This is a genomic window from Pseudomonas flexibilis, from assembly GCF_000802425.1.
GTDB classification, from domain to species: domain Bacteria; phylum Pseudomonadota; class Gammaproteobacteria; order Pseudomonadales; family Pseudomonadaceae; genus Serpens; species Serpens flexibilis.
On sequence record NZ_JRUD01000020.1, the window covers coordinates 1 to 110,489 of the forward strand.

At 64.2% G+C, this 110,489-nt stretch carries 105 protein-coding genes (1 of these 105 running past the window's edge); 59 read left to right on the forward strand and 46 right to left on the reverse strand.

Going from position 1 to position 110,489, the window contains the following annotated elements:
• Positions 1 to 202: 202 nt before the first annotated feature.
• Positions 203 to 1,552 carry a 23S rRNA pseudouridine(2605) synthase RluB gene (gene rluB / locus SF06_RS13060; RefSeq protein ID WP_039561907.1) on the forward strand — a complete coding sequence of 450 codons (1,350 nt, stop codon included), beginning with the start codon at positions 203 to 205 and terminating at the stop codon, positions 1,550 to 1,552.
• A gap of 54 nt (positions 1,553 to 1,606) precedes the next feature.
• Here rluB and SF06_RS13065 read toward each other — a convergent pair whose 3' ends face one another.
• The 9 genes from SF06_RS13065 to SF06_RS13105 all read right to left on the reverse strand — a co-directional run bounded on the left by SF06_RS13065 (position 1,607) and on the right by SF06_RS13105 (position 9,810).
• Complete coding sequence (locus tag SF06_RS13065; protein WP_039561912.1) at positions 1,607 to 2,347, reverse strand: YciK family oxidoreductase; 741 nt, start codon at positions 2,345 to 2,347, stop codon at positions 1,607 to 1,609.
• Positions 2,348 to 2,379: 32 nt separating this feature from the next.
• Positions 2,380 to 3,051 (reverse strand): N-acetylmuramic acid 6-phosphate phosphatase MupP, encoded by a 672-nt coding sequence (gene mupP, locus SF06_RS13070; RefSeq protein ID WP_027591359.1) that lies wholly within the window; start codon positions 3,049 to 3,051, stop codon positions 2,380 to 2,382.
• Positions 3,051 to 3,749: a bifunctional 2-polyprenyl-6-hydroxyphenol methylase/3-demethylubiquinol 3-O-methyltransferase UbiG gene (gene ubiG, locus SF06_RS13075; protein WP_027591358.1), complete on the reverse strand. Its 699-nt coding sequence runs from the start codon at positions 3,747 to 3,749 to the stop codon at positions 3,051 to 3,053. The genes mupP and ubiG overlap by 1 nt, the downstream gene beginning before the upstream one ends.
• Positions 3,750 to 3,901: 152 nt before the next feature.
• Positions 3,902 to 5,065 carry an acyl-CoA dehydrogenase family protein gene (locus SF06_RS13080; protein ID WP_052199820.1) on the reverse strand — a complete coding sequence of 388 codons (1,164 nt, stop codon included), beginning with the start codon at positions 5,063 to 5,065 and terminating at the stop codon, positions 3,902 to 3,904.
• Between the two features lie 221 nt (positions 5,066 to 5,286).
• A complete protein-coding gene (locus tag SF06_RS13085; protein WP_039561914.1) occupies positions 5,287 to 6,288 on the reverse strand; it encodes an ABC transporter substrate-binding protein in 1,002 nt (333 codons plus the stop codon).
• 128 nt (positions 6,289 to 6,416) lie between these two features.
• Positions 6,417 to 7,178, reverse strand: coding sequence for an SDR family NAD(P)-dependent oxidoreductase (locus SF06_RS13090; protein ID WP_076380910.1), 762 nt, complete (start codon positions 7,176 to 7,178; stop codon positions 6,417 to 6,419).
• Positions 7,179 to 7,187: 9 nt separating this feature from the next.
• A complete protein-coding gene (locus SF06_RS13095; protein ID WP_039561917.1) occupies positions 7,188 to 8,054 on the reverse strand; it encodes an ABC transporter permease in 867 nt (288 codons plus the stop codon).
• Positions 8,051 to 8,908 carry an ABC transporter ATP-binding protein gene (locus SF06_RS13100; protein WP_039561919.1) on the reverse strand — a complete coding sequence of 286 codons (858 nt, stop codon included), beginning with the start codon at positions 8,906 to 8,908 and terminating at the stop codon, positions 8,051 to 8,053. Before SF06_RS13100 ends, SF06_RS13095 begins: the two co-directional genes overlap by 4 nt.
• Positions 8,909 to 8,922: 14 nt before the next feature.
• Complete coding sequence (locus SF06_RS13105) at positions 8,923 to 9,810, reverse strand: TauD/TfdA dioxygenase family protein (RefSeq protein WP_039561923.1); 888 nt, start codon at positions 9,808 to 9,810, stop codon at positions 8,923 to 8,925.
• 251 nt (positions 9,811 to 10,061) lie between these two features.
• Here SF06_RS13105 and SF06_RS13110 point away from each other — a divergent pair, with 251 nt between their 5' ends.
• Complete coding sequence (locus SF06_RS13110) at positions 10,062 to 11,387, forward strand: erythromycin esterase family protein (protein ID WP_039561925.1); 1,326 nt, start codon at positions 10,062 to 10,064, stop codon at positions 11,385 to 11,387.
• 4 nt (positions 11,388 to 11,391) lie between these two features.
• Here the strand turns inward: SF06_RS13110 and SF06_RS13115 are convergent, their stop codons facing one another.
• The 3 genes from SF06_RS13115 to SF06_RS13125 are packed head-to-tail and all read right to left on the reverse strand — an operon-like array spanning position 11,392 to position 16,019.
• On the reverse strand, positions 11,392 to 12,951 hold the full coding sequence (locus SF06_RS13115; protein WP_039561927.1) for an FGGY-family carbohydrate kinase: 1,560 nt from the start codon (positions 12,949 to 12,951) through the stop codon (positions 11,392 to 11,394).
• Positions 12,948 to 14,522 (reverse strand): glycerol-3-phosphate dehydrogenase/oxidase, encoded by a 1,575-nt coding sequence (locus SF06_RS13120; protein WP_039561928.1) that lies wholly within the window; start codon positions 14,520 to 14,522, stop codon positions 12,948 to 12,950. Before SF06_RS13120 ends, SF06_RS13115 begins: the two co-directional genes overlap by 4 nt.
• Positions 14,523 to 14,525: 3 nt before the next feature.
• On the reverse strand, positions 14,526 to 16,019 hold the full coding sequence (locus SF06_RS13125; protein ID WP_039561933.1) for an FAD-binding oxidoreductase: 1,494 nt from the start codon (positions 16,017 to 16,019) through the stop codon (positions 14,526 to 14,528).
• 117 nt (positions 16,020 to 16,136) lie between these two features.
• On the opposite strand from SF06_RS13125, the gene gliR reads away from it, so the two are divergent.
• Positions 16,137 to 17,159: an AraC family transcriptional regulator GliR gene (gene gliR / locus SF06_RS13130; protein ID WP_039561935.1), complete on the forward strand. Its 1,023-nt coding sequence runs from the start codon at positions 16,137 to 16,139 to the stop codon at positions 17,157 to 17,159.
• Between the two features lie 7 nt (positions 17,160 to 17,166).
• On the opposite strand, the gene SF06_RS13135 is transcribed toward gliR, so the two are convergent.
• Entirely contained in the window at positions 17,167 to 18,507 is a 1,341-nt protein-coding gene (locus SF06_RS13135; protein WP_039561938.1) for a TRZ/ATZ family hydrolase, read from the reverse strand.
• Between the two features lie 300 nt (positions 18,508 to 18,807).
• Here SF06_RS13135 and mtnA point away from each other — a divergent pair, with 300 nt between their 5' ends.
• The 8 genes from mtnA to rpsA all read left to right on the forward strand — a co-directional run bounded on the left by mtnA (position 18,808) and on the right by rpsA (position 30,964).
• Positions 18,808 to 19,869: an S-methyl-5-thioribose-1-phosphate isomerase gene (mtnA, locus tag SF06_RS13140; RefSeq protein ID WP_039561941.1), complete on the forward strand. Its 1,062-nt coding sequence runs from the start codon at positions 18,808 to 18,810 to the stop codon at positions 19,867 to 19,869.
• A 134-nt stretch (positions 19,870 to 20,003) separates the two neighbouring features.
• A complete protein-coding gene (gene gyrA, locus SF06_RS13145) occupies positions 20,004 to 22,727 on the forward strand; it encodes a DNA gyrase subunit A (RefSeq protein WP_039561944.1) in 2,724 nt (907 codons plus the stop codon).
• 154 nt (positions 22,728 to 22,881) lie between these two features.
• Positions 22,882 to 23,964: a 3-phosphoserine/phosphohydroxythreonine transaminase gene (gene serC, locus SF06_RS13150; protein WP_039561948.1), complete on the forward strand. Its 1,083-nt coding sequence runs from the start codon at positions 22,882 to 22,884 to the stop codon at positions 23,962 to 23,964.
• Complete coding sequence (gene pheA / locus SF06_RS13155) at positions 23,964 to 25,061, forward strand: prephenate dehydratase (protein WP_039561950.1); 1,098 nt, start codon at positions 23,964 to 23,966, stop codon at positions 25,059 to 25,061. The genes serC and pheA overlap by 1 nt, the downstream gene beginning before the upstream one ends.
• A 50-nt stretch (positions 25,062 to 25,111) precedes the next feature.
• Complete coding sequence (gene hisC / locus SF06_RS13160; protein WP_039561951.1) at positions 25,112 to 26,221, forward strand: histidinol-phosphate transaminase; 1,110 nt, start codon at positions 25,112 to 25,114, stop codon at positions 26,219 to 26,221.
• Positions 26,214 to 28,448 (forward strand): bifunctional prephenate dehydrogenase/3-phosphoshikimate 1-carboxyvinyltransferase, encoded by a 2,235-nt coding sequence (locus SF06_RS13165; RefSeq protein ID WP_039561953.1) that lies wholly within the window; start codon positions 26,214 to 26,216, stop codon positions 28,446 to 28,448. The genes hisC and SF06_RS13165 overlap by 8 nt, the downstream gene beginning before the upstream one ends.
• Before the next feature lie 2 nt (positions 28,449 to 28,450).
• Positions 28,451 to 29,134 (forward strand): (d)CMP kinase, encoded by a 684-nt coding sequence (gene cmk, locus SF06_RS13170; RefSeq protein WP_039561955.1) that lies wholly within the window; start codon positions 28,451 to 28,453, stop codon positions 29,132 to 29,134.
• A gap of 147 nt (positions 29,135 to 29,281) precedes the next feature.
• The gene (rpsA, locus tag SF06_RS13175; RefSeq protein ID WP_039561958.1) at positions 29,282 to 30,964 is read left to right on the forward strand and encodes a 30S ribosomal protein S1; all 1,683 of its coding nucleotides are present in this window, start codon (positions 29,282 to 29,284) and stop codon (positions 30,962 to 30,964) included.
• A gap of 101 nt (positions 30,965 to 31,065) precedes the next feature.
• Here the strand turns inward: rpsA and SF06_RS13180 are convergent, their stop codons facing one another.
• Positions 31,066 to 31,830: a dienelactone hydrolase family protein gene (locus SF06_RS13180; RefSeq protein ID WP_039561961.1), complete on the reverse strand. Its 765-nt coding sequence runs from the start codon at positions 31,828 to 31,830 to the stop codon at positions 31,066 to 31,068.
• Positions 31,831 to 31,975: 145 nt separating this feature from the next.
• Here SF06_RS13180 and SF06_RS13185 point away from each other — a divergent pair, with 145 nt between their 5' ends.
• Complete coding sequence (locus SF06_RS13185; protein ID WP_039561963.1) at positions 31,976 to 33,172, forward strand: MFS transporter; 1,197 nt, start codon at positions 31,976 to 31,978, stop codon at positions 33,170 to 33,172.
• Here the strand turns inward: SF06_RS13185 and SF06_RS13190 are convergent, their stop codons facing one another.
• Both SF06_RS13190 and SF06_RS13195 read right to left on the reverse strand, forming a co-directional pair.
• The gene (locus SF06_RS13190; RefSeq protein ID WP_039561966.1) at positions 33,173 to 33,844 is read right to left on the reverse strand and encodes a DUF502 domain-containing protein; all 672 of its coding nucleotides are present in this window, start codon (positions 33,842 to 33,844) and stop codon (positions 33,173 to 33,175) included.
• 74 nt (positions 33,845 to 33,918) lie between these two features.
• Positions 33,919 to 34,920 (reverse strand): AraC family transcriptional regulator, encoded by a 1,002-nt coding sequence (locus tag SF06_RS13195; protein ID WP_039561968.1) that lies wholly within the window; start codon positions 34,918 to 34,920, stop codon positions 33,919 to 33,921.
• 149 nt (positions 34,921 to 35,069) lie between these two features.
• On the opposite strand from SF06_RS13195, the gene SF06_RS13200 reads away from it, so the two are divergent.
• Entirely contained in the window at positions 35,070 to 36,260 is a 1,191-nt protein-coding gene (locus tag SF06_RS13200) for a CaiB/BaiF CoA transferase family protein (protein WP_039561970.1), read from the forward strand.
• A 147-nt stretch (positions 36,261 to 36,407) separates the two neighbouring features.
• Entirely contained in the window at positions 36,408 to 36,671 is a 264-nt protein-coding gene (locus SF06_RS13205; RefSeq protein WP_039561971.1) for a hypothetical protein, read from the forward strand.
• 210 nt (positions 36,672 to 36,881) lie between these two features.
• On the opposite strand, the gene xseA is transcribed toward SF06_RS13205, so the two are convergent.
• The 5 genes from xseA to cysK form a co-directional block, all read right to left on the reverse strand.
• Complete coding sequence (gene xseA, locus SF06_RS13210) at positions 36,882 to 38,261, reverse strand: exodeoxyribonuclease VII large subunit (RefSeq protein ID WP_039561973.1); 1,380 nt, start codon at positions 38,259 to 38,261, stop codon at positions 36,882 to 36,884.
• A 19-nt stretch (positions 38,262 to 38,280) separates the two neighbouring features.
• The gene (locus SF06_RS13215; RefSeq protein WP_039561974.1) at positions 38,281 to 38,886 is read right to left on the reverse strand and encodes a tRNA-uridine aminocarboxypropyltransferase; all 606 of its coding nucleotides are present in this window, start codon (positions 38,884 to 38,886) and stop codon (positions 38,281 to 38,283) included.
• A 78-nt stretch (positions 38,887 to 38,964) separates the two neighbouring features.
• The gene (gene aceK, locus SF06_RS13220; RefSeq protein ID WP_039561976.1) at positions 38,965 to 40,689 is read right to left on the reverse strand and encodes a bifunctional isocitrate dehydrogenase kinase/phosphatase; all 1,725 of its coding nucleotides are present in this window, start codon (positions 40,687 to 40,689) and stop codon (positions 38,965 to 38,967) included.
• A gap of 38 nt (positions 40,690 to 40,727) precedes the next feature.
• Positions 40,728 to 41,780, reverse strand: a complete 1,053-nt coding sequence (locus tag SF06_RS13225) for an acyltransferase family protein (protein ID WP_052199821.1) — start codon at positions 41,778 to 41,780, stop codon at positions 40,728 to 40,730.
• A 198-nt stretch (positions 41,781 to 41,978) separates the two neighbouring features.
• Entirely contained in the window at positions 41,979 to 42,953 is a 975-nt protein-coding gene (gene cysK / locus SF06_RS13230; RefSeq protein WP_039561977.1) for a cysteine synthase A, read from the reverse strand.
• A gap of 126 nt (positions 42,954 to 43,079) precedes the next feature.
• Between cysK and SF06_RS13235 the strand changes: the two genes are divergently transcribed.
• The 4 genes from SF06_RS13235 to SF06_RS13250 all read left to right on the forward strand — a co-directional run bounded on the left by SF06_RS13235 (position 43,080) and on the right by SF06_RS13250 (position 46,856).
• Entirely contained in the window at positions 43,080 to 44,153 is a 1,074-nt protein-coding gene (locus SF06_RS13235; protein WP_039561978.1) for a DUF748 domain-containing protein, read from the forward strand.
• A 126-nt stretch (positions 44,154 to 44,279) separates the two neighbouring features.
• Positions 44,280 to 45,125, forward strand: coding sequence for an AAA family ATPase (locus SF06_RS13240; protein ID WP_039561980.1), 846 nt, complete (start codon positions 44,280 to 44,282; stop codon positions 45,123 to 45,125).
• A 139-nt stretch (positions 45,126 to 45,264) separates the two neighbouring features.
• Positions 45,265 to 45,657 carry a GFA family protein gene (locus tag SF06_RS13245; RefSeq protein WP_039561981.1) on the forward strand — a complete coding sequence of 131 codons (393 nt, stop codon included), beginning with the start codon at positions 45,265 to 45,267 and terminating at the stop codon, positions 45,655 to 45,657.
• Between the two features lie 20 nt (positions 45,658 to 45,677).
• Positions 45,678 to 46,856, forward strand: coding sequence for a vWA domain-containing protein (locus SF06_RS13250; RefSeq protein ID WP_039561983.1), 1,179 nt, complete (start codon positions 45,678 to 45,680; stop codon positions 46,854 to 46,856).
• Positions 46,857 to 46,915: 59 nt separating this feature from the next.
• On the opposite strand, the gene SF06_RS13255 is transcribed toward SF06_RS13250, so the two are convergent.
• A complete protein-coding gene (locus SF06_RS13255) occupies positions 46,916 to 47,152 on the reverse strand; it encodes a hypothetical protein (RefSeq protein WP_039561985.1) in 237 nt (78 codons plus the stop codon).
• A gap of 126 nt (positions 47,153 to 47,278) precedes the next feature.
• Between SF06_RS13255 and SF06_RS13260 the strand changes: the two genes are divergently transcribed.
• The 8 genes from SF06_RS13260 to tadA all read left to right on the forward strand — a co-directional run bounded on the left by SF06_RS13260 (position 47,279) and on the right by tadA (position 54,460).
• Positions 47,279 to 47,746 (forward strand): outer membrane lipoprotein, encoded by a 468-nt coding sequence (locus SF06_RS13260; RefSeq protein ID WP_039561986.1) that lies wholly within the window; start codon positions 47,279 to 47,281, stop codon positions 47,744 to 47,746.
• Between the two features lie 293 nt (positions 47,747 to 48,039).
• Positions 48,040 to 50,829: a monovalent cation/H+ antiporter subunit A gene (locus SF06_RS13265; protein ID WP_039561989.1), complete on the forward strand. Its 2,790-nt coding sequence runs from the start codon at positions 48,040 to 48,042 to the stop codon at positions 50,827 to 50,829.
• A 1-nt stretch (position 50,830) separates the two neighbouring features.
• Positions 50,831 to 51,160 (forward strand): Na+/H+ antiporter subunit C, encoded by a 330-nt coding sequence (locus SF06_RS13270; RefSeq protein ID WP_039561990.1) that lies wholly within the window; start codon positions 50,831 to 50,833, stop codon positions 51,158 to 51,160.
• On the forward strand, positions 51,157 to 52,659 hold the full coding sequence (locus tag SF06_RS13275) for a monovalent cation/H+ antiporter subunit D (RefSeq protein WP_039561992.1): 1,503 nt from the start codon (positions 51,157 to 51,159) through the stop codon (positions 52,657 to 52,659). The genes SF06_RS13270 and SF06_RS13275 overlap by 4 nt, the downstream gene beginning before the upstream one ends.
• The gene (locus SF06_RS13280; protein WP_039561993.1) at positions 52,656 to 53,159 is read left to right on the forward strand and encodes a Na+/H+ antiporter subunit E; all 504 of its coding nucleotides are present in this window, start codon (positions 52,656 to 52,658) and stop codon (positions 53,157 to 53,159) included. Before SF06_RS13275 ends, SF06_RS13280 begins: the two co-directional genes overlap by 4 nt.
• The gene (locus tag SF06_RS13285; RefSeq protein ID WP_039561996.1) at positions 53,144 to 53,413 is read left to right on the forward strand and encodes a K+/H+ antiporter subunit F; all 270 of its coding nucleotides are present in this window, start codon (positions 53,144 to 53,146) and stop codon (positions 53,411 to 53,413) included. Before SF06_RS13280 ends, SF06_RS13285 begins: the two co-directional genes overlap by 16 nt.
• A 10-nt stretch (positions 53,414 to 53,423) precedes the next feature.
• A complete protein-coding gene (locus SF06_RS13290; RefSeq protein ID WP_039561997.1) occupies positions 53,424 to 53,765 on the forward strand; it encodes a Na+/H+ antiporter subunit G in 342 nt (113 codons plus the stop codon).
• A 218-nt stretch (positions 53,766 to 53,983) separates the two neighbouring features.
• Positions 53,984 to 54,460 carry a tRNA adenosine(34) deaminase TadA gene (tadA, locus tag SF06_RS13295; protein WP_039562000.1) on the forward strand — a complete coding sequence of 159 codons (477 nt, stop codon included), beginning with the start codon at positions 53,984 to 53,986 and terminating at the stop codon, positions 54,458 to 54,460.
• A gap of 43 nt (positions 54,461 to 54,503) precedes the next feature.
• Here the strand turns inward: tadA and cysW are convergent, their stop codons facing one another.
• The 5 genes from cysW to SF06_RS13320 form a co-directional block, all read right to left on the reverse strand.
• On the reverse strand, positions 54,504 to 55,334 hold the full coding sequence (cysW, locus tag SF06_RS13300; RefSeq protein ID WP_039562002.1) for a sulfate ABC transporter permease subunit CysW: 831 nt from the start codon (positions 55,332 to 55,334) through the stop codon (positions 54,504 to 54,506).
• Complete coding sequence (gene cysT, locus SF06_RS13305; protein WP_027590891.1) at positions 55,331 to 56,170, reverse strand: sulfate ABC transporter permease subunit CysT; 840 nt, start codon at positions 56,168 to 56,170, stop codon at positions 55,331 to 55,333. The genes cysW and cysT overlap by 4 nt, the downstream gene beginning before the upstream one ends.
• A gap of 85 nt (positions 56,171 to 56,255) precedes the next feature.
• Positions 56,256 to 57,269: a thiosulfate ABC transporter substrate-binding protein CysP gene (cysP, locus tag SF06_RS13310; RefSeq protein WP_039562004.1), complete on the reverse strand. Its 1,014-nt coding sequence runs from the start codon at positions 57,267 to 57,269 to the stop codon at positions 56,256 to 56,258.
• 167 nt (positions 57,270 to 57,436) lie between these two features.
• The gene (locus SF06_RS18365) at positions 57,437 to 57,667 is read right to left on the reverse strand and encodes a hypothetical protein (protein ID WP_076380906.1); all 231 of its coding nucleotides are present in this window, start codon (positions 57,665 to 57,667) and stop codon (positions 57,437 to 57,439) included.
• An 89-nt stretch (positions 57,668 to 57,756) separates the two neighbouring features.
• Positions 57,757 to 58,110, reverse strand: coding sequence for a hypothetical protein (locus SF06_RS13320; RefSeq protein WP_027590894.1), 354 nt, complete (start codon positions 58,108 to 58,110; stop codon positions 57,757 to 57,759).
• Between SF06_RS13320 and SF06_RS13325 the strand changes: the two genes are divergently transcribed.
• Positions 58,109 to 58,423, forward strand: a complete 315-nt coding sequence (locus SF06_RS13325) for a hypothetical protein (RefSeq protein ID WP_039562007.1) — start codon at positions 58,109 to 58,111, stop codon at positions 58,421 to 58,423. The genes SF06_RS13320 and SF06_RS13325 overlap by 2 nt on opposite strands.
• A 19-nt stretch (positions 58,424 to 58,442) precedes the next feature.
• Here SF06_RS13325 and SF06_RS13330 read toward each other — a convergent pair whose 3' ends face one another.
• Positions 58,443 to 58,913, reverse strand: a complete 471-nt coding sequence (locus SF06_RS13330) for a MaoC family dehydratase (protein ID WP_027590896.1) — start codon at positions 58,911 to 58,913, stop codon at positions 58,443 to 58,445.
• Complete coding sequence (locus SF06_RS13335) at positions 58,910 to 59,860, reverse strand: alpha/beta hydrolase (RefSeq protein ID WP_039562008.1); 951 nt, start codon at positions 59,858 to 59,860, stop codon at positions 58,910 to 58,912. The genes SF06_RS13330 and SF06_RS13335 overlap by 4 nt, the downstream gene beginning before the upstream one ends.
• A gap of 390 nt (positions 59,861 to 60,250) precedes the next feature.
• On the opposite strand from SF06_RS13335, the gene fadD1 reads away from it, so the two are divergent.
• Positions 60,251 to 61,939 (forward strand): long-chain-fatty-acid--CoA ligase FadD1, encoded by a 1,689-nt coding sequence (gene fadD1, locus SF06_RS13340; protein WP_039562009.1) that lies wholly within the window; start codon positions 60,251 to 60,253, stop codon positions 61,937 to 61,939.
• A gap of 58 nt (positions 61,940 to 61,997) precedes the next feature.
• On the opposite strand, the gene SF06_RS13345 is transcribed toward fadD1, so the two are convergent.
• A complete protein-coding gene (locus SF06_RS13345; RefSeq protein WP_027590899.1) occupies positions 61,998 to 62,279 on the reverse strand; it encodes an Rdx family protein in 282 nt (93 codons plus the stop codon).
• A 110-nt stretch (positions 62,280 to 62,389) separates the two neighbouring features.
• On the opposite strand from SF06_RS13345, the gene SF06_RS13350 reads away from it, so the two are divergent.
• Positions 62,390 to 62,674, forward strand: a complete 285-nt coding sequence (locus SF06_RS13350) for a hypothetical protein (protein WP_039562011.1) — start codon at positions 62,390 to 62,392, stop codon at positions 62,672 to 62,674.
• Positions 62,675 to 62,820: 146 nt separating this feature from the next.
• Here the strand turns inward: SF06_RS13350 and SF06_RS13355 are convergent, their stop codons facing one another.
• From SF06_RS13355 to SF06_RS13380, 6 genes are all read right to left on the reverse strand, one after another.
• The gene (locus SF06_RS13355; protein WP_039562012.1) at positions 62,821 to 64,071 is read right to left on the reverse strand and encodes a mechanosensitive ion channel family protein; all 1,251 of its coding nucleotides are present in this window, start codon (positions 64,069 to 64,071) and stop codon (positions 62,821 to 62,823) included.
• 25 nt (positions 64,072 to 64,096) lie between these two features.
• A complete protein-coding gene (locus SF06_RS13360; RefSeq protein WP_039562014.1) occupies positions 64,097 to 64,915 on the reverse strand; it encodes a peptidoglycan DD-metalloendopeptidase family protein in 819 nt (272 codons plus the stop codon).
• Between the two features lie 179 nt (positions 64,916 to 65,094).
• Positions 65,095 to 66,420: an ATP-binding protein gene (locus SF06_RS13365; RefSeq protein WP_039562015.1), complete on the reverse strand. Its 1,326-nt coding sequence runs from the start codon at positions 66,418 to 66,420 to the stop codon at positions 65,095 to 65,097.
• A complete protein-coding gene (locus SF06_RS13370; protein ID WP_039562016.1) occupies positions 66,417 to 67,082 on the reverse strand; it encodes a response regulator transcription factor in 666 nt (221 codons plus the stop codon). The genes SF06_RS13365 and SF06_RS13370 overlap by 4 nt, the downstream gene beginning before the upstream one ends.
• Positions 67,082 to 67,384 carry a PepSY domain-containing protein gene (locus SF06_RS13375; RefSeq protein WP_039562017.1) on the reverse strand — a complete coding sequence of 101 codons (303 nt, stop codon included), beginning with the start codon at positions 67,382 to 67,384 and terminating at the stop codon, positions 67,082 to 67,084. Before SF06_RS13375 ends, SF06_RS13370 begins: the two co-directional genes overlap by 1 nt.
• A gap of 169 nt (positions 67,385 to 67,553) precedes the next feature.
• The gene (locus tag SF06_RS13380; RefSeq protein WP_027590906.1) at positions 67,554 to 67,871 is read right to left on the reverse strand and encodes a PepSY domain-containing protein; all 318 of its coding nucleotides are present in this window, start codon (positions 67,869 to 67,871) and stop codon (positions 67,554 to 67,556) included.
• Between the two features lie 240 nt (positions 67,872 to 68,111).
• Between SF06_RS13380 and SF06_RS13385 the strand changes: the two genes are divergently transcribed.
• Positions 68,112 to 69,320 (forward strand): MFS transporter, encoded by a 1,209-nt coding sequence (locus SF06_RS13385; protein WP_039562019.1) that lies wholly within the window; start codon positions 68,112 to 68,114, stop codon positions 69,318 to 69,320.
• A complete protein-coding gene (locus SF06_RS18855; RefSeq protein WP_256214744.1) occupies positions 69,317 to 69,439 on the forward strand; it encodes a hypothetical protein in 123 nt (40 codons plus the stop codon). Before SF06_RS13385 ends, SF06_RS18855 begins: the two co-directional genes overlap by 4 nt.
• A gap of 82 nt (positions 69,440 to 69,521) precedes the next feature.
• On the opposite strand, the gene SF06_RS13390 is transcribed toward SF06_RS18855, so the two are convergent.
• From SF06_RS13390 to minC, 4 genes are all read right to left on the reverse strand, one after another.
• Positions 69,522 to 70,157, reverse strand: a complete 636-nt coding sequence (locus SF06_RS13390; RefSeq protein WP_039562020.1) for an RluA family pseudouridine synthase — start codon at positions 70,155 to 70,157, stop codon at positions 69,522 to 69,524.
• A gap of 306 nt (positions 70,158 to 70,463) precedes the next feature.
• On the reverse strand, positions 70,464 to 70,718 hold the full coding sequence (gene minE, locus SF06_RS13395) for a cell division topological specificity factor MinE (protein ID WP_027590909.1): 255 nt from the start codon (positions 70,716 to 70,718) through the stop codon (positions 70,464 to 70,466).
• Positions 70,719 to 71,531 carry a septum site-determining protein MinD gene (gene minD / locus SF06_RS13400; RefSeq protein ID WP_027590910.1) on the reverse strand — a complete coding sequence of 271 codons (813 nt, stop codon included), beginning with the start codon at positions 71,529 to 71,531 and terminating at the stop codon, positions 70,719 to 70,721.
• A gap of 98 nt (positions 71,532 to 71,629) precedes the next feature.
• A complete protein-coding gene (gene minC / locus SF06_RS13405) occupies positions 71,630 to 72,334 on the reverse strand; it encodes a septum site-determining protein MinC (RefSeq protein ID WP_039562096.1) in 705 nt (234 codons plus the stop codon).
• A 306-nt stretch (positions 72,335 to 72,640) separates the two neighbouring features.
• Between minC and SF06_RS13410 the strand changes: the two genes are divergently transcribed.
• The 19 genes from SF06_RS13410 to SF06_RS13475 all read left to right on the forward strand — a co-directional run bounded on the left by SF06_RS13410 (position 72,641) and on the right by SF06_RS13475 (position 92,481).
• The gene (locus SF06_RS13410; protein WP_039562022.1) at positions 72,641 to 73,609 is read left to right on the forward strand and encodes a lipid A biosynthesis lauroyl acyltransferase; all 969 of its coding nucleotides are present in this window, start codon (positions 72,641 to 72,643) and stop codon (positions 73,607 to 73,609) included.
• A gap of 233 nt (positions 73,610 to 73,842) precedes the next feature.
• The gene (locus SF06_RS13415) at positions 73,843 to 75,291 is read left to right on the forward strand and encodes an MBL fold metallo-hydrolase RNA specificity domain-containing protein (protein WP_039562023.1); all 1,449 of its coding nucleotides are present in this window, start codon (positions 73,843 to 73,845) and stop codon (positions 75,289 to 75,291) included.
• A gap of 76 nt (positions 75,292 to 75,367) precedes the next feature.
• The gene (rfaH, locus tag SF06_RS13420; RefSeq protein WP_234703332.1) at positions 75,368 to 75,889 is read left to right on the forward strand and encodes a transcription/translation regulatory transformer protein RfaH; all 522 of its coding nucleotides are present in this window, start codon (positions 75,368 to 75,370) and stop codon (positions 75,887 to 75,889) included.
• A 270-nt stretch (positions 75,890 to 76,159) separates the two neighbouring features.
• A complete protein-coding gene (locus SF06_RS13425; protein WP_081993443.1) occupies positions 76,160 to 77,467 on the forward strand; it encodes a flippase in 1,308 nt (435 codons plus the stop codon).
• A complete protein-coding gene (locus tag SF06_RS18095; RefSeq protein ID WP_076380902.1) occupies positions 77,457 to 79,070 on the forward strand; it encodes an aldolase catalytic domain-containing protein in 1,614 nt (537 codons plus the stop codon). The genes SF06_RS13425 and SF06_RS18095 overlap by 11 nt, the downstream gene beginning before the upstream one ends.
• A 1-nt stretch (position 79,071) precedes the next feature.
• Positions 79,072 to 79,764 (forward strand): acylneuraminate cytidylyltransferase family protein, encoded by a 693-nt coding sequence (locus tag SF06_RS18100; RefSeq protein ID WP_076380900.1) that lies wholly within the window; start codon positions 79,072 to 79,074, stop codon positions 79,762 to 79,764.
• A complete protein-coding gene (locus SF06_RS18105) occupies positions 79,761 to 80,423 on the forward strand; it encodes an HAD family hydrolase (protein WP_076380898.1) in 663 nt (220 codons plus the stop codon). Before SF06_RS18100 ends, SF06_RS18105 begins: the two co-directional genes overlap by 4 nt.
• Positions 80,424 to 80,467: 44 nt before the next feature.
• Complete coding sequence (locus SF06_RS18370) at positions 80,468 to 81,226, forward strand: glycosyltransferase family 29 protein (RefSeq protein WP_139326733.1); 759 nt, start codon at positions 80,468 to 80,470, stop codon at positions 81,224 to 81,226.
• A 38-nt stretch (positions 81,227 to 81,264) separates the two neighbouring features.
• Positions 81,265 to 82,107 carry a glycosyltransferase family 2 protein gene (locus tag SF06_RS18110; RefSeq protein ID WP_076380896.1) on the forward strand — a complete coding sequence of 281 codons (843 nt, stop codon included), beginning with the start codon at positions 81,265 to 81,267 and terminating at the stop codon, positions 82,105 to 82,107.
• Positions 82,104 to 83,294, forward strand: a complete 1,191-nt coding sequence (locus tag SF06_RS18115; protein ID WP_081993444.1) for an O-antigen ligase family protein — start codon at positions 82,104 to 82,106, stop codon at positions 83,292 to 83,294. Before SF06_RS18110 ends, SF06_RS18115 begins: the two co-directional genes overlap by 4 nt.
• 11 nt (positions 83,295 to 83,305) lie before the next feature.
• Entirely contained in the window at positions 83,306 to 84,328 is a 1,023-nt protein-coding gene (locus SF06_RS17850; RefSeq protein ID WP_039562028.1) for an NAD-dependent epimerase/dehydratase family protein, read from the forward strand.
• 12 nt (positions 84,329 to 84,340) lie between these two features.
• Positions 84,341 to 85,291, forward strand: coding sequence for a glycosyltransferase family 2 protein (locus SF06_RS13440; RefSeq protein WP_039562031.1), 951 nt, complete (start codon positions 84,341 to 84,343; stop codon positions 85,289 to 85,291).
• Positions 85,291 to 86,349, forward strand: coding sequence for a dTDP-glucose 4,6-dehydratase (rfbB, locus tag SF06_RS13445; protein ID WP_039562032.1), 1,059 nt, complete (start codon positions 85,291 to 85,293; stop codon positions 86,347 to 86,349). The genes SF06_RS13440 and rfbB overlap by 1 nt, the downstream gene beginning before the upstream one ends.
• Positions 86,346 to 87,224 (forward strand): glucose-1-phosphate thymidylyltransferase RfbA, encoded by an 879-nt coding sequence (rfbA, locus tag SF06_RS13450; protein ID WP_039562034.1) that lies wholly within the window; start codon positions 86,346 to 86,348, stop codon positions 87,222 to 87,224. Before rfbB ends, rfbA begins: the two co-directional genes overlap by 4 nt.
• A 95-nt stretch (positions 87,225 to 87,319) precedes the next feature.
• Positions 87,320 to 87,856, forward strand: coding sequence for a dTDP-4-dehydrorhamnose 3,5-epimerase (gene rfbC / locus SF06_RS13455; protein WP_039562035.1), 537 nt, complete (start codon positions 87,320 to 87,322; stop codon positions 87,854 to 87,856).
• Positions 87,857 to 87,858: 2 nt separating this feature from the next.
• Complete coding sequence (rfbD, locus tag SF06_RS13460; protein ID WP_039562037.1) at positions 87,859 to 88,731, forward strand: dTDP-4-dehydrorhamnose reductase; 873 nt, start codon at positions 87,859 to 87,861, stop codon at positions 88,729 to 88,731.
• 103 nt (positions 88,732 to 88,834) lie between these two features.
• Positions 88,835 to 89,659, forward strand: a complete 825-nt coding sequence (gene galU / locus SF06_RS13465) for a UTP--glucose-1-phosphate uridylyltransferase GalU (RefSeq protein WP_039562039.1) — start codon at positions 88,835 to 88,837, stop codon at positions 89,657 to 89,659.
• Positions 89,660 to 89,776: 117 nt separating this feature from the next.
• Positions 89,777 to 90,997, forward strand: coding sequence for an O-antigen ligase family protein (locus SF06_RS13470; protein WP_052199823.1), 1,221 nt, complete (start codon positions 89,777 to 89,779; stop codon positions 90,995 to 90,997).
• Positions 90,998 to 91,092: 95 nt separating this feature from the next.
• Complete coding sequence (locus tag SF06_RS13475) at positions 91,093 to 92,481, forward strand: undecaprenyl-phosphate glucose phosphotransferase (RefSeq protein WP_234702653.1); 1,389 nt, start codon at positions 91,093 to 91,095, stop codon at positions 92,479 to 92,481.
• Between the two features lie 118 nt (positions 92,482 to 92,599).
• On the opposite strand, the gene SF06_RS13480 is transcribed toward SF06_RS13475, so the two are convergent.
• From SF06_RS13480 to mutS, 4 genes are all read right to left on the reverse strand, one after another.
• Positions 92,600 to 93,001: an META domain-containing protein gene (locus SF06_RS13480; protein ID WP_039562040.1), complete on the reverse strand. Its 402-nt coding sequence runs from the start codon at positions 92,999 to 93,001 to the stop codon at positions 92,600 to 92,602.
• 155 nt (positions 93,002 to 93,156) lie between these two features.
• The gene (locus SF06_RS13485) at positions 93,157 to 93,582 is read right to left on the reverse strand and encodes a hypothetical protein (protein ID WP_039562042.1); all 426 of its coding nucleotides are present in this window, start codon (positions 93,580 to 93,582) and stop codon (positions 93,157 to 93,159) included.
• A gap of 310 nt (positions 93,583 to 93,892) precedes the next feature.
• Entirely contained in the window at positions 93,893 to 94,216 is a 324-nt protein-coding gene (fdxA, locus tag SF06_RS13490) for a ferredoxin FdxA (RefSeq protein ID WP_027589295.1), read from the reverse strand.
• Between the two features lie 141 nt (positions 94,217 to 94,357).
• Positions 94,358 to 96,937 (reverse strand): DNA mismatch repair protein MutS, encoded by a 2,580-nt coding sequence (mutS, locus tag SF06_RS13495; RefSeq protein ID WP_175610509.1) that lies wholly within the window; start codon positions 96,935 to 96,937, stop codon positions 94,358 to 94,360.
• Between the two features lie 293 nt (positions 96,938 to 97,230).
• Here mutS and SF06_RS13500 point away from each other — a divergent pair, with 293 nt between their 5' ends.
• From SF06_RS13500 to recX, 3 genes are all read left to right on the forward strand, one after another.
• Entirely contained in the window at positions 97,231 to 97,731 is a 501-nt protein-coding gene (locus tag SF06_RS13500; protein WP_039562045.1) for a CinA family protein, read from the forward strand.
• A gap of 90 nt (positions 97,732 to 97,821) precedes the next feature.
• Complete coding sequence (recA, locus tag SF06_RS13505) at positions 97,822 to 98,871, forward strand: recombinase RecA (protein ID WP_027589298.1); 1,050 nt, start codon at positions 97,822 to 97,824, stop codon at positions 98,869 to 98,871.
• Positions 98,872 to 98,882: 11 nt separating this feature from the next.
• The gene (gene recX, locus SF06_RS13510) at positions 98,883 to 99,332 is read left to right on the forward strand and encodes a recombination regulator RecX (protein ID WP_027589299.1); all 450 of its coding nucleotides are present in this window, start codon (positions 98,883 to 98,885) and stop codon (positions 99,330 to 99,332) included.
• Positions 99,333 to 99,504: 172 nt separating this feature from the next.
• On the opposite strand, the gene SF06_RS13515 is transcribed toward recX, so the two are convergent.
• On the reverse strand, positions 99,505 to 101,424 hold the full coding sequence (locus SF06_RS13515) for a transglycosylase SLT domain-containing protein (protein WP_039562047.1): 1,920 nt from the start codon (positions 101,422 to 101,424) through the stop codon (positions 99,505 to 99,507).
• A gap of 219 nt (positions 101,425 to 101,643) precedes the next feature.
• Between SF06_RS13515 and SF06_RS13520 the strand changes: the two genes are divergently transcribed.
• Both SF06_RS13520 and SF06_RS13525 read left to right on the forward strand, forming a co-directional pair.
• The gene (locus SF06_RS13520) at positions 101,644 to 103,542 is read left to right on the forward strand and encodes an ATP-binding cassette domain-containing protein (protein ID WP_039562104.1); all 1,899 of its coding nucleotides are present in this window, start codon (positions 101,644 to 101,646) and stop codon (positions 103,540 to 103,542) included.
• A gap of 13 nt (positions 103,543 to 103,555) precedes the next feature.
• Entirely contained in the window at positions 103,556 to 104,239 is a 684-nt protein-coding gene (locus SF06_RS13525) for a DUF6901 family protein (protein ID WP_027589302.1), read from the forward strand.
• 95 nt (positions 104,240 to 104,334) lie between these two features.
• Here the strand turns inward: SF06_RS13525 and SF06_RS13530 are convergent, their stop codons facing one another.
• Positions 104,335 to 104,778 (reverse strand): universal stress protein, encoded by a 444-nt coding sequence (locus tag SF06_RS13530; RefSeq protein ID WP_027589303.1) that lies wholly within the window; start codon positions 104,776 to 104,778, stop codon positions 104,335 to 104,337.
• 373 nt (positions 104,779 to 105,151) lie between these two features.
• On the opposite strand from SF06_RS13530, the gene fadB reads away from it, so the two are divergent.
• The 4 genes from fadB to topA all read left to right on the forward strand — a co-directional run.
• On the forward strand, positions 105,152 to 107,299 hold the full coding sequence (gene fadB / locus SF06_RS13535; RefSeq protein WP_039562049.1) for a fatty acid oxidation complex subunit alpha FadB: 2,148 nt from the start codon (positions 105,152 to 105,154) through the stop codon (positions 107,297 to 107,299).
• Between the two features lie 30 nt (positions 107,300 to 107,329).
• Positions 107,330 to 108,505: an acetyl-CoA C-acyltransferase FadA gene (gene fadA / locus SF06_RS13540; protein WP_027589305.1), complete on the forward strand. Its 1,176-nt coding sequence runs from the start codon at positions 107,330 to 107,332 to the stop codon at positions 108,503 to 108,505.
• A gap of 140 nt (positions 108,506 to 108,645) precedes the next feature.
• Entirely contained in the window at positions 108,646 to 108,897 is a 252-nt protein-coding gene (locus SF06_RS13545) for a DUF1653 domain-containing protein (RefSeq protein ID WP_027589306.1), read from the forward strand.
• A gap of 97 nt (positions 108,898 to 108,994) precedes the next feature.
• Positions 108,995 to 110,489, forward strand: the 5' portion of a protein-coding gene (gene topA / locus SF06_RS13550) for a type I DNA topoisomerase (RefSeq protein WP_039562051.1). The gene runs 1,109 nt beyond the window's last position; only the first 1,495 of its 2,604 coding nucleotides appear in the window; the start codon lies at positions 108,995 to 108,997; its stop codon lies off the right edge, out of view.

Below are 110,489 nucleotides of genomic sequence, written 5' to 3' on the forward strand. Positions count from 1 at the left end.
TACAAGCGGACTTGTCCGCGAGCTTTTCCGGTGGTTGCGCCCGGCCAGCGCCCCTGGCCGGGCGCCCCTAGCCGGGTGCCCCTAGCCGGGCGCCCAAAAGCTCGCGAATGAATTCGCTCCCACAGGTTCGGTGCGGTGCCGTTTCATTGCGTGTATGATTCGCGCCCCCTATATCGGACCCGCTACACCGGGAGGTGCCCAGATGACCGATCAGAACCAAGACCAATTCCCCCAACCCGTTTCCGGCGAGAAGCTGCAGAAGGTCCTGGCGCGCCTGGGCCTCGGCTCGCGCCGTGACATCGAGGGCTGGATCAGCGCCGGACGCATCAAGGTCAACGGCCAGGTCGCCACCCTTGGCCAGCGCATCGAACCGCACGACAGTATCCAGCTGGATGACCGCAGCCTGCGCCTGGACGAAGCCGCCCAGGTGGTGCGCCGCGTGCTCATCTACAACAAGCCCGACGGTGAAGTCTGCACCCGCAGCGATCCGGAAGGTCGCCCGACCGTGTTCGACCGCCTGCCGCGCCTGCAGAGCGGCCGCTGGATCAACATCGGTCGCCTCGATCTGAACACCACCGGCCTGCTGCTGTTCACCACCGACGGTGAGCTGGCCAACCGCCTGATGCACCCGTCCTACGAGATGGACCGCGAGTACGCGGTGCGTGTGCGTGGCGAGGTCACCGAAGAGATGATCGAGACCCTGAAGGCCGGCGTCATGCTCGAGGACGGTCCGGCCAAGTTCACCGACATCCAGGAAGCCCCGGGTGGCGACGGCCTGAACCGCTGGTTCCATGTGGTGGTGATGGAAGGCCGCAACCGCGAAGTACGCCGCCTGTGGGAATCCCAGGGTGTGGTGGTCAGCCGTCTGAAGCGCGTGCGCTTCGGGCCGGTGTTCCTCACCTCCGAACTGATCATGGGCCGCTGGCGCGAAATGACCCAGAAGGAAGTCGACATCCTCAGTGAGGAAGTCGGCCTGACCCCGGTGGCCTTGCCGGAAGTCACCACCAAGTTCCGCGAGCGCATGGAGCGCCTGCAGAAGAAGTCCGCCAAGCCGCTGAGCCCCAGCGAGCGCCCGGGTCGCCACAAGCCGCGCCGTGACGACGCCCGGCCTGCCCGCCCGGGGCGTTCCGAGGTGGCCGAACGTCCCGGCGACGTCAAGCGCAAGCCCCGTCCGCAGGGTGACCGTCCGTTCGACAGCGAGCGCAAGCCGCGCCCGCAAGGCGACCGTCCGTTTGCCGGTGAGCAACGCAAGCCGCGCCCGCAAGGCGACCGCCCGTTTGCCGGTGAGCAGCGCAAGCCGCGTCCGCAGGGCGACCGCCCGTTCGATGGCGAGCGCAAGCCGCGCCCGCAAGGTGACCGTCCGGCTGCCGGTGAGCAGCGCAAGCCGCGTCCGCAGTCGGAGCGTCCGGCCGACAAGCGTCCGGCCCGTCCGAATGCCGATCGTCCGGCTCAGGGTGAGCGTCCGGCCAAGCCGCGTCCGAAGGCTCCGGTGAATCGCCGCAGCGTGCCGGCCGGCGAAGGCATGCGCCCCGGCTTCGATCGCAAGCGCTAAGCCAGCCGCCCATGAAAAACCCGCCATCAGGCGGGTTTTTTATTTCAACCGGGATTACTGCGCGTCGAACGCCTTGCCATTCACGCCCTTGCTGTCCGGCCCCATCAGGTACAGGTACACCGGCATGATCGCTTCCGGGGTCGGCAGGGTCAGCGGGTCTTCGCCCGGGTAGGCCTTGGCGCGCATGTCGGTGCGGGTGGCGCCGGGGTTGACGCTGTTGGCGCGCACCGGGGCGATGCCGTCCACCTCGTCGGCCAGTAGCTGCATCAGCCCTTCGTTGGCGAACTTGGACACCGCATAGCCACCCCAGTAGGCGCGGCCCTTACGGCCCACGCTGCTGGAGGTGAACACCACCGAGGCGTCCTCGGAGAGCTTGAGCAGCGGCAGCAGCGTGCTGGTCAGCATGAACACGGCGTTGACGTTCACCTGCATGACACGCATGAAGTTGTCGCCGGACAGCTGCTCCAGCGGCGTCAGCGGACCGAGGATCGAGGCGTTGTGCAGCAAGCCGTCCAGGCGGCCGAATTCGCGCTCGATGGTCGCCGCCAGTTCGTCGTACTGGTGTGGCAGGGCGGTTTCCAGATTGAACGGAATGCTCACCGGCTCGGGATGGCCGGCGGCGACGATCTCGTCGTAGACGCGATCCAGGTTTTCCTCTGTCTTGCCCAGCAGCAGCACGGTGGCACCGTGGGCGGCGTAGGCCTTGGCGGCCGCGGCGCCGATGCCGCGACCGGCGCCGGTAACCAGGATGATCCGGCCCTTGAGCAGATCGGGACGGGCGGTGTATTCGAACATGACTCGGTCTCTCTACAGAAAAGGATACGGACTCAGCAGCCGCACAGCGCCTGGTCGATGACCTTGCGCAGCTCCAGCGGGTGGTCGATCACCGCGTCGGCGCCCCAGTTGCCGGGATTGTCCTCGGGGTGGATGTAGCCGTAGCGCACCGCCACCGTGCGCGTGCCGGCGGCCTGGCCGGCCTCGATGTCGCGGCGGTCGTCGCCGACGAACAGCACGGCGGACGGCTCGATGTCCATCTGCTGGCAGGCCAGCAGCAGCATGTCCGGGTGCGGCTTGCTGCGCGGCACATGGTCCGGGCACAGCAGCACCGCCGAGCGTTCGGCGAGCCCCAGGCCGCGCATGATGGGCTCGGCGAAGCGCAGTGGCTTGTTGGTGGCCACGCCCCACACCAGCCGGGACTTTTCCAGGTCGTCCAGCAGCTCGCCCATGCCGTCGAACAGGCAGGTCTCCACGGCGCAGTGATCCTGGTAGCGCTCGAGGAATTCCTGGCGCAGCGGCTCGAAGGCTTCGTCCAGCGGCGACATGTCGAAGGTGGCGGCCACCATGGTGCGGGCACCGCCGGAGACCACGTCGCGGATTACCGCGTCCGCCACCGGCGGCAGGCCGCGCTCGCGGCGCATGGCCTGGCACACGGCGATGAAGTCCGGCGCCGTGTCCAGCAGGGTACCGTCCATGTCGAACAGAACAGCGCGCAAGCGCATCAGGCCTCCTTGAGGGTCTGGATCATGTAGTTGACGTCCACGTCGTTCTCCAGCTTGTAGTGCTTGGTGAACGGGTTGTAGGTCAGGCCGATCATGTCCTTCACTTCCAGGCCGGCGGCGCGGCTCCAGGCACCCAGCTCCGAGGGGCGGATGAACTTCTTGAAGTCATGGGTGCCACGCGGCAGCAGGCGCAGCAGGTACTCGGCGCCGAGGATGGCGAAGGCGTAGGCCTTGGGATTGCGGTTGATGGTCGAGAAGAACACCTGGCCGCCGGGCTTGACCAGCGTGTGACAGGCGCGGATCACCGAGGCCGGGTCCGGCACGTGCTCGAGCATCTCCAGGCAGGTGACCACGTCGTATTCGCCGGGCTGCTCTTCGGCCAGGGCCTCGGCGGTGATCTGTCGGTATTCCACTTCGACGCCGGATTCCAGCTGGTGCAGCTGAGCGACGCCCAGCGGCGCCTCGCCCATGTCGATGCCGGTCACCGTGGCGCCCCGGCGGGCCATGGCCTCGCTGAGGATGCCGCCGCCGCAGCCGACGTCCAGCACCTTCTTGCCGGCCAGGCCGACGCGCTCGTCGATCCAGTTGACGCGCAGCGGGTTGATCTCGTGCAGCGGCTTGAACTCGCTCTCCATGTCCCACCAGCGGTGGGCGAGGGCTTCGAACTTGGCGATTTCGGCGCGATCGACGTTGCTCATGACGGTTTCCCTGAAACTGGCGCCGCAGCCGGCGGCGGAAAAAGGTCGACATGATGCCAGTTTATTCAAGGGCTTGCCCAATGCGGCACCGTTGATCCCGGTCTTGAGCCGGGCAGTGCGGCCATCGGTCGCAGCGGCGCCGTGCGCCCCGTTCACGCGTAGAACTGCGGATTGGGCCACTCGCCCTTGAGGCGCCAGCGCCCCAGCTGGTTGAGCTTGTAGTCGAGCGGGTCGTGCAGAGTGTGGGTGCGGGCATTGCGCCAGAAGCGGTCGAGGGCCTCGGCATGCCCGGTGCCGCGTGCACCGGTCATTTCGAACAGTTCCTGGCTGGCCGTCAGGCTGACCTGGTGGGCCAGCACCTTGGCGCGGGCGATGGCGATGGAGACTTCGCCGCGCTCATCGCCGGTCAGTGCTGCGCCTTTTTCGTAGGCCAGGGTCAGCAGCTCGGCAGCGCGGTCGGCGGCGGCGGTGGCGCCGGCCGTTTGGGCATCCAGCAGGCCGACGCGGTTCTGCTGGAACGGGTCGTCCGTCCGTTGATCGACGCCGGCGCTGATCCAGGCGCGAGATTCGCGCACGGCGCCGATGCCGGTGGTGAGGGCACCTTCGGCAATCCCGGCATACAGGTTGACCAGCACCAGCTGGGCGAAGCAGTTGCGCAGGGTGTGGGCCGGTGCCGGCGCCACATCCGGCTGCTTGAGCACCTGCTCCCGGGGCAGGAACACGTCCTCGAAGACCACCGAAATGCTGTCGGTCTGACGCTGGCCGATGGTGTTCCAGTCGTCCAGTTGCTTCGTGCTGGCGGTCGGGGTCACGGCCAGCAGGGGGAAGGGCTGGCCTTCGACGTGGGCCGCGAGGGTCATCCAGTCCGAACCGCGGGCGCCGGAGCAGAACGACTTGATGCCGCTCAGCCGATAGCCGCCGGCCACCGGCGTGGCGATCAGGCGCTTGTCCAGCGGGTTCATGGCGTTGCCCCACCAGAGGCCCTGTTCGCGTGTCGGGATCAGCAGGGCGTCATGCTGCGTGGTGCTGCCGTAGATCAGCACGGTGATCACCTGCAGGTGGTGAAAGGCCAGGACGTGGGCCAGGGCGCTGTCCACCGCGGCCAGGCGGCGGATGGTGCGGTACAGATCAGGCCAGGGCAGTTGGTCTCCGCCCCGGGCCTTGGGGATGCTCAGGCTGAGCAGGCCGGCGTCGCGCAGTTGCGCCTTTTCGGCGGCAGCGTGCCCGCCGGCCCGGTCGCGCTGGGCGGCGCTGGCAGCGAAGCCGGGCAGCAGGGCTTCCAGGCGGGGTTCGTGGAAGTGAGGTGAAAGGCTCATCGATGCTCCAAAGCTTTCCGATGGGGAAGCGTAGGGCGGCCAGCGCTGTGCTGGCCGCCCTACGCGTGGTGCCGGCGCGATGGTGGACAAGAAAACGTTGTCCACCCTATGGTTGCAACGCGCACCGGCCTCGTAGGGCGATCGGCGTTATTTCCGGCCGCCGCTGCGGCTTGCACCGATGTCGCGTCGGTGGCCAAGGTTTTGCCTTGACCACCCTGCGATCAACTGCCGGAACGCGCGTGCACGGCCGGGAAGAAGTAGTCCTTCCAATCGTTCGGCTGCTGCTTGAGGATGCCCAGCTCGTGCATCTTGCGGGCGTACACGAAGGTGCGCTGCGGGGTGATGGTGAACTCCACTTCCGGGTCCAGAACGACCTTCTTCAGGAATGCCGGGTCCAGGCGCGAGTTCTGCTGGCGGATATAGATGGCCACGGCCTCGTCCGGGTTGGCCTTCACGAAGCCTTCCGCCTCTTCCAGCGCCTTGTAGAAGGCGCGGTAGGTCTTCGGATTCTGGTTGTGGAATTTCTCGGTGGTGTACAGCACGTTCATGGTGCCCGGCCCGCCGAGCACGTCATAGGAGCTGAGCAGCTTGCGCACCTTGGGGTTTTCCAGTGCCTGGTACTGGAACGGCGCGGACGAGAAGTGCGCGGTGATTTCCGAGGCGCCGGTCAGCAGCGCCGCCGTGGCATCCGGGTGCGGCAGGCTGATGGTGATCGGATCGAAGCGCTTGAACTGCTCGTTGCCATAGCGCTCGGCGGCGGCGATCTGCAGGGTGCGCGGCTGGAAGCCGACGATGGCCGAGGGCACGGCGATGCGGTCCTTCTCGGTGAAGTCGTCCAGCGACTGGATGGCCGGGTTGTTGGTCAGCAGGTAGCTGGGGATCGAACCCAGCGCGGCGATGCCCTTGATGTTCTGTCGGCCATGGGTACGGTCCCACAGGCCGAGCATCGGTGGGGTGCCGGCGGTGACCACGTCGAGCGCGCCGGCCAGCAGCGCCTCGTTCATGGCGGCGGCGCCGGAGATCTGTTTCCACTCCACGTGGATGTCGACGCCTTCGGCCCTGCCGTGCTTTTCGATCAGTTTCTGGTCACGCGCCACGTCCAGCAGCAGGTAGGCGATGCCGAACTGCTGCGCCAGGCGCAGGGTGCCTTCGGCCTGGGCGGCGGAAGTGGTCAGTAGCGTTGCGGACAGCAGGCCGATGCCGGCCAGGTTCTTCAGTTTCATTTCAAGACCTCGGATCAGAGCGTTCTGGGTGCAGAAGCCATGATCCGGCGGTCCGGTCTCATGGGCGTTTCAGGTTCTGTGCGACAAGCCTGCGCTCGGCTGCCTTGTCGTACCGAACCTATGAAGGATCAGTCGCGGTCGACGGAAAAGTTCGACCAGGCCTGGCGGGTCGGCATGACTTCCAGGCGATTGATGTTGATGTGGTCGGGCAGGGTGGCCACGTAGAAGATCTGCTCGGCGATGTCCTGGGCGGTCAGCGGCGTGGTGCCGCGGTACAGTCGGTCGGAGGCCGCCTGGTCGCCCTTGGTGCGCACCAGGGTGAACTCGGTTTCGGCCATGCCGGGGGCGATGTCGGTGACGCGCACGCCGGTGGCGATCAGGTCGCAGCGCAGGTTGTAGCTGAACTGCTGCACGAAGGCCTTGCTGGCGCCGTACACATGGCTGCCCGGGTAGGGCCACTGGCCGGCCACCGAGCCCAGGTTGACGATGCTGGCGCCCGCGCCGGTGGCGATCAGGGTCGGCAGCAACGCGTGAGTGACATTCACCAGGCCCTTGATGTTGGTGTCGATCATGGTGTGCCAGTCAGCCAGGTCCACGTGCTGGGCGGCTTGCGGCGCCAGGGCCAGGCCGGCGTTGTTGATCAGGGCTTTCACCTGACGCAAGCCTGTCGGCAGCCCGGCGACGACCTGGCGCACGGCCTGTTCGTCACGCACATCCAGGGCGGCGATGTGCACCGGTACCTGCGCGCCCAGCTCGTCCTGCAGGGCCTGCAGGCGCTCCAGACGGCGGCCGGTGAGCACCAGCGACCAGCCGGCAGCGGCGAAGCGCCGTGCGCTGGCGCGGCCGAAGCCGGAGGTGGCTCCGGTGATGAAGACGATATTGCTCATCATGGGGGTTCCTTAGCGTTGCATGCCCCAGCGCTTGATGGTGATGCGCTCGAGGCCGTTGAAGATCAGGTTTTCCACCAGCAGGCCGATGAGGATCACCACCGTCAGGCCGGCAAACACGTTGTCGGTGTAGAGCTCGTTGCGGTTCTGGTAGATGTACCAGCCCAGGCCGCCCTGGCCGGACGAGGCGCCGAACACCAGCTCGGCGGCGATCAGCGTGCGCCAGGCGAAGGCCCAGCCCACCTTGAGGCCGGAGAGGATCGCCGGCAGGGCCGCCGGCACCAGGATCAGGGCCACGAAGCGCACGCCCTTGAGGCCGTAGTTGCGGCCGGCCATGCGCTGGGTTTCCGACACGCCGAGAAAGCCGGCGTAGGTGTTCAGGGCCATCGGCCAGAGCACCGAGTGCACCAGCACGAAGATCAGGCTGCCTTCGCCCAGGCCGAACCACAGCAGCGCCAGCGGCAGCAGCGCGATGGCCGGCAGCGGGTTGAGCATTGAAGTCAGCGTGGACAGCAGGTCGCGGCCCAGTTGTGTGGACACCGCCAGGGTGGTCAGCCCGAAGGCCAGCAGGATGCCGATCAGGTAGCTGCGCAGCAGCACGTCCAGCGAGGCGGCCGACTTGACCAGCAGCTCGCCGCTGGCCAGGCCGTTGAACAGCGCTTCGGCGGTCTGCAGAAAACCGGGCAGCAGCAGGTCGTTGTCCTGGTTGCGGGCCACCAGCTCCCAGATCACCGCGAGGACGATCAGGATCAGACCCTTGCGGAGCCAGCCGTACTGCCACAGGCGGGTGGCCAGCGGCAGGGTGTGCTCCAGTGGTTTCTCGGTGAAGGGCGCCAGCGCGATCTCATACTCGGGGCGCGAAGGGATGTGTGCCGTCATGGAGCGCTCCTCAATAAGACAGCGGTGTCCTGGTAGGCGGATTCGGCAGGCGCCGACTCGTTGAACAGCAGGCGGTGGATGCGCTGGGCGGCGGCCTGGAAGGCCTCGCTGCCGGAACTGGTCAGGTCGAACTGTTCGGAATTGATCTCCGCGCGCACCCGGCCCGGATGGGGCGAGAGCAGCAGGATGCGGTTGCCGACGATCAGCGCCTCCTCGATGGAGTGGGTGACGAACAGCAGCGTGAAGTTCACGTCGCGCCACAGCGCCAGCAGCTCTTCCTGCATCTTGCGGCGGGTCAGCGCATCCAGCGCGGCGAACGGCTCGTCCATCAGCAGGATCTTCGGCTGCATGGCCAGCGCGCGTGCGATGGCCACGCGGGCCTTCATGCCGCCGGAGAGGGTGTGCGGGTAGGCATCCGCGAAGCTGCCCAGGCCGACCTTGTGGATGTACAGCACCGCCCGTGCCTCGGCCTCGGCCCGGGTGACGGTGCGCGAGGCCAGCAGCGGAAACATCACGTTCTGCTTGACCGTCTTCCACGGCAGCAACTGGTCGAACTCCTGGAACACCACGATGCGGTCGGCGCCCGGGCCGTCGATGCGCTGGCCGGCCAGGCGCATTTCGCCCTCCTGGGGTTGCAGGAAGCCGGCCGCTGCCTTGAGCAGCGTGGATTTGCCGCAGCCCGACGGGCCGAGCAGGATGAAACGATCACCCGGATCGACGGCGAAACTCACCTGGTGCGTGGCCCGCACGCTGCGCTCGGCGGTACGGTATTCGAGGCTGACACCATCGACTTCCAGCAGGGTGGTGGTCGAGGCGGCACGTAATAGGGAGGGTGCGGGGGTAAAGGCATTCATGACCGGCTCCTGACTCAAAACGGCACATCGCCCTGGATGGTGGTGCGGTGCATGCGGCGACGCAGGTGGCTGGGGCAGCCGGTGGCCAGGTGGATCAGGGCGCGGTTGTCCCAGAACACCAGATCGTTGGCCTGCCATTGGTGGCGGTAGATGAATTCCGGCCTGGCGCTGTGGGTATAGAGCTCCTTGAGCAGGTCGCGGCTTTCGTCGGCCGGCAGGTCGAGGATGTGGGTGGTGAAGTTCTCGTTGACGAACAGCCCCTTGCGGCCGGTTTCCGGGTGGGTGCGCACCACCGGGTGGATGGCGGGTTTCACCTGGGCGAGCTGCTCGGCGGTCAGGGTAGGGCGTTGCACGCCGGCGAACACCTCGTCGTTGTAGCGGGCAACGTAGGAATGCGCCGCACGCTTGCCTTCCAGCAGCTTCTTTACCTCGGCCGGCAAGGTGTCATAGGCCGCCTGCTGCGAGGCGAACAGGGTGTCGCCGCCTTCGGCAGGCAGCTCCTGGGCGTAGAGCATCGAGCCCAGGCTGGGGATGTCCTTGTAGGACAGGTCCGAGTGCCAGAACTTGCCGGCATCGCCCAGCCCGACCGGCTGACCGTTCTCGATGACGTTGGAGATGATGAAGATTTCCGGGTGTCCGGCCAGCAGGAACTGGCGCAGCACGTGGATCTGCAGCTCGCCGAAGCGACGGCTGAAGGCGATGTGCTGTTCGGGTGTCAGCTGCTGGTCACGAAAGACCAGTACCCCGTGGTCGAGGTGGGCGCGATGCACGCGGGCGAAGTCAGCGTCGTTCAGCGGACGGGCCAAGTCGATACCGACGATTTCTGCGCCGAGCGCGGCATTGAAGGGGCGGATTTCGAACGACTGAGTAGGTGCGGAAAAAAGAGGGGCTACCGCATTCATGGGAAGGCTCCTTGCGAAAATCGGATGAAAATCGCAGGGCACGTCGAGTCGCATGCGTGCCCTGGCACGAATGCGCGGCTCAACGGTTTGCCTATGAGTACGCGGCTTATGGGTGGCGAATATACGGATATAAGAATTTCGAAAGAAATTCTTTTTATTCATATAGATATGCTGGCCAAACAGTGTCGGTGAGCCGGATGTCCCGGATGAGGAACACCGGCCAATCCGCCGAGTCATCCGCGAACGTACCGATGAGGGCCGCTCGCATGTCCCGCACCTCAGACGAAGCCCTGCTCGCCGCGCTGCTGCGCCGCCACGCCGAGCCGCTGCCGGCGCTGGACGATCCGGAGTTCGCCGCCGCCTTCGACCGCTTCGGAGACGCGCGGGTGGTGCTGATCGGCGAGGCCAGCCATGGCACCTCGGAGTTCTACCGCGCCCGTGCGGCTATCAGTCGCAGGCTGATCGAGCGGCATGGCTTCTCCATCGTCGCGGTGGAAGGCGACTGGCCGGATGCCGCCGCCGTGGATGCCTGGGCGCGCGGGCGAACGCTGCACGACTGGCGGCAGACGGCCTTTCGGCGCTTTCCGCTGTGGATGTGGCGCAACCGTGAAGTGGACGGCTTCGTGCGCTGGCTGCGTGACTTCAACCAGGGCGCCGAACGGCCTGTGGAGTTTCGCGGGCTGGATGTCTACAGCCTCGGCGCCTCGCTGGAAGCCGTGCTGCGTTATCTGGATGGCCGCGACCCCGACGCCGCGCAGCGTGCCCGTCGGCGCTACGGCTGCCTGACGCCCTGGCAGGACGAGCCGGCCGCTTACGGCCAACAGGTGACCCTGGCGGGTGAGCCGTCCTGTGAGCAGGCGGTGGTGGAGCAGCTGCGCGAGCTGCTGGCGCTGCGCCTGCAGGACCTGCAAGCGGACGACGAGGCGTTCTTCCACGCCGAGCGCAACGCCCGGGTGGTGCTGGCCGCCGAGCAGTACTACCGGGCCATGTACCGGGGCGCCACGGCCTCTTGGAACCTGCGCGACCGGCACATGTTCGAGACCCTACGGGCGCTGCTGGAGCATCGCGGCCCCGACGCCAAGGCGCTGGTCTGGGCGCACAACTCGCACCTGGGCAACGCCGGCGCCACCGAGATGGGCTGGAGCGGGCAGACCAACCTGGGCGAGCTGTGCCGCACCGCCTTCGGCCGCGACGCGGTGCTGATCGGCCAGTCCACCGACCGGGGCGAGGTGGCCGCCGCCGACAACTGGGACGAGCCGATGCAGGTCAGGTCAGTGCTGCCCTCCCGGGCCGACAGTTGGGAACGGCTGTTCCTGCAGGCCGGCCAGTCCACCGCGCTGTATGACTGGCGCGGCCCCGGGCGCGCCGAGCTGCGCGCGGCCTTGCTGGAGCCAAGACTGGAGCGGGCCATCGGCGTCATCTACCGGCCGCGCACCGAGCGGGTCAGCCATTACTTCCATGCCGAGCTGGGGGAACAGTTCGACGCCTGGCTGTGGTTCGAGGAGACCCGGGCGGTCAAGCCGCTGCACGGCCCGAGCGAGCCGGGCGTGCCCGACACCTGGCCGTTCGCCGAGTGAGCCGTCAGGGCGGGTAGCCGGTGATCTCGCGGATGCTGCGGTACAGCGGCCGCAGCTGTCGGTACATGCGCAGGTAGACCTCGCGATACAGCCGTTCGTAGGTCGCCGCCGCCTGCGGGTTCGGCGTGAACAGCCGGCCGGGGCGGGTCATGGCGGCGATGGCCGTGGGAAAGTCCGGGTGCAGGCCCAGGCCCACCGCGCAATCGATGGCCGCGCCCAGCCCGGAGGTCTCGTACAGGTGCGGGCGCTCGGCCGGCAGGTTGAAGATGTCGGCGGTCAGCTGCATGGCGGCGTCGCTCTGCGAACCGCCGCCGGACACGCGCAGGCGCTCGATGCGCGTGCCGGAGCGCCGTTCGATGCGCTCCTTGCCCTGGCGCAGCCCGTAGGCCAGGCCTTCGAGAATGGCGCGGTACAGGTGCGCGCGGGTGTGCACGTCGCCGAAGCCGATGATCGCGCCCTTGGCCTCCAGGCCCGGTTCGCGGATGCCCGGCGACCAGAACGGCTGCAGGGTCAGACCCATGGCGCCGGGCGGCACGCGCTCGACCAGTTCGTCGAACAGCGTCTCGGCCTCCACGCCCAGTTCCAGGCCGCGCTGGCGCTCCAGGTGGCCGAACTGCTCCTTGAACCAGCTGACCATCCAGAAGCCGCGAAACAGCATCACCTCGGTGTTGAAGTGGTCGGGCAGCGCGGCCGGATACGGCGGGAGCGGCGGGTTGATCTCCAGGTAGCGGGCGCGGGTGGTGTTGATGGTCGCCGTGGTGCCGTAGGACAGGCAGGCGATGCGCGGGTCCACGCCGCCGGCGCCGAGCACTTCGCAGGCCTTGTCGGCGGCCGCGGCGATCAGCGGCAGGCCCTCGGGAATGCCGGTGTGGGCGCTGGCGGCGGCGGTGATGCGGCCCAGCGCTTCGCCCGGCTTGACCAGCTCCGGCAGCATCGCCGGGGTGACCGGCAGCGCCTGCCACTTCCAGTCGCCAGGGCGCGCCCAGCACAGGCGGCGGTAGTCGAACGGCAGGTAGGCCACGCAGCTGCCCACCGAATCGACGAAGCGCCCGCACAGCCGGTGGGTGAGGAACCCGGAGAGCAGCAGGAACTTGTCGGTGCGCGCCCAGATCTCCGGCTGCTGGGCGGCGATCCAGTTGGCCTCGGCCTGGCTGCGGAAGTGGTCGACGGTGTCCTCGACGCGCAGCGCCCGGAACAGCCAGCCCCACGGGCCGCGGATGCGCCCCTGCGGCGGGCTGCGGCGCTGGTCGAGCCAGAGGATCGCCGGACGCAGCGGTCGGCCGTCGGCGTCGACGTTGATCAGCGTGCCGCGCTGGGTGGTCAGCGCCACCCCGGCGATCAGGCCGCGGTCGACGCCGGTCGCCTGCCACAGCCGCCGGCAGGCCTCGCCCAGGCTCTGCCAGTAGTACTCCGGGTCCTGCTCGGCCCAGCCGGGCTGCGCGGCGTAGTAGGGCTCGAGTTCCACCTTGCCCTTGCCGAGCAGGTTGCCGGCCAGGTCGAAGAGCAGCGCGCGCACGCTCTGGGTGCCGTTGTCGATGGCCAGCAGGTAGCGCGGCGCGCTCATGCTCGCTCTCCCGGCCCGTAACAGGTCTGCCACAGCTGCTGGTAGTCGCGCAGCTCGCGCAGCCAGCGCGCGTCGCTCCAGCCCAGGCGCGGCTGGCACAGCGCGCGGATGTCCGCCAGCAGCTCGGCGCCGCCGCGTGGCAGCAGCAGGCCCAGGCGGGTGCGGCGCAGCAGCAGGTCATCCAGGTGCAGCACCAGTTCGTCCTCGCAGGCCAGCGCCAGCTCCGCCCACAGCGTGGGCGTGGCGCCGACCCGTTCGCTTCCGAGCTCAGCCAGCAACTCGGCCAGGCGTGGCAGCCGATGACCGTGGCGTCCTGCCAGGCGACGGTGCTGGCTCCGGCACAGGCCGGGCAGGGTGACGGGGGGCGGGGCGCGAAACAGCGGCGCTTCGCTGACATTGAGGGTTTCCCCGCGCTGCGCCGCGCAGGCGCGCAGCACCTCCAGGGCGAGCAGGCGGAAGGTGGTGAGCTTGCCGCCGGCCAGGGTCACGCAGCCCGGCTCGCTCCACAGCGTGTGTTCACGCTTTTCGTCGGAAGGCCGCCGGCGCGAAGGCGCGGCGGCGCCGACCACCGGACGCACGCCGGCCCAGGTGGAGAGGATGTCCGCGTGGCGGATGGCGGCGCCCGGCAGCACCTGGTGGCAGGCGGCGAGCAGGTAATCGATTTCCGCGGGGCTGATGCGTGCCTCCTGTTCCAGCGTGTCGTCGTGATCCAGGTCGGTGGTGCCGATCACCGTGGCGCCTTCCCAGGGGAAGACGAACACCGGGCGGCCGTCCCGGGCGTGGCGGAAACTCAGCGCCTGGGCCGCCGGCAGGCGCCAGGCCGGCAGCAGCAGGTGGCTGCCGCGCAGCGGACGGATGTCGCGGCTGCCGCGCAACTGGTCGCTCCAGGCGCCGGTGGCCAGGGCCAGCATGCGGCTGCGCAGGGTCAGGCGCTGGCCGCGCTCGCGGTCCTCGGCGAGCAGCCCGACCACCCGCCCGCCGTCGCGCAGCAACTCGACCACGCGCACGCCGTTGAGCGCCTGGCCACCGGCGGCGCGCGCCTCCTGCAGCACGCGCAGCACCAGTCGCGCGTCGTCGGTGACGGCGTCGCCGAAGCGGCTGGCGCCGAGCAGGACGGGGTCGTCCAGGCCGGGCGCCAGGCAGGCCAGTTCGCCGGCCGGGTGATAGCGGCGCTGGCGCTGGCCGGCCAGGGCGTCGTAGACGCCGAGCAGGCCGCCGAACAGGCGCGGCCCGGGAAAGCGGCCCCGGTAATGGGGGAACAGGAAGGGCAGCGGCTCGACCAGCCCGGGCAGTTCGTCGAGCAACCGCTGGCGTTCGCGCACCGCGTCGCGGGTCAGCCCCAGCCGACCCTTGGCCAGGTAGCGCAGGCCGCCGTGCACCATCTTCGACGAGCGGCTGGAGGTGCCCCAGGCGAAGTCGCGCTGCTCGAGCAGCAGGCAGCGCCAGCCGCGCCGGGCGGCCTCGCGGAGGATGCCGGCGCCGGTGATGCCGCCGCCGACCACGATCAGGTCCCATTCGCTGGCGGCCAGCTCGGGCAGCAGCGCGTCGCGCCAGGCGGCGTTCCAGGCCATGGTTCAGTCCTCCAGCAGCACGCCGGGGGCCAGGCGCTGGTCGGGATCGAAGTGCCGCGCCAGACTGCGCAGCGCCGCCAGGCCCAGCGGACCCTTTTCGTGTTCCAGATAGGGGGCGTGGTCGCGGCCGACGCCATGCTGGTGGCTGATGGTGCCGCCGTGGCGGGCGATGGCCTGGCTGGCCGCGTGCTTGAGCACCCGCCAGCGCGCCAGCGCGGTGGCGTAGTCCGGCCCCGGGCGGAACAGGTAGGTGGTGTACAGGCTCGAGCCCTGGCCGTAGACGTGCGACAGGTGGGTGAACACGTGCACGCGCTCGCCCTGGTCGGCCAGGCCGTGGCGCAGGTAGGGGAAGCGGAAGCGTCCCTCGGCCCACTTGCGGCCGAGCAGGGTGCCGGTGAACACCGCGCCGAAGCGCTTGAGCAGGCGCCGGGTCTGGCGCAGCGACAGGGCGTTCTGGCGGCGCTCGCCGGTCACCCCGAAGGTCAGCAGGCACTTGCCGGCGCCGGCGCCGCGCAGCGCCAGGTAGCGCTCCAGCAGGGCGATCTGCCGCGGGTGGCCGGCCAGCGCCAGCTGGGTTTCGGTCTCGATCGGGTTGGACAGGCGCAGCATCGACAGCGGAATGCGCGCCTGGGCCAGGGCGCGCACGCCGGCCAGGGCGCGCGGCCAGTCGGGCAGGAACACCGCGTAGAAACGCTCCTGCTCGGCCAGCGGGTTGACCCGCACCCTGACTTCGGAAATCACCCCGAAGCGGCCCTCGCTGCCCAGCACCAGCTCGCGCAGGTCGGGACCGGCGGCCGAGGCCGGGAAGGTCGGCAGCTGCAGGCTGCCGGCGAAGGTTTCCAGGGTGCCGCCGGCGAACAGCTGCTCGATGCGCCCGTAGCGCAGCGACTGCTGGCCGCTGGAGCGGCTGGCCACCCAGCCGCCGAGGGTGGACAGTTCCCAGGACTGCGGGAAGTGGCCGAGGGTGTAGTCCCGCGCGCGCAGCTGGGCTTCCACCTGCGGACCGTTGGCGCCGGGGCCGAAGGTGGCGATGCGGCTCTCCTCGTCCAGGTCGAGCAGCTGGGTCATGCGCGCCAGCGACAGGGTCAGCACCGGTCGCGGCGAGGCGGCCGGGTTGATGTGTCCGGCCACCGAGGTGCCGCCGCCGTAGGGAATCACCACGGCGTCCTGCTGCCGCGCCCAGTCCAGCAGTGCGCGGATCTGCGCCGGGGTTTCCGGCAGGCCCACCGCGTCGGGGAACACGCCAAACGCGCCGGAGCGCATCGCCAGCCAGTCCGGCAGGCTCTGGCCACGGGCGTGGCGCATGCGCGCCTCGGCGTCGCGGGTGATCAGCGGGTGCTCGGGCAGGCGCGACGGCGGCACCTGGGCGAGCACCTCGGCGAGGCTGGCGTCGGCCAGCGGCTGGCCCGGCCCGAGTCGGGCGGCGAGGAACGCCGCGCCGGCGTCCGGCAGATGCACCTCGGTGCGTTCGTCTCCCCATCCGTTCCAGCGGCGCATGCCCGGTTCCCCTCTTGTCGGCCTCGCGTGTCGGCTGCCTATACTAGCCAGCCGCCCGCGCCGGTCACTGTCCGATCCGGCCAGGCCCATTCGCCAATCGAGCCAAACCACGACCGCATGCACACTCTCGGCTACACGGCGGTGCCCGTCCTGCTCAAGTACCTCAGTCACGCCCAGGCGCTGGGCCTGGATTGCGCGGCGGCGCGGGAGGCCGCCGGGCTGAGCGCCGAGTGCCTGGCCGACAACGGCCAGCGGGTGCCCAGCGAACAGCACGAGCGCCTGCTCGAACACCTGCTGCGGCAGTCCGCCGATCCGCTGTTCGGCCTGCACGCCGCGCGCCATGTGCAGCCCGGCTCCTGGAGCGTTCTGGGCTACATCACCATGAACTGCGCCACCCTCGGCGAGGCGATGGCGCGCATCCTGCCCTACGAGCGGCTGGTCGGCGACATGGGCACCAGCCGCATCGACAACCGGGGTGACCAGGTGTGCCTGAGCTGGCACTGCCGCCACCCGCACCAGCCGGTGCGCCGGCACCTGATCGAGAACGTGCTGGCCTCCTGGCTGCATTACGCGCGCTGGATCGCCGGGGTTGAGCATTCGCCCGCCGAGGTGCACCTGGAGCATGCGCTGCCGGCCGGCTGCCGGGTCGAGGACTACCAGCGGGTGTTCGGCTGTCGGGTGCTGTTCGAGCAGCCGCACAGCGCGCTGCTGGTGCCGGGCGACTACCTGCGCCTGCCGCTGCGCCAGGCCGACGCCGGCCTGCTGCGGGCCCTGGAGGCGCACGCCATGGGCCTGCTCGATAGCCTGGAGGACGATCAGCCGTTGCCGCTGCGGGTCCGCGCGGTGCTGCGCGAGATGCTCCGGGACGGGCTGCCGGGCAAGGAACGGGTGGCCGCGCGGTTCCACATGACCCCGCGCACCCTGCAACGCCACCTGCAGGCGGCTGACACCAGCTACCAGGCGATCCTCGATCAATTGCGCCGCGAGCTGGCCGAGCATTACCTGCGCCATGACGACCTGCCGATCCAGGACATCGCCTGCTACCTGGGCTTCGGCGAGCCGCGCTCGTTCCATCGCAGCTTCAAGCAGTGGACCGGGCAGACGCCGGGGGAGTATCGCCAGCGGCTCCTCAAGCGCTGAGTCGCGTTCAGCGACGCGGCGTGGCGCGTCCGGCAGCGATCTTCGCGCCCCAGGCGCGGGCGGTGACCGCCAGGCGTTCCTCGTCGAGGCGTGTCAGCCGGCCGTCGTCGAGCAGCTGCTTGCCGCCCACCCACACATGCCGCACGCAATGCCGGCTGCCGGTATAGATCAGCTGCGACACCGGGTCGTAGACCGGCTGCTGGTACAGGCCGGACAGGTCGAAGGCCGCCAGGTCGGCCCACTTGCCGACCTCCAGCGAGCCACAGTCGTGCTCCAGGCCCAGCGCCCGGGCGCCGTTCAGGGTGGCCATGCGCAGCGCGCGGTGCGCGTCCAGGGCGCTGGCATCCTGGTGCACCGCCTTGGCCAGCAGGGCGGCGGTGCGGATTTCGCCGAGCAGGTCCAGGTCGTTGTTGCTGGCCGCGCCGTCGGTGCCGATGGCCACGTTGACGCCGGCCTGCCACAGGCGTTCCGCCGGGCAGAAGCCGCTGGCCAGCTTGAGGTTGGACTCCGGGCAGTGGATGACGCTGCTGTTGCTTTCCACCAGGCGCTGCAGGTCCTCGTCGTTCACCTGGGTCATGTGCACCGCCTGGAAGCGCGGGCCGAGCAGGCCCAGGCGCTGCAGGCGCGCCAGCGGCCGCTCGCCGTGGGTGTTCAGGCTCTGCTGCACTTCCAGCGCGGTCTCGTGCACGTGCATCTGGATGCTGGCGTCCAGCTGTTCCGCCAGCATCATCACCTGGCCCAGCTGTTCGTCGGTGACCGTGTAGGGCGAGTGCGGGCCGAATGCCGCCGACAGGCGCGGATGATGGCGCAGTTCGTCGAACAACTGCAGGGTCTGGCGCACCGCGTCGCCGGCATCCAGCGTTCCCGGCACGGCGAAATTCATCAGCGGCACGCAGAGCTGCGCGCGCACGCCGGCGCGGTGCGCCACCTCGCTGGTCACTCGCGGGTAGAAGTACATGTCGGAAAAGCAGGTCACGCCGCCCTTGAGCTGTTCGGCGATGGCCAGCTCGCTGCCGTCACGGATGAAATCCTCGTCCACCCACACCGATTCGGCCGGCCAGATATGGTCCTGCAGCCAGGGCAGCAGCGGCAGGTCGTCGGCCAGGCCGCGAAACAGGCTCATGGCGGCGTGGCCGTGGGCATTCACCAGCCCGGGGGCGAGCAGCATGCCGGGCAGCTCGCGCACCTCGCGGGCCTCCAGGCGCAGGGCCTGTTCGCGCGGGGCGAGCAGGGCGATGCGCCCGTCGCGGATGCCCAGCGCGTGATTCTTCAGCACCACGCCGGCCGGCTCCACCGGAACCACCCATTCGGGTAACAGAAGGAGGTCGAGCGGGGCGGCGGCGGGCATGGTGGCGTTCACAAAACCGATGGCAGGCCGGGCAGTGTACGGCTGCGCCGGGTGGGTTTGAAGGGGGGCGGCAATACGGCGCGGGCCCCGTGCGAGCGAACTTATTCGCGAGCTTCCGGGGGCTGCGCGAAAAGCTCGCGGACAAGTCCGCTCCGACAGAAGAAGCAGTGCCCTGCACGGGACGCTGTGGGAGCGAATTCATTCGCGAGCTTTTGTGCGACCAAAGCAGCGGCCTGCGTAGGTGGCTGGGGCGTCGATGTGCGTATAATCCGCGCCCTTTGTGTCGGGTGGGCGGTGGACATGCGTGAGCGATTGCTGGCGGCGGAACGGGTGAAGGCGCTTGAGTGGCGCGAGGGCCTCCTGCATGTGCTGGACCAGCGTCTGCTGCCGGCCCGGGAGACCTGGCTGGCGCTGGACAGCGCTGGCGCCGTGGCCGAAGCGATCCGCGAACGGGCCGTGTGCGGCGCGTCAGTCGTCGGTATCGCGGCGGCCTACGGCCTGGTGCTCGGCCTGCGCGCGCGGCTGGCTGCCGGTGGTGACTGGCAGGCGGCGCTGGAGGCGGATTTCCAGCACCTGCGTGACGCGCAGCCGGGATCCGCCTACCTGGATTGGGCATTGACCTGCCTGCGCAATCGCCTGCGGCGGCTGGCGCCCGGCGAAGATCCGCAGGCGGCGCTGGAAGCCGAGGCCGGCAGCATCCTGGCCAGCGACCGCGAGGCCAATCTGGCCATCGCCCAGTTCGGCCTGGAGCTGCTGCGCCGGCATGACGAAGGCGTGCATGCCGTGCTGACCCATGGCAACGCCGGCGCCCTGGCCAGCGGCGGCTTTGGCAGCGCCCTGGGCGTGATCCGCGCCGGTGCGCTGGACGGGCTGGTCGAGCAGGTCTTCGTGGGCGAGGGCCGTCCCTGGCTGCAGGGCTCGCGCCTGACCGCCTGGGAACTGCACGGCGACGGCGTGCCGACCACCGTATGCGTCGACGCGGCAGTGGGGCATGTGATGAAGAGCGAGCGCATCGGCTGGCTGATCGTCGGTGCCGAGCGCATCGCCGCCAACGGCGACGTGGCGGCCGCCATCGGCACCTATCCGCTGACCGTTCTGGCCATGCACCATGGCCTGCGGGTGATGGTGGCGGCACCCAGCGCCTGCATCGATCTGGGCCTCGAGCATGGCGATGACCTTCCCCTGGAAGAGCGTGCGGCGAGCGAGGTGCTCGATCCGGCCAATGGCATCGGTGTGCTCAATCCGGTGCTCGACGTGACGCCGGCCGATCTGATCGATGTCATCGTCACCGAGCGCGGCGTGATCGAGCGTCCCGATGCCGCGAAGCTGGCCGGGCTGATGTGCCGCAAGCGCCTGCATTGAAGGGCGCGCGCGTCACGCAACATCCCGCCCGGTAACGGAAAGTTGCGGCCTGGGTCCTGAAGCCTGACGCGGCAAGCTGTGATACCATCCCGCGCTTATTGCAGGACCCTGCTGACTAAAGGAACCAGGCTTCCATGGGCGAACTGGCCAAAGAAATCCTCCCGGTCAACATCGAAGACGAGCTGAAACAGTCCTACCTCGATTACGCGATGAGCGTCATCGTCGGCCGTGCACTGCCGGATGCCCGCGACGGCCTCAAGCCGGTGCACCGCCGGGTGTTGTTCGCCATGAGCGAGCTGGGCAACGACTGGAACAAGCCTTACCTGAAGTCGGCCCGTGTGGTCGGCGACGTGATCGGTAAATATCACCCTCACGGCGACTCGGCGGTGTACGACACCATCGTGCGCATGGCGCAGCCCTTCTCGCTGCGCTACCTGCTGGTGGACGGCCAGGGCAACTTCGGTTCGGTGGACGGCGACAGCGCCGCAGCCATGCGTTACACCGAAGTGCGCCGTACCAAGCTGGCCCACGAACTGCTGGCCGACCTGCACAAGGAAACCGTGGACTGGGTGCCCAACTACGACGGCTCCCTGCAGATCCCCGAAGTCCTGCCGACCCGGATTCCCGCCCTGCTGGTCAACGGCTCGGCCGGTATCGCCGTGGGCATGGCCACCAACATCCCGCCGCACAACCTGGGCGAGGTGGTGGACGGCTGCCTGGCGCTGATCGACAACCCGGAGCTGACCGTCGATGAGCTGATGCAGTTCATCCCCGGTCCGGACTTCCCCACCGCCGGCATCATCAACGGCCGCGCGGGCATCATCGAGGCCTATCGCACCGGCCGTGGCCGCGTGTACATGCGCGCCCGCGCCACCGTCGAGGACATGGACAAGGCCGGCAGCCGCCAGCAGATCGTAGTCACCGAGCTGCCCTACCAGCTGAACAAGGCGCGGCTGATCGAGAAGATCGCCGAGCTGGTGAAAGAGAAGAAGATCGAAGGCATCAGCGAGCTGCGCGACGAGTCCGACAAGGACGGCATGCGCATCGTCATCGAGCTGCGCCGGGGCGAAGTCGGCGAGGTGGTGCTCAACAACCTCTACGCCCAGACCCAGATGCAGAGCGTGTTCGGCATCAACAACGTGGCCCTGGTCGACGGCCAGCCGCGCCTGCTGAACCTCAAGGACATGCTCGAGGTGTTCGTGCGTCACCGCCGTGAAGTGGTGACCCGTCGGACCATCTTCGAACTGCGCAAGGCGCGCGAGCGCGGCCACATCCTGGAAGGCCAGGCCGTCGCCCTGTCGAACATCGACCCGGTCATCGAGCTGATCAAGAAGTCGCCGACCCCGGCCGAGGCCAAGGAGCGTCTGCTGGCCACCGGCTGGGAATCCTCCGCCGTGGAAGCGATGGTCGAGCGCGCCGGCGCCGATGCCTGCCGCCCCGAGGACCTGCCGGAAGAATTCGGCCTGCGCGACGGCAAGTACTACCTGTCGCCGGAGCAGGCCCAGGCCATCCTCGACCTGCGCCTGCACCGCCTGACCGGCCTGGAGCACGAGAAGCTGCTCGGCGAGTACCAGGAGATCCTCAATCAGATCGGCGAGCTGATCCGCATCCTGACCAACCCGCAGCGCCTGCTGGAGGTGATCCGCGAGGAGCTGGAGCAGGTGCGCAGCGAGTTCGGCGATGCGCGCCGCAGCGAAATCATGGCGTCCCACGCCGACCTGACCATCGCCGACCTCATTCCCGAGGAAGAGCGCGTGGTGACCATTTCCCACGGCGGCTACGCCAAGAGCCAGCCGCTGGCTTCCTATGAAGCCCAGCGCCGTGGCGGCAAGGGCAAGTCGGCCACCGGCGTGAAGGACGAGGACTACGTCGAGCACCTGCTGGTCGCCAACAGCCACGCCACGCTGCTGCTGTTCTCCAGCAAGGGCAAGGTCTACTGGCTGCGCACCTACGAGATTCCGGAAGCCTCGCGCACCGCGCGCGGACGGCCGCTGGTCAACCTGCTGCCGCTGGACGAGAACGAACGCATCACCGCCATGCTGCAGGTCGACCTGGAAGCGCTGCGTCAGCAGGCGCCGGAAGACGACGAGCTGGATGAGGTGGTCGAACACGACGAGGTCGAGGATCTGGCCGAGGGCGAAGAGGCCGGCGAAGCCGAAGAGGTCGTGACCGGCGCCTTCATCTTCATGGCCACCGCCAACGGCACCGTGAAGAAGACCCCGCTGGTGCAGTTCAGCAAGCCGCGCAGCAGCGGCCTGATCGCCCTGCGCCTGGAGGAGGGCGACACCCTGATCGCCGCCGCCATCACCGACGGCAGCCGCGAAGTGATGCTGTTCTCCGATGCCGGCAAGGTCATCCGCTTCAAGGAAGGCCACGTGCGCACCATGGGCCGTACCGCCCGCGGCGTGCGCGGCATGCGCCTGCAGGACGGCCAGCAGCTGATTTCCATGATCATTCCCGAGGGCGACGCGCAGATCCTCACTGCCTCCGAGCACGGTTACGGCAAGCGCACGCCGATCGACGAGTATCCGCAGCGCGGCCGGGGTGGCCAGGGCGTGATCGCCATGGTGACCAACGAGCGCAACGGCAAGCTGGTCGGCGCCATCCAGGTGCAGGACGGCGAGGAGATCATGCTGATCTCCGACCAGGGCACGCTGGTGCGGACCCGTGTCGACGAGGTGTCCAGCCTGAGCCGCAACACCCAGGGCGTCACCCTGATCAAGCTGGCCAAGGACGAGGTGCTGGTCGGCCTCGAACGTGTCCAGGAGCCGACCAACGTCGAGGATGACGCGCTCGAGGGCGAAGAGGACGCTGTGCCCGAAGCGGGCGAGGACGCCGACGAGGCGTCGGACGTTTAAGCGCACGTACGGGCGGCCAAGTGCCGCCCGTCGCGTTCCCGGGCAGCAGGCCGGGGAGACAAGAATTGACGGATCTGGCGCCCCGGCGCCAGATTTCGCACGAACAGCACCAGCGCCGGGTGGCCTGGTGTGCGGCGAATCGAGAGAGAACGACGTGAAACGAGCCCATAACTTCTGTGCAGGCCCCGCAGCCCTTCCCACCGCCGTCCTGGAACGCGCCCAGGCCGAGATGCTCGACTGGCACGGCAAGGGCCTGTCGGTCATGGAAATGAGCCACCGCAGCGACGAGTACGTGGCCATCGCCGAGAAGGCCGAGCAGGACCTGCGCGAGCTGATGAACGTGCCCAACCACTACAAGGTGCTGTTCATGCAGGGCGGCGCCAGCCAGCAGTTCGCGCAGATTCCGCTGAACCTGCTGCCCGAAGGCGCCACCGCCGACTACGTGGAGACCGGCATCTGGTCGAAGAAGGCCATCGAGGAAGGGCGCCGCTTCGGCAACGTCAACGTGGCGGCCAGCGGCAAGTCGCTGGACTACTTCGCCATTCCCGGCCAGAACGACTGGCAGCTGACCCCGGACGCCGCCTACCTGCACTACTGCAGCAACGAAACCATCGGCGGCGTGCAGTTCGACTGGGTGCCCGAGGTGGGTGACGTGCCGGTGGTGGTGGACATGTCCTCGGACATCCTGTCCCGCCCGGTGGACGTCTCGCAGTTCGGCATGATCTACGCCGGCGCGCAGAAGAACATCGGCCCGTCCGGCCTGGTGGTGGCGATCATCCGCGAAGACCTGATCGGCCGCGCCCGGGCCATCTGCCCGACCATGCTCGACTACAAGACCGCCGCCGACAACGGCTCCATGTACAACACCCCGGCCACCTACTCCTGGTACCTGGCCGGCCTGGTGTTCGAGTGGGTCAAGGAGCAGGGCGGCGTCGAGGCCATGGCCCGCCGCAACCACGCCAAGCAGGAACTGCTGTACAGCACCATCGACGCCAGCGAGTTCTACAGCAACCCGGTGAGCAAGAACGCCCGCTCCTGGATGAACGTGCCGTTCCGCCTGGCCGACGAGCGCCTGGACAAGGCCTTCCTGGCCGGCGCCGACGCCCGTGGCCTGCTGAACCTCAAGGGCCACCGTTCGGTGGGCGGCATGCGCGCCTCGATCTACAACGCCACCGGCCTGGACGCCGTCGAGGCGCTGGTCGCCTACATGGCCGAGTTCGAGAAGGAGCACGCCTGATGAGCGACGCCGATCAGCTCAAGGCGCTGCGCGTGCGCATCGACAGCCTCGACGAGAAGATCCTCGAGCTGATCAGCGAGCGTGCGCGCTGTGCCCAGGACGTGGCGCGGGTGAAGACCGCCAGCCTGCAGCCGGGCGAGGAGGTGGTGTTCTACCGCCCCGAGCGCGAGGCCTGGGTGCTCAAGCACATCATGGAGCTGAACAAGGGGCCGCTGGACAACGAAGAGGTGGCCCGCCTGTTCCGCGAAATCATGTCCTCGTGCCTGGCCCTGGAGCAGCCGCTGCAGGTCGCCTACCTGGGCCCGGAAGGCACCTTCTCGCACGCCGCGGTGCTCAAGCACTTCGGCGCGGCGGTGAAGAGCAAGCCGATGGCGGCGATCGACGAGGTGTTCCGCGAAGTGGCCGCCGGCGCGGTGAACTTCGGCGTGGTGCCGGTGGAGAACTCCACCGAGGGCGCGATCAACCACACCCTGGACAGCTTCCTCGAACATGACCTGGTGATCTGCGGCGAGGTGGAGCTGCGCATCCACCACCACCTGCTGGTGGGCGAGACCACCAAGACCGACAAGATCTCGCGCATCTATTCCCACGCCCAGTCGCTGGCCCAGTGCCGCAAGTGGCTGGACGCCCATTACCCGAATGTCGAGCGCGTGGCGGTTTCCAGCAACGCCGAGGCGGCTAAGCGGGTGAAGAGCGAGTGGAACAGCGCGGCCATCGCCGGCGACATGGCGTCGACCCTGTACGGTCTGACCAAGCTGCACGAGAAGATCGAGGACCGTCCGGACAACTCCACGCGCTTCCTGATCATCGGTAACCAGGAAGTGCCGCCGACCGGCGACGACAAGACCTCGATCATCGTCTCCATGCGCAACAAGCCGGGCACGCTGCATGAGCTGCTGCTGCCGTTCCACACCAACGGCATCGACCTCACCCGCATCGAGACCCGCCCGTCGCGCAGCGGCAAGTGGACCTACGTGTTCTTCATCGACTTCGTCGGCCACCACAAGGACCCGCTGGTCAAGGGTGTGCTGGAGAAGCTCGCCGACGAATCGGTGGCGCTGAAGGTGCTCGGTTCCTACCCCAAGGCTGTTCTTTAATCTTTCGGCGGGCTCCGGCGCGGGGCCCGCTGGCCGTCGAGGCTATACGCATGAGTGCTGATTTCCTTGCCCTGGCCGTGCCGGGCGTGCAGAAGCTGTCCCCCTACGTCACCGGCAAGCCGATCGAGGAACTGGCTCGCGAGCTGGGCATGGACCCGGCGCAGATCGTCAAGCTGGCCAGCAACGAGAACCCGCTGGGCCCGAGCCCGAAGGCGCTGGCCGCCATTCAGGATGCGCTGCCCGAGCTGACCCGCTACCCGGACGGCAGCGGCTATGCGCTGAAGCAGAAGCTGGCCGCCAGGTTCGCCATCGATCCGGCGGGCATCACCCTGGGCAACGGTTCCAACGACATCATCGATCTGGTGGCGCGCGCCTTCCTGGCGCCTGGCCTGAACGCCGTGTTCAGCGCCCATGCCTTCGCCGCCTACCCGATTTCCACCCAGGCCACCGGCGCGGAAAGCCGCGTGGTGCCGGCGATCAATTACGGCCATGACCTGGATGGCCTGATCGCCGCCATGGACGCCAACACCCGGGTCGCCTACATCGCCAACCCGAACAACCCGACCGGCACCTGGTTCGGTACCGAGGAACTGGAACGCTTCCTGTCTCGCGTGCCCGCGCATGTCGTCGTGGTGCTGGACGAGGCCTACATCGAGTTCTCCGAGCCGGGCGAGCTGCCCAACGGCCTCGCCTACCTGTCGCGTTACCCAAACCTGCTGGTCTCGCGCACCCTGTGCAAGGCCTACGGCCTGGCCGGCCTGCGCATCGGCTACGGCGCGTCCTCGGCGGAGATCGCCGGCGTGCTGAATCGCGTGCGCCTGCCGTTCAACGTCAACAGCCTGGCCCTGGTCGCCGCCAGCGCCGCGCTGGATGACGAGGACTATGTGCTGCGCAGCCGCCAGGTGAACCGCGCCGGCATGCGCCAGCTGGAAGCCGGCCTGCAGGCGCTGGGGCTGAAGTGGATTCCCTCGCGCGGCAACTTCCTGGCCGTGGACTTCGGTCGCGACGCCGCGCCGATCAACGCCGCGCTGCTGCGCCAGGGCGTCATCGTGCGGCCGGTGGCCGGTTACGCCATGCCGACCTTCCTGCGCGTGTCGGTGGGCACCGAGGCGGAGAACGCCCGATTCCTCGACGCGTTGGAGCAAGTCCTGCGTGGCTGATCTCAAGCACCCCCGCGAGGCGCAGCTTGGCCGTCTGGTGGTGGTCGGCCTGGGCCTGATCGGCGGCTCCTTTGCCAAGGGCATCCGCGCCACCGGCCTGTTCCGCGAGGTGGTGGGCGTCGACCTGGATGCCGAGTCCCGCCGTCTGGCGGTGGAGCTGGGCGTGGTGGATCGCTGCGAGGCCGAGCTGGCCGCCGCCTGCCAGGGCGCCGATGTGATCCAGTTGGCGGTGCCGATCCTGGTCATGGAAAAGGTCCTGGCGCAACTGGCGAAGCTGGAGCTGGGGCAGGCCATCATCACCGACGTGGGCAGCGCCAAGGGCAACCTGGTGCGCGCCGCGCGCCAGGCGTTTGGTCACATGCCGGCGCGCTTCGTGCCCGGCCATCCGATCGCCGGTTCCGAGCAGAGCGGCGTGACGGCGGCCAATCCGAAGCTGTTCCGCCGCCACAAGGTCATTCTCACGCCGGTGGCGGAGACCGATCCCGACGCGCTGGCGCTGGTCGGTCACCTGTGGCGCGCGCTGGACGCCGATGTCGAGCACATGGACGTGGCGCACCACGACCAGGTGCTGGCCGCCACCAGCCATCTGCCGCACCTGCTGGCCTACACGCTGGTGGACTCGCTGGCCAGGCGCAACGAGAACCTGGAGATATTCCGCTACGCCGCCGGTGGCTTTCGCGATTTCACGCGCATCGCCGGCAGCGACCCATTGATGTGGCACGACATCTTTCTGGCCAACCGGGATGCCGTACTGCAGGCACTGGACGATTTTCGCGACGACCTCGACGCTCTGCGCGCCGCGGTGGTCGAAGGGGATGGGCATCACCTGTTGGGCGTGTTCACCCGCGCCCGGGTGGCCCGCGAGCATTTCAGCAAAATCCTGGCCCGCCGGGCCTATGTGGACGCCATGCATTCCAATAACGATCTGATCTTCCTCGCCCAGCCGGGCGGCAGCGTCAACGGCCGAATCCGCGTGCCGGGCGACAAGTCCATCTCCCATCGTTCGATCATGCTCGGCTCGCTGGCCGACGGCGTGACCGAGGTGCAGGGCTTCCTCGAAGGTGAGGACGCGCTCGCCACCATCCAGGCGTTCCGCGACATGGGCGTGGTCATCGAGGGCCCGCACAAGGGCCGCGTCACCGTGCACGGCGTCGGTCTGCACGGCCTGAAGGCGCCGGCCGGCCCGCTGTACATGGGCAACTCCGGCACCTCGATGCGCCTGCTCTCCGGCCTGCTGGCCGCGCAACCGTTCGACACCACCCTGACCGGCGACGCGTCGCTGTCCAAGCGGCCGATGAACCGGGTGGCCAAGCCGCTGCGCGAAATGGGTGCGGTGATCGAGACCGGCCCGGAGGGTCGTCCTCCGCTGACCATTCGCGGCGGCCAGAAGCTCGTGGGCATGCATTACGACATGCCGATGGCCAGCGCCCAGGTCAAATCCTGCCTGCTGCTGGCCGGCCTGTATGCCGCGGGGGAAACCTCGGTGACCGAACCGGCGCCGACCCGCGACCACACCGAGCGCATGCTGCGCGGCTTCGGCTATCCGGTCGAGGTCAAGGGTGCCACCGCCAAGGTGGAGAGCGGCCACACGCTGACCGCCACGCAGATCGAAGTGCCGGCGGATATCTCCTCGGCGGCCTTCTTCATGGTCGCCGCGAGCATTGCCGAGGGCGCCGAGCTGCTGCTGGAGCATGTGGGCATCAACCCGACCCGTACCGGCGTGATCGACATCCTCCGGCTGATGGGCGGTGACATCAGTCTGGAAAACCAGCGTGAAGTGGGCGGCGAGCCGGTGGCCGACATTCGCGTGCGCTCGGCCAAGCTCAAGGGCATCGACATCCCCGAGGACCTGGTGCCGTTGGCCATCGACGAATTCCCGGTGCTGTTCATCGCCGCCGCCTGCGCCGAAGGGCGCACCGTGCTGCGTGGCGCCGAAGAGCTGCGCGTCAAGGAATCCGACCGTATCCAGGTCATGGCCGATGGTCTGCAGACCCTGGGCGTGAAGGCTGAACCGACCCCGGACGGCATCATCATTCACGGCGGCCCGATCGGCGGCGGCGAAGTCTGGGCCCATGGCGATCACCGCATCGCCATGTCCTTCAGCGTCGCATCGTTGCGCGCCACGGCGCCGATCCGCATCCACGATTGCGCCAACGTCGCCACTTCGTTCCCCAACTTCCTGGCGCTGGCCGAGCAGGTGGGGATCCGCGTGGCGAAGGAATCCTGACCATGACCGCATCTGTCATCACCCTCGACGGCCCGAGCGGCTCGGGCAAGGGCACCCTGGCCGGCCTGCTGGCCAATCGCCTGGGCTGGAACCTGCTGGATTCGGGCGCCATCTATCGCCTGCTGGCCCACGGGGCCGGCAAGCGGGGCATCGACCTGGCCGATGAAGCGGCGCTGGTCGAGCTGGCCGGCCAGCTCGACGTGCAGTTCGTGCCTGGTCAGCCCGGTCAGGAACAGGTCACCCTGCTGGATGGCGAGGACGTCACCCGCGCCATCCGTACCGAGCAGGCCGGCGCCGGCGCCTCCAGGGTTGCCGCGCTGCCGGCGGTGCGCGCCGCGCTGCTGGATCGCCAGCGCGCCTTCCGTGCCGCGCCGGGGCTGATTGCAGACGGTCGCGACATGGGCACGGTGGTGTTTCCTGACGCGCCGCTGAAGATTTTCCTGACGGCCAGCGTGGAAGAACGCGCACGCCGTCGCTATCTTCAGTTGAAGGAAAAGGGCGAGGCTGTTAACCTCGCGGGTCTTTTCGAGGAGATCCGCGCGCGCGATGAGCGCGACACGCAGCGGGCCACCGCGCCGCTCAAGCCGGCCGAGGATGCGCTGCTGCTGGACTCGACCGAACTGAGCATCGAGCAGGTGCTCGAAAGAATTCTTGGCGAAGCCGCTGCCCGCGGACTCGTCGGGTAAGTCGATCGCTTCGCCATACGAAGGGTCGCAAGGACGCTTGCAGGGAACCAGTCCATGTCCTGCGGGCGTCTTTTACATGAACGAACCCACATGAGGCTGGAGTGTGGCTTTGGGCGGATCGACCGCCCTTGAACTACAGGAATCAACATGAGCGAAAGCTTTGCAGAACTTTTTGAAGAAAGCCTGAAGTCCCTGGACATGCAACCCGGTGCGATCATCACCGGTATCGTGGTCGACATCGACGGTGACTGGGTCACTGTCCACGCCGGCCTGAAGTCCGAGGGCGTCATCCCGGTCGAGCAGTTCTATAACGAACAGGGCGAGCTGACCATCAAGGTAGGTGACGAAGTTCACGTCGCGCTGGACGCGGTGGAAGACGGCTTCGGTGAAACCAAGCTGTCCCGCGAAAAAGCCAAGCGCGCCGAGTGCTGGATCGTTCTGGAAGCTGCTTTCGCTGCTGAAGAAGTGGTCAAGGGCGTCATCAACGGCAAGGTGAAGGGCGGCTTTACCGTCGACGTCAACGGCATCCGCGCGTTCCTGCCGGGCTCCCTGGTCGACGTGCGTCCGGTGCGTGATACCACTCACCTGGAAGGCAAGGAACTGGAATTCAAGGTCATCAAGCTGGACCAGAAGCGCAACAACGTTGTCGTTTCCCGTCGCAGCGTCCTGGAAGCCGAGAACAGCGCCGAGCGTGAAGCTCTGCTGGAATCGCTGCAGGAAGGCCAGCAGGTCAAGGGTATCGTCAAGAACCTCACCGACTACGGCGCGTTCGTCGACCTGGGCGGCGTGGACGGCCTGCTGCACATCACCGACATGGCCTGGAAGCGCATCAAGCATCCGTCGGAAATCGTCAACGTTGGTGACGAGATCGACGTCAAGGTCCTGAAGTTCGACCGCGAGCGCAACCGCGTTTCCCTGGGTCTGAAGCAGCTGGGCGAAGATCCGTGGGTCGCCATCAAGGCGCGCTACCCGGAAGGCACCCGTGTTCAGGCTCGCGTCACCAACCTGACCGACTACGGCTGCTTCGCCGAGCTGGAAGAAGGCGTCGAGGGTCTGGTGCACGTGTCCGAAATGGACTGGACCAACAAGAACATCCACCCGTCCAAGGTCGTTCAGGTCGGCGACGAAGTGGAAGTCATGGTTCTGGACATCGACGAAGAGCGTCGTCGTATCTCCCTGGGCATCAAGCAGTGCAAGTCCAACCCGTGGGAAGACTTCTCCAGCCAGTTCAACAAGGGCGACCGCATCTCCGGCACCATCAAGTCGATCACCGATTTCGGTATCTTCATTGGCCTGGACGGCGGCATCGACGGCCTGGTTCACCTGTCCGACATCTCCTGGAACGAGCCGGGTGAAGAAGCTGTTCGCCGCTTCAAGAAGGGCGACGAGCTGGAAACCGTCATCCTGTCCGTCGATCCGGAGCGTGAGCGCATCTCCCTGGGTATCAAGCAACTGGAAGACGATCCGTTCTCCAGCTACGCCGCCACCCACGAGAAGGGCAGCATCGTTCGCGGTACCGTGAAGGAAGTTGACGCCAAGGGTGCTGTCATCGACCTGGGCAACGACATCGAAGCGACCCTGAAGGCGTCCGAAATCAGCCGTGACCGCGTCGAAGACGCCCGTAACGTGCTGAAGGAAGGCGACGAAGTCGAAGCCAAGATCATCAGCATCGACCGCAAGTCCCGCGTCATCAGCCTGTCCATCAAGTCCAAGGACGTCGAGGACGAGAAGGACGCGATGAAGGAACTGCGTACCAAGCAGGAATCCGAGTCCACCGGTCCGACCACCATTGGTGATCTGATCCGTGCTCAGATGGAAAACCAGAACTAAGTTCTGCTTTCCTGCTGGAAAAAGGGCGACTTCGGTCGCCCTTTTTTGTTGCCGGCTCGTAGGGTGGCCAACGCAGCGCGTTGGCCACCATGGCGGCCGCCCTACACGAACACCTCCGCGAAAAACGCCTTCATGTCTGCCCACGAGCGCGCGTCGGCTTCGCGCTGGTAGCCGATATCGAGCGTATCCGTGCGCCGCTGGTCGGCCTGCGGGTTGGTGAAGCCGTGGCGGGCGCCGGGGTGGATCACCAGCCGGCAATCCGCGCCGGCTTCGCGCATTTCGTCCTGGAACGCCTGCAGCTGCGCCGGCGTGGTCATGCTGTCGGCCTCGCCATGTTCGACCAGCACCCGGGCCTTGACGCTGCCCGGCGTGGCCGGCACCGCAGGCGTCAGCCGGCCATGGAAGCTGACCACGCCCGCCAACGGCAGGCCCTGGCGCGCCATGTCCAGCACCAGCTTGCCGCCGAAGCAGTAGCCTATCGCGCCGATCCGGCGCGGGTCGACTTCAGGCTGGCGCAGCAGCACATCCAGTGCCGCCTCGAAGCGCTGCCGGGTCAGCTCCACACTGGCCGTGGCGGCCTGCATGAGGGAGCGGGCCTCGGCCGGATCGGTGGTGGTCCTGCCGTCGCCGTACATGTCCAGCGCCAGGGCGGCGTAGCCCAGCGCGGCCAGCTCGCGCGCCCGCCTGCGGATGTAATCGTTGAGCCCCCAGAATTCGGGCGCCACCAGGACACCCGGTCGCGGGCCTTCCTCGGCCTCGTCATAGGCCAGGTAGCCGCACAGCGGCGTGCCGTCGGCGCTCTGGTAGGTAAGTTCGCGGGTTTGGATCTCGGCCTGGGCAAGGCCGCCGGAAGAGGGGGCGCTCATGACGTGTTCTCCGCTGCGTGACCTATCAAGGAGGCAGTGAGATCGCTCACAGGTTCCCTGCGTCATTTTGTCCTGCAGGCCGGGAGGAGAAGTGGTAGGCTGCGCGCCGCCCTTGTCCGGGGCGAACCGCGAGCGCTTTACCCGAATGTCTGCCTCCTCCGATTCTGCCGGCTATATCCAGCGCGGCAGTGCCGATTACCGCCGGGCCACCCTGGCGCTGTTCTGTGCCGGTTTTGCCACCTTCGCTCTCCTGTACTGCGTGCAACCCCTGCTTCCGCTGCTGGCGGCGCACTTTCGCGTGTCCGCCGCCAGCAGCAGCCTGGCGCTGTCGCTGACCACCCTGAGCCTGGCCCTCGCCATGCTGGTGGCCGGCGCCCTGGCCGAGAGCTGGGGGCGCAAACCGGTGATGGTGGGCGCCCTGGGCCTGGCCAGTGTGCTGGGCATCGCCTGCGCGCTGGTCGATGACTGGCAGCTGCTGCTGGTATTGCGCACCCTGCTGGGGCTGGCGCTCAGCGGCCTGCCGGCGCTGGCCATGGCCTATGTGGGCGAGGAGTTCGACCCGCCGTCGCTGCCGGCGGCGATGGGGCTGTATATCGGCGGCACCGCGCTCGGCGGGCTGCTCGGTCGCCTGCTCGCCGGTCTGTTCGCCGATCTGGGTGGCTGGGAACTGGCCCTGGGCGGCATTGCCGCGCTTGGCCTGCTGGCGCTGCTGCTGTTCCACTGGCTGCTGCCACCGTCACGTCATTTCCGTGCCCAGCCGCTGTCGCCGCGCACGCTGTTGAACAACTTTCGCCTGCACCTGGCCAACCGCGAACTGCGCATCCTGTTCAGCGTCGCCTTCCTGCTGATGGGCGGCTTCGTCGCGCTGTTCAACTACATCGGCTTCCGCCTGGCGGCGGCCCCCTTCGGGCTGTCCTCGACGGTGATCGGCCTGCTGTTCACCGTCTACCTGGTCGGCATCCTCAGCGCGGGCTGGGGCGGGCGGCTGGTGCCGCGTTTCGGCGCCCCGCGCGTGATGCTCGGCGGCCTCATGATCATGCTACTGGGCGTGGCGCTGTGTGCGCTGCCCTGGCTGCCCGGCGTGGCGCTCGGTCTCGGCCTGGTCACGCTGGGCTTCTTTGCTACCCATGCGGTCGCCAGCGGCCAGGTCGGGCAACGCGCCCGGGGCGCCAAGGCGCAGGCCTCGGCGCTGTACCTGTGTGCTTACTACCTGGGTTCCAGTGTCATCGGCTATTGCGGCGGCTGGGTGTGGAGCCACGCCGGCTGGCTGCCGCTGCTGGTGCTGCTGTCGGGGGTATTCCTGCTGGCCAGCCTGCAGATCCTGCGCCTGGCCCGGAGCTGATCAGTCGACCCGCTCCGTCGGCCGGCTATCCGCAGGCGGGTAGGGCGGGGGGGTGATGCCCATCGACACGTAGATGCTGGTGAAGGTGTCCATGCCCATCTGCGCCGGCTTGATCCATTCCACCGGCATGTACAGCAGGCCGCCACCCACCGGAATCGGCGCGGTAGGCACCAGCACTGCGAGGTAGCGCCGCCCATTGATCACGACGGGCTCCGGATTGGGCAGCAGCGCCAGCACCGCCACGCCGTCGCCGCCGAAGAAGCACCACACCGGGCTCATGGCGGCGATATCGGCATTTTCCTTCTGGTCCAGCAGGCCGACGAAGCGATCGGTCAGGCCATACAGCTTGCCCAGCAGCGGGATACGCTCGACCGTCAGCTTGAGCAGTTTCGACAGCGGCCCCTTGAGTCCCAGCTGTACGGCCAGGCCCAGCGGGTAGATGGCAACGATCAGGATCAGCGTGCCCAGCAGGTAGGCCAGCCCCGGACTCTCCACGAACGGATAGCCGAGTGCCGCGAACAGCTGGCCGACCGTGGTGGAGGGCCCGGCGAAGCGGTTGAGCAGGCTGACGATCCAGGTGACCAGCGCGAGGGTCAGGGTCAGCGGCAGAAGGGCCAGCAGACCGGCCAGCCAGGTGGTGACGATGGACTTGAAGCCGCGGGACAGGAGCATGGCGAATCCGGACAGGGAAGGCGAAGGGCCTACATTCTGGCCGTTCCGTTAGCCGCTGCAAGCGGGGTTCTGTCTCATTTTTCTACCGGCTCGCGATAGGCGCCGGGTGTCAGGTGCGTCCACTTGCGAAACGCCCGGTGAAACGCGGAGGCCTCCGAGAAGCCCAGTTGCTCGGCGATCTCCTGGATGGACAGCTCCGGGCGGCCGAGCAGATAGATGGCGCGGTCGCGGCGCAACTGGTCCTTGATGACCTGGAAGCTGCTGCCCTGCTCGCGCAGGCGCCGACGCAGGGTCTGCGGGCTGCAGTTGAGCTGGCGGGCCAGTTGCTCCAGATCCGGCCACTGGCGGCAGTCGCGCCCCAGCAGGCGCTGGATGCGCACGATCAGCGAGTCATCGCCCGCCGGGCGGCTGAGCAGGTCGGCGGGCGCCTGTTCGAGGAAGCGCTTGAGGGTGTGCTCGTCCTGCAGGAGCGGCTGATCCAGGTGCGCGGCGACGAAACGCAGCCCGGTGAAGTCGGCGGAAAAGTGCCGCACGCCGGGAAACAGCAGGTCGTATTCGGCGACGTGCGCCGGCTGCGGATAAGCGAAACGAAGCTCCTCCAGCGCGATGCGCTGTCCGATCAGCCAGCTGGCCAGGCGATGCCAGATCAGCAACAGGCTTTCGCTGAGGAAGTGCTCCGGATCGTGGGTCGGGTCCACATGCAGGCACAGCCAGGCCTGCGCGCCCTCGCGGCGCAGGCTGAATTCGGGGCTGCCGGGAAACAGCCGGTAGAAGCGGATGCCGCGGCGCAGCGCCTTTTCCAGGGTGCCGCAATGGATGATGGAGCAGGCCATCATGGCGAAGGTGCCCGGCAGGCTGGGTTGGGCGGCCAGGCCCAGGTATTCGTCGTCGAGGCGCCGCCAGAGCAGGCGAATCAGTCGAGCGTACTGTGCGGCGGTCACCCGCGCGGCGGTCTCCTCCAGCACTGCCGGCGGCAGGCCGGCATCGGCGAGCAGCGTGGCAATGTCCAGGTCACGCGCCTGGGCCCCGTGCAGGGCGGCTCGGACGAAGTGGCTGGCGATGGTGCGTTCGCGCATGGTGGCTTCCCTGGCTCAGGCGCTCGATGGTAGTCAGCCGGGACGGGCACGGACAAGCGCGTTTACATCAGGCCGGCTGAGCGTTCGGGTCATTGAGCGCGCGACGCGCGCCGGCCTAGGCTTGCGGGACCTTCAAGAAGGAGCCCGCCATGACCGGTCCCCTGGCCTCACTGAAAGTCCTCGATTTCTCCACCTTGTTGCCCGGGCCATTCGCCTCCCTGCTGCTGGCCGACCTCGGCGCCGAGGTGCTGCGCATCGAATCGCCGACCCGGCCCGACCTGCTACGTCTGCTGCCGCCCCGGGTGCAGGGCGCCTCCGCCGCCCATGCCTGGGTCAACCGCAACAAGCGCAGCCTGGCGCTGGATCTCAAGCAGCCGGCGGCGCGGGAGGTGGTCTACGACCTGTTGCGCGACTACGACATCCTCATCGAGCAGTTCCGTCCCGGCGTGATGGAGCGCCTCGGCCTGGGCTATGAGGCCCTGAAGCGCATCAATCCCCGGCTGATCTACGTGTCCATCACCGGCTACGGCCAGACTGGCCCGTATCGTGAGCGTGCCGGACATGACATCAACTACCTGGCGGTCAGCGGCCTGGCTGCCAGCACGGGCCGGCGCGACAGTGGTCCGGTGCCGCCGGGCGTGCAGATCGCCGACCTGGCCGGCGGCTCGCTGCACGGCGTGGTGGGTCTGCTGGCCGCGGTGATCCAGCGCCAGCTCAACGGCGAAGGCCAGCAGGTGGATGTCAGCATGACCGATTGCGCCTTCAGCCTGCATGCCCTGGGTGGCGCCGCCGCGCTGGCCGGCGGCGCGGAGCCGGGACTGGAGAACCAGCCGCTCAATGGCGGCGGCTTCTACGACTACTACCGCACCCGCGATGACCGCTGGCTGGCGGTGGGCTGCCTGGAGCCACAGTTCCTGCAGGCGTTCTGCCAGGCGCTGGGGCGTCCGGAGCTGGCGGCGCGCGGCCTGTCGCAGCGGGCGGAGGATCAGCAGGCCCTCAAGGAGGCGTTCGCCCGCGAGATCGAGCGGCACAGCCTGGCCGACTGTCAGGCGCTGTTCGCCGACCTGGATGCCTGCGTGGAGCCGGTGCTGTCGTTTTCCGAAGCCCTGCAGCACCCGCAGATCGCGGCGCGCGGCCTGGTCACCGAGGTCCCTGGCCCATCCGGCCCGCTGCGACAGCTGGCCTGCCCGCTGAAGTTCTCCGCGGGCCTGCCGCCACCGCGACACAGTGGCGCAGCGCCGGGCGAGCACGGCGAACAGGTGCTGCGCGAACTGGGCTATGACGAGGCACGGATTCAGGATTTGCGGGCCTGCGGGGCGATGGGTGGGTTGCGAACATAGGGCGGTCAGCGTTTTTCTGGCCGCCAGGGGCATGACGAGGCGGCCAGCGACGAATGGACAGGATGATGGCCAATTGATAGCTTTGCGCCGCCCAGCCTCCGGCATCGGGCCCCCTTCTCTTAGCCGTCTTACCGCAAGGATGTCTGCATGAAAAAGCAACTGCTGCTGCTTTCCCTGTCCTCCGTTCTGCTGGCAGGCTGTGCCCCGGCCAATATCACCTCGGCCAAATGGGATACCAACAACGGTGCGAACGTGACCACCCGCTGCGAGCAGGTGGATATGCGCTCCAAGAAGGAGATGGACAAGACTTTCGCCAAGTACGATGGCTGGAAGCTGGTCTACGTCTCCGAGTACACCACTGCCAATCGCTTCGGCACCGATGGTGTGGCCTGCTTCGAAAAGGCACGCTGATCGCGACAGCGGATGGCGTTCCACACGACACCGGCCTTGAGCCGGTGTTGTTTTTTGGGTGCTTCTATTGAGTGCTGCCCAGGCGAGTCCAGAGCGTAGGGCGGCCAAGACGATGCCTTGAACGCCTTACGAGCTGTGGGAGCGAATTCATTCGCGAGCCTTGTGCCGCTGCACGAAAGCTCGCGGACAAGTCCGCCCCCGCGACCGGGCTCAATCCAGCAGCGACAGGTTCACCGGCTCCTGGTGATTGTCTTCCACGCGCACGCTCAGGCGACCTTCGCCCAAGCGGGCTTCCAGGCGCTGGCCAACGTGGGTCTGGCGGGCGTCGCGGATGGCGTGGCCCTGTTCATCCAGCAGAATGCTGTAGCCCCGGCCCAGAGTGGCCAGCGGGCTGACCACCTGCAGCGTCTGCGCCAGCGCGGCGAGTTGCAGGCGGCGTTGGCGCAGGCCGGCCAGGGTGGCGCGCGGCAGGCGTTCGGCGAGGCTGTCCAGGCGCTGGCGCAGCAGGGCCAGCTGACGCCCGGGATGGCGGCTGGCCAGGCGATGTTCCAGGCGCAACAGGCGTTCCCGCGATTGCTCCAGACGGCGCTGCAGGGCCTGATGCAGGCGCCGCTCCAGATCGTCCACACGCAGCGCCAGCTGTTGCACCCGCTCGCCCGGATGGCGCAGGCGGCGCAGCAGGCCTTCCAGGCGCAGCTGTTCGCGGTGCAGGTGCTGGCGCATGCACAGCTGCAGGCGGCGCTCCAGCACCGCCAGGCGCTGCTGCAGGTCGGCGCTGTGCGGCGCCAGCAGTTCGGCGGCGGCCGAAGGCGTGGGCGCACGCACGTCGGCGACGAAATCGCAGATCGACACATCCGTTTCGTGGCCCACGGCACTGACCGTCGGGGTGACACAGGCCGCCAGGGCGCGTGCTACCGCCTCCTCGTTGAAGCACCAGAGGTCCTCCAGCGAACCGCCGCCGCGCGCCAGAATCAGCGCATCGAAGCCCTGGCGGTCGGCCAGTTGCAGGGCGCGCACGATCTGCGCGGTGGCCTCGCGGCCCTGCACAGCGGTGGGCACCAGCGTCAGCTCCACCTGCGGCGCGCGGCGGCGGAACACCGAGATGATGTCGCGGATCACCGCGCCGGTCGGTGAGCTGACGATGCCGATGCGGCGCGGATGGCTGGGCAGCGGGCGCTTGCGCTCGGCGGCGAACAGCCCCTCGTCGCTCAGCTTGCCCTTCAGTGCCTCGAAGGCCAGGCGCAGCGCACCGTCGCCGGCCGGCTCGACGCTGTCCAGGATCAGTTGGTAATCGCCGCGCCCCTCGAACAGCGAGACCTTGCCGCGCACCCGCACTGCCAGTCCGTCGCGCAGCGCCTGGCGCACGCGCAGGGCGTTCTGGCGGAACAGGGCGCAGCGCACCTGGGCCTGGCCGTCCTTGAGGGTGAAATACACGTGGCCGGAGGCCGGCCGGGCCAGGTTGGAGATCTCGCCCTCGACCCACACCTGGGCGAAGACATCCTCCAGCAGCAGGCGGGCACGGTTGTTGAGCTGGCTGACGCTCAGCACTTCGCGGTCGAGGTGGAGGCGTTCGAAGGGGTCGTTGCGCATGGCGGCGATGATACGCGAATCACTCGTGCCCGGCGCCGTGGTTGCGCTGGTAGGTCTGTTCGCCCATGGCGGCGATCTGGCCGTCGATCAGCGCCTCGAAGGGCCGTAGCAGCGCGTCGAAGCGCCGCTCCGGCTCCAGCCGGGCAAGGGTTTCCACGATGGCTTCCAGGGTGGACAGCGCCCCCGGCTGCGGCGCCTTGCGCAGGCGGTAGCGGGAGGTCAGTCCCTCCGGCAGGCACAGGCGCGGCAGGCTTTCCAGCACGGGGTTGAGGTACAGCAGCTTGCGCGCCTTGCGCCAGGTGCCGTCCGGGACGATCAGTTGCAGCGGGCGTTCCTCGGCGGATTGCGGCGCGGGCCGTTCGGCCTGTGCGCCGGGAAACAGCAGCAGGCTGCGGTAGGCAGGGTCGGCCAGGCGCTCGGCCAGCGCGTCGCCGAAGGTTTCGCCGACCAGCAGCTCGGCATTCACCAGTCCCAGCGCCGCCAGCCGGGCGGTGTTCAGCGCATGCCCGCTTTCATCCGGATGCTGCAGGATCAGCACCCGGGTACGGCTGTCCAGGCGCGGGATCAGCGCGCACAGGCAGTGACTCAACGGGCGTCGGCAGCGGGAGCAGGTGGGGCGGGGCATGCGTTATCCATGGCCAAGTGAACGGGGAGTGAAAAGCTCGCGGACAAGTCCGTCCACAAGAAGCGCGCCCCCCTGGGTTCACTGCAGACTCTGCTGCCGGTCGCGCCGGTAGGGGAACACGTCGATCACCTTGCCCTCGCGGATGGCGTCCTGCAGGCTCTTCCAGTAGTCGGCATCGAACAGGTCGCCGTGCAGCTGGCTGAACAGGCGGCGCTGCTTGATGTCGCCGAACAGGAAGCGTGGGAATTCCTCGGGGAACACGTCGTTGGGGCCGACCGAGTACCAGGGCTCGGCGGACATCTCGTCCTCGGGGAAGCGAGGCGGCGGGATGTGCCGGAAGTTCACCTCGGTGAGGTAGCAGATCTCGTCGTAGTCGTAGAACACCACGCGGCCGTGGCGGGTGACGCCGAAGTTCTTCAGCAGCATGTCGCCGGGGAAGATGTTGGCCGCCGCCAGCTGCTTGATGGCCTGGCCGTAGTCCTCCAGCACTTCGCGTTGCTGGGCCTCGCTGGCGCCTTCCAGGTACAGGTTCAGCGGGGTCATGCGCCGCTCGGTCCAGCAGTGGCGCACCAGCACGGTGTCGCCCTGCAGCTCCACGGTGGAAGGGGCCACCTCCAGCAGTTCGGCGAGGCACTCGGGGTCGAACTTGTCCACCGGGAAGCGGAAGTCGGCGAACTCCTGGGTATCGGCCATGCGGCCGACCCGGTCGACGCGCTTCACCAGCCGGTACTTCTCGATGACCGTGGCGTGGTCCACGTTCTTGGACGGCGAGAAGCGGTCCTTGATGATCTTGAACACGGTGTTGAAGCCCGGCAGCGTGAACACGCTCATCACCATGCCGCGCACCCCGGGGGCCATCACGAAGCGGTCGTCGGTGTTGATCAGGTGGTGAATCAGCGCGCGGAAGAACTCCGACTTGCCCTGCTTGTAGAAGCCGATGGAGGTGTACAGCTCGGCAATGTGCTTGCCGGGCAGGATGCGCTTGAGGAAGGCGACGAACTCCGCCGGGTAGGACACATCGACCATGAAGTAGGAGCGGGTGAAGGAGAAGATGATCGACACATCCGCCTCGTCGGTGATCAGCGCGTCGATGCGAATGCCTTCGCCTTCCTTGTGCACGAAGGGAATCGCCAGCGGCCATTGCTCGTCGGGGGTGTAGATGCGCCCGACCAGGTAGGCGCCCTTGTTGCGGTACAGCGGCGAGCAGAACAGCTCGATGGTCAGCGCCGGGTCCCTGCACACCCAGTCCGGCAGGTTGGCCTGCAGGGTGGCTTCCAGGCGGGCGAGGTCGCCTTCCAGGTCGATCCAGGGCACATCGAAGCGGTAGTCGTTGAAGATCGCCCGCAGCAATTCGGTGAGGTCGCCATTCGGCCGGTAGCTGCGCGTCTGCGCCGCGCGCCGGTGCGGGTGCAGCGCCGGGCGGGTGGTGTGGATGAACATGGTGCCGTCGCTGATGCAGTCATGGCTGAACAGGTGGCAGAAGATCGAGTTGAACCAGGTTTCCGCCAGCTCGTCGTCGCTGCGCGGGTTGATCTGCTCGATGTAGGCGCTCTTCACCAGCGGCCAGAGCTGCACGTCCAGCAACTGCTCGACGGGAAACTCCCGGCGCAGCCGCTCGGTGGTTTCCTGGGCCTTGTCCTCGTAGAGGGCGATGCGCTCCGCCGAGGCCTGCTGGATTTCCTGCCACTGCGCCTGCTCGAAGCGCTTGCGCGCGCCGTCGGTGATCAGCCGGAACTGCTCGCGGTAATCGTCGAAGCCCTTGAGGATGGAACGGGCGATATCGGCCGGCCATTGCTGCGCCATGTTGGGATCCCTGCTGGCTATGGAATGGCGAGCTTATGTCAGTCGGCCGGTGGCGGGAAGCCGGAGACCGCCGGCGCGGGCGGCCTGGCGGGTGTGCGGCGGGCCGGCGACTGCCCGAACAGCAGGAGGCGCGCCCATGGCAGCCGCGCGCAGCCCTGGTAGACGAGAATCGGCCCCAGCAACCCGGCCGCCAGTCCGCACAGGAACCCCAGGTAGTCGTGGCGCAGGTCCAGGCGCTCCAGGGCCAGGCGCATCCCGGCAGTGAAGAACACATGCAGCAGGTAGATGGCATAGGAATACACACCCAGCCGCGCAAGCAGGCGCAAGCGCACATTCGATGCCGCGGCCAGCAGGAGCAGCAGGGCGCTGAAGCCCAGGGACAGGCGGCTGAGCGTGCCGGTGTCGCCCAGCACGGGCGTCAGCCCGCCATAGCCGAGACAGAGCAGGGCGAGCATCGGCACCGCGATCCGCGAGTGGGTCCGGATGGCGGCTTCCAGCATCCGGAAATACAGCACGCCAAGGACGAAGTAGGGGAACAGGTAGAACGCCTGGCGCAGCGAGAACAGCACCGGCAGCTGTTCGCGGTGCGGGTAGATCACGCCAAGAGCCAGCAGCACCAGCAGCAGGCCGGCGTGCCTGCGGGTCAGGCCGCTGTGCTCCAGCAGGGCGAACAGGGCGAAGATCACCAGCAGCGCCTGCAGGTACCAGTAATGGGCGAACGGGTACAGGTGGAGCTTCCAGAATTCGTCCAGGACCAGTCGGGTGCTGGTGCCCGGCGTCAGGTACTGCAGTGTGGCGAACAGTGTGCCCACGCAGAGCAAGGGCAGGCCCAGGCGTCGCAGCTTGCCGGCCAGGAAACGGCCAGGCCCGCCGGATAACGGCCGGTAGCCGTACACATAGCCGGAGATGAAGGTGAACAGCGGCATGCGCAGGTGGCTCAGCGCCTCGTTGAAGCGATGCAGCTCGTGATCACCCGGTAGCCTGAGGCCGTTGGCCAGGGCTTCGGAACCCACCACGTGATAGGCGACCAGCAGCACGCAAGCCAGCCCACGCAGGGTCTCCATGGAGAGGTTCTGCCGCGCGGCATCCATGAACAGGTTTCCCAGGGGCGGTTCGGCAACATCCTTCCCGGTTTCCAGTATCCCTGAGTAGTCTGTGGCCGCTTCGCTCGGGCAAAGTTCAATGGCTGGCGCGGGGCGGCCGCCACGGTTGTGGAAGCGGATTCAGCCGCAAGCCTTTGGTGCTGGCCTGCACCCGATCGCGAATGAATTCGCTCCCACGGATCGTCCTTACTGCACCAGTTCCTGCTCGCTGAACAGGCCGTCGAACAGCATGGTGGACAGGTAGCGCTCGCCGGAGTCCGGCAGGATCACCACGATGTTCTTGCCCTGCATGTCCGGGTGCTCGGCCAGGCGTACCGCTGCGGCCATGGCCGCGCCGCCGGAAATGCCGCAGAGCACGCCTTCCTCGCGCATCAGGCGCAGGGCCATCGCCTTGGCCTCGTCATCGGTGATCTGTTCGACGCGGTCGACCAGCGACAGATCGAGGTTCTTCGGCACGAAACCGGCGCCGATGCCCTGGATCTTGTGCGGGCTGGGCTTGAGTTCCTGGCCGGCCATGGCCTGGCTGATGACCGGCGAGCTGACCGGCTCCACCGCCACCGAGAGGATCTGCTTGCCCTGGGTCTTCTTGATGTAGCGCGAGATGCCGGTGATGGTGCCGCCGGTGCCTACGCCGGCGACCAGCACGTCGATGGCGCCGTCGGTATCGTTCCAGATTTCCGGGCCGGTGGTCTTCTCGTGGATCGCCGGGTTGGCCGGATTCTCGAACTGCTGGGGCATGTAGTACTTCGCCGGGTCGCTGGCGACGATCTCGCTGGCTTTCTCGATGGCGCCCTTCATGCCCTTGGCCGGCTCGGTGAGCACCAGCTCGGCGCCCAGCGCCTTGACCACCTTGCGGCGTTCCAGGCTCATGGAGGCCGGCATGGTGAGAATCAGCTTGTAGCCGCGCGCGGCGGCGACGAAGGCCAGGCCGATCCCGGTGTTGCCGGAGGTCGGCTCCACCAGGGTCATGCCGGGCTTGAGCACGCCGCGCTCCTCGGCGTCCCACACCATGCTGGCGCCGATCCGGCACTTCACCGAATAGCCGGGGTTGCGGCCCTCGGTCTTGACCATCAGGGTCACGCCCTTGGGGCCCAGGCGGTTGATCATGACCAGCGGGGTGTTGCCGATGGCCAGGGAGTTGTCTGCGAAGATGCGGCTCATGTTCATTCCGTCGGTGGCTGGTTGACGAGGTCTGTCAGCCTATGCCTGTCGTGTCGGTCAGTCCAGCCGAACCGGGCCGGACAAGGCCGGTCAACTGCACGACAACGCCGCCGGGGAGAGTCGCCGATGAACCGACGTCAGGCCCTGCCAGTGTGGATCCTGCTGATCATTGCGCTGTTGCTGTTGTTGCTGCATCTGGCGCTGCCTCAACTGGTCCGCAACTACCTGAACGACACCCTCGCCGACATGGGCGACTACCGGGGGCAGATCGCCGATGTCGACCTGGCCTGGTGGCGCGGCGCCTACCAGATCGAGGGGCTGCTGATCGAAAAAAAGAAAGGGGGCGTGCCGGTGCCGCTGCTCGATGCGCCGCTGATCGACCTTGCCGTCAGCTGGCGCGCCCTGTGGCAGGACCGGGCGGTGGTGGCCGAGGTGGCGTTCGTCGATCCGCAGCTGAACTTCGTGGATGCCCGTGAACCCGGGCAGGAGCAGACCGGGGAGGGCGTGGACTGGCGGGACCGCCTGGATGCTTTGCTGCCCATCACCCTCAACGAGGTGCATATCCGCAACGGCCAGGTCTCGTTTCGCAACTTCACTTCCGATCCGCAGGTGAACATCCATGCTGACCAGGTGGTGGGTACCTTCTACAACCTGACCAACAGCACCGATGCCGAGGGGCGCCGCGTGGCGGAGTTCGTCGGCGAAGCGCGTTTCCTGGAAGTCGCGCCCATGGAAGCCAATGCGCGCTTCGACCCCTTTACCGACTGGGAGGATTTCGAACTACGCCTGCGGGTCACCGGCGTGCCGCTGGTCAAGCTCAACGACTTCAGCCGCGCCTACGGCCGTTTCGATTTCGCCGACGGCACCGGTGACCTGGTGATGGAAGTGGAAGCCGAAAACAGCCAGCTCGGCGGCTACATCAAGCCGCTGTTGCGCAACGTCGAGGTGTTCGACTGGGAACAGGATATCCAGGCCGAGGACAAGGGTTTCCTGCGCGGGCTGTGGGAAGCCATCGTCGGCGGCGGCCAGACGCTGCTGAAGAACCAGCGCAAGGATCAGTTCGCCACCCGGGTCGAGCTGTCCGGGACCATTCGCGATCAGGATGTCAGTCCCTTCCAGGTGTTCCTTGCCGTCCTGCGCAACGCCTTCATCGAGGCCTTCAGCGCGCGCTTCGAGCGCTCGCTGGAAGAGGGTGAGTAGCCCGTCGGCCTGCCTTCGACCGGAACGTGACCGAAACCTGGTGTCGCGTTCACAGAATCCCGGGTGCGGGGTATAGTCGCAGCCTGTTTCGCCGCGACGGGCGGCCCCACCGAGGAATTCTTCCCGATGAAGTTCGAAGGTACCCCTTCCTACGTCGCCACCGACGATCTCAAGCTGGCGGTCAATGCCTCCATCACCCTGCAGCGCCCGCTGCTGGTAAAGGGCGAGCCGGGCACCGGCAAGACCATGCTCGCCGAACAGCTGGCTGCGGCCTTCGGCGCCCGGCTGATCACCTGGCACATCAAGTCCACCACCAAGGCGCACCAGGGCCTGTATGAGTACGACGCGGTGAGCCGCCTGCGCGACTCCCAGCTGGGCGTGGAGAAGGTCCACGATGTGCGCAACTACATCAAGAAGGGCAAGCTCTGGGAGGCCTTCGAGGCCGAGGAGCGCGTCATCCTGCTGATCGACGAGATCGACAAGGCGGACATCGAGTTCCCCAACGACCTGCTGCAGGAACTCGACAAGATGGAGTTCTACGTCTACGAGACCAACGAAACCATCAAGGCCCGGCAGCGCCCGATCATCATCATCACCTCCAACAACGAGAAGGAGCTGCCCGACGCCTTCCTGCGCCGCTGCTTCTTCCACTACATCGCCTTCCCCGATCGCGAGACCCTGCAGAAGATCGTCGACGTGCACTACCCGGGCATCAGCAACGCGCTGGTGGCCGAGGCGCTGGACGTGTTCTTCGACGTGCGCAAGGTGCCGGGCCTGAAGAAGAAACCTTCCACCAGCGAACTGGTCGACTGGCTGAAACTGCTGATGGCCGACAACATCGGTGAAGCCGTGCTGCGTGAGCGCGATCCCACCAAGGCCATCCCGCCGCTGGCCGGCGCCCTGGTGAAGAACGAGCAGGACGTGATGCTGCTCGAACGCCTGGCGTTCATGAGCCGCCGCGCTTCCCGGTAAGCGAAAGACGGGCGTAGGGCGGGTTAGCGAAGCGTAACCGCCAGGCTGGCCAAGGCGATAACGCGGCACGAGACGGTGGGTTACGCCGCTGCGCGGCTAACCCACCCTACGTCGGCAACATGGGAGAGGGGACACAGCGATGCATAACGGCAGCTGCCTGTGCGGGGCGGTGAAATACCGCATCGACACGCCCATCGAGGAAGTCACCCATTGCCATTGCAGCATGTGCCGCAAGGCCCACGGCGCGGCCTTCGCCTCCTATGCCGGCGTGTCGCCCGAGGCGTTCCACTTCACCGCCGGGGAAGCCCTGGTCGCCCGTTACCCGTCTTCACCCGGCATCACGCGGACCTTCTGCAGGCGCTGCGGCGCCACCCTGCAGTTCATCGACGACCGCGCCGGGGAAATCGGCGTGGCCGCCGGCACGCTGGATTCGCTGCTGGGCGAGGTGCCCCAGGCGCACATCTACGTGGATTCCAAGGCCGACTGGTACCGCATCCAGGACGATCTGCCCCAGCACAGCGGCGACCTGTGAGTCGCCCATCGAGGTAAGCAATGCTGCTTGGTTTGTTCAATGAAATGCGCGCGGCCAAGGTGCCGGTGTCGGTGCGCGAGCTGCTCGACCTGATCAATGCGCTCAAGCGCAACGTAGTGTTCGCCGACATGGACGAGTTCTACTACCTGTCGCGGGCGATCCTGGTGAAGGACGAGCGCCACTTCGACAAGTTCGACCGGGCCTTCGGCGCCTATTTCAAGGGGCTGGAGGATCTGGACCGGCACATCGAGGCGCTGATCCCGGAGGAATGGCTGCGCAAGGAGTTCGAGCGCCACCTGAGCGAGGAAGAGCGGGCGATGATCCAGTCCCTCGGCGGGCTGGACACGCTGATCGAGGAATTCAAGAAACGCCTGGAAGAACAGAAGGAAAAGCACGCCGGCGGCAACAAGTGGATCGGCACCGGCGGCACCAGCCCGTTCGGCTCCGGCGGCTACAACCCGGAAGGCATCCGCGTCGGCGACGCCGGCAAGCGTCAGGGCCGCGCGGTCAAGGTCTGGGACCAGCGCGAGTACAAGAACCTCGACGACCAGGTGGAGCTGGGCACCCGCAACATCAAGGTCGCCCTGCGCCGCCTGCGCAAGTTCGCCCGCGAGGGCGCGGCCGAAGAGTTCGACATCGACGGCACCATCGACCACACCGCCCGCGACGCCGGTCTGCTCAACATCCAGATGCGCCCGGAGCGGCGCAACACGGTCAAACTGTTGCTGCTGATGGATATCGGCGGCTCGATGGACGCGCACGTGAAGGTCTGCGAGGAGCTGTTCTCCGCCTGCAAGACCGAGTTCAAGCACCTGGAGTTCTTCTACTTCCACAACTTCATCTACGAGTCGGTGTGGAAGAACAACATGCGCCGCACCACCGAGCGCTTTTCCACCTTCGACCTGCTGCACAAGTACGGCGCGGACTGGAAGATCGTCTTCGTCGGTGACGCCGCCATGGCGCCCTACGAGATCACCCAGGCCGGCGGCAGCGTCGAGCACTGGAACGAGGAAGCCGGCTACGTGTGGATGCGCCGCTTCATGGAGAAGTACAAGAAGCTCATCTGGATCAACCCGTACCCCAAGCACACCTGGGATTACACCGCGTCCACCTCGCTGGTACGCGAGCTGACCAACGATCAGATGTTCCCGCTGACCCTGCAGGGGCTGGAGGAGGGGATGCGCTTCCTGTCCAAGTAGGCAGCGGATGCACCGATGTCGCGTCCGGCGGCCAAGGCGTTGCCTTGACCCGCCCGACATCACTTCACTGCATATTCCCCGGCCGCCTGTTCCAGCCAGGTCTGCAGTTGCTTGCGCGGCACCTTGTCCTGCTTGGCCTGCTCCAGCTTCTGCAGCATGTAGTCCCGTTTCGTCGCGTCATCGCCGGCCATCGACAGCGCCAGGTCGCGATCGGCCCAGCGGCGAATGCGCACCATCAACCACCAGTGGAAATACAGCCCACTGGCCGTGGCGATGAAGATGATGAAGTAGTCCATGGCAATCCGACCCCGGCGCAAAAGCCGCTACCCTAACGGAACTGCCGGTCGTCTGGAAGTGACACCCCGGGCGCGGCCCCGGGGCATGCTTCGGAACACGGTGTTTCGGTCAAAGCGGAGGACTCCATGCGTACATCCCTGATACTGATTGCCAGTGTTTCCCTGAGCGGGCTGGTGCTGGGCGGCTGCGCCTCCAGCCTGACCGGCGATACTTACTCGCGCAGTGAGGCGCGTACCGTGCAGCTGGTGCGCATGGGCACCATCGAGTCCCTGCGGCCGGTGCGCATCGAAGGCACCAAGACACCCATCGGCTCGGGCGCCGGCGCCGTGGTTGGCGGTATCGCCGGCAGCGGCGTGGGCGGCGGCCGCGGCAGTGCCGTGGCGGCGGTCATCGGCGCGGTGGCCGGCGGCATGCTGGGCGCGGCGGCCGAGGAGGGCATCACCCGCACCCAGGGGGTGGAAATCACCGTGCGCGAGGATGACGGCAGCCTGCGCGCCTACGTGCAGGCCATGGAACCCAACCAGACCTTCCGGGTTGGACAGCGGGTACGCATCCTCACTGTGGATGGCACCAGCCGGGTGGCGCCGCTGTAGGATCGGGCCGCGGCCAAAGGGTGGACAAGGGAAGCGCTGTTCACCCTGCGGTTTGCAGGGCAGCGATTATTCAGATCCTGTACCGCGCATGGTCCGGTGGTGTGGTTTGCGGGTACGTGATGCCAGGCCGATCGCCGCGTTGTGGCACGCGACTGTTGGCTAATGGCACCTCTGCTAATTGTCTTTTGTAATAAAAAAAGCATGACGGCAATTCTTTGTTTATTTAAGAATGCTGCCGTTTCGCTCTGCGTGGGCGTCGAAAACATCACCAACCGACTCACGAGGTGCGATGGATGATTCTGGCACTTATTCTGCTACTGCCTTTCCTTGGCGCCTTCCTGCCAACCCTGGCCGAGGGGCGCGGCCGTCTGGCCTGCGCGCTGGCCACCGCCCTGGCGCCGGCGATCGCCTTCGGCCTGCTGCTCAGTGAGGCCGGCCGGGTGTTTTCCGGCGAGGCGCTGATCCTCTACCAGCCCTGGCTGACCGAGCTGGGCCTCAATCTCAGCCTGCGTCTGGACGGGCTGGGTTTCCTGTTCGCGCTGATGATCCTCGGCATCGGTCTGCTGGTGATCCTCTACGCGCACTACTACCTGGGCCGTCATGAAGCGGCCGGGCGCTTCTTCACCTACCTGCTGCTGTTCATGGGTGCCATGCTCGGCGTGGTGCTGTCCGAGAACCTGCTGCTGATGCTGGTGTTCTGGGAAATGACCAGCCTGTCCAGCTTCCTGCTGATCGGCTTCTGGTCACATCGCCGCGACGCGCGCATGGGCGCCGGCATGTCGCTGACCATCACCGCCGGTGGCGGCTTCGCCCTGCTGGCCGGCATCCTGCTGATCGGCCACATCGTCGGCAGCTTCGAACTGAGCGACGTGCTGGCCGCGGGCGATCTGATCCGTGAGCATGCGCTGTATCCGCTGGCGCTGATCCTGGTGCTGCTGGGCGTGTTCACCAAGTCCGCGCAGTTTCCGTTCCATTTCTGGCTGCCGCGAGCCATGGCCGCGCCCACGCCGGTGTCGGCGTACCTGCACTCGGCGACCATGGTCAAGGCCGGCATCTTCCTGCTGGCACGCCTGTACCCCGCGCTGTCCGGTTCCGACTGGTGGTTCTACCTGGTCAGCCTGACCGGCCTGTCGACCCTGCTGGTGGGCGCGGTGCTGGCGCTGTTCCAGACCGACCTCAAGGGCCTGCTGGCCTATTCCACCATCAGCCACCTGGGCCTGATCACCCTGCTGTTCGGCCTGGATGCGCCGCTTGCCAACGTGGCGGCGATCTTCCACATCATCAACCACGCCACCTTCAAGGCGTCGCTGTTCATGGCCGCCGGCATCATCGACCACGAGACCGGTACCCGCGACATGCGGCGCATCAACGGCCTGTGGAAGTACATGCCGCACACCGCCGTGCTGGCCATGGTGGCCTCGCTGGCCATGGCCGGGGTGCCGTTGCTCAACGGCTTCCTCAGCAAGGAAATGTTCTTCGGCGAGACCCTGCACCAGAGCCTGTTCGGCGGCTTCAACTGGCTGGTGCCGACCCTGGCCACCGTGGCCGGGATGTTTTCGGTGGCCTATTCGCTGCGCTTCATCCACGACGTGTTCTTCAACGGTGAGCCCATCGACCTGCCGAAGTACCCGCCCCACGAGCCGCCGCGCTACATGAAGATACCGGTGGAGATCCTCGTGCTCCTGTGCCTGGTGGTGGGCATGCTGCCGGCCTGGACGGTGGCCCCGTTGCTGGCCTCGGCGGCCAGCGCCAGCCTCAACGGCCTGCTGCCGGAGTACAGCCTGTCGATCTGGCATGGCTTCAACATGCCGCTGGCCATGAGCACCTTGGCACTGCTCGGCGGCTTGGCCTTGTACGCGGCACGCAAGCCCCTCTACGCCTGGTTCGACGGCTTGCCGTCGTTCAACGCGCTGATGATCTTCGACCGTGCGATGACCAGCCTGGTCAACGTCGCCCGGCGGGTGACCCGCGCGCTGGAAAGCGGCTCGCTGCAGAGCTACCTGACCTGGGTGCTGGCCCTGGCGCTGCTGCTGGTGGTGGTGGCCCTGTCGCCGCTGCGCGTGCTGAGCGGCGAGCTGCAGATGACCCCGCCGGATCCGGTCACCGCGCTGGGCCTGCTGGTGCTGCTGGCCGCCGGGGCGCTGACGGTTGTCTTCCACCTGCGCTACCTGACCGCGCTGGCCATGATCAGCGTGGTGGGCCTGATGGTATCGCTGACCTTCGCTCGCTTCTCGGCTCCGGACCTGGCGCTCACCCAGCTTTCGGTGGAGGTGGTGAGCATCATCCTGATGCTGCTGGCGCTGTTCTTCCTGCCGCTGCGCACCCAGGTGGAAACCAGCAGCCTGCGCGGCCTGCGTGACATGGTGGTGGCCGTTGCGGTGGGCACCCTGGTGGCGGTGCTGGCCTTCGCCGTGCTGACCCGTCCCTACGAGACCATCGCCGGTTTCTTCCTGGCCAACAGCGTGCCCGGCGGCGGCGGGACCAACGTGGTCAACGTGATCCTGGTGGACTTCCGCGGCTTCGATACCCTGGGCGAGATCAGCGTGCTGGCCATTGCCGCCGTGGGCATCTACGGCCTGCTGCATGGCCTGCACCTGCCGCATCCGCGCCGCGACTACCGTGGCCAGCCCTGGTCCACCGACAGCCACCCGATGATCCTCGATGTGCTGGCGCGCACCATCATGCCCCTGGCGCTGCTGGTCTCGGTGTTCATCTTCCTGCGCGGCCACAACCTGCCGGGCGGCGGCTTCATCGCCGGCCTGGTCACCGCGGTGGCCCTCGTGCTGCAGTACATCTCCCATGGCGTGACCTGGGCCGAGTCGCGCCAGCCGTTCAGCTACCACGCGGTGGCCGGCGGTGGTGTGCTGATCGCCGCGCTCACCGGCCTGGGCAGCTGGGCCTTCGGCCATCCGTTCCTCACCTCGGCGTTCGGTCATTTCCACATCCCGTACATCGGCGAGCTGGAACTGGCGACCGCCATGCTCTTTGACCTGGGGGTCTATCTGGCGGTTGTCGGGGCGACGCTGCTGATCCTGTCCAACATCGGCCACGTGAGCCAGGCCGAATGCGAGGAAGTGCTCTGATATGGAAGCTTTGTATGCCATCACCCTGGGTGTGCTGGTCGCCAGCGGCGTTTACCTGCTGCTGCGGGCGCGCATCTTTCCCGTGGTGCTCGGTCTGACCCTGATCTCGTATGCGGTCAACCTGTTCCTGTTCGCCATGGGACGCCTGGTCACCGGCGCGCCGGCCGTCATCGGCAAGAGCACCGAATTCGCCGATCCGCTGCCCCAGGCGCTGGTGCTGACCGCCATCGTCATCGGCTTCGCCATGACCGCCTTCGTGCTGGTGCTGGCCCTGCGCGGCATGGGTGAGCTGCGCAGCGACCATGTGGATGGACAGGAGCCGCGTCAATGAATCACGCGATCATCCTGCCGATTCTGCTGCCGCTGTTCGCCGGTGCGCTGCTGATGTTGCTGCACCGCAGCGGCAAGTCGTTCAAGCGTGCGCTGTCGTTGCTGGCAACGCTGGCGCTGATTCCGGTGACCGCCTGGCTGGTGCTGCTGGCCGGCGACGGCGAGCTGCGCGTCTATGCGCTGGGCGACTGGCGCCCGCCGTTCGGCATCATCCTGCTACTCGACCGCCTGAGCGCACTGATGGTGCTGCTCACCGCTGTGCTGGCCGGCTTCGCCGCGCTGTACGCCAGTGCCGGCGAAGATGAGCGCGCGCCCAATTTCCATGCCCTGTTCCAGTTCCAGCTGGCGGGCATCAACGGGGCGTTCCTGACCGGCGACCTGTTCAACCTGTTCGTGTTCTTCGAGATCCTGCTGATCGCCTCCTATGGCCTGCTGGTCTACGGCAACGGCGCCGCACGGGCGCGGGCGGGCATGCATTACGTGGTGCTCAACCTGCTGGGTTCGTCGTTCTTCCTGATTGGCGTCGGCACCCTGTACGGCCTGCTCGGCACCCTGAACATGGCCGACATGGCTGCCCGCGTGGCCAGCGCCGACTCGCAGACCGCGCCGCTGGTGGCCGCCGCCGGCTTCCTGCTGCTGGTGGTGTTCGGCCTCAAGGCGGCCATCCTGCCGCTGTACTTCTGGCTGCCGCGCACCTACGCAGCAGCCAGCGCGCCGGTCGCCGCACTGTTCGCGATCATGACCAAGGTCGGCCTGTACGCCATCCTGCGGGTGTTCACCCTGGTGTTCGGCAGCGAGGCCGGCGAACTGGCCTTCTATGCCCATGACTGGCTCTGGTGGCTGGCGTTGCTGACCCTCGCGGCGGGTGCCATCGGTGCGCTGGCCGCCCGCAGCCTGCAGGAGATGATTTCCTATCTGTTGGTGATCTCGGTGGGTAGCCTGCTGGCGGTATTCGCCCTGGGCAGCCGTGCCAGCCTGGGAGCCGGTCTCTACTACCTGGTGCACAGCACCCTGGTATGCGGCGGGTTGTTCCTGCTGGCCGATCTGCTCGGCAGGCAGCGCGGCGAGCTGGCCGGTGCGCTGCAGGTCGGTCCGATGCTGCGCCAGCCGATGCTGCTGGGGGGGCTGTTCTTCTTCGGGGCGCTGGCGGTGGCCGGTCTGCCGCCGTTGTCCGGTTTCCTCGGCAAGCTGCTGATGCTGCGTTCGGCCGGCACCGGCGCCACCGCGCTGGAGTTCTGGCCGCTCCTGCTGATCGCCGGCCTGGCGTCGATCGTCACCCTCAGCCGGGCTGGCAACCGTCTGTTCTGGCGCAACAACGGCCAGGCTGCCGAGGGGCCGCTGGCCGATCCGCTGCGCTTGGCCGCCACGGCCGGTCTGCTGCTGGCCAGCGTGGTGCTGGTGATTGTCGCGCAGCCGCTGCAGGCGTACCTGGATGCCGCCGCCGCACAGTTGCTGGACCTGGCGCCTTATCTGCGCATTGTTGAAGGAGGTGAGGCATGACGCGCTTCGCCTGGCTGCCCCATCCGGGGCTGAGCCTGTTGCTCACGGGTGTCTGGCTGCTGCTGACCAACCAGCTCAGTCTCGGTCACCTGCTGCTCGGCCTGTTCCTGGGCTGGGTTATTCCGCTGCTGCTGCGCCGCTACCTGATCTTCGTGCCGCGCGTGCGCAAGCCGCTGAAGCTGTGCCTGTTCCTGCTCAAGGTGTTCTGGGACATCGTGGTCGCCAACCTGCATGTGGCGCGCCTGGTGCTGGGTCCGAAGGAACGGCTGAACCCGGCGTTCCTCGAGGTGCCGATGGTCATCGAGGATGAGTTCCTGCTAGCCACCCTGGCCTGCATCATTTCCCTGACTCCGGGAACGGTCTCCGCCGGGCTGACACCCGACCGCAAGACCCTGCTGCTGCATGCCCTGGACGCCCCGGACATCAAGGCGCTGGTGGCGGAACTGAAGCACCGCTACGAAGCCCCGCTGCTGGAGATATTCGAATGCTCGCCTACGTGATTCCGCTGTGCATGGGCCTGCTCGGCCTGGCGCTGGTGCTGAACATGCTGCGTCTGGTGCGCGGGCCGTCGGTGCCCGACCGGGTGCTGGCCCTGGATACCCTGTACATCAACGGTCTGGCGCTGATCGTGCTGTTTGGCATCTGGCTGGCATCGGACATCTTCTTCGAAGCCGCGCTGCTCATCGCGGTATTCGGCTTCGTCGGTACCGTGGCGGTGGGCAAGCACCTGCTGCACGGCGACCTGATTGACTGAGGGACACACCATGCCTTTCTGGATCGAATTGCTGATCTGCGCGTTTTTGCTGCTGGGCAGCCTGTTCGCGCTCGTCGGCGCCATTGGCCTCTATCGCCTGCCGGACTTCTTCACCCGTCTGCACGCGCCGACCAAGGCCACCACCCTCGGCGTGGGCGGCATCATCATCGCCTCGGTGATCTTCTTCAGTGTGCAGAAGCAGGGCTTGAGCCTGCATGAGCTGCTGCTCACCCTGTTCCTGTTCATCACCGCACCCGTGAGTGCGCACATGCTGTCGAAGGCCGCGCTGCAACAGGGCCTGCCGGCGATGGACAAGACGCGCGGCCGGCGATGGAAGGACGACGGGTTCTGAGGAATCCTGTGCCGGCCGCGCCTACCCGGCCGCGCCAAGAGCTCGCGAATGAATTCGCTCCCTCAAGGCCGCTGCCGGGCTGGTCCGGACTGTCCCTCAAGCGTAGGGTGGACAACGCTGTTCCTGTCCACCATTGACCCCGCACGGCGGCCAGGAAGGCGCTGACCGTCCTACGTCTAATCCCGCTTCAATGTGAAATTTCTTTTTCCGGATTCGCCATGAGCAAGTTCACCCCCGTCATCGACCGCTCGCGCGATGAGTATTTCATGCGCCTGGCGCTGGACCAGGCGCGCCTGGGCGCGGCGCAGGGGGAGGTGCCGGTCGGCGCGGTGCTGGTGCGCGATGGTGAGGTGGTCGGCAGTGGCTTCAACGCGCCGATCAGCCGTCACGATCCCAGCGCCCATGCCGAAATGGTCGCTATCCGCGCCGCCGCCGAGGCGGCGCAGAACTACCGCCTGCCGGGCACGACCCTCTACGTGACGCTGGAACCCTGCAGCATGTGCGCCGGGCTGATCGTGCATTCGCGCATCGCCCGCGTGGTCTACGGTGCCAGCGAGCCCCGCGCCGGGGTGGCGGTGAGCCAGGGGCGCTTCTTCGAGCAGAACTTCCTCAACCACTGGGTGCGCGTCGAGGGCGGCGTGCTGGCCGAGGAGTGCGGGGCGGTGTTGAAGGAATTCTTCAAGGCCAGGCGCTGACGCGCTTCCCCTCTCCCTTGATGGGAGAGGGGCCGGGCGCCGTTCAGGCCGCCTCGGCCCGCGCCATCGCCTGGCGCTGGCGCCATTCCATGAAGGTCTTCAGGAACAGGGTGAGCAGCGCCATGCACGCCAGAAGCGCGGCGGCGGTGAAGGCGGCGGCGGTCTTGTAGTCGTTGTTCAACTGCTCGACCAGCAGCGGCAGGGTCAGGGTCTGGTTCATGATGGTGCCGGACACCACCGACACCGCGCCGAATTCGCCCACCGCCCGCGCGTTGGTCACCACCACGCCGTAGAGCAGCGCCCACTTGATGTTGGGCAGGGTGACATGGCGGAAGATCTGCCAGCCATTGGCGCCCAGGGTCAGCGCGGCGGTTTCCTCTTCGGCGCCCTGGCTCTGCATGGTGGGAATCAGGATGCGCGCCACATAGGGCGCGGTGACGAACACCGTGACCATGACGATCCCCGGCCAGGCAAACATCAGCTGGATGTCACGATCGTAGAACCACTGGCCGACGAAACCCTCGATGCCGTAGATCACCAGGTAGCACAGGCCGGCGACCACCGGCGAGACCGCATAGGGGATGTCGATCAGCGTCGACAGCAGGCGGCGGCCGCGGAAGTCGTAGCGCGTCACGCACCAGGCCAGGCAGATGCCGAACACCAGGTTGATCGGCACCGTGGCGATGGCCACCAGCACGGTGAGCATCAGTGCGTGCTGCATGTAGTCTTCGGAGAGGTTCTGCACCAGCAGGTCCCAGCCGCCGGATAACGCGCGGGTGAAGATCAGCACCAGCGGTACCAGCAGAACCAGGGCGACCACGGCGAGGCCGAGGCCGATCAGCAGCCATTGCTGCCAGGAATGGGGCTTCTTCATTTCTTGCGCTGCCAACGAAGGACGCGACTCTGCACCACCTGCAGGGTGAACAGCAGAATCAGGGAGGCCAGCAGGATCACCGAGGCGATGGCCGCGGCGGCGGGATAGTCGAATTCCTGCAGGCGCACGAAGATCATCAGCGAACTGACTTCGGTCTTGAACGGCATGTTGCCGGCGATCATCACCACCGCGCCGAACTCGCCTAGGCTGCGCACGAAGGATTGCGCGCCACCGGTGATCAGCGCCGGCACCAGCATCGGCAGGATCACGTGCCAGAAGGTCTGCCACTTGCTGGCGCCCAGGGTGTGCGCGGCTTCCTCGAACTCGTTGCCCAGCTCCAGCAGCACCGGCTGCACGGTGCGCACCACGAACGGCAGGCTGGTGAAAGTCATGGCCACCACGATGCCGGGAAATGCATAGGAAACCTTGAAGCCCAGCCACTGGCCGATCCAGCCGTCCGGCACCAGCAGGAAGGCCAGGGTCAGGCCGGCCACCGAGGTGGGCAGGGCGAAAGGCAGGTCCACCAGGGCATCCACCAGCCGCCGGCCGGGGAAGTCGTAGCGGGCGATGATCCAGGCCAGCAGCAGGCCGATCAGCAGGGCGGCCAGGGACGAGATCAGCGCGCCTTGCAGGGTTACCGCATAGCTGGAAACCACCCGCGGATCGCTGATCGCCCGCCAGTATTCCAGCCAGGTGAGGTCACTGACGTACAGCAACAGTGCCGAGATGGGCAGGAGGATCACCAGCGACAGGTACAGGGTGCTGATGCCGAAGCTCAGCCCGAAACCCGGCAGGGTGGGTGCCTGATGAAAGAAGCGCGGAATCGGAAAGGTCACGGGAAATCGCTTGTCGATCGGAAAACAACCGCCGCAAAGGCAGTGCCGCCCGGTGGGGGCGGCACAGTCTAGCGCAGGCGGGACATCAGTTGGGGCGCTGGCTCAGCAGCTGGTCCAGCACGCCGTTGCGGCCGAAGTGGGTCTCGGTGATGGTGTCCCAGCTACCCAGCACGTCGGTGGGGTTGATCAGGCGAACCTTGGCGAACTGGGCCTCGGTGGCCTTGACCACCTCGGGGTGATGAACGCGCAGGTTGTAGCGGGTCAGCAGTTGCTGGATGTCCCGGGTGTACTGGAAATTCAGGTATTCGGTGGCCAGCTTGCGGGTGCCCTTCTGGTCCACCACCTTGTCGACGATGGCCACCGGGAACTCGGCCAGCACGCTCACCGGCGGAATCACGATCTGGTAGTTGCCGGCCTTGAAGTCCGGATGGTTGGCGATGTTGATCACTTCCGACTCGAAGGTCAGCAGCGCATCGCCCTGGCCGTTCTGGGCGAAGGCCACGGTGGCGCCACGGCCGCCGGTGGGGAAGTTCTCCACGTTGTGCAGCAGCTTGCCGACGAAGGCCTTGATCTTGGCCTGGTCGCCGTTGAACTTCTCGTTGGCGAACAGCCAGGCCGCCAGGTAGGTGTAGCGGGCGTTGCCGGAGGTCTTCGGGTTGGGGAACACCAGCTTCACGTCGTCGCGAATCAGGTCATCCCAGCTCCGGATGTTCTTCGGGTTGCCCTCGCGCACCAGGAAACCGATGGTGCTGTAGTACGGCGAGCTGTTGTTGGGGAACTCGGTGGCCCAGTCCTCGTTGAGCAGGCGGCGCTTGGCGAGGATGTCCACGTCGGTCACCTGGTTGAAGGTCACCACGTCGACCTTCTTGCCCTGGATGATGTCCTGGGCCTGCTTGGAGGTGCCGGCGAAGGACTGGTCGATCTTCGGCTCCTCGCCCGTGGTGGCCTTCCAGTGTTCGATGAACTTCGGGTTGATCTCGGCGAACAGTTCGCGTGCCACGTCATAGGACGCGTTGAGCAGCGGCGGGGTCTGCGCCTGGGCGGTGGCGCCGAACAGGCTGGTGGACAGGGCGGTGGCCAGCAACAGTTTCTTGAGCATCGAAAACGTCCTTCGCGCAAGCGGGCAATCGGGAGTGGCCAGGCGGCCGTCTGGGTGGGGATTCTGCGGGATAGCCATATGCTATGAAAATACGGAATTCTCATAGTGATATAGCGATTTCGAATAAGTGCGCGGGGCCGTCAGTTCGGGTCGAGCCGGGGGCATTCTCAGGCCTGCGGAGGCTGGCCGGATTGTTCATCCTCGGGCTTCTCGCCTCTTCCCGGCGTGCCCTGGCCCACATCGCTGGCCTTGTCGTGCAGGCGCTCACCCTGATGGCGCAGATCGCCGACGCGGCCCGGTGCTACGCCGGGCTCTTCGTTCCCGCGGGTCTCCTCCGCGGGCGACGGCTCGGCTTGGGTCGGGGTGTGCTGCGCATGGTGTGGGTCGCCGGTTGCCATGATGAGCGCTCCTGCGGGGCTGCGTGGACGGGCTGAGCAGGGGACCGGAAGGGCGGCGCGCAGGTTCCGGGTATGCGGCGAGCTGCGGCTCAGGGCGCGTGGCTGCAGCGCAGCTCCGCGTATGGCTGGCCGGGCGCGTAATCGCCGGGCACCCGCTCCACCACCTGGGCGCCGGGCGCGATCCGGAAAGGCACCGGTGGGGTGGTCGAGCGCACTTCGGCCGGAACCTGGAACTCGCAGACGACGGTCTGTTCGCCATGGTTGATCACCTTGACCGCCCGGACCCCGAGCAATTCGCCGTCCAAGGCCTGCAGCGGTTTGCCCATCGGCTGGACGTCAATCTGCAGGCCCTCCTGGTGGAGGATGATCTCGGGCTCGGCATTCTGGGCGAACAGGGGCAGGGCGAGGGCGAGGCCGCAGAGGGTGGACAGTGGCCGGAACATGGCGGATTTCCTTGCTGACGAATACCCGCCTTTAGAAGGCTGTGCGGCTGTTGGGTTCGCGCGGGGCGAATTTCAGCACGTGGAGCCTGTCGGTTACCAGGAAGATCAGGCGGCCGCGAGGCGGGAGGAAGTGATGCGAGAGATGCGCTGGGGTGCCGTGATGCTGCTGGGGTTGCTCCTGGCAGCCTGTGGCGACGGGAACGGGGAGCGGGATCGACCTCCCGCAGCGCCGGCCATGCAGCCGGGCAACCCGGCCGCCGAAGGGGCGGATCGGCCCGACCTGCATGGGGAGGAAGCCGGGACCGAACGCTGACCCCGGCGTAACCGACCCGTCAGCCGATGCTGATCGGCGGCAGTTCCGGCAGGGTCACGGTCTGCTGGCTGCGCGGGGCCAGGATCTCCGCCTCGCCGTCGACGACGATCTCGTCCCGCTGGTTGACCACGCGGGTGCCGATGCGTACGCGGAACTTGGGCAGTTTCTCGAGGATTTCCAGCTGCACGGTGAGGGTGTCGCCGAATTTCACCGGGCGGGTGAACTTCATGGTCTGGCCCAGGTAGATGGTGCCGGGGCCGGGCAGGGTGCAGGCCACTGCCGCGCTGATCAGTGCGCCACTGAACATGCCATGGGCGATGCGCTCCTTGAACATCGTGCCGGCGGCGAACTCCGCGTCCAGGTGCACCGGGTTGCGGTCGCCGGACATGGCGGCGAACAGCTGGATGTCCTTCTCACCGACGGTCTTGCTGTACGTGGCCTTCTGGCCGACTTCGAGCGCCTCGTAGGGAGTATTGGTGAGTTGGGTCATGCGATCTCCTTGGGGTGGCAGGACTGCCGGTTGGCCAGGGCGGCCTCCAGCCAGTCGAGCAAAAAGGCTATGACATCCGCGCGGTTCGTTTCGTGCAGCAGTTCGTGGCGGGCGTCGGGGTAGAGCTGAGCGCTGACGCGTTCCAGGCCGGCACGGCGCAACGCGTCGACAAGATCCAACTGACGCCGTCCGTCACTGACCGGGTCACGCTCGCCGCCGATCACCAGCAGCGGCAGGTCGTGGGGGATTTGCGCCAGGTTTGCCACCGGCGTGATCTCCAGCAGGCCGCCGAACAGGTCGATCCACAACTGGTTGGTGCAGCGAAAACCGCACAGCGGATCGGCCAGGTAGGCGTCGACCGAGGCGGGGTCGCGGCTCAGCCAGTCATGGCGAGTGCGGTTGGGACGGAACGCCTTGTTGAAGGCGCCGAAGGTCAGCCATTCCAGCAGCGCGCTGCGTCCATGCCGGCCCTGGCGCCAGCGTTCCAGGCGTGCGACCAGGCGTCCCAGCCGATAGAGCGCCGGCGACTGGTAGTTGGAGCCGGACAGCACCGCGCCGGCGAAGCCTGCGCCATGACGCAGCAGATAGGCCTGCGCCAGGTAACTGCCCATGCTGTGGCCGAACAGGAGCAATGGGACCTGCGGATGGCAGGCGCGCAGGTGCAGTTCGAGCTGGTGCAAATCCTCGAGGACGCGCCGCCAGCCGTCATGGTCGGCGTAATGGCCGAGCAGGCCCTGCCGCTGACCGGTAACGCCGTGGCCGCGCAGGTCCGGTGCGTAGAGCGCAATGCCGCGCGCGGCCAGCGCCTGGCCAAGTTCGGCATAGCGCGCGCCGTGTTCGCTCATGCCGTGGATCAGCAGCAGCGCAGCGCGCGGCGGCTGGTCCGCGCTCCACTGATTGACCTGGAGGGCAACACCGTCGCTGGCTGGCAGGGTAAAGGTGCGCATGGCGCGCGCTCCGCTGAATAAAGACACGCATTGTAGGTAGGCTGCCGAACGCTGCCCAGCCCGAGGGTGTGCGTGCTGTCCCGCAGTTTGCGGTTTGCGCTCCGCCGGCGGGCTGCTACCTTGCTCCGGGTCATACCGGATGGCCTGTTGCAGGGGTGCCGGCGGGCGAAATCCGGCGGCTGCTGCGGAGGCTGCATCTCGTGACTGAATGTCAATTCTCAGTCATTAACGAGACTGCAAGGCTTGATTTTGGCTATGGATGGCCTTTTGCAAAGCTGATACTCTCGCGGCGCTTAGGGGCTCTGCACCGGGCTCTCGGCCACCGAATAATATCAACCAACCGTCACTGCCGACGGTGAAGACAAGCTGTAGCTTAGGAGTGGGCTTTCCATGACCGAACATTACTGGAAGGACAAGTATCCGGCAGGCGTGCCTGCGGAGATCAATGCCGATGCGTTTCCGAACATCCAGGCCGTTCTGAAAGAGTCCTGCCAGCGCTTTGCCAACAAGCCCGCGTTCAGCAATCTGGGCAAGACGCTGACCTATGGTGAGCTCTACGAGCTTTCGGGTCGCTTCGCTGCCTGGCTGCAGCAGCACACCGATCTGCAACCGGGCGACCGCATCGCCGTCCAGCTGCCGAACGTGCTGCAGTATCCCGTGGTGGTGTTCGGCGCCATGCGTGCCGGCCTCATCGTGGTCAATACCAACCCGCTGTACACCGCGCGGGAAATGGAACACCAGTTCAACGACGCCGGCGCCAAGGCGCTGGTGTGCCTGGCCAACATGGCCCACCTGGCCGAGGAAGTGCTGCCGAAGACCGGCGTGAAGCACGTCATCATCACCGAAGTCGGCGACATGCTGCCGCCGCTCAAGCGCCTGATCGTCAACGCCGTGGTCAAGCACGTGAAGAAGATGGTGCCGGCCTACCGCCTGCCACAGGCCGTCAAGCTCACCGACGCCCTGGCCAAGGGCAAGGGCGTGCCGGTGCGCGAGGCCAACCCGGGCAACAGCGAAATCGCCGTGCTGCAGTACACCGGCGGCACTACCGGGGTGGCCAAGGGCGCCATGCTCACCCACCGCAACCTGGTGGCCAACATGCTGCAGTGCAAGGCACTGATGGGCGCCAACCTGGGCGAGGGCTGCGAAGTGGTGATCGCGCCGCTGCCGCTGTACCACATCTACGCCTTTACCGTGCACTGCATGATGCTGATGCTGACCGGCAACCATAACGTGCTGATCACCAACCCGCGCGACCTGCCGGCGATGATCAAGGACCTGGGCAATTACAAGTTCACCGGTTTCATCGGCCTGAACACCCTGTTCGTGGCCCTGTGCAACAACGAGGACTTCCGTCGCCTGGACTTCTCCAGCCTGAAACTGACCCTTTCCGGCGGCATGGCCCTGCAACTGGCCGCCGCCGAGCGCTGGAAGGAAGTCACCGGTTGCGCCATCTGCGAAGGCTACGGCATGACCGAAACCAGTCCGGTGGTGTCGGTCAACCCGGTGCAGAACATCCAGGTCGGCACCATCGGCATCCCGCTGCCCTCCACCCAGTGCCGCGTGATCGACGACGAAGGCAAGGTGCTGCCGTTCGGCGAGCGCGGCGAGCTGTGCGTCAAGGGCCCGCAGGTGATGAAGGGCTACTGGCAGCGCGAGGAAGCCACCCGCGAAGTGATGGACGCCGAAGGCTGGCTGCGCACCGGCGACGTGGCGATCATCCAGGACGACGGTTACATGCGCATCGTCGACCGCAAGAAGGACATGATCCTGGTCTCCGGCTTCAACGTGTACCCGAACGAGCTGGAAGACGTGCTGGCCACCCTGCCGGGCGTGCTGCAGTGCGCGGCCATTGGCGTGCCGGACGAGCGTTCCGGCGAGACCATCAAGATGTTCGTGGTGGTCAAGCCGGGCGCCAGCCTGACCAAGGAGCAGGTGCTCAAGCACATGCACGACAACGTCACCGGCTACAAGCGTCCCAAGCTGGTCGAGTTCCGCGACAGCCTGCCGACCACCAACGTCGGCAAGATCCTGCGTCGCGAGCTGCGTGACGAAGAGCTGAAGAAGCTGGCCAACGCCTGATTGCTTCCTCCGCATCCACATAACCCCGCTTCGGCGGGGTTTGTGTTTTTGGGGAATGTCAGCGGTCGTTGTGTCCCAGGTTGCGCTGCGGGTCGATGCGATCACGCACGCGCTGCTTGAGCTCCTTGGCTTCCGGGAAGCCACCGTCGGCCTTGCGTTCCCAGATCTGCTCGCCGTCGCAGGTGATGCGAAACACCCCGCCGGTGCCTGGTTCCAGGCTGACCCGGCCAAGGTCGTCGGCAAAGGTGCTGAGCAGCTCCTGTGCCAGCCAGGCGGCTCGCAACAGCCAGTGGCACTGGGTGCAGTAGGTGATGACGATTTCCGCTTTCGGCCGCTGCATGGTGGTTACCTGTAAGAGGGAGTGGCGGCCAGTTTACCGCCGCCACGGCTGCGGCGAACCGCTGGCCACTGGTCTATAGATAGGGGGAATCCAGCAGGGAGGGCCATCCCATGAAAGGCGCCGAAGCCTACGTCAACGACCAGTGGAATACCTGCGGGCTGACGCATCTGCCCAGGGATGCCTGCGCGCTGCTGGTGCAGCTGCACTTCATCATTCCGCGCGATACCCAGTTCACCAGTTTGCTCAACGATATCAGCGCCGTCTGCCGGCGGCACCTGCAGGAAGCCTACCCCGGGCGCAGTGTGCATGCCGACCCGGTGGTGGGCTCGGTGGTGGGTGATGGCAGCGGTGACGGCATCACCCTGCGCTTCCACGTCGGGCCGGCGCAATCGTAGGCTGGTCAACGCATGGCGTTCGTAGCCGGCACGGCGGGTTCGGCGGCCGGAAAAGCGCCGACCGCCCTACCGGCCAATCGCGTGCCTCAGCGTAGGGTGGTCAACGCAACGCGTTGGCCACCGTCTCGCGTCCTGCGCCGACCGCCTTACACCGGTAGGGCCTTGCGTGCCGGGGCCTGTGTAGCCTCGGTCCAGGCGCGCAGATCCGCGCCGCCGGGGTTCTGGAACACGCGCAGGCCGAACTCGGGCAGGATCGCCAGCATGTGGTCGAAGATGTCCGACTGGATGCTTTCGTACTCGGCCCAGGCCACCGTGTTGGTGAAGCAGTAGATCTCCAGCGGCAGCCCTTCCGCGGTGGGTGCCATCTGGCGCACCAGGAGGGTCATGCCCTGGTGGATCCCCGGGTGGCTGCGCAGGTAGCGCTCCACATACGCACGGAAGGTGCCGATGTTGGTGACACGCCGGGTATTCACCGGCTCGCGACCGGCTTCGGCCAGCTTGGCGTTCCAGTCGTCGATCTCGCGGCGCTTGTTGACCAGGTAGTCCTGCAGCAGGTTGAAGCGATACAGCCGCTCGCGCTCCTCGCTGTCCAGGAAGTGGATGCTCTGCTCGTCGATCAGCAGGCTGCGCTTGATGCGCCGGCCGCCTGACTCCTGCATGCCACGCCAGTTCTTGAAGGGGTCGGTGATAAAGCGCTTGGTCGGGATGGTGGTGATGGTCTTGTCCCAGTTCTGCACCTTAACGGTGTGCAGGGCGATATCGATCACGTCGCCGTCGGCGTTGAGCTGGGGCATCTCCACCCAGTCGCCGACGCGCACGATGTCGTTGGAGGTGATCTGCACGCTGGCCACCAGCGACAGCAGGGTGTCCTGGAAGATCAGCATCAGGACCGCGGCCATGGCACCCAGGCCGGAGAGCAGGATCAGCGGCGAGCGGTCGATCAGCGCGGCGATCACCAGGATGGTGGCGATGGCGTAGATGGCGATCTTCACCACCTGCAAATAGCCCTTGATGGGCCGGCGCTGCGCATCCGGGCGGCGCTGGTAGAGGTGGTTGACGATATTCAGCGCGGCGCCCAGTGCCAGGGCCACGGTGAGAATGATGAATCCCGCGCAGACGTTCTGGGTGACCGTGACGGCAGCCTGGGGCAGACCCGGCACAGCATTCACACCGCCGGTGATGATCAGCGCCGGTACCACGTTGGACAGTCGGCGGATCAGCCCGAAGTCGTCGAAGGCGCCGGTCTTCAGCAGCGAGTACAGGCCGCGCACCAGAATGCGCTTGACCAGCCAGTTGGCAATCGCCGCCACCAGCAGCAGTGCGCTACAGGCAACCAGGGTTTGCAGTTCGGGATGGCTGCGCAGCCAGTCGAGCCCTAAGGCCAGCTCTTCTTGCATGTGAGTCTCCAGGTGAAGGGTGTAATCAGGGGCGGTAGGCGCCGATGAAGATGGCCGGATCGATGCGCACATCGTTGAGGCTGACGTTCCAGTGCAGGTGCGGGCCGGTGGAGCGGCCGGTGCTGCCCACCTTGCCCAGCACCTCGCCGCGCGCCAGGCGCTGGCCGACCGTCACATCGATGGCCGAGAGGTGGCAGAACATGCTGATCAGCCCGCGGCCATGGTCGACGAACACTGTCTGGCCGTTGAAGAAGTAGTCGCCGACCAGGATCACCTCGCCAGCGGCGGGCGCCTTCACCGGCGTACCGGCCGGTGCGGCGAAGTCCAGGCCCGAATGCTGATTGCGCTCCTCGCCGTTGAAGAAGCGCCGCAGCCCGAACGGGGAGGACAACGGGCCGTCCACTGGCCGGTCGAAGTACAGGTTGCTCGGTTGGAAGGCGCTGAAGCGCCGGTACGCCTCCTGCTGTTCGGCCAGCTCGCGGCCGATCCGCGCCAGGGCTTCCGGGCCAGGGTTGACCTGTTCCTTGTTTTTCAGGGTGATGTGCTGCTCGCGGTAAGTGCGTGCGCCGACCTCGAAGCTGCGCGGCTGGCCATCCACCAGCAGGGTCTGCGCACCGGCGGGCGTTTGCAGCGGCACGCCGACGATGGCGATCCAGCGCCGGCCGTCCTCGCGAATCACCAGCGCCGGCTTGTCCTGGTAGCTCACCTGGGGCGCGTGCGGAGCATCGCCCAGGTCAACCACGGCGACGCCCCCGGGGACCGGTTTATCGAGCAGGCGGGAAAGAAAGCCTTCGGCATGCGCCGGCAGGGCGAGGCAGAGCAGCAGGGTCAGCAGAGTGCGCATGGGAACCTGTGGGAAACAACGAACGCGGGGGACTTTATCATGGCTGCGGATGGCAGGCCGCTGCAGCCGCCCAAGCGGACTCGCCTTTTGTGGGAGCGGACTCGTCCGCGAGCTTCCTGCAGGCATCCATCAAAAGCGCGCGGATGAATTCGCTCCGACGGGACAGCAGCGGACCGCTCCTACCGTCCTGGTGAGACGGCGGACAGGCGGATCTCCACGCGCAGCCCGCCCAGCGGGCTGGCCTGCAGCTGCCATTCGCCGCGCCAGGCGCTGATGATGTCGGCGACGATGCCCAGTCCCAGTCCATGGCCCTCCAGCCCCTCGTCCAGGCGGGCGCCGCGCTGGCAGACGGTATCGCGGCGGTCGACAGGAATTCCCGGGCCGTCGTCGTCGACGCGCAGGCGGTAGCCATCCGGCAGCGTCGCGATGCCCAGGCGAACCTGGCTGTGGGCCCACTTGCAGGCGTTGTCCAGCAGGTTGCCGAGCAGCTCCAGCATGTCCTCGCGTTCCCAGGGCAGGTGGCAATCGGGCGGGGCCTGCCAGTCCAGTTTCAGGTCGCGGCGATGGATGGCCGCCAGGGTGGCGAACAGTGCCGGCAGCTCCTGCGCGCAGTCGAAGCCGCCGCCCGCCTGTCCCTCGCCGGCCAGGCGGGCGCGGCTGAGTTCGCGGGACACCCGCTGGCGAATCTGGCCCAGTTGCTCCTCCAACTGCTGGCGCAGTGCCGGCTGGGCGGCCAGCGCCTCGCTGTCCAGCAGGCCGGTCAGCACTGCCAGCGGCGTCTTCAAGGCATGGCCGAGATTGCCGATGGCATGGCGCGAGCGTTTCAGGGTCTCGTCGGTCTGCGTCAGCAGATGGTTGATCTGCGTGACCAGCGGCTGCAGTTCCTGCGGCACGTGGGTATCCAACTGGGCGCGGCGTCCCTGCTGCAGCTCGGCGATCTGCGCGCGGGCGCTTTCCAGCGGGCGCAGGGCGGTGCGAACCGCCAGGCGCTGCAGCAGCCCGAACGCCAGTAGCGCCACGCCCAGCAACGTCAGTCCACCGAGACGGACCTGTTGAAAGCTGTCGAGGATCGGGGTGTAGTCGTGGGCGACGCTGATGTGCAGGGGCTGACCGCCGCGCCGGTAGGCGGCGCGGTAGACCAGCAGACGCTGGTCCTGCGGCCCGTCGACCAGTTCGGGGTGCAAGCCGTCCTGCGTGGGCCAGTCGAGATCGCTGTCCCACAGCGAGCGGGAACGCCACTCGTGGCTGTCGCTGTCGATGCGGAAGTAGTGACCGGAGAATGCCCGCTGATAGCGCGGGCCGAGGCGCTGGCTGTCCAGCTGCAGGCCGTTGGCTCCGGGAACCAGAGCCACCAGCAGGCCTTCGGTCTCCTCGCGCAGGTCGGTCTCCATACTGCGGCGCAGGCCCGCCTCGAACAGCCACAGGCTGGCCTGCAGCAGTATCAGCCCGACCACCAGCAGGGCGGCGATCAGGCCGAGGCCCAGACGGCGCTGCAGCGAGTTCATGGGCGCGTTCCGAAGCGGTAGCCCTGGCCGCGACGGGTTTCGATGATCTCGCGCCCCAGCTTGCCGCGCAGGCGGTTGACCAATACTTCGATGACGTTGGAGTCGCGCTCGGTTTCGCCGTCGTACAGGTGCTCGGCCAGCTGGGATTTGGACAGCAGCTGGCCGGGATGCAGCATGAAATAGCGCAGCAGGCGGAACTCGCCGGCGGTCAGCGCGATGCTCTGGCCGTCGCGCCGGCATTCCTGGCGCGCCTCGTCCAGCTCCAGCCCACCGGTCGCCAGCAGCGGCTGGTTGGCCAGGCCGTGGGCGCGACGCAGCAGCGCCTGGATGCGCAGCAGCAGTTCCTCGGGATGGAAGGGTTTGGTCAGGTAGTCGTCGGCGCCGGCCTTCAGGCCGTCGATGCGCTCGGCCCAGCTGTCGCGGGCGGTGAGGATCAGCACCGGCGTGGCCAGGCCCCGCGCGCGCCACGCGCGCAGCACGTCCAGGCCGGGTTTGCCGGGCAGGCCCAGGTCGAGCACGACCAGGTCGTAGGGTTCGCTGGCGCCCTGGTACTCGGCGTCACGGCCGTCGGCCAGCCAGTCGACGGCGTAGCCGTGGCGTTTCAGATCGGCCAGCAGCTGATCGGCCAGCGGCACATGGTCTTCCACCAGCAGCAGGCGCATCAGTCCTCCTTGTCCTCAAGCAGGGCGCCGCTGGCGGCGTCCAGTTCGATGTCGCGCACCTCGCCCTGGCGGGTCAGCAGTTCCAGCTCGTAGATGTAGCGGCCATGCTCTTCCTCCAGCTCGGCTTCCAGCAGGCGGGCGCCGGGGTAGCGCTCCAGCAGCGGTTGCATGAGTGCATCCAGCGACTGGATGGTCCCTTCGCGGCGCAGGCGCAGGGCTTCATCCTGGTTCAGGTCACGACCGGCCATCGCCGGCGTGGCGACGAGCAGGGCAGCGAGCAGCAGGGGCAGGGGGCGTGGCATGGCAAATGACTCGTGTGAGGGAAACGTCACGGCCGCCGCGCATCGTAGGGTGGATCACGCTTCATCGATCCACCATCGCGCCGGCCAGGCGCGGTCGGCAGACGCGCCGTTCCGACGCGATGGTGGACAAAGAAGGCGATGTCCACCCTACAGGTCCGTGCGGGCCGCGTCAGTCGTCCTTTTGATTCTCCAGGACTTCGCCGGTGGCGGCGTCCAGTTTCAGGTCCCATTGCTGATTCTGGGCATCGCGCAGCTCCACCTTGTAGAGGTAGCGGCCATTCTCTTCCTCGAGCTCGGTTTCTTCCACCTTGGCGCCGGGGTGCTGCTTGAGTGCGGTTTCGTTGAGCGACTCGAACGACTGGATGGTGCCGGCATCGCGCAGCTTGAGCGCTTCGTCCGGGCCGATGTCGCGGTCGGCGGCCAGCGCCAGGTTGGCGCCGAAGGTCAGGGTAGTGGCGGCGAACAGCAGGGTGAGGGTCTTGCGCATGGTTGTGGTCTCCATGGGTTGCTTTGACGAACACAGGTTAGGGGAGGCGGCTTAACTGAAGCTGAAAGGCGATACCGCGCGGGCCGGCCTGGCGCTGGTCGACGGAGGTCGTGATGACTCCCCAGGCGCGGCCTGCCCCACGGCGAGACCACGGGGGCCAATTGACGCACCCGTGGGTGCGGGGATATACAGCCCCCCTCGCCCGTGCGCGGGCATACCTTGAGATAGACAGGGGTTGTGATGAACGGTTTTACCCGGGCGGGATTGTGGATCCTGGTGCTGAGTTCGGTGGTGCTCACCCTGTCGCTCGGCGTGCGACATGGCTTCGGCCTGTTCCTGGCGCCGATGAGCACGGAATTCGGCTGGGGCCGTGAGGTATTTGCCTTCGCCATCGCCCTGCAGAACCTGATCTGGGGCCTGGCGCAGCCGATTACCGGCGCGCTGGCCGACCGCTTCGGCGCTGGCCGCGCGGTGCTGGTGGGCGGGCTGTTCTATGTGGTCGGCCTGGTGCTGATGGGCATGGCGGAAACCCCGCTGGGCCTGTCGCTGAGCGCCGGCGTGCTGATCGGCCTGGGGCTGTCCGGCACCTCCTTCTCGGTGCTGTTGGCCGCGGTCGGACGCGCTGCCACCCCGGAAAAGCGCAGCATGGCGATGGGCATCGCCGCCGCGGCCGGCTCCTTCGGCCAGTTCATCATGCTGCCCGGCACCCTGGGGCTGATGGAGTGGCTGGGCTGGTCGGCGGCCTTGCTGGCGCTGGGCGCGCTGGTGGCGCTGATCGTGCCGATGGGCGCCGCCCTGCGCGAAGCGCCGGCGCCGCGCCAGGCACACCAGCAGACGCTGGGCGAGGCGCTGAGCGAGGCCGCTCGTCACCCGGGCTTCTGGCTGCTGTCGGTGGGCTTCTTCGTCTGCGGTTTCCAGGTGGTGTTCGTCGGCGTGCACCTGCCGGCCTACCTGGTGGACCAGGGCCTCGGCGTGCATGTGGGCACCACCGTGCTGGCGCTGGTCGGCCTGTTCAACATCGCCGGCACCTACGGCGCCGGCTGGCTGGGCGGCCGCATGTCCAAGCCCAGGCTGCTGGTGGCCCTGTACCTGCTGCGTGGCGTGGTGATCACCGCGTTCTTCTTCCTGCCGCTGAGCGAGATGTCCGCCTACCTGTTCGGCATGGCCATGGGGCTGCTGTGGCTGTCCACTGTGCCGCTGACCAACGGCACGGTGGCGACCCTGTTCGGCGTGCGCAACCTGTCGATGCTGGGCGGCATCGCCTTCCTGTTCCACCAACTGGGCTCGTTCATGGGCGGCTGGTTGGGCGGCTACCTGTATGACCTCACCGGCAGCTACTCGCTGGTCTGGCAGATTTCCATCCTGCTCAGCCTGATGGCCGCCCTGCTCAACTGGCCGGTGCGCGAAGTCCCGGTGGCCCGCCTGCAGACCGGAGGGGCGAGCGCATGAGCCGGGGCGCCTGGCTGAAGACAGCTCTGCTGATCGGCCTCGGCCTGCTGCTGGCCCTGGCCTGGTGGGGCTGGACGCGGGGCGGGCTGGCGCTGTTGCAGACGGGGATGAGCTGTTAGCTAGCCATTGGGTGGCGGTGGACAAGAAAGACGTTGTCCACCCTACGTTCTCTGGCGTAGGTCCGGTGCGATGGCGGACAGGCTAGAACGGCGCTGGGCTTTCGAAGCGCAGCCGCTCGCCGGTGACCGGGTGGGTGAGCACCAGCAGGCTGGCGTGCAGGCACAGGCGGTCGTGGGCGGCCAGGGCTTCTTCGTGGGCATATAGGCGGTCGCCGAGCAGCGGATTGCCGATGCTCAGCATGTGTACGCGCAACTGGTGCGAGCGGCCGGTGATCGGCGTGAGCTCCACGCGGCTGTAGTGCCCGCAGCGCTCCAGCACGCGCCAGAAGGTCAGGGCATGCCGGCCCAGTTCGTGGTCCACCACATGGCGCGGCTTGGTCGGCGGGTCGTAGCGCAGCGGCAGTTCGATCCGGCCGCTGTCCAGCTCCGGTTCGCCCCAACAAAGGGCGGTGTAGGCCTTCTCGGTTTCCCGGTCATGGAACTGCCGGGACAGCTCGCGGTGGCTGTCGGCATCGCGGGCCAGCACGATGACCCCGGAGGTCTCCCAGTCCAGGCGATGCACGATGCGCGCCTCGGGGTAACCGTTTTCCTGCAGGCGGGTCACCAGGCAGTCGCGATTGTCCTCGGCGCGCCCGGGCACGGAGAGCAGCAGGGTGGGCTTGTTGATCACCAGCAGGGCGTCGTCCTGATGGAGGATCTCAATATTCGACAGGGGCATGGGACAAATCCGTAAAACAAGGCGAGGGCGGACGTGTCCGCGCAGGGTGCGTGCGGGATTGTAGGAGCGGCTTCAGCCGCGATAAAGGGGCAGAGCCGGATTGGGCGCTTGGACAGGACTGTAGGGTGGACAACGCTTTTCTTGTCCACCATCGCGCCGTGCGGAGCGATAGTGGATCGGTGAAGCGTGATCCACCCTGCGAGAGCATCGCGGCTGAAGCCGCTCCTACAGGATCGTGCTGCGACGGCGCGCCGGGCGGCGCGTTGGTGGATCGTTAATGCGTGATCCACCCTACGAGTGGCAGGATCAACGATCCGGCAGTGGAATGTTCACTTCCAGGATCGAGCAGTTGTCGTGGTCCTCCAGGCTGACCTGCACCTTATCGTCGCTGATGTTCACGTACTTGCGCACGACTGCGATCAGTTCCTTGTGCAGGGCCGGCAGATAGTCGGGTTGCACCCGCTGGCCGCGTTCGTGGGCCACGATGATCTGCAGACGCTCCTTGGCGATGGAGGCGGTTTGTTTTCTCTCACGCTCGCGCAGCAGGTCGAAAAAGCTCATTTAGCGGCCTCCGAACAGACGTTGCAGGAATCCCTTCTTCTGCGCGTCGATGAACCGGTGCGGGACCTCCTTGCCCATCAGGCGGTCCACCGCGTCGCTGTAGGCCTGGCCGGCGTCGCTGTGCTCGTCGAGGATGACCGGCACGCCCTGGTTGGAGGCCTTGAGCACCGACTGGGATTCGGGAATCACACCCAGCAGGCGGATGGCGAGGATCTCCTCGACGTCATCGACGCCCAGCATCTCGCCCTTGTCGACGCGGGTGGGATCGTAGCGGGTCAGCAGCAGGTGTTCCTTGATCGGCTCCTCGCCGCGCTCGGCGCGTCGCGACTTGCTGGACAGCAGGCCCAGCATGCGGTCGGAGTCGCGCACCGAGGACACTTCCGGGTTGGTCACCACGATGGCCTCGTCGGCGTAGTACATGGCCAGGTGGGCGCCGCGCTCGATGCCGGCGGGGGAGTCGCAGATGACGTACTCGAAGTTCTGGGACAGTTCGTCCAGCACGCGGCCGACGCCGTCCTGGGTCAGCGCCTCCTTGTCGCGGGTCTGACTGGCGGCCAGCACGTAGAGATTCTCCAGGCGCTTGTCCTTGATCAGCGCCTGGTGCAGCGTGGCGTCGCCGTTGATGACGTTGACGAAGTCGTAGACCACCCGGCGCTCGCAGCCCATGACGAGATCCAGGTTACGCAGGCCGATATCGAAGTCGACGATGACGGTTTTGTGCCCTCGCAGGGCGAGTCCGGTGCCCAGTGCGGCGCTGGTAGTGGTTTTACCCACGCCTCCCTTGCCGGAAGTAATAACGAGGATCTTGGCCAAGGTAAATCACCCCTGAATGAGTAAAACGGGAACTTCGAGAACCGAAAGGGTGGCGTCCTTTCCGGGTCATCCGACCTGTAAAAACCGCGAAACAACTTTCAAAGCCGGTGGATATTCAATAAATCCCCCGTGAGACTGATATGCACGCCCTGTCCCCAGAAGGGGCTGCGGCGCAAATCTTCAGCCACCTTATACCGCCCGGCGATGGAAACCAGTTCGGCATTCAACTCCTTGCAGAATATCCGCGCCTTGCCATCGCCCTTGATGCCGGCCAATGCGCGTCCGCGCAGGGGTCCGTAAACATGGATATTGCCGTCCGAGAGAAGTTCCGCCCCCGGACTCACCGGTCCGATCACGATCAGATCGCAGCCCTGGGCGTAGACCTGCTGGCCGCCGCGCACCGGCCGGTGGATGACCTTGCTCGGCCGGGCCACCTCGCCCTGGCTGGCCTCATCGCTCGGCTCCAGGGCGCGCCCGCTGGCGCTGCTCGTGGCAATCACCGGGACATCGAGTTCGGAGGCCAGGGTCATGTCATCCTGACGGTCCGTGCGCACCGCGAGCGTCTGCAGGCCATGTTGCCGGCAGATCGCGATGAGTTTCTGCAGATCGACGGGAATGGACGCGTCGTGCAACTTGTCCAGGGCAAGAATCAGCGGGGTGTTATCAAAGAACTTGGGTGCCTGGGCGACTTTGTCCGCCAGTTGGCGTTCGAGCCTGGCGAGGTCGTAACGGGCCAACTCCAACAGGGTAATGGCTAGCATGCTGCCCTTGAGTTGGAATACCGCGTCCTGATCCTGGCTCATCATTTGCCCGCTTCGGTAAATGACGGGACTTATAGCGGGAAATACAGGGCTTTTCCAAGGGTGAATACGCATTTTGGACAGCCGGGTTTCTGGCGTCGTTTTTCTGTGGGCCGGGTTGTCCACTGCTTCTCTTCGGTGCCCCCAAAAGCTGTGAATGAATTTGCTCCCACAGGTGCCGTGCGGTGCTTCTGTTAGGGGCGGACTTGTCCACGAGCTTCTTCGCTCCCGTAGCTGCCCGTGCTGCGCCGCTCCAAAAATCCCCATTTCCCGGTAACATGCCGCACTTTTACGCAATCGAGTCCTGGCATGGAACGTTCACCCTTTCGCACCTACTACCTGCATCCGCGTTTCTGGCCGTTGTGGTTCGGCCTGGGCTTGCTGTGGTTGATCGCGCAGCTGCCTTATCCGCTGCTGCTGCGCATGGGGCGAGTGGCAGGGTGGGGGTTGTACCAGTTTGGTGGCGAACGCCGCACCATTGCTCGCCGTAACCTGGAGCTGGCCTTCCCGCAGATGAGCGAAGCGGAGCGCACGCGACTGCTCAAGGAAAACTTCGCGTCCATGGGCATCGCCTTCTTCGAGATGGCCATGAGCTGGTGGTGGGCCAAGCCGCGCCTGGCGAAGCTGGCGCATGTCGAGGGACTGGAGCACCTTCGCCAGGCTCAGGCAGAGGGCCAGGGCGTGATCCTCATGGCGCTGCATTTCACTACCCTGGAGATCGGCGCCTCGTTGCTCGGCCAGCTGCATACCATCGATGGCATGTACCGCCAGCACAACAACCCGGTGTTCGACTTCGTCCAGCGCCGCGGCCGGGAACGTCACAACCCGGATGCCACCGCCGTGGAGCGCGAAGATGTGCGCACCATGCTCAAGGTACTGCGCGCCGGCCGGGCCATCTGGTACGCACCGGATCAGGACTATGGCCGCCGACAGAGCATTTTCGTGCCGCTGTTTGGCATCCCCGCCGCCACCGTGACCGCCACCACCAAATTCGCCCGCCTGGGCCGCGCCCGCGTCATTCCCTTCACTCAGGAGCGCCTGGCCGACGGGTCGGGTTACCGCCTGGTGATCCATCCGCCGCTGGAGAACTTTCCCGGCGAGAGCGAGGAATCTGATTGCCTGCGCATCAACCAGTGGATCGAGCAGGCGGTGGCCCAGTGTCCCGAGCAGTATCTCTGGTCGCATCGCCGCTACAAGACCCGTCCCGTGGGCGAGTCCAAGCTGTACGCCCCTCGTACCCGCAAGCGTAAGCGCAGCCGTAACGTGCGCCGCGAGTAATCGCCGAGAAGGCCACTTCATGCCGGCCGACAGGAGTTACGGTCAAACGTAGGGTGGACAACGTTGTCCTTGTCCACCATCGTGCCGGCACGGCGCGCCGTGCCGGCCACGTGCTCCTCGCCAAATCGACGGACGTGTGACCCTCGTCACTCCCGTTTCCCAGGGTGTTGGGATTTTGACGACCCGGCATTACCATGCCGCCCCTCCGATGGCTGTTAAAGGACTAACCCGCCATGCAGTACCCGCAGATCACCCATCACGGCGCCCGTGAGGGGGTCACCGGCTCCTGTCACCAGTTGCACATGGATGAGCAGCATGGACTGCTGATCGACTGCGGCCTGTTCCAGGGTGCCGAAACCTCGCCTGAGGGCAAGGCCGGCGCCGACAACCTCACCCTCGATTTCCCCCTCGACGGCATCCGTGCCCTGGTTGCCACCCATGTGCACATCGATCACGTTGGGCGCATTCCGTGGCTGCTGGCCGCTGGCTTCAAGGGGCCGATCCTGTGCAGCGAGCCCTCGGCCAAGCTGCTGCCCATCGTGCTGGAAGACGCCTTCCGCCTCGGCGTCAGCCGTGATCAGGCAAAGGTCGAGCGCTACCTGAAGCTCATCGAGCAGCGGCTGATCGCCTTGCCCTACAACACCTGGTTCACCCTGGTGGACCAGCCGCAGCTGCACGCGCGCATCCGCCTGCAGCGTGCCGGCCATATCCTTGGCTCGGCCTACGTGGAAATCGACCTGCATTACCCGCAGCGCAAGCACCGCGAGCGGGTGCTGTTCTCCGGCGACCTGGGCGCACCGCATGCGCCCTTGCTGCCCGCGCCCAAGCCGCCGTATCGCGCCGATACCCTGGTGATCGAAAGCACCTACGGCGACCGTCTGCATGAGGATCGTCGCGGCCGCCGCCGACGCCTGGAGGCGGTGATCGAGCGCGCCCTGGCCGACGGTGGCAGCGTGCTGATTCCGGCCTTCAGCATCGGGCGCACCCAGGAGCTGCTGTACGAACTGGAAGACATCATCCACCGCAAATCCCGGCAGGGCGCCCGCGCGGAACCGGATGCCCCGCCCGGCACTCCAATCGATTGGCCGCAACTGCCCATCATCCTCGACTCGCCACTGGCCAGCCGTTTCACCGCAGCGTATCGAGAGCTGCAGCCTTTCTGGGACCAGGAAGCCCTGCGACGTGTCCGTAGCGGGCGTCGTCCCTTAGGGTTTGAGCAACTGCTTACTGTCGACAGTCACACCGAGCATGAACGCATGGTTCAACACCTGACCCGCACGGCCCGCCCGGCCATCGTCATCGCCGGCAACGGCATGTGCTCGGGAGGGCGCATCGTCAACTACCTCAAGGCCATGCTTGGCGATGCGCGGCACAACGTGCTGTTCGTCGGCTATCAGGCGCGTGGCACGCCCGGTAATGCCATCCAGACCTACGGCCCGCGCGGTGGTTATGTCGATCTGGATGGTGAGCGGCTGCAGATCCATGCCGGCATTGCCAGCCTGGGCGGCTATTCGGCGCACGCCGACCAGCACGGACTGGTCAATTTCGTGACGCGCATGAGGCATTGGCCATCGCATATCCGGCTGGTTCACGGAGAAGCCACCGCCAAGCAGAAGCTGGCTGAGGTGCTTGAGGCCCGCTATACGCGTCGCCAGTTGGGCGTGATGATCGTGATGCAGTAGGCTTTTTCCTATAGAATCCGCCTTTTTTCAGGCGGGCCGAATTGGTATCCCTCTCAGGGATAACAGGTGTATGGATATGAATGCGCTTCAGGGCATGGAGATCATGGCGAGCCAGCCGGCTGCCTGGTATCTGGTCCACTGCAAGCCCCGCCAGGACGAGCGCGCTGAAGAGCACCTCATTCGGCAGGGCTACACCTGTTATCGACCGCGACTGCAGCGCGAACGCGTGGTCGCAGGGCGCCGTCAGAGCGTAGTGGAGTCCCTATTCCCCGGTTATCTGTTTGTTCAGCTGCAGCCGAATGCCAATTGGTCGCCGTTGCGCTCCACGCGAGGCGTTAACCGCCTGGTCAGTTTCGGCGGCTATCCGCTGGAAGTCCCCGTCCACGTCATCGACTCCCTTCACCAGCACGCACCATCAGACGAGCCGCAGTCGCTGCTGCAGCCCGGAGACCCCGTGCGCATTGTCGAGGGCAGTCTGGCCGACCTGGATGCCATCTTTCTGAGCATGGATGGTGACGAGCGCGTGGTGTTGTTGATGAACCTGCTGAACCGGGAACAGAGGCTCACCCTGCCGCTGGCCTGTGTCCGCAGAGGTTAGTACCCCGCGTTGTATTGGCCGGGTGTATGACGAGGGCGGTAGGCTCTATCCCCTCTGGAATCCATCCGGAGGTCAAACTTCCGGCGGCACGGCTCTTGCCTGTTACCGCCGTTTCGAACCAGCGTTTTCAGGAAACCGACGGCAAATCCTGGGGCGGTAGCGTGTATACCGTCAGCCGCAATCTTAACAGCGGCGGTGGCGCTGACTTGCTTACGTCAAGCGAGCTAAAGGATCTAAAACGTAGCAGTGTGGTTACCTAATGCTGTATATATGAATTGGAGTAAGGTTTTGCGCCGTCCTGAGATATTGCGGTATATGAAAAATAGCCTTTGGATGCTTTCTGAATATGGAATGAAAGTAGTGTCGGCTATCTTCGTTACTATTTACGTTGCGCGCTACTTAGGGCCGGAGCAGTTTGGAGTGCTTAGCTACGCGCTTGCAATAGTCGCTGTATTTATGGCGCTAAGTAGGCTGGGTATGGAGTCTATACTTGTGCGTGACTTGGCGCTTTTTCCTGAGCGGCGCCAGGCATTCATGAGTACGGCTTTTACTTTGATGGTCATGGCGTCATTTGTTTCTTTTGTTTTGCTGAGTGGCCTTGTTTTACTCCTTGAAGAAAGCTACGAAAACCGGATTTATATCTTTGTCATATCGATGGGGATAATTTTCCAAGCTTTCTCTGTTGTTGAGTACAACTTTCAATCGCAGGTTAAGGCTAAATACTCCAGCATTGCAAAGTCATTATCTTTGGTTGTTTCTGCGGCCACAAAGATTCTTCTTGTTTGGCTGGAAGCTGGTCTAATTTTCTTTGCCGCTTCATATCTTTTGGATTTTGTCGTTACAGCTGCAATACTTCTTGCGATGAATTTTAAAAAATCACAGCCAAATTTCTTTTGTGGTTATGATTCCAGCCTTTTAAGGCCGTTACTAAAAAGTGCTTGGCCGATGATGTTGTCGGCAATTTCGGTAAGTTTGTATTCCCGCATTGATCAGATAATGCTTAAGAGCATGGTCGGGCTTCATGAGCTGGGCGTTTACGCTGCCGCAATCAAGGTTTTTGAAGGCTGGATGATTGTCCCATACGTGATCAGCATTTCGCTTTTGCCTGCAATTGTAAGGTTCAAGGCTGCTGAATCAAAGAGTTACGAAAAGAATATGGCAATTTTGTTCGCTTTTCTGTTTTGGTCTAGCGCCCTTGTTGCTTTGTTCTTTAGTTTTTTTGGCGAGTTCGTAATATCCATGACATTTGGGTCCAAATATCTAGATAGCGCTTCCATATTGGTTGTTGTTATGTGGTCGGCTACTTTTGCCGCTTTGGGGTCTATCACAGCTCGGTACCTAACGGTTGAGGGAATGGAAAGTAAAATTCTCAGTAGGACGTTGGTTGGGCTGATAGTAAACGTTCTATTGAACTTGGTCCTCATCCCTGTTTACGGTGTGCAAGGTGCTGCGATATCAACTATGGTCACGTTATTTGTGGCCAATTATCTTATAAATTACTTTGATAGGGATTTGAAGCAGCTGGTGAGCATCTGCAATCGATCACTAACCTTGGGGCTTGTTCGAAATGAAAAGTAACTTTGTTGTTTTGGATTGCACCTTGCGAGATGGTGGCTACTACAATAACTGGGATTTTCCGCGCGAGATTATTAATTCCTACTTGGAATCGATGTTGGCTGCAGGAGTCGACTTTGTTGAGTTGGGTCTGAGAAGTTTAAGGAACGATGGCTTCAAAGGAGCTTGTGCCTTTAGTACAGATGAGTTCATACGCTCATTGGCAGTGCCGGAAAGCCTAAGCGTTGCGGTCATGATAAATGCAAGTGAATTGCTGACCTCAGCGAGTATAGAAGAGAATCTTGAAAAGTTAATGCCTAACGATGCTTCGGATTCGCCAGTTGACCTAGTCCGTATTGCCTGTCATGTGCATGAGTTTGAACGATCATTGCCAGCTTCTGCTTGGTTAAAGAAGCGTGGTTATCTGGTTGGCTTCAATATTATGCAGATAGCAGAGCGTACCGAAGCTGAAGTTAAAGCTTTGGCTAGGGCTGCCTCAGCATTCCCGGTAGATGTACTGTATTTTGCAGATAGCATGGGTAGTATGAAGCCATCGCAAGCGGCAGAAATTATTAGGTGGCTAAAAAACGAGCGGGTTGGAGCGTTAGGAATTCATACCCACGATAACTTGGGGTTAGCATTATCCAATACGTTGCGTGCCATTGAGGAAGGCGTGGTTTGGGTTGACTCCACAGTAACTGGTATGGGACGTGGACCAGGTAACGCGCGCACAGAAGAGTTGGTAGCAGAGATTAGCACGTTACGAACTAAGCCTATTAACATGGTGCCGTTAATGGTGCTCATTAGAAAATATTTCAGGCCAATGCAGCAGAAATATGGATGGGGTACTAACGTCTATTACTACTTGGCAGGTAAGTATGGAATCCACCCGACGTATGTCCAGGAAATGCTCGCCGATAGCCGATATAGTGAAGAGGACATACTGGCGGTAATTGGCCATTTAAAGGATGAAGGCGGGGCGAAATATAGTTCTGGGAAGTTGAATGCAGCCAGAGATTTTTACCAAGGCCTACCTCAGGGGGATTGGTGTCCTGCCGAAGTTTTTGAAGGGCGTGATGTGCTTCTTCTAGGGACCGGGCCTGGTGTTGAAAATCACCGCGAGGCGATAGAAACATATATAGGAAAATATAATCCGGTAGTAGTTGCGCTCAACACTCAAAGCTCCATTGATGCCAGCCTGATTCAATATCGAATAGCATGTCATCCTGTGCGGTTGCTGGCAGACTGTGAGGCTCACACGAGATTGCCGCAGCCGCTAATTACGCCGTATTCCATGCTGCCTCAGGACGTAAAGCTTGCCCTAGGTAATAATAAAAAAGTATTGGACTTCGGGTTAAATGTTAAGAATGGGCTCTTCGAATTTTCGAGTTCGTTCTGCGCTGTTCCTAGCTCGCTCGTAATAGCCTACGCGTTTGCCGTCTTAACAAGTGGGTGTGCAAAGACCATCTATCTGGCTGGTTTTGATGGCTATCCAGGTGAGGATGTTAGAAATTTGGAGATGAATAATTTAATAAAAACATACTTATCAAGCCCGGCCTCTATTCCATTGGTCTCCATAACCCCAACACGTTATGACGTGCCTTCTGTAAGCGTTTATGGGTTGTGATATGCACGATAAAATTTCCTGTTTTTTACCTTGCCGAAAAGGTAGCGAGCGTGTTCCGCGCAAGAATATCAAGCCATTTGCCGGTATACAGAATGGATTGGTGGAGCTTAAGATCCGTCAATTGCTCGGCAGCAATTTAATTGATGAGATCGTGCTTTCGACCAATGATGAGGAAATATTGAGTTTTGCACATTCGCTTGGAGAGCAAAGAGTCCGTGTTCACGAGCGAGTGGATGCTCTGGCGTCAAGTCAAACGAGTACAGACGAGCTTGTTGCCCATGCCTTAAATCTAATTCCTGTGGGTCATATTCTTTGGACGCATGTTACCTCGCCCTTCTTCAATTCAAGTGTATATGATTCAGTAATAAAAAAATACTTATCTTGCCTGGCTGAAGGTTACGATTCTTTAATGACGACTACTCTTCTTCATGCTTTCCTTTGGCAGGATAATAAGCCGTTAAATTACGATCGCACTATAGAGAAATGGCCAAGAACTCAAACGATTAAGCCTATACATGATGTTAATAGTGGAGCATTTTTGGCTTCAGCTGAAATTTATCGAGATCAGGATGATCGTATAGGAGTAAATCCATTTTTGTATAGCTTGGACAAGATTGTGAGTCATGATATTGACTGGCCCGAAGATTTTTATATGGCGGAAGCGCTGGTTGAGAAAGGCTTGGTTTCAATATGACTAATATTTTGTCAGGGTATTCAACCGTCATATTCGATTGCGATGGCGTGGTGCTTAATTCTAATCCCGTGAAAACAAAGGCTTTCTATGAGGCTGTATTACCTTACGGTGAGAATGCAGCTAAAGCCATGGTTGAATATCACTTGGCTAATGGGGGTATTTCACGCTATAAAAAGTTTGAGCATTTTCTTCAGCAGATTGTTCCAGAAGTTTGTTGCGATGTGGATGGCCCAAGCTTGGATAATTTGTTATCAAGCTACGCGGAGCGTGTATGGAGTGGCCTGCTAACCTGTGAGGTGGCTGGAGGACTAGAGCGGCTCCGGGGAAAAAATCCAAATTCGAACTGGCTGATTGCCTCTGGCGGCGATCAAGTAGAGTTGAGGAACTTGTTTGAGCTGCGGGGTATAAGCAATCTATTCAACGGGGGGGTTTTTGGAAGTCCTGATTCTAAGGAAGGCATATTGGAACGAGAAAAGCAGAATGGAAATATAGGTGAGTCTGCAGTTTTTATTGGTGACAGCAAGTACGATTACTTTGCAGCGAAACAGGCTGGTTTTGACTTCTTGTTCGTCTGGGAATGGACTGAAGTGAAACGGTATGAAGAGTGGTGTAGAGCAGAAGGTATCACTTTTTATAAAAATCTGGGTGAATTGTCTTAGAGTATGGTTTTTTTGCTGGGGTAGTTTGGATTGAGGCAGGTTGCATGAGACGTTATTTGGCTATTTTAAAATATTTGCCTAATCTCTTTTGGTATAGATTACTAACGCTGCTCACTTTTCGCAGGTGGTGCTGGTTTGATGACGGCACTGATGTCTACAAAGGTAAGCGGGTAATTATAGTTGGTCCGGCAGTTTCTTCCCTGAGCTATTTGTCTGGTGCGGAGATAGATTCTTTCGACCTAGTTATTAGAGTTAATAAGTCACCTCACACTATTGCGGGAAAGGAAGCGTTAATAGGAGCGAGAACAGATGTCCTGTACCACTGTTGCGATGAGGATCCTATTACCGGAGGAGGAGTAATCGACGTCGCTTTGCTTGGGAAACAGAGCACAAAGATGGTGGTTTATACGTATGGAGAGATTGCAGTAGCCCATAATTTCTATCGATGTCTTTTTAAGTATCCCGAGTTGAATTTTTTCCGGGTGCATCATAAGTTATACCGCGATCTAAAGCGGACATATAAGTCCAGGATGCCTACTACGGGACTGCAGGCGCTGAATCATATAATGCGCTCAGATTTCAAAGAGCTTCATATAACGGGCTTTACGTTTTTCAAAACGGCCTATGCCGATGGCTATCGCGATGAGTACAAGAGCTCAAGTGAGGCAATTTCTTTAGCCACGGGTAGTGGAAACCATGATCCAGATGATGAGCTTAGAATATTTAAAGAGATATACCTTTCTTTTAAAGATTCTAAATGCATATATCTGGATTCGGCTCTTCAGCAATTGATGCTTTGCTGAAAGGTATTCCTGTTATTATCTGAGTTAGGTGGCCCAGTATGTTATTCAGCTTGGTTATGGCAACCTACGGACGCAGTTCCGAAGTGGCTCGATTTCTGGAATCTTTAAGGGGGCAGGAGATATCAGAGCGATATTTCGAAGTTATAATTGTTGATCAAAACGATCAGATAGATCTTTCGGAGATTGTTTCAAAGTATAGCTCTTTTTTTAGAATTAAACATATAAAATCTTCGAGAAAGGGCCTCTCTTATAATAGAAATATTGGGCTTTTGGCTGCTGCTGGAGAGTACGTTTGTTTTCCCGACGATGATTGTACTTATTACCCTGATACGTTGAGTAAGGTCTTAGAGTGTTTTAAACGGACAGGTGCGTTTGCTATTTTTGGCGCTATTCGAGATCGTCAAGATGGTCGGAACATTATCAAGGAGTGGCCGAAGTATGATTGCAGATTGACTCGTTCCAATTTCTTTATGCTTTACAGTTCAATTACAGTTTTTTGTAAACGAAGTGAGCTTGATTTTGATGAAAAGTTAGGTGTTGGTGAATACTTTGGATCTTGCGAAGATACGGATTACGTATATAGCATGATTCTGAACCATGGTAACTGTTTTTACTGTGGTGATCTTGAGGTTTGGCATCCCCCGCAGAGTATCCAAGTTATGGGCGAGGCGAAGAATTACTCGTATGGTTTGGGCTTTGGAGCATTCTGCGCAAAGTACTCAGGCGATATTTTTATAATGAAGCTTTTCCTCATGTCACTTGCATATCATGCATTACTTGCTTTGCTCGCGCTTGCCAAGATGGATGGGGAGACAGCGCTATTGCGAAAAGGTTCTTTTATTTCCCGCGTTCGCGGTTTCCTTGAGTATAAAAAGTCATGAGGCTCGGGGTTTTAGGTTTACTGCTAGTATTGGCGTTAGTTTCAATAGGGGATGCGTATTATAAGAGTTATCCTTTGTTTTTTCTGGTCTTTATATTTTTTCAGCTGGTTTTGAGTGGTGTGCTCGCTAAAGATGTTTTTTATCCGGCTGCGTTATTTTTATTTGTCAGTGTTTCTTTTTCTTTGCTGCATGCAAGTTGGGTTTTTGAGGTTGCTTCATTCGTCAAACTTCTATTGAATTTTGCTTTTTTTGTTTCGGTATCCTCTTATGTTGTCAATCTAGACGTTCGTAAGGCTATCAGGATTTTCAGGGTATCTTCGCTTATTTTCATATGCCTATCCTTTTTGCAAGTGCTTTACGTTGTGTCGTCAAGGGGGCTGTGGCTGCTGCCTTTCCAATTAGAGAGCTCTTCGGATTCTTATGTTTTTGAGGGAGTTGTATTTGGTGATTTGAATAAGAATATATGGGCTTCTAAGGTCGCGATATTCATGATTATCGCGACTTGCTGCTTTTACCTCCTCGGGCGTGGCTTAGTATCATTTCTACTTTGTCTTTGTATGGGTGCTTTTGTCTTGTTGTATGTTTCAAGTCGCGCTGCTCAGCTTTCATTTGTGGCTTTTTTCGCAGTTATTACTGCTTACCATTTATGGTTTGTCGCGCGGCGAAGGTTTTTATTGATTTTACTTGCCGTGCTGTTTTCGCCGATGTTTTTTGCCCTTTTTGAAAAGATTGCTCGGTTTGGTGGGTTGGATTTTTCAGAGTTTAATCCTGAGGTTGGTGGGCACATGGGGGATGGCTTTTTAGCCCGAATCATAATTTGGAATCATGTCCTCCAAGGGATCGATTGCTTTGATCTTTTGTGGGGCAATGGAATCCTGTCATTTGCAAGTTATACGGGGGGGATTTTTCCGGAAAATAATCCGCATAATACTTTCTTGAACGTTCTAATGGATTTTGGGTTGGTCGCGCTTTTATTTTATATTTTTATCTTATGGCGGGTGTCGGCTGCTAGTATTTTTTCTCGTTCCTTGTTGATTCCATTGCTAGTTCTATTAAATAGTCAATATTTGGGTTATGATTCAGAGATAATGATATTTCTAGCCTTTGTTTTCTTTGTGGGCTCGACTCTTTCGAGAGAGAATTTAAAAGCGAGGTTTGGTGTGCCTCGCTTGAAGTTTTTGAAATAGAGAGGCTGCTTATGAGTAGTTGTGCGGTTGTTTTTGGTGGCGCAGGGTTTATTGGGGTTTTTTTTGCTCGGTTCTTACTGGATAAAAAGATAGTAGATCGGGTGTATCTGTATGATGTTGAGTCTGTGGACTCGAAGCCGAGTAGCTTTCGTCGATCTCTAATCGAGGGAGACAGCAGGATTTACTTTGTCTGTGGTGATGTTCGGACTGCCATTAATATTCAGGTTGATGAACCCGTGGCGTTAATTGCCAATTTTGCGGCGGTGCACCGGGAGCCAGGTCATGAAGATTATGAATATTATGAGACCAATCTGCTTGGGGCGGAAAATGTCTGTGCTTGGGCGGAAAAGGTGGGTTGTAGCCACCTGATATTTACTAGCTCCATTTCTCCCTACGGTCCAAGTGAGAAAGTAAAGAATGAGAGTTCCCTGCCTGTGCCGGCTACTGCGTATGGAGGCTCAAAGCTGGCAGCAGAGAAAATCCATCAGATTTGGCAGGCTAAGGACGACGTCAACCGCCGTCTGGTGATCGTGCGACCCGGTGTGGTATTTGGCCCCGGTGAGGGCGGGAACGTGTCGAGGTTGATTAAGGCCGTATTGCACCGTTACTTCTTCTATATGGGGAACCGTGCCACCCGCAAGGCGGGTGTGTATGTAAAAGAGCTGTGCAATGCCATGTGGTGGGTGTTGCAGCAGCAGGAAGTGAAAGGTGAGCGCGTCAGCCTTTTCAACATGTCGATGAATCCTGGCCCGTCCATTGAGGAGTACGTCAACGCCGTATGCATGGTTGCCGGTGTGAAGCGTACGGTTCCGGCCGTTCCCTATCCGTTATTGCTTACTGCTGCATATGCTATTGACACCATTGCTAGGCCGCTGGGAATCAGTCATCCGTTCAGCCCGGTCCGCATACGTAAGCTGGTGCGCTCCAACAATATTCTCCCCACTTATCTGGTCGAGAGCGGTTACCCCTATCAGTACACCTTGGAAAGCGCTTTTGCGGATTGGAAGAAAAGCTGCCCCGAGGAGTGGAAATAAACGTGAGGTTTCATGTCTGACTTGGCTAACCGAACCATGCGGATTGCCTGCATAGTACCTACATATAATGGCCGGGACGATCTGTACCGGTTGTTGAATTCGTTGAACCAGCAGAGCGCGTCCTTCGATCTCTTTATCGTGGATTCAAGCTCTTCTGATGGTACAAACGAACTGGCATGTTCACGTGTCAAAAATGCCCTGACAATTCCCAGTAGCCAGTTCAATCATGGCGGCACAAGGCAGATGATGGTTGATCGTAACCCAGGTTACGATGTTTATGTATTCCTGACCCAAGATGCTTATCTGGAAGAATGTGACGCCATCGAAAACCTGGTGGCAGCCTTCGAAGACCCGAAGGTAGCTGCTGTTTGCGGACGCCAGTTGCCCCACAAGAACGCTTCGCCACTGGCCGAGCATGCGCGACTTTTCAATTACCCAGCGACCTCGTCAGTGAAATCATTGGATGATGCACCACTCTTGGGAATCAAGACGGCATTCATGTCCAACTCCTTCGCCGCCTATCGGGGTGCTGCGCTTCTGGAGGTTGGTGGTTTTCCGGAGCATGTCATCTTTGCCGAGGATATGTACGTAGCGGCAAAGATGCTCTTGGGGGGATGGAAAGTTGCGTATGCCGGGAACGCGAGCTGCCGCCATTCCCATAACTACACTTTTCGAGAGGAATTTTGCCGCTATTTCGACATGGGCGTCTTTCATGCTCGTGAGCCCTGGATTCGGGAGCGTTTCGGCGGTGCGGGTGGCGAGGGGCTGCGATATGTGAAATCGGAGCTGGCCTTCCTTGGACTGTCGCGTCTCCATCTCTGGCCATCGGCGATTTTGCGCAATGCTGTGAAGTTGCTTGGCTACAAGCTGGGACAGAAGGAACAAAGTATGTCGCTGGCCTTAAAGAAGAAACTGGGCATGTACAAACGTTACTGGGACAGCCCCTACGCGGAGAAACACTGATGCGCATATTGGTCACTGGTGGCGCTGGTTTTATCGGCTCCGCCGTGGTACGCCATCTGATCGGCAATACCACTCATGAAGTAGCCAGTCTCGACAAATTGACCTATGCGGGTAACCTGGAATCACTTGATTCGATCGCCGATTCGCCACGTTACTCCTTTTATCGGGTGGATATCTGCGACGCGCTGGCACTAGACAGGGTATTTGCTGAGTTCCAGCCGACCGCAATCATGCACTTGGCAGCCGAGTCCCATGTGGACCGCTCCATCGACGGGCCGGCCGACTTTATTGAAACCAATATCGTCGGCACTTATACCCTCTTGGAGGCCGCCCGGCGCTATTGGAGCGGGCTGGAGCCGGCGGCCAAGGCGGCTTTCCGTTTCCACCATATCTCTACCGACGAGGTATATGGCGATCTGGAGGGCACGGACGACCTGTTTACGGAAACCACGCCTTACGCGCCCAGCTCGCCTTATTCGGCCTCCAAGGCGAGTTCCGACCATCTGGTGCGTGCCTGGCAGCGTACCTACGGCCTGCCGACCATCGTCACCAATTGCTCGAACAATTACGGCCCTTATCACTTCCCCGAGAAGCTGATTCCGCACATGATCCTCAGCGCCTTGGCCGGCAAGCCACTGCCGGTGTATGGCGATGGTTCGCAGATTCGCGATTGGTTGTATGTGGAAGACCATGCCCGGGCCTTGGTCGAGGTGGTGACCCGTGGCGAAATCGGCGAGACGTACAACATTGGTGGGCACAACGAGAAGCGCAACCTTGAGGTCGTCGAGACCATTTGTGCGCTGCTGGACGAGTTGAAGCCCGCTGCTGATGGTCGTTCCTATAAGGAGCTGATTACCTTCGTGAAGGACCGGCCGGGGCATGATCGTCGCTATGCCATCGATGCCTCGAAGATCGAGCGCGAACTGGGCTGGAAACCGCAGGAAACCTTCGAAAGCGGTATCCGCAAGACGGTGCAGTGGTACCTGGATAATCGCCAGTGGTGGGAGCGTGTCCTGAACGGCAGCTACCAACTGGATCGTTTGGGAGAAAAGGCATGAAGGGCATCATTCTGGCCGGGGGCTCCGGTACCCGTCTGCACCCGATCACGCGCGGCGTATCCAAACAGCTGTTGCCGATCTACGACAAGCCGATGATCTACTACCCGCTGTCGGTGCTGATGCTGGCTGGCATCCGGGAGATCCTGGTGATCTCCACGCCCGACGATCTGCCCAATTTCCGCAAGTTGCTCGGCGATGGTTCGGATTTCGGCATTTCCTTGAGTTATGCCGAACAGCCTTCGCCGGACGGGCTGGCCCAGGCGTTCCTGATCGGCGAGGAGTTCATCGGCGACAGCAGCGTTTGCCTGATCCTCGGTGACAACATCTTCTACGGCTACGGCTTCAGCGCCATGCTGCGCGAGGCTGCCAGCCGCAAGAGCGGCGCCACCGTGTTCGGCTATCACGTGACCGATCCCGAACGCTTCGGGGTCGTTGAGTTCGATGCCAGCGGTAAGGCGGTTTCCATCGAGGAGAAGCCCAAGGCGCCCAAATCGAACTATGCGGTCACCGGGCTGTATTTCTACGACAACTCTGTGGTGGAAATCGCCAAGCAGGTGAAGCCGTCGGCCCGTGGCGAGCTGGAGATCACTGATGTGAACAACGCGTACCTCCAGCGTGGTGATCTGCATGTCAGCCTGCTGGGTCGCGGCTTCGCCTGGCTGGATACCGGTACCCATGATTCGCTGATGGAGGCCAGCCACTTCGTGCAGACCATCGAGGCTCGGCAGGGGTTGAAGGTGGCATGCCTGGAGGAGATTGCCTACCACCAGGGTTGGTTGAGCAAGGAGCAACTGGCCCGGCAGGCGGAAGCTCTTAGCAAGACGGGCTATGGGCAGTATTTGCAGCGGTTGTTGGTGATGCCGCCCGCTCTCTGAGCGGTCGGGTTGTAGGGGGATTCGGCTCCCTCGGCCGGGATAAACCCGGCCTCACGGGTGACGACGCCGGCTTCGTCGCGGGCAGGAGTACAGTTTTGAAGGTTATTGAAACGAAGCTTCCCGGGGTGCTGATCATTGAGCCCAAAGTATTTGGGGATCATCGCGGGTTCTTTCTGGAAACGTTCCAAGTCGAGCGCTATCGCGAGGCGGGGATCGATCTGCCGTTCGTGCAGGACAACCATTCTCGCTCGCAGCGGGGGGTTCTGCGTGGGCTGCATTTCCAGAAGTCTCGTCCGCAGGGCAAGCTGGTCAGCGTGGCCCGTGGGGCGGTGTACGACGTAGCCGTGGATATTGATCCGGCATCGCCAACCTGCGGGCAGTATGTGGGCGTCGAACTGAACGACGAAAACCACCGCCAGCTCTGGGTGCCGCCGGGCTATGCCCACGGCTTCTGTGTGCTCAGTGACGTGGCCGACTTCTGTTACAAGTGCACCGATCTGTACTTCCCCGAGGATGAAGGCGGGCTGCTGTGGAATGATCCGGAGGTGGGTATTCCTTGGCCGATCGACACGCCGCAGTTGTCCGCGAAGGACCAGCGGAACCCGAGCCTGCGCAAGCTGCTGGAGAGGTAACGATGCGGGTATTGATAACCGGCGCTCGTGGCCAGGTTGGCCACGAACTGTTGCGTTTGGCACCGGAAGGCTTCGATGTGCTCGGCCTGGGTTCGGCTGAACTGGATATCGCCGATGCCTCGGCAGTAGCGCGGGAAGTTGAACGTCTGCGGCCGCAGTTGATCATCAACGCGGCAGCCTATACGGCGGTCGATAAGGCCGAGTCCGAACCCGAACGTGCCTATGCCGTAAACCGGGACGGTCCTGCGAACCTCGGGCGGGCCGCCGAGCAACGGGGCATTCCCGTTCTGCATATTTCCACGGACTATGTGTTTGCCGGAGATGCCGCCCAGCCCTATCGGGAAAGCGATCCCACTGGCCCGACCGGTGTGTACGGCGCCAGCAAGCTCGCGGGCGAGCAAGCGCTGGCGGCCAGTTGCAGGCGCCATGTCGTCCTGCGCACCAGTTGGGTGTTTGGAGCGCATGGCAACAACTTCGTGAAAACCATGCTGCGCCTGGGCCAGGAGCGAGACGAGCTTTCCGTGGTGGCGGACCAGCAGGGGTGCCCTACCTCCGCCGCCAGCATCGCGCGTGCCCTATGGACACTGGCGCAGCACTACCAGCAAGAAGGCGATTTGCGCTGGGGGATCTATCACTACAGCGGTACGCCAGCCTGTTCCTGGTACGGGTTTGCCCAGGCGATTTTTCAGCAGGCCCACGCCGCTGGGTTGATTTCTCGACAGCCGGTCGTGCATGCCATCGCTACCGAGCAGTATCCGACTCCGGCCAAGCGACCGGCCTGGTCGGTTCTGGATTGCTCGTTGCTGCGGCAGGTATATGGTATTGAGCCGGCGGATTGGCGAGCGGAGTTGAATACCGTTTTGGCTGAGCTGTGACCGAGCATGCTCTCGGCAGTATTTCGCATTCCGTTCAATTCATTCAGTGCATTTCTCGCCAGGGCAGGTGCATGGCCTGCCTTTTCATTTCTAAGGACGTCTCGTGATTCGTAAATGTCTTTTCCCCGCTGCCGGTTACGGCACCCGCTTTCTTCCGGCTACCAAGGCCATGCCCAAGGAAATGCTGCCGGTGGTCAACAAGCCGTTGATTCAATATGGCGTCGAGGAGGCGCGGGACGCTGGCCTGACCCAGATCGCCATGGTCACCGGTCGCGGCAAACGGGCCTTGGAGGATCACTTCGATATCAGCTACGAGCTGGAGCATCAGATCAAGGGCACCGACAAGGAGCGCTTCTTGGACGAGACGCGCGAGCTGATCGATCAATGCACCTTTGCCTATACGCGTCAGGTGGAGATGAAGGGCTTGGGGCATGCCATCCTGACCGGGCAGCCGCTGGTTGGTGACGAGCCCTTTGCTGTCGTTTTGGCGGATGACCTGTGCCTCAACCCGGGCGGCGACCCGGTGCTGCTTCAAATGGTCAACCTCTACAAGCAGTTCCGCTGTTCCATCGTGGCGATTCAGGAGGTTCCGCGGGAGGAAACCTCCAAATATGGGGTCATCGCCGGTGAGATGATTCGGGATGATATCTACCGGGTGAATACCATGGTCGAGAAGCCCAATCCCGAAGACGCTCCGTCGAATCTTGCCATTATTGGCCGCTATATCCTGACACCGGATATTTTTGAGCTGATCGCGCAGACGGAGCCCGGCAAAGGGGGTGAAATTCAAATCACCGACGCGCTGATGAAGCAGGCTCAGCGGGGTTGCGTGCTGGCCTATAAGTTCAAGGGTCGACGCTTTGACTGTGGGAGTGCGGAAGGATATGTCGAGGCTACAAATTATTGTTTCGAGAATTTCTATAACTGATTATGGGCTTGGCCGGCTTACGGCAATTTTTCGACTTAGCCGCTTTTTTGCCCGCTTGTGACGGGCTGTAGTGAAGTTATAGCTCTTTGAGGGGGGAAGGTGAGACTTTTGGGCGCAATGCATGAACTACCCAAACCTTGGCTATGGCTGTTGGGCATCGGAATTTTTGTCCAGATGTCGGGGGAGCTATTCAATAACGACGGCAGTCGTCATGTCACCCAGATGTATCTCCTACTGTTCCTGCCCGCTTTGATACTGCTGGCTCAGCAGCGCTTTTCTCTGGAGCTATGGGCTCAGCCGGCGGGTTGGCTTTTTCTCGCCCTCGCTCTCTGGGTGGTGCTAATCGGCATGGCGCACCCGGGTTCGCAGGGGAAAGCTTTCTACTGGCTCAAAATTAGCCTGCTGTTGGTGTTTTACGTTTTCGCCGTTGCGAGCCTCGCCCGTCATCCACGGGCTTTTTTATGGATGATCCTGGCGGCAATATTGGTTGCGGCGTTTTTTGCCTGGTTGACGCTGGCTTATCAGTTTTTTGTTCTAGATAAGCCCTTCACCTATAAGTATCTGCGAAACGCTGGGCGATTATTTAAGTTGGGGTGGAATGACTTTGCGGATCTGAAGCATCCGGTTCTGGCTGGGTTGTATTTCGGAATTTTTGCCGTTTTAAGTCTCGCTATTTTTGTGGGGCGAAATTTGCGGTTTTGGCAGGCGCTTGGATTGCTCGCTATGTTGGGTGGGCTGCTATTGTATGTGCTACTGAGCTTTTCGCGCGGCGCTTGGTTTGCGACATGTGCCGGTGGGCTGGCCATTCTGCTGATGTGTCGCAACCGTAAGTCGGCTTTTATGCTCGTGACTGGTGTAGTTGCCCTGCTGGTGGCGGCTGTTGTTTTCTGGGCGGAACTACAATATGAGCAAGCTAGAGGGCTCACTTATCGGGATCAGATCTGGTTGGAATGGCTTCGGCGCCTTCCTGAATTCTGGTTATGGGGGGAAGGTGCGGGATCCAGGTTTTTGTTCCGGTTTAGCCATGGCTCCGTCAATCACGCACACAGCCTCTACCTGCAATTCTGGTATGAATACGGTGTTGTCGGGTTTGCGCTGTTGTCTGCGCTCATTGTAGCGGTGCTTTGGAAAGGCTGGCAGTGTCGCGATCAGTTTCTAGCCAAGGCTGCTCTAGCGATGATGGCGTTTGTAGTGGTCGGCATGGTCTCGGACATCAGTTCCTTGTTCAAACAGCCCAACATTTTCTGGACCATGTTCTGGCTGCCGGTGGGCATTTTGTTAGGTATTCGACGGCCAGGCGAAGTGGCGGCGGCAGAAGGATCACCTGCGGTGGGTTGATCAACTGATATGACTGCCTTCGTTTGCGCGAGATTTTTCCGGCTCGACGATTTACCATCCGCAGCCAGCGTTTCGTTACCCACCTAAGGTTTTTCATGGACATGAGATCCACCCCGAGCTACCAGCCAACCTTTGCTGAGCGCTATCCAGTGCCTTTGATCGTTGCGCTGACGGAGCTCGGCTTGGTCGTACTGGCGAGCCTTCTGGCTCACTACTTGCGCTTCGGTTCATTCGACATGCCGGGGCGCTACAACACCGCGACCCTCGTTGCCGGCATCATAGTGGTCGCCTGCCTGATGTTTACCGGCGTATACGGCTCCCATCGAGGCAAACCCTTCTTTTCTCAGCTTGTACGCTTTTTGACAGGATGGCTGGTCGCCGCCGGCATCTTGTTGGCCCTGACTTTCTTCATGAAAACGTCAAACAACTACTCTCGTGTCTGGTTCGCCTATCTGTTGGCGCTGGGCATGGGTCTGACGTTTGTGATGCGCCTGGCGATGTATGTATTCCTGCGCCAGGTGCGTGCCGGTGGGCGCAACCTGAAAACGGTTCTGCTGGTGGATTCTGGCGGCGGTACGTTTAAGTCGGACCAGGAATCGGCGCTACGGCTACAGGGTTTCAAGGTGGTCCGCCGCTTGCCCTTTCAAGAGGACTCAGGCTGGCTAGAGAAGCTGGTTGAGGCTGTTCAGGATGAGCGAGTTCATGAGGTGTGGCTCTCGCTACGCATTGAGCAGGGCAAGGCCTTACCGGACATCATGTACGCCCTGCGCCACAGCACCGTTGGGGTGCGCATGTTTCCGGACTGGGGCGACTTGCCGCTGTTGAACCATAAGGTTTCTCACATCGCGGGCTTGTACTCGCTGGACCTCAGCTGTACTCCAATGGATGGTCCGGCGCGCTTCATCAAGCGTACCGAGGACATCCTTATTGGCGGGCTGATCAGTTTGTTGATTTTGCCGGTATGCGTGGGGATTGCTATCGCAGTCAAGGCCACGTCGCCTGGTCCGGTAGTGTTCAAGCAGTACCGCACCGGTATCAACGGCAAGAAATTCAAGGTCTATAAGTTCCGCTCGATGGTGGTGCACCAGGAGAACGGTAACGGCGTCACCCAGGCTAAGAAAAACGATGCTCGGATCACGCCGATAGGCGCCTTCCTGCGCCGCACCAGCCTTGATGAACTGCCACAGTTCTTCAATGTGCTACAAGGCCGCATGTCGCTGGTAGGCCCGCGTCCGCACGCGTTGGCCCACAACGAGTATTACAAGGATATGGTTGAGTCCTACATGCAGCGCCACAAGGTGAAGCCGGGCATTACCGGCTGGGCGCAGGTGAATGGCTACCGAGGCGAGACGGACACCCTGGACAAGATGCAGAAGCGGGTGGAGTACGACTTGTGGTACATCGACAACTGGTCGTTGTGGCTGGACCTGAAGATCATTTTCCTGACGGTTTTCAAGGGCTTCATCAACAAGAACGCCTATTAGGGCGCGTGTTCGTTGTGTGTGGGCGGACTTGTCCGCGAGCTTTTGGGCAGTGCTCACCCAAAAGCTCGCGAATGCATTCGCTCCCACATGCGAAGTTTGAGCCTTGCGGTTGGCCTGGCTATTCGGCAAGCATCCGCAGCGCCTGGCCCTCCGCGTACCACAGGCGCAGCTCGCCGTTTTCCCCCACCTCCCAGCGCTTCACCTGGCCCAGTGCCTGGAGGAAGCGATCTTCCTGTTCCATCAGGGCCGGCGCGCACGCCATGCGCGTGGCGCCGGCGTGGTCGAAGCTCAGGTTCTGTCCATTGGTCTGGTAGCTGGCGAACCAGCGGTTGCAGCCGGCGTGGCCGTAGGCGCGGCCGTCGGCGCCGAGGGTCACAGTGAGGTGGCTGCTGTCGATCAGCGGGCGTTCGCCGATCCATTCCACCTTATAGGGGGTGTCCAGCGGCAGGTGGGGTGGCGTCATGCCGGCACAACCGGTGAGGAGTAGGGCGGCGGCGAGAGAGGGGGCGAGCTTGCTCATGGGGGCCTCGTTGGATTGCGGATTACCGGGGATTTTAATGCGTAGGGCGGACAACGTTGTTTTTGTCCGCCGGCCCGGGTTTCGGCGCGGCCCCAGCGGCGGACAGGAAAAGCGTTGTCCGCCCTACGGGGTATTCCGCAACGGGTGCGTTGGGCTTACCGGCAGGCGGGGCACAGATGGCCTTGGACTGCCTTGCTCCAGCCTAGTTCGGCGATGCGCGCTTCGGCGGCGGGCTGTTGGGCGGCCTTGCCGAGGCTGGCGTCGACGGCGAATTCAAAATCCAGCTGGGCGCCGCAGGTGTCGCAGTTCACTTTCCAGTTGTGGATGGCCAGCTCGCGGAACACGGGTCCGCTGGCGGTCGCCAGCCACTGGCCGGGCGGGTTGATCAGATGGCGGACCTTGTCGACGCTCAGGCGCATGGCCAGTTCGCGGCTGCCCTTGAGGGTGACCAGCAGCGTATCGCCCGTCTGGATCGAGCCGCCGTTGCCGGTGACCTGGTAACGGCCGGGCGCCAGGGCGCGGCATTCGGTGAGGGTATGGGCGGGGTTGAGCAGGTTGTAGCGGAAGTCGTGTTCGGCCATGGCGGGTAATCTCGAATGGGGCGGCAATGGTAGCAAACCCACGGTATGCACGTTCCCCGTAGGTGGGGCTTTAGCCGCGACCGGGCGGGTTGGCGCGCCAAAAGCGCGGTCGCGGCTGAAGCCGCTCCCGCAAATATGTAGGGTGGACAACGCTTTGCTTGTCCACCATCGTGCCAGGTACGGCGCGCCTTGCGGCGCGCATGGTGGATCGATGAAGCGCGATCCACCCTACGGTTCGAAGGGCCCGCGCAGGCTATCCACAAGTGACAAGGCCCGCTTTCGCGGGCCTTGTCGTTTTACCGGGAAGCGATCAGCGCTCCAGGTACTGCAGCTTGTCCTTCACGCCATCCCATTCCTCGGCGTCGGCCAGCGGTTCCTTGCGCTCGGTGATGTTCGGCCAGACTTCCGCCAGGTCGGCGTTGAGCTCGATGAACTCCTGCTGGTCCTCGGGCACCTCGTCTTCGGAGAAGATCGCCTGGGCCGGGCATTCGGGTTCGCACAGGGCGCAGTCGATGCACTCGTCCGGGTGAATGACCAGGAAGTTCGGGCCTTCGTAGAAGCAGTCCACCGGGCAGACTTCCACGCAGTCGGTGTATTTGCACTTGATGCAGTTGTCGGTGACGACGAAGGTCATGGCCTATCTCTCTCCTCAGGCGACGGCTGGGTCTGGTCTTTGCCAGGCTCCCGCTCGAAACAGGGACCGCCGCGGCTCAGGCAACCGGGCAAGCTCCGATATCAAAAACGCGCGGATTCTAACAGCTCCCGCGCGGGTCGGTTATATCCGACTCTTCCACGCATATAACAATTCGAGCGCCTGACGCGGGGTCAGATTATCCGGGTGGAGCCGCGCCAGCTCGTCGATCACGGGGTGTGGCAGGCTGGCAAACAGGTCGTTCTGCACGGGTGCGACGGATTGTCCCTGGGGCGCTTTCGGAGCCTCGTGGGGCAGGCTGGTGACTTCCAGGCGCGCCAGGTGCTCGCGGGCGCGCTGGATCACTGGTGACGGCACGCCGGCCAGTTGCGCCACGGCCAGGCCGTAGCTCTGGCTGGCCGGGCCGGGCAGTACGTGGTGCAGGAAGACGATGCGCTCGTTGTGTTCGGTGGCGTTCAGGTGCACGTTGGCCACCACCGGCTCGCTTTCCGGCAGCACGGTGAGTTCGAAGTAGTGGGTGGCGAACAGCGTCCAGGCGCGCAGCTTGGCCAAATGCTCGGCGGCCGCCCAGGCCAGCGACAGGCCGTCGAAGGTGCTGGTGCCGCGGCCCACTTCGTCCATCAGCACCAGGCTGCGGTCGGTGGCGTTGTGCAGGATGTTGGCGGTCTCGCTCATTTCCACCATGAAGGTGGAGCGCCCGCCGGCCAGATCGTCGCTGGAGCCGATGCGGGTGAAGATGCGGTCCACCAGCGACAATTCGCAGGCCTTGGCCGGCACGAAGCTGCCGACGTGGGCGAGCAGCACGATCAGCGCGGTCTGGCGCATGTAGGTGGACTTACCGCCCATGTTCGGGCCGGTGATGACCAGCATGCGCGTGGCGTCGTCGAGGGTCAGGTCGTTGGCCACGAAGGGCGTGCTCAGCACCTGCTCGACCACCGGGTGGCGGCCCTGCTCGATCTTCAGGCAGGGCTCCTCGACGAAGCGCGGACGGTTGAGATCGAGGGTCAGCGCGCGCTCGGCCAGGTTGCTCAGCACGTCCAGCTCGGCCAGCGCGGCGGCGGTTTCCTGCAGCGGCGCCAGTTCGCCGATGAGCCGCTCCAGCAGTTCGTCGTAGAGCAGTTTTTCCCGGGCCAGCGCGCGGCTCTTGGCCGACAGCGCCTTGTCCTCGAAGGCTTTCAGCTCCGGAGTGATGAAACGCTCGGCGCCCTTGAGGGTCTGGCGGCGCTGGTAGTCGGCCGGCGCCTGTTCTGCCTGCACGCGCGGCAGTTCGATGTAGTAGCCGTGGATGCGGTTGTAGCCGACCTTGAGGTTGGGCAGGCCGGTGCGCGCCTTCTCGCGGGCTTCCAGGTCCATCAGGTACTGGCCGGCGTTTTCCGACAGTGCTAGCAGTTCGTCCAGCTCGGCGTCGTAGCCGCGCGCCAGCACGCCGCCGTCGCGGATCACCGCCGGCGGGTTGTCGATGATGGCGCGGCGCAGCAGGTCGGCCAGCTCGGGGTAGGTGCGCACGTTGGTGGCCAGACTCTGCAGATGGGGCGCTTCCAGATCGCCCATGGCCTGTTGCAGGTCGGGCAGCGCGGCCAGCGCATCGCGCAGGCGCGCCAGGTCGCGGGGGCGGGCGTTGCGCAGGCCGATGCGGGCGAGGATGCGCTCGACGTCGCCGATGTCCTTGAGGCGCGGTTGCAGGCTTTCGAAGCGGTAGCCGTCCAGCAGGCAGGCGATCGCGTCTTGGCGGGCTTCCAGCACGGCACGGTCGCGCAGCGGGCGGTTCAGCCAGCGGCCGAGCAGGCGGCTGCCCATGGCGGTCTGGCTGCGGTCCAGCACCGATTGCAGAGTGTTGTCGCGACCGCCAGCGAGGTTGGTGTCGATTTCCAGGTTGCGCCGACTGGCGCCGTCCAGCACCACGGTGTCGGCCAGGCGCTCGTGGCGCAGGCTGCGCAGGTGCGGCAGGGCGGTGCGCTGGGTTTCCTTGGCATAGGCGAGCAGGCAACCGGCGGCGCCGATGGCCAGGGTCAGGCCTTCGCAGCCAAAGCCCTTGAGGTCCTGGGTGCCGAATTGCTGGCAGAGGCTCTTGAAGGCGGAGTCGCGCTCGAAATCCCAGGGCGCGCGACGGCGGCTGCCGCGTCGCTTCTCGGCGGGCAGGCCCTGGGGCCAGTCGTCGGGAATCAGCAGCTCGGCCGGGTCGAGGCGTTCCAGCTCGGCGAGCAGCGCTTCCCAGCCTTTGATCTCCTGCACGGTGAAGCGGCCGCTGGTGATATCCAGCACGGCCAGGCCGAACAGGCGCTCGTCGCCGAGCAGCGCGGCCAGCAGATTGTCGCGGCGCTCGTCGAGCAGTGCTTCGTCGCTCACCGTGCCGGGGGTGAGGATGCGCACTACCTGGCGTTCCACCGGGCCCTTGCTGGTCGCCGGATCGCCGATCTGCTCGCAGATCACCACCGACTCGCCGAGCTTGACCAGCTTGGCCAGGTAGCCCTCGGCAGAGTGAAAGGGAATCCCGGCCATGGGAATCGCCTGTCCGGCGGACTGGCCGCGCGCGGTCAGCGTGATGTCCAGCAGCTTGGCGGCCTTCTTCGCGTCCTCGTAGAACAGCTCGTAGAAATCGCCCATGCGATAGAACATCAGCTGCTCCGGGTACTGGCTCTTGAGCTTCCAGTACTGCTGCATCATGGGCGTGTGGGACGAGAGGTCGAGTGTGTCCTTGGGCATAAGAATCCGGGCGCTGGCTGGGGTGGTGCGAAACGCGGAAGGTTACCATCCGGCACCTGTTCCCGCACCCGGGCGCGCCCGCCGTTGGGGTTTGTGGCTACACCAATGTAGGGCGGACAACGTAGTTCTTGTCCGCCGATCCAAGCTCCGGCAGGTGCCGGTTTTATGTCAGTCTGCGGTGCTGAATTCCGCGCCCGGGTTGCGACCGCGCCACTTTCGGCCGGGATAAATCCGGCCCCACTTGTCACACTCCTGGTGTAGGGTTTCGCCCTTCCGGACATGGAGGACATCCGATGGACATACTCACCCCGCTGGCCCAGCGCCTGGGCGCCGCTTTGCTGGCGCAGCAGGCCCAGGCCACCACCGCCGAATCCTGCACGGGCGGGGGTATCGCCGAGGCCATTACCCGCATTCCCGGCAGCTCTGCCTGGTTCGAGTCGGGTTACGTCACCTATTCCAACACCCAGAAGATTGCCCAGTTGGGCGTGCCGGCGGAGCTGTTTGCCACCGTCGGCGCGGTCAGCCGCGAAGTGGTCGAGGCCATGGCGCGGGGTGCGCAGCAGCACAGCGGGGCGCGCTTCGCGGTGGCGGTCAGCGGCATCGCCGGACCGGACGGCGGCACGCCGGACAAGCCGGTCGGCACCGTCTGGCTGGCCTGGGCGGATGGCCCGCAGGTGCATGCGCATCGCTTCCAGTTCGCCGGCGATCGTGCCGAAGTGCGCCGTCAGTCGGTTGAGGCGGCCTTGAATGGTCTGATCCGGCTGGCCGTCGGAGAAAATCCGTTCGAGGGGTAGGCGAGTGCGGAAGCCTATGCTCTAATACTGGCTACTTATACAGTTGTTTGGTGGCCGTCGGGCCCTGTCGAATTTAGCGAGGACTTCTCAATGGACGATAACAAGAAGCGCGCCCTGGCGGCGGCCCTGGGCCAGATCGAAAAGCAGTTTGGCAAGGGCGCGGTGATGCGCATGGGCGACCATGACCGCCAGGCCATTCCGGCCATTTCCACCGGTTCCCTGGGCCTGGATATCGCCCTGGGCATCGGTGGCCTGCCCAAGGGCCGTATCGTCGAGATCTACGGTCCGGAGTCCTCCGGCAAGACCACCCTGACCCTGTCGGTGATCGCCGAAGCCCAGAAGCAGGGCGCCACCTGCGCCTTCGTCGACGCCGAGCACGCGCTGGACCCCGACTACGCCGCCAAGCTGGGCGTCAACGTCGACGACCTGCTGGTCTCCCAGCCGGACACCGGCGAACAGGCCCTGGAAATCACCGACATGCTGGTGCGCTCCAACGCCGTGGACGTGATCATCGTCGACTCCGTGGCCGCGCTGGTGCCCAAGGCGGAAATCGAAGGCGAGATGGGTGACTCCCACGTCGGCCTGCAGGCCCGCCTGATGTCCCAGGCGCTGCGCAAGATCACCGGCAACATCAAGAATGCCAACTGCCTGGTGATCTTCATCAACCAGATCCGCATGAAGATCGGCGTGATGTTCGGCAACCCGGAAACCACCACCGGCGGTAACGCCCTGAAGTTCTACGCCTCGGTGCGCCTGGACATCCGCCGCATCGGCGCGGTGAAGGAAGGCGACGAGGTGGTCGGCAGTGAAACCCGCGTCAAGGTAGTAAAGAACAAGGTGGCACCGCCGTTCCGCCAGGCCGAGTTCCAGATCCTCTACGGCAAGGGCATCTACCGCAACGGCGAGATCATCGACCTGGGCGTGCAACTGGGCCTGCTGGAGAAGTCCGGCGCCTGGTACAGCTACCAGGGCAGCAAGATCGGTCAGGGCAAGGCCAACGCCGCCAAGTACCTGGACGACAACCAGGAGGTGCGCAGCACCCTGGACAAGGCTATCCGCGAGAAGCTGCTGGTCAGCCCCGGCAACCTGAAGGCCAGCGCCGACAGCGAGGAAGACGTGGCCGAGCTGGACGATCTCTGATCGGTTGAGCCATGCCTGTCGTGCTGGATACGCCCGTCGCCGTGCGACGGGCCGCCATGGACCTGCTCGCGCAACGCGAGCACGGTCGCGTCGAGCTGGCGCGCAAGCTGCGCCGGCGCGGCGCCCCGCCTGAATTGATTGACAGCGCCCTCGACCGCCTGGCCGAAGAAGGGCTGCTCGACGAATCCCGTTACCTGGACAGCTTCATCGCGAGCCGCGCCCGCGCCGGTTACGGCCCCTTGCGCATTCGCGAGGAACTGGCCCAGCGCGGTTTGCCGCGCGAGGCGATTGAGCTAGCGCTCGGCGAATGCGGGGTGGACTGGGCCGAGCAGTTGAACGAGCTCTGGCAGCGGCGCTTTGGCGTGCGCCCGCAGGATCAGAAGGAACGCGCCCGCCAGGGACGGTTCCTGGCCTACCGGGGGTTTTCGATGGAGCAGATTTCGCGGCTGTTGCGCGGTTGAAACCGCGGCGCGCCTTGCGGCGCGTTGGTGGATCGATGGAGCGCGATCCACCCTACGCGTAGGGTGGACAACGTTGTTCTTGTCCACCATTGGAGCGCCACTGCGCATATAAAGCTAGCGGACAAGTCCGCTCCCACGGAGAGCTGATCCGGTGGGTGCAGACCTGTCCTGCCTATGGCTTCACCACCCGCTCGTGTCCTTCCACCAAAGGCTGCGGCGTGCCTAGCTTGTCCCCATAGATCACCGCGTAGGTCAGCACGTTCTGCACGTATTGGCGGGTTTCGTCGAAGGGCAGGCTTTCCACCCAGACGTCGAATTCCAGCTCCCGGGACTCGTTCAGCCACTGGCGCACCCGCTGCGGCCCGGCGTTGTAGGCCGCGGTGGCGAGAATGCGGTTGTGGCCGAACTGGCGGTGCACCTGACTGAGGTAGGCGGTACCCAGCTGGATGTTGAGGTCGGGATCGAGGATCTGCCGGGGGGACTGGAGGCGGATGCCGAAGCGCCGCGCCGTTTCCCGGGCGGTGGCCGGCATCACTTGCATCAGGCCGGTGGCGCCGGCATGGGAGCGGGCATCATCCATGAACCCGCTTTCCTGACGCGTGATTGCATAGACCCAGCTGGACTCCAGGCCTCGCTGCTGGGCCGTGCGCACCAGGGTGTTGCGGTGGGCCATCGGAAAGCGGATGTCCAGGTCGTCCCAGTGTTGCGCCAGGCTGATGGTGCGGATGGCCGGGAAGTGCCAGTCCATGTCATGGGCCAGTTTGGCCTGGGCGATCAGCTCGTCGCGGCTGAACAGGCGGCTGACGTGGTACCACTCGCGGCGCGCGTCGACGATCTGGCCGCGCTGGTAGAGTTCCAGGGCGCGTCGAATGCCGGCGCTGTTGCGCACCTGCTGCAGGACCTGTGGATCGATCTGCAGGGGCCGGTGCCCGATGCGGGGGGGCTGGCCGATGCGGTCGGCGGCCAGGAAACCGTAGAAATCCCGTTCGGTCGCCACCGGCCGGTACAGTTGCAGCGCTTCGGGCGTGTCGCCCTGGGACAGCTGCAGGCTGCGCGCGCGCCAGTAGCGCCAGCGGTTGCTTTGCGCCAGTTCGCCGTCGAGGCGGTTGGTGAGCTGGTGGGCTTCTTCCCAGCGTTCCAGGCGCAGCAGCAGGCGCACGCGCCATTCGGCGAGCGTTGCATCGCGCAGCTCCGGATCGTAGTCGGCCATCAGGCGCAGGGCGCGGCTATCGAAGCGTTTCGCCAGGCGTAGCCCCAGATCGCGGGCGATGGCCAGCTTCTCCTCGGTGGGGAAGGTGAGGTGAGGCGCGTACTGGTCGAGCAGTTCCAGAGCGCGCTCGGGGTCGCGACGCGCCAGGCGGCGCAGACCGAGGCCGACGATCTCCGCCATGCGCGCATCGTCGCGCAGGAAGCGCTGGCTCTGGCTCAGGCGCTCCGGTGTGCGGGCCACCTCGAGCAGCAGCTGGCCGTCGGCACGCAGTGTGGTGAGATTGCTGGCCAGATGGGTCGCCAGGCCGAGGTTGCCGGCCAGGGTGGCGAGGCGCAGGCGCTGCCAGCGAAGATCTTCGGTTAGCCCGCCCTGATTGCTCCACAGCCGGAACAGGCCATCGCACTCGTCCGGCTGGGATGTGCCTACCAGCCACAGGCGTTCCGCCTGGGCCTGGCCGGTTTCCCGCTGGCCGCTTTCCAGCAGGTAGCGACCGTACAGGCAATCCAGTTCGGTGAGCTCCAGGCGCGGGTCGTAATGGTCGAGGAACGGCTGCCAGTCGCGCCGCTGGGCCAGAAGGCGCAGCCAGCGCAGCTTCAGGCGGGATGCCTGGGGCAGGTCGCCATGTTCGGTGAAGAATTTGTCCAGCTCGCGGTTGCTGGCGCTGCCCAGGCGGCGGTTGATTGCCTCGTAGGCGAGGTAGGGTTCCAGGGGATAGCTGCGCAGCGCGGCCGCATGCCGGCGATACGGGCCTTCGTCGCCTTTCTTCAGGGCCGCGTAAGCCTCGTCGTACCAGCGGCGCTGCTGGTCGAGGCTGGCAGCCTGGCTGGTCAGGGCCAACAGGGTGGCTGCAAGGCTGGCAATCAGGAGAAAAGATCGGCGCATGGTACTTCCAGAATCGCGAAGGCGGAGCTTATCCGAACTGGAGTATGGATGATTGACGCCGGTCGGCAGGGGAAGTGCTTCCGACAGGCTGTGTGTCTCACATTCCCCAGGGCAGCCCGTGGGAGCCAATTCATTCGCGAGCTCTTCTGGCATGCCTGCATGGATGAGTCCGCCGGGCGGGCTCCTGTTAGAATGCCGGCCCAGTTTTCGGAGGCGCCCATGACCCTGCTCAAATTCACCGATGTTTCCCTCGCCTACGGCGCCATGCCGCTGCTGGACGGTGTGTCCTGGCAGATCGCCAAAGGGGAGCGGGTATGCGTCATCGGCCGCAACGGTACGGGGAAATCCAGCCTTCTGCAGCTGGCCAAGGGTGCCCAGGCGCCGGATGACGGTGAAATCTGGCGGGCGCCGGGGCTGAAGATCGGCGAGCTGCCCCAGGAATTGCCGCGCGCCGACGAACGCAGCGTGTTCGACGTGGTGGCGGAGGGCCTGGCCGGCGTCGGCGAGCTGCTGGCGCGCTATCACCACCTGAGCCAGCACATCCAGGGCGATGCCGATCTGACCGAACTGATGCACGTGCAGCAGGAATTGGAGGCCAAGGATGGCTGGCGTCTGCAGCAACTGGTGGACAGTACCCTGAGCCGTCTCAATCTGCCGGCCGACAAGACCCTGGCCGAGCTCTCCGGTGGCTGGCGCCGCCGCGTGCTGCTGGCCCAGGCGCTGGTGGCCGAGCCGGATCTGCTGCTGCTCGACGAGCCGACCAACCACCTGGACATCGGTGCCATTGCCTGGCTGGAAGAAGCGTTGCTGGGCTTCAATGGCGCTGTCCTGTTCATCACCCACGACCGGGCCTTCCTGCAAAGCCTGGCGACGCGCATCCTCGAACTGGATCGTGGCCACCTGATCGACTGGAACGGCGACTATGCCAGCTTCCTGGTGCACAAGGAGCAACAGCTGGCCGCCGAGGAAAGCGCCAACGCGCTGTTCGACAAGCGCCTGGCCCAGGAGGAGGTGTGGATCCGCCAGGGCATCAAGGCCCGGCGCACCCGCAACGAGGGCCGCGTGCGCGCGCTGAAGGCCATGCGTGCCGAGCGTGCCGAGCGCCGCGAGCGCCAGGGCAAGGCCAGCCTGCAGCTGGAGACGGCGGAGAAGTCCGGCAAGCAGGTGATCGTCGCCGAGCATGTCAGCTTCGCCCATCCTGGCGGCAATCCGCTGGTCAAGGATTTCTCCCTGGTGCTGCAGCGCGGCGACCGCATCGGCCTGCTTGGCGCCAACGGCACGGGCAAGACCACGCTGCTCAAGCTACTGCTCGGCGAGCTGCAGCCGCAGTCCGGCACCATCGAGACCGGCACCAAGCTGGAAGTCGCCTACTTCGATCAGCTGCGCCTGCAGCTGGATCCGGAAAAGACTGTCATCGACAACCTGGCCGAGGGCCGCGACTTCATCACCATCGATGGGCAGAGCCGCCATGTGCTGAGCTACCTGGGCGACTTCCTGTTCAGCCCGCAGCGCGCGCGCACGCCGGTCAAGGCGCTGTCCGGCGGCGAGCGTGCCCGCTTGCTGCTGGCGAAGTTGTTCAGCAAGCCCGCCAACCTGCTGGTGCTCGACGAACCCACCAACGACCTGGACGTGGAAACCCTGGAACTGCTCGAGGAAGTGCTGCTCGGCTTCCAGGGCACCGTGCTGATGGTCAGCCACGACCGGGCGTTCCTCGACAACGTGGTGACCAGCACCCTGGTGTTCGAGGGTGACGGCCGGGTGCGCGAGTACGTCGGCGGCTACCAGGACTGGTTGCGCCAGGGCGGCTCGCCGCGCCTGCTCGGCGTCGAGGAAAAGGGCAAGGCGCCGAAGGCTGAAGAGCCGGCGCCTGCGCCAGTTGCGGCACCGGTCGCGGCACCGCGACGCAAGCTCAGTTACAAAGAGCAGCGCGAGCTGGAGGCGCTGCCCGGACAGATCGAAGCGCTGGAAGAGGAGCAGGCGGCCCTGCAGCGGGAAACCGCTTCGCCGTCCTTCTATCAGCGACCGGCCGAGGAAACCCGTGCGGCCCTGGCTCGCCTGGAAAGCCTGCAGCACGAGCTGGATGTCCTGCTCGAGAGGTGGGCCGAATTGGACGACTGACCAGGAGCCTTGAATGGCGATCGAGTACCGGATAACCCTCGACGACGAACACACGTTCAGCTACCAGATCGAACTCGATCGCGACCCGCGACCCGCGGCGGACAAATTGCCCGCCTGGACGCGGCTGGACTACCAGCAATGCGGCAACTGTCCGCTGAGCAAGGCCGAGCACGTGCATTGTCCGGCGGCGGTCGATCTGCACCGAGTCATTGAGGATTTCCAGGGATTGCCGGCCGTGACCCGGGCCTTCGTTTGGGTGCGCACCCCGGAGCGCGAATACAGCAAGCAGGTGGGGCTGGAAGAAGGTCTGCGCTCGCTGCTTGGCGTGATCATGGCGACCAGCGCCTGCCCGGTGCTGGCGCGCCTGCGACCCATGGCCCAGCAGCACCTGCCGTTCGCCAGCAACCGCGAATTCATCCTGCGCGCCGTGGCCCTGTACCTGGCGCGCCAGTACTTCAACAGCCGTGAAGGTCGCCGCCCCGACTGGGAGCTGCGCGGCCTGGTGAAGGCGTTCCAGCAGCTGCAACTGGTCAATCAGGCCTTCTGGCAACGGATTCACGCCACTTGTGAGGGCGACTCCAACCTCAAGGCATTCCTGACCTTCTTCTCCATGGCCAACAGCATGACGGTGTCGCTGGAAACCCAGCTGCACAAGATCCGGCCGCTGGTGATGAGTGCCGGGGAGGGCGGGGAGTAAAGCGCGGACCTGTAGGAGCGACTTCAGTCGCGAGCTTTTGGGTGCGACTGCACCCAGGCATCGTGGCTAAAGCCGCCCCCACACAAGGCCTTCCCCTATTCCTCTTTCTTCAGGCGCACCGCCAGCACATCGCACGGCGCGCCGTGCAGCAGGTCGTTGGCGGTGGAGCCGAGCAGCAGGGCCAGGCCGTGGCGGCCGTGGCTGCCGACCACGATCAGGTCGCAGCCCTGCTCGATGGCCAGGCGGTGAATTTCCTGGCGCGGCTGGCCGTACGCGAGGTGGCGCTGGTCCGCCGGCAGCATGTCGCCGTAGCGTCCGGTGAAGGTATCCAGGCGTTCGCGCGCCTGGTCGAACTGCTGCTGCTGCAGCATCGACAGGTCCATTGGTACGTCTCCGCCGAAGGCCATGGCCATGGGCTCGACGATGTGCACGATCGACAGCCGGGCATTGTGGCTGCGTGCCAGGGTGGCGGCGCGTTCCACCACCGGATGGCATTCCTCTGCCAAGTCGATGGCGACCAGTATGTGCTGGTACTGCATGATCATTTCCTCCTGGAATGCCGGGTCATTCACCATTGCGGCAAGTATGGCTCCGGCCGGGGTTTCATGATGATTTCTCGAACGGGTTGCTAACGTTCACCACAAAGCGGGCTGAATGCTAGCAGAATGCGATTGGCCGGTGCGGTATGCGGGAATGCGCAGAGCGCCAATTGACAAGCCGGGCCTTTTGCAGGAAGGTTGGCACACCCGAATCAAACGATCGTATGAATTGAGCGTTTGCCTTGCACTGCTCTATTACGCACGACTCCATGCATCGACGGGTGTGCCGGTAAACACGCCGCGACAGGCACTGACCTGTGGTATCCGGCGATCGATGTATAACAGTTCAGCTTCCATACCTGGAGATCAGTTGATGATTTACGAAGGTAAAGCCATCACGGTTAAGGCTCTTGAGGGCGGCATCGTCGAATTGAATTTCGACCTCAAGGGTGAGTCCGTCAACAAGTTCAACCGCCTCACCCTGAACGAGCTCCGTCAGGCCGTCGATAGCATCAAGGCCGACGCCTCCGTCAAGGGCGTGATCGTGACCAGCGGCAAGGACGTGTTCATCGTCGGCGCCGACATCACCGAGTTCGTCGACAACTTCAAGCTGCCCGAGGCTGAACTGGTCGCCGGCAACCTCGAAGCCAACAAGATCTTCAACGATTTCGAAGACCTGGCTGTTCCCACCGTGGTTGCCATCAATGGCATCGCCCTGGGCGGCGGCCTGGAAATGTGCCTGGCCGCGGATTACCGCGTAATGGCCGAAAGCGCCAAGATCGGTCTGCCGGAAGTGAAGCTGGGCATCTACCCGGGCTTCGGCGGCACCGTGCGTCTGCCGCGTCTGATCGGTACCGACAACGCCATCGAGTGGATTGCCGGCGGCGCCGAGAACAAGGCCGATGCCGCCCTCAAGGTGCGCGCCGTCGATGCCGTGGTTGCCGACGACAAGCTGCGTGATGCCGCCCTGGATCTGGTCAAGCGCGCCATCGCTGGCGAGCTGGACTACAAGGCCAAGCGCCAGCCCAAGCTGGAAAAGCTCAAGCTCAACGCCATCGAGCAGATGATGAGCTTCGAGACCGCCAAGGGCTTCGTGGCCGGCAAGGCGGGCCCGAACTATCCGGCTCCGGTGGAAGCCATCAAGACCATCCAGAAGGCGGCCAACATGGGCCGCGACAAGGCGCTGGAAGTCGAAGCTGCCGGTTTTGCCAAGCTGGCCAAGACCTCGGTCGCCGAAAGCCTGATCGGTCTGTTCCTCAACGACCAGGAACTGAAGAAGAAAGCCAAGGGCTACGACAAGCAGGCCCGCGACGTACAGCTGGCCGCCGTGCTCGGCGCCGGCATCATGGGGGGCGGCATCGCCTACCAGTCGGCCGTCAAGGGCACCCCGATCCTGATGAAGGATATCCGCGAAGAGGGTATCCAGATGGGTCTGAACGAGGCCTCCAAGCTTCTCGGCAACCGCGTCGAGAAGGGTCGCCTGACCGCTGCCAAGATGGCCGAGGCGCTGAACGCCATCCGTCCGACCATGTCCTACGGCGACTTCAAGAACGTCGACATCGTGGTCGAAGCCGTGGTCGAGAACCCGAAGGTCAAGCAGATCGTGCTGGCCGAAGTGGAAGACCAGGTGAAGGAAGATGCCGTGCTGGCCTCCAACACCTCGACCATCTCCATCAACCTGCTGGCCAAGGCGCTCAAGCGCCCGGAAAACTTCGTCGGCATGCACTTCTTCAACCCGGTGCACATGATGCCGCTGGTGGAAGTGATCCGTGGCGAGAAGTCCAGCGAGACCGCCATCGCCACCACCGTGGCCTATGCCAAGAAGATGGGCAAGAACCCGATCGTGGTCAACGACTGCCCCGGCTTCCTGGTCAACCGCGTGCTGTTCCCCTACTTCGGCGGCTTCGCCAAGCTGGTCAGCGCCGGTGTGGACTTCGTGCGCATCGACAAGATCATGGAGAAGTTCGGCTGGCCCATGGGCCCGGCCTACCTGATGGACGTGGTCGGCATCGACACCGCCCACCATGCCCGTGACGTGATGGCCGAGGGCTTCCCGGATCGCATGAAGGAAGAGCGCAAGACCGCCGTCGACGCGCTGTACGAGGCCAACCGCCTGGGCCAGAAGAACGGCAAGGGCTTCTACGCCTACGAGACCGACAAGCGCGGCAAGCCGAAGAAGGTGGTCGATGCCTCCGTCCAGGAAGTGCTGGCCCCGATCGTCTACGAGCAGCGCGAAGTCACCGACGAGGACATCATCAACTTCATGATGATCCCGCTGTGCCTGGAAACCGTCCGTTGCCTGGAAGACGGCATCGTCGAAACCGCCGCCGAAGCTGACATGGGCTTGATCTACGGCATCGGCTTCCCGCCCTTCCGCGGGGGTGCGCTGCGCTACATCGATTCCATCGGTGTGGCCGAGTTCGTGGCCCTGGCCGACAAGTACGCCGACCTGGGCGCGCTGTACACCCCGACCGCCAAGCTTCGTGAAATGGCCGCCAAGGGCCAGAAGTTCTTCGGTTAATGCGGACAGAACAGAGCGAGATATAGAGATATGAGTCTGAATCCGAGAGACGCCGTCATTGTCGACTTCGGCCGCACCCCGATGGGCCGTTCCAAGGGTGGCATGCACCGCAACACCCGCGCCGAGACCATGTCGGCGCACCTGATCAGCAAACTGCTGGAGCGCAACGACAAGATCAACCCGGCCGAGGTCGAGGACGTGATCTGGGGTTGCGTCAACCAGACCCTGGAGCAGGGCTGGAACATCGCCCGCATGGCGTCGCTGATGACCCAGATCCCGCACACCAGCGCCGGCCAGACCGTCAGCCGCCTGTGCGGTTCCTCCATGAGCGCCCTGCACACCGCCGTGCAGGCGATCCAGACCGGCAACGGCGACGTGTTCGTGGTCGGCGGGGTGGAGCACATGGGCCACGTCAGCATGATGCATGGCGTGGACCCGAACCCGCAGCTGTCCCTGTACGCCGCCAAGGCCTCGGGCATGATGGGCCTGACCGCCGAAATGCTGGGCAAGATGCACGGCATCAGCCGTGAGGCCCAGGACCAGTTCGGCGTGCGCTCTCACCAGCGCGCCTGGGCCGCCACCCAGGAAGGCAAGTTCAAGGACGAGATCATCCCGATGGAAGGTTACGACGAGAACGGCTTCCTGAAGGTGTTCGACTTCGACGAGACCATCCGTCCGGAAACCACCTACGAAGGCCTGGCTTCGCTGAAGCCGGCATTCAACCCGAAGGGTGGCACCGTGACCGCCGGTACCTCCTCGCAGATCACTGACGGCGCGTCCTGCATGATCGTGATGAGCGCCCAGCGCGCCAAGGACCTGGGCATCCAGCCGATGGCCGTGGTGCGCGCCATGGCGGTGGCCGGTGTCGACCCGGCGATCATGGGCTACGGCCCGGTGCCGTCCACCCAGAAAGCGCTCAAGCGCGCTGGTCTGAGCATGGACGACATCGATCACGTCGAGCTGAACGAAGCCTTCGCAGCCCAGGCCCTGCCGGTGCTGAAGGACCTCAAGCTGCTGGACAAGATGGACCAGAAGGTCAACCTGAATGGCGGCGCCATCGCACTGGGTCACCCGTTCGGTTGCTCCGGTGCCCGTATCTCCGGCACCCTGCTGAACGTGATGAAGCAGAACGGTGGCACCCTCGGCGTTGCGACCATGTGTATCGGTCTCGGCCAGGGCATCACCACGGTCTTCGAACGCGTCTAAGCGAACGGGATCGAAAAGACCGGGGCCTCGTGCCCCGGTTTTCTTTTTTGGTTTGTCGGTGCAAAAAGCGGGTGTGGTTTTCAGCGCGGCTGCCGATACCTGCTGACGCAAATGCATCCTATGTTATCGGAGTGGTATCGATGCGCATAACGACTGGCGTGTATCGCCACTACAAGGGGCATGAATATCGGGTATTCGGTGTGGCCCGCCATTCGGAGAACGAAGAGGAAATGGTGATTTACCAGGCGCTGTACGGCGAATACGGCCTGTGGATCCGGCCTCTGCGCATGTTCTGCGAAACGGTCGATCTGAATGGCGAGCGCCTGCCGCGCTTCGCGCTGGTGCGGGAAGAGCCGCCCTTGATCGGACTCAAGCCGGAGTTGGAGCCTTGACGCCGGCAGCTTGACCTTGGCGTGATCGCCACTATATATAGCGGTTCCGCGCAAGGCGGCCCCTTCCTTTATTTATTTGTCAGGAATTCTCCAACCCATGGGTAAATCGCTGGTCATCGTGGAATCACCGGCCAAGGCCAAGACCATCAACAAGTATCTGGGTAGCCAGTACGTTGTGAAGTCGAGTATCGGCCACATCCGCGACCTGCCGACCAGCGGCTCGAGCGCCGCCAAGGAGCCGGCCAAGCGCGGCAAGGCCGCTGCCGAAGGCGCGACCCTCTCGCCCAAGGAGAAGGCCCGGCGGCAATTGTTCGCCCGCATGGGTGTCGATCCGGAGCACGGCTGGAAAGCCCAGTACGAAATCCTGCCCGGCAAGGAAAAGGTGGTCGAGGAGCTCAAGCGCCTGGCCAAGGATGCCGACACCATCTACCTCGCAACCGACTTGGACCGCGAAGGGGAGGCCATTGCCTGGCACCTGCGCGAATCCATCGGCGGCGATGACAGCCGCTACAAGCGCGTGGTGTTCAACGAGATCACCAAGAAGGCCATCCAGGAAGCCTTCGCCAGCCCCGGCGAGCTGGACCTGAACCGCGTCAATGCCCAGCAGGCACGCCGCTTCCTCGACCGCGTGGTCGGCTACATGGTCTCGCCCCTGCTGTGGGCCAAGATCGCCCGTGGCCTGTCCGCCGGTCGCGTGCAGTCGGTGGCGGTCAAGCTGGTGGTCGAGCGCGAGCGCGAAATCCGCGCCTTCGTCCCGGAAGAGTACTGGGAAGTCCATGCCGACCTCGGCACGGCGCGACAGGACAAGGTGCGTTTCGAAGTCGTGCGCGAACAGGGCGAGGCGTTCAAGCCGGTCAACGAGGCGCAGGCCATGGCCGCCCTGGAGCGCCTCAAGCGCTCGGCGTATCGCATCGCCAAGCGCGAGGACAAGCCAACCTCCAGCAAGCCCTCCGCGCCGTTCATTACCTCCACGCTGCAGCAGGCGGCCAGTAACCGCCTGGGCTTCGGTGTGAAGAAGACCATGATGATGGCTCAGCGCCTTTATGAGGCGGGCTACATCACCTACATGCGTACCGACTCGACCAACCTGTCGCAGGACGCCATCGCCATGGCGCGCGGTTTCATCGAGGCCGAGTACGGCTCGAAGTACCTGCCCGAAAAGCCGAACCTCTATTCCAGCAAGGAGGGCGCCCAGGAGGCGCACGAGGCGATTCGTCCTTCCGATGTCCAGTTGCGTCCGAACCAGCTGTCGGGCATGGAGCGCGACGCCGAGCGTCTCTATGAACTGATCTGGCGCCAGTTCGTGGCCTGCCAGATGCCGCCCGCCCAGTACCTGTCGACGACCGTCAGCGTGGCCGCCGGCGATTTCGAACTGCGCGCCAAGGGCCGCATCCTCAAGTTCGATGGCTATACCCGCGTGCTGCCGCAACAGAGCAAGCCGGGCGAAGACGATGTATTGCCGGATATGGCCGAGGGCGAAACGCTCGACCTGCTCAAGCTCGACCCCAGCCAGCACTTCACCAAGCCGCCGGCGCGCTTCTCGGAAGCCAGCCTGGTCAAGGAGCTGGAGAAGCGCGGCATCGGCCGGCCGT

Excerpts from the sequence above, each read along its gene's own strand:
- rluB (WP_039561907.1), top strand. The coding sequence starts at position 203 with ATGACCGATCAGAACCAAGACCAATTCCCCCAACCCGTTTCCGGCGAG.
- SF06_RS13065 (WP_039561912.1), bottom strand. The coding sequence starts at position 2,347 with ATGTTCGAATACACCGCCCGTCCCGATCTGCTCAAGGGCCGGATCATC.
- mupP (WP_027591359.1), bottom strand. The coding sequence starts at position 3,051 with ATGCGCTTGCGCGCTGTTCTGTTCGACATGGACGGTACCCTGCTGGAC.
- ubiG (WP_027591358.1), bottom strand. The coding sequence starts at position 3,749 with ATGAGCAACGTCGATCGCGCCGAAATCGCCAAGTTCGAAGCCCTCGCC.
- SF06_RS13080 (WP_052199820.1), bottom strand. The coding sequence starts at position 5,065 with ATGAGCCTTTCACCTCACTTCCACGAACCCCGCCTGGAAGCCCTGCTG.
- SF06_RS13085 (WP_039561914.1), bottom strand. The coding sequence starts at position 6,288 with ATGAAACTGAAGAACCTGGCCGGCATCGGCCTGCTGTCCGCAACGCTA.
- SF06_RS13090 (WP_076380910.1), bottom strand. The coding sequence starts at position 7,178 with ATGATGAGCAATATCGTCTTCATCACCGGAGCCACCTCCGGCTTCGGC.
- SF06_RS13095 (WP_039561917.1), bottom strand. The coding sequence starts at position 8,054 with ATGACGGCACACATCCCTTCGCGCCCCGAGTATGAGATCGCGCTGGCG.
- SF06_RS13100 (WP_039561919.1), bottom strand. The coding sequence starts at position 8,908 with ATGAATGCCTTTACCCCCGCACCCTCCCTATTACGTGCCGCCTCGACC.
- SF06_RS13105 (WP_039561923.1), bottom strand. The coding sequence starts at position 9,810 with ATGAATGCGGTAGCCCCTCTTTTTTCCGCACCTACTCAGTCGTTCGAA.
- SF06_RS13110 (WP_039561925.1), top strand. The coding sequence starts at position 10,062 with ATGAGGGCCGCTCGCATGTCCCGCACCTCAGACGAAGCCCTGCTCGCC.
- SF06_RS13115 (WP_039561927.1), bottom strand. The coding sequence starts at position 12,951 with ATGAGCGCGCCGCGCTACCTGCTGGCCATCGACAACGGCACCCAGAGC.
- SF06_RS13120 (WP_039561928.1), bottom strand. The coding sequence starts at position 14,522 with ATGGCCTGGAACGCCGCCTGGCGCGACGCGCTGCTGCCCGAGCTGGCC.
- SF06_RS13125 (WP_039561933.1), bottom strand. The coding sequence starts at position 16,019 with ATGCGCCGCTGGAACGGATGGGGAGACGAACGCACCGAGGTGCATCTG.
- gliR (WP_039561935.1), top strand. The coding sequence starts at position 16,137 with ATGCACACTCTCGGCTACACGGCGGTGCCCGTCCTGCTCAAGTACCTC.
- SF06_RS13135 (WP_039561938.1), bottom strand. The coding sequence starts at position 18,507 with ATGCCCGCCGCCGCCCCGCTCGACCTCCTTCTGTTACCCGAATGGGTG.
- mtnA (WP_039561941.1), top strand. The coding sequence starts at position 18,808 with ATGCGTGAGCGATTGCTGGCGGCGGAACGGGTGAAGGCGCTTGAGTGG.
- gyrA (WP_039561944.1), top strand. The coding sequence starts at position 20,004 with ATGGGCGAACTGGCCAAAGAAATCCTCCCGGTCAACATCGAAGACGAG.
- pheA (WP_039561950.1), top strand. The coding sequence starts at position 23,964 with ATGAGCGACGCCGATCAGCTCAAGGCGCTGCGCGTGCGCATCGACAGC.
- hisC (WP_039561951.1), top strand. The coding sequence starts at position 25,112 with ATGAGTGCTGATTTCCTTGCCCTGGCCGTGCCGGGCGTGCAGAAGCTG.
- cmk (WP_039561955.1), top strand. The coding sequence starts at position 28,451 with ATGACCGCATCTGTCATCACCCTCGACGGCCCGAGCGGCTCGGGCAAG.
- rpsA (WP_039561958.1), top strand. The coding sequence starts at position 29,282 with ATGAGCGAAAGCTTTGCAGAACTTTTTGAAGAAAGCCTGAAGTCCCTG.
- SF06_RS13180 (WP_039561961.1), bottom strand. The coding sequence starts at position 31,830 with ATGAGCGCCCCCTCTTCCGGCGGCCTTGCCCAGGCCGAGATCCAAACC.
- SF06_RS13185 (WP_039561963.1), top strand. The coding sequence starts at position 31,976 with ATGTCTGCCTCCTCCGATTCTGCCGGCTATATCCAGCGCGGCAGTGCC.
- SF06_RS13190 (WP_039561966.1), bottom strand. The coding sequence starts at position 33,844 with ATGCTCCTGTCCCGCGGCTTCAAGTCCATCGTCACCACCTGGCTGGCC.
- SF06_RS13195 (WP_039561968.1), bottom strand. The coding sequence starts at position 34,920 with ATGCGCGAACGCACCATCGCCAGCCACTTCGTCCGAGCCGCCCTGCAC.
- SF06_RS13200 (WP_039561970.1), top strand. The coding sequence starts at position 35,070 with ATGACCGGTCCCCTGGCCTCACTGAAAGTCCTCGATTTCTCCACCTTG.
- SF06_RS13205 (WP_039561971.1), top strand. The coding sequence starts at position 36,408 with ATGAAAAAGCAACTGCTGCTGCTTTCCCTGTCCTCCGTTCTGCTGGCA.
- xseA (WP_039561973.1), bottom strand. The coding sequence starts at position 38,261 with ATGCGCAACGACCCCTTCGAACGCCTCCACCTCGACCGCGAAGTGCTG.
- SF06_RS13215 (WP_039561974.1), bottom strand. The coding sequence starts at position 38,886 with ATGCCCCGCCCCACCTGCTCCCGCTGCCGACGCCCGTTGAGTCACTGC.
- aceK (WP_039561976.1), bottom strand. The coding sequence starts at position 40,689 with ATGGCGCAGCAATGGCCGGCCGATATCGCCCGTTCCATCCTCAAGGGC.
- SF06_RS13225 (WP_052199821.1), bottom strand. The coding sequence starts at position 41,780 with ATGGATGCCGCGCGGCAGAACCTCTCCATGGAGACCCTGCGTGGGCTG.
- cysK (WP_039561977.1), bottom strand. The coding sequence starts at position 42,953 with ATGAGCCGCATCTTCGCAGACAACTCCCTGGCCATCGGCAACACCCCG.
- SF06_RS13235 (WP_039561978.1), top strand. The coding sequence starts at position 43,080 with ATGAACCGACGTCAGGCCCTGCCAGTGTGGATCCTGCTGATCATTGCG.
- SF06_RS13240 (WP_039561980.1), top strand. The coding sequence starts at position 44,280 with ATGAAGTTCGAAGGTACCCCTTCCTACGTCGCCACCGACGATCTCAAG.
- SF06_RS13245 (WP_039561981.1), top strand. The coding sequence starts at position 45,265 with ATGCATAACGGCAGCTGCCTGTGCGGGGCGGTGAAATACCGCATCGAC.
- SF06_RS13250 (WP_039561983.1), top strand. The coding sequence starts at position 45,678 with ATGCTGCTTGGTTTGTTCAATGAAATGCGCGCGGCCAAGGTGCCGGTG.
- SF06_RS13255 (WP_039561985.1), bottom strand. The coding sequence starts at position 47,152 with ATGGACTACTTCATCATCTTCATCGCCACGGCCAGTGGGCTGTATTTC.
- SF06_RS13260 (WP_039561986.1), top strand. The coding sequence starts at position 47,279 with ATGCGTACATCCCTGATACTGATTGCCAGTGTTTCCCTGAGCGGGCTG.
- SF06_RS13265 (WP_039561989.1), top strand. The coding sequence starts at position 48,040 with ATGATTCTGGCACTTATTCTGCTACTGCCTTTCCTTGGCGCCTTCCTG.
- SF06_RS13270 (WP_039561990.1), top strand. The coding sequence starts at position 50,831 with ATGGAAGCTTTGTATGCCATCACCCTGGGTGTGCTGGTCGCCAGCGGC.
- SF06_RS13275 (WP_039561992.1), top strand. The coding sequence starts at position 51,157 with ATGAATCACGCGATCATCCTGCCGATTCTGCTGCCGCTGTTCGCCGGT.
- SF06_RS13280 (WP_039561993.1), top strand. The coding sequence starts at position 52,656 with ATGACGCGCTTCGCCTGGCTGCCCCATCCGGGGCTGAGCCTGTTGCTC.
- SF06_RS13285 (WP_039561996.1), top strand. The coding sequence starts at position 53,144 with ATGCTCGCCTACGTGATTCCGCTGTGCATGGGCCTGCTCGGCCTGGCG.
- SF06_RS13290 (WP_039561997.1), top strand. The coding sequence starts at position 53,424 with ATGCCTTTCTGGATCGAATTGCTGATCTGCGCGTTTTTGCTGCTGGGC.
- tadA (WP_039562000.1), top strand. The coding sequence starts at position 53,984 with ATGAGCAAGTTCACCCCCGTCATCGACCGCTCGCGCGATGAGTATTTC.
- cysW (WP_039562002.1), bottom strand. The coding sequence starts at position 55,334 with ATGAAGAAGCCCCATTCCTGGCAGCAATGGCTGCTGATCGGCCTCGGC.
- cysP (WP_039562004.1), bottom strand. The coding sequence starts at position 57,269 with ATGCTCAAGAAACTGTTGCTGGCCACCGCCCTGTCCACCAGCCTGTTC.
- SF06_RS18365 (WP_076380906.1), bottom strand. The coding sequence starts at position 57,667 with ATGGCAACCGGCGACCCACACCATGCGCAGCACACCCCGACCCAAGCC.
- SF06_RS13325 (WP_039562007.1), top strand. The coding sequence starts at position 58,109 with ATGGCGGATTTCCTTGCTGACGAATACCCGCCTTTAGAAGGCTGTGCG.
- SF06_RS13320 (WP_027590894.1), bottom strand. The coding sequence starts at position 58,110 with ATGTTCCGGCCACTGTCCACCCTCTGCGGCCTCGCCCTCGCCCTGCCC.
- SF06_RS13330 (WP_027590896.1), bottom strand. The coding sequence starts at position 58,913 with ATGACCCAACTCACCAATACTCCCTACGAGGCGCTCGAAGTCGGCCAG.
- SF06_RS13335 (WP_039562008.1), bottom strand. The coding sequence starts at position 59,860 with ATGCGCACCTTTACCCTGCCAGCCAGCGACGGTGTTGCCCTCCAGGTC.
- fadD1 (WP_039562009.1), top strand. The coding sequence starts at position 60,251 with ATGACCGAACATTACTGGAAGGACAAGTATCCGGCAGGCGTGCCTGCG.
- SF06_RS13345 (WP_027590899.1), bottom strand. The coding sequence starts at position 62,279 with ATGCAGCGGCCGAAAGCGGAAATCGTCATCACCTACTGCACCCAGTGC.
- SF06_RS13350 (WP_039562011.1), top strand. The coding sequence starts at position 62,390 with ATGAAAGGCGCCGAAGCCTACGTCAACGACCAGTGGAATACCTGCGGG.
- SF06_RS13355 (WP_039562012.1), bottom strand. The coding sequence starts at position 64,071 with ATGCAAGAAGAGCTGGCCTTAGGGCTCGACTGGCTGCGCAGCCATCCC.
- SF06_RS13360 (WP_039562014.1), bottom strand. The coding sequence starts at position 64,915 with ATGCGCACTCTGCTGACCCTGCTGCTCTGCCTCGCCCTGCCGGCGCAT.
- SF06_RS13365 (WP_039562015.1), bottom strand. The coding sequence starts at position 66,420 with ATGAACTCGCTGCAGCGCCGTCTGGGCCTCGGCCTGATCGCCGCCCTG.
- SF06_RS13370 (WP_039562016.1), bottom strand. The coding sequence starts at position 67,082 with ATGCGCCTGCTGCTGGTGGAAGACCATGTGCCGCTGGCCGATCAGCTG.
- SF06_RS13375 (WP_039562017.1), bottom strand. The coding sequence starts at position 67,384 with ATGCCACGCCCCCTGCCCCTGCTGCTCGCTGCCCTGCTCGTCGCCACG.
- SF06_RS13380 (WP_027590906.1), bottom strand. The coding sequence starts at position 67,871 with ATGCGCAAGACCCTCACCCTGCTGTTCGCCGCCACTACCCTGACCTTC.
- SF06_RS13385 (WP_039562019.1), top strand. The coding sequence starts at position 68,112 with ATGAACGGTTTTACCCGGGCGGGATTGTGGATCCTGGTGCTGAGTTCG.
- SF06_RS18855 (WP_256214744.1), top strand. The coding sequence starts at position 69,317 with ATGAGCCGGGGCGCCTGGCTGAAGACAGCTCTGCTGATCGGCCTCGGC.
- SF06_RS13390 (WP_039562020.1), bottom strand. The coding sequence starts at position 70,157 with ATGCCCCTGTCGAATATTGAGATCCTCCATCAGGACGACGCCCTGCTG.
- minE (WP_027590909.1), bottom strand. The coding sequence starts at position 70,718 with ATGAGCTTTTTCGACCTGCTGCGCGAGCGTGAGAGAAAACAAACCGCC.
- minC (WP_039562096.1), bottom strand. The coding sequence starts at position 72,334 with ATGAGCCAGGATCAGGACGCGGTATTCCAACTCAAGGGCAGCATGCTA.
- SF06_RS13410 (WP_039562022.1), top strand. The coding sequence starts at position 72,641 with ATGGAACGTTCACCCTTTCGCACCTACTACCTGCATCCGCGTTTCTGG.
- SF06_RS13415 (WP_039562023.1), top strand. The coding sequence starts at position 73,843 with ATGCAGTACCCGCAGATCACCCATCACGGCGCCCGTGAGGGGGTCACC.
- rfaH (WP_234703332.1), top strand. The coding sequence starts at position 75,368 with ATGAATGCGCTTCAGGGCATGGAGATCATGGCGAGCCAGCCGGCTGCC.
- SF06_RS13425 (WP_081993443.1), top strand. The coding sequence starts at position 76,160 with ATGAATTGGAGTAAGGTTTTGCGCCGTCCTGAGATATTGCGGTATATG.
- SF06_RS18095 (WP_076380902.1), top strand. The coding sequence starts at position 77,457 with ATGAAAAGTAACTTTGTTGTTTTGGATTGCACCTTGCGAGATGGTGGC.
- SF06_RS18100 (WP_076380900.1), top strand. The coding sequence starts at position 79,072 with ATGCACGATAAAATTTCCTGTTTTTTACCTTGCCGAAAAGGTAGCGAG.
- SF06_RS18105 (WP_076380898.1), top strand. The coding sequence starts at position 79,761 with ATGACTAATATTTTGTCAGGGTATTCAACCGTCATATTCGATTGCGAT.
- SF06_RS18370 (WP_139326733.1), top strand. The coding sequence starts at position 80,468 with ATGAGACGTTATTTGGCTATTTTAAAATATTTGCCTAATCTCTTTTGG.
- SF06_RS18110 (WP_076380896.1), top strand. The coding sequence starts at position 81,265 with ATGTTATTCAGCTTGGTTATGGCAACCTACGGACGCAGTTCCGAAGTG.
- SF06_RS18115 (WP_081993444.1), top strand. The coding sequence starts at position 82,104 with ATGAGGCTCGGGGTTTTAGGTTTACTGCTAGTATTGGCGTTAGTTTCA.
- SF06_RS17850 (WP_039562028.1), top strand. The coding sequence starts at position 83,306 with ATGAGTAGTTGTGCGGTTGTTTTTGGTGGCGCAGGGTTTATTGGGGTT.
- SF06_RS13440 (WP_039562031.1), top strand. The coding sequence starts at position 84,341 with ATGTCTGACTTGGCTAACCGAACCATGCGGATTGCCTGCATAGTACCT.
- rfbB (WP_039562032.1), top strand. The coding sequence starts at position 85,291 with ATGCGCATATTGGTCACTGGTGGCGCTGGTTTTATCGGCTCCGCCGTG.
- rfbA (WP_039562034.1), top strand. The coding sequence starts at position 86,346 with ATGAAGGGCATCATTCTGGCCGGGGGCTCCGGTACCCGTCTGCACCCG.
- rfbD (WP_039562037.1), top strand. The coding sequence starts at position 87,859 with ATGCGGGTATTGATAACCGGCGCTCGTGGCCAGGTTGGCCACGAACTG.
- SF06_RS13470 (WP_052199823.1), top strand. The coding sequence starts at position 89,777 with ATGCATGAACTACCCAAACCTTGGCTATGGCTGTTGGGCATCGGAATT.
- SF06_RS13475 (WP_234702653.1), top strand. The coding sequence starts at position 91,093 with ATGGACATGAGATCCACCCCGAGCTACCAGCCAACCTTTGCTGAGCGC.
- SF06_RS13480 (WP_039562040.1), bottom strand. The coding sequence starts at position 93,001 with ATGAGCAAGCTCGCCCCCTCTCTCGCCGCCGCCCTACTCCTCACCGGT.
- SF06_RS13485 (WP_039562042.1), bottom strand. The coding sequence starts at position 93,582 with ATGGCCGAACACGACTTCCGCTACAACCTGCTCAACCCCGCCCATACC.
- fdxA (WP_027589295.1), bottom strand. The coding sequence starts at position 94,216 with ATGACCTTCGTCGTCACCGACAACTGCATCAAGTGCAAATACACCGAC.
- mutS (WP_175610509.1), bottom strand. The coding sequence starts at position 96,937 with ATGCCCAAGGACACACTCGACCTCTCGTCCCACACGCCCATGATGCAG.
- SF06_RS13500 (WP_039562045.1), top strand. The coding sequence starts at position 97,231 with ATGGACATACTCACCCCGCTGGCCCAGCGCCTGGGCGCCGCTTTGCTG.
- recA (WP_027589298.1), top strand. The coding sequence starts at position 97,822 with ATGGACGATAACAAGAAGCGCGCCCTGGCGGCGGCCCTGGGCCAGATC.
- recX (WP_027589299.1), top strand. The coding sequence starts at position 98,883 with ATGCCTGTCGTGCTGGATACGCCCGTCGCCGTGCGACGGGCCGCCATG.
- SF06_RS13515 (WP_039562047.1), bottom strand. The coding sequence starts at position 101,424 with ATGCGCCGATCTTTTCTCCTGATTGCCAGCCTTGCAGCCACCCTGTTG.
- SF06_RS13520 (WP_039562104.1), top strand. The coding sequence starts at position 101,644 with ATGACCCTGCTCAAATTCACCGATGTTTCCCTCGCCTACGGCGCCATG.
- SF06_RS13525 (WP_027589302.1), top strand. The coding sequence starts at position 103,556 with ATGGCGATCGAGTACCGGATAACCCTCGACGACGAACACACGTTCAGC.
- SF06_RS13530 (WP_027589303.1), bottom strand. The coding sequence starts at position 104,778 with ATGCAGTACCAGCACATACTGGTCGCCATCGACTTGGCAGAGGAATGC.
- fadB (WP_039562049.1), top strand. The coding sequence starts at position 105,152 with ATGATTTACGAAGGTAAAGCCATCACGGTTAAGGCTCTTGAGGGCGGC.
- fadA (WP_027589305.1), top strand. The coding sequence starts at position 107,330 with ATGAGTCTGAATCCGAGAGACGCCGTCATTGTCGACTTCGGCCGCACC.
- SF06_RS13545 (WP_027589306.1), top strand. The coding sequence starts at position 108,646 with ATGCGCATAACGACTGGCGTGTATCGCCACTACAAGGGGCATGAATAT.